Below are 115343 nucleotides of genomic sequence, written 5' to 3'. Positions count from 1 at the left end.
GTTGAGCACCAGCCGGGCGTTGACGCCGAACTCGTCGCCGGAGAGACGGTCGCGCAGCTCGGCGCCCGTCACCCGGCCCTTGGTGAAGCGCAGTCCGGTCACCTCGGCGTGGTTGAGCACCACCGCGCCCGCCTCGACGGCCGCGCGCACCGTCATCAGCGCCATCCGGGCGTCGTTCATCTGGTCGTCGCCGTACACGGCCACGGCCTTGAGGTTCTCGGTGCGCAGCTCGGGCACGTCCTGCCGGGCCTTGGCCGGCGACAGCAGGTGACCCACGCCGTCGCCGAAGGCCGACAGCGCGGAGTAGGCGAACACGCCCGCCCCGAGCTTCGCCGCGCCGTGCGGCCCGCCCTTGTACACGGGGAGGTAGAACGTGAGCGGGTTCGCCAGGTGGGGGGCCACCTGGCGGGACACCGCACGGCGCTCGAAGTGGTTCTCCGCCACCAGCTTCACCGCGCCGGTCTGCAGGTAGCGCAGACCGCCGTGGAGCAGCTTGGAGGAGGCGGAGGACGTGGCGCCGGCGAAGTCGCCGGCATCGACCACTGCCACCCTGAGGCCGGACTGCGCGGCGTGCCAGGCGGTGGAGATGCCCAGGATGCCGCCGCCGATCACGAGGAGGTCGTACGACGCCTTGGCGAGCTGCTCCCGGGTCTCGGCACGGCTCGGGTTCGAGCCGGAGGCCGGGCGCGTACCGAGGGCAGGCACGGACTTCAGGGTGGACTCAGTGGTCATTGCGGTTCTTACTCCTCGTCAGTCTTCATCGGCGATCCAGCCCATGGTCCGCTCGACGGCCTTGAGCCAGCTCTTGTACTCACGGTCGCGGGTGTCCGCGTCCATGCGGGGGGTCCACTCGGCGGCCCGCCGCCAGTTGGCGCGCAGGTCGTCGGTGCTGGTCCAGAAGCCGACGGCGAGGCCGGCGGCGTAGGCGGCACCGAGGCAGGTCGTCTCGGCGACCATCGGACGCACGACCGGCGCGTCCAGGAAGTCCGAGAGGGTCTGCATCAGCAGGTTGTTGGAGGTCATGCCGCCGTCGACCTTGAGGGCCGCCAGCTCGACGCCGGAGTCCTTGGTCATGGCGTCGCTGATCTCACGGGTCTGCCAGGCGGTCGCCTCCAGGACGGCGCGCGCGAGGTGCGCCTTGGTGACGTACCGGGTGAGGCCGGCGATGACACCGCGGGCGTCGGGGCGCCAGTAGGGGGCGAACAGGCCGGAGAAGGCGGGCACGAAGTACGCGCCGCCGTTGTCCTCGACCGACAGCGCGAGGGTCTCGATCTCGGCGGCGGTGGAGATCAGGCCCATCTGGTCGCGCATCCACTGCACCAGCGAACCGGTGACGGCGATGGAGCCTTCCAGGGCGTAGACCGGCTTGTCGTCGCCGATGCGGTAGCCGACGGTGGTCAGCAGGCCGGAGTACGAGTTGATGATCTTGTCGCCGGTGTTCATCAGCATGAACGTGCCGGTGCCGTACGTCGACTTGGCCTCGCCCTCCGCGAAACAGGTCTGGCCGAACAGGGCCGCCTGCTGGTCGCCGAGCGCGGAGGCGACCGGGATGCCGCCGAGCAGGTCGCCCAGCCTGCCGCCGGTGATCTCGCCGTAGACCTCGGCGGAGGAGCGGATCTCCGGGAGCATCGCCAGCGGAACGCCGATGGACTCGGCGATCTTCGGGTCCCACTCCAGGGTGTGCAGGTTCATCAGCATGGTGCGCGAGGCGTTGGTGACGTCGGTGACGTGCCGGCCGCCGTCGACGCCGCCGGTCAGGTTCCAGATGACCCAGCTGTCCATGGTGCCGAACAGGATGTCCCCGGCCTCGGCGCGCTCGCGCAGGCCCTCGACGTTGTCGAGCAGCCAGCGGGCCTTCGGGCCGGCGAAGTACGAGGCCAGCGGCAGGCCGGTCTCGCGGCGGAAGCGGTCCTGGCCGACGTTGCGGCCGAGTTCGCGGCAGAGGGCGTCGGTACGGGTGTCCTGCCAGACGATGGCGTTGTGGACGGGCTCACCGGTGTTCTTGTCCCACAGGAGGGTGGTCTCGCGCTGGTTGGTGATGCCGATGGCCTTGATGTCGTCGCGGGTGATGCCGGCCTTCGCGATGGCGGAGGCGACGACCTCCTCGACGTTGGCCCAGATCTCGGTGGCGTCGTGCTCGACCCAGCCCGGCTTCGGGAAGATCTGCTCGTGCTCCTTCTGGTCGACGGAGACGATCCGGCCGTCGCGGTCGAAGACGATGCAGCGCGAGGAGGTGGTGCCCTGGTCGATCGCGGCGATGAACGGGCCGGCGGTGTGGGCGTCGGTCACAGTGTGCTCCAGGAGATTCCGTGGTTGAGGGGCAGTACGTACGGCGCGCGCTCGGGGTGCGGCGTGAAGCTCATGTTCCTAAGCGAATGCGACGTTGTAGATACCTGCGGCGATCGCTCCGCCGATCAGCGGACCGACCACCGGGATCCAGGCGTAGCCCCAGTCGGAACCACCCTTGTTGGGCAGGGGCAGGAGGGCGTGCACGATGCGCGGACCCAGGTCACGGGCCGGGTTGATCGCGTAGCCGGTCGGGCCGCCGAGGGACAGGCCGATCGAGACGACCACGAGCGCGGTGATCAGCGCGCCCAGGGTGCCGAGGCCGTTGCCCTTGTCGTTCAGGCCCTGGGTGAGGACGGCGAGCACCAGCACGACGGTGCCGATGATCTCCGTGGCGAGGTTCTGGACCGTGTTGCGGATCTCCGGGCCCGTGGAGAAGACGCCGAGCACCGGGCCGGCACCCTTCTCCTGGGCCTCGACGGCCTTGGCCGTCGTGTCCTGCGCGCCGGGGCCCCCGACGATCTCGCGGTCGGTGAGGTGCGCCTGGAACTGGCCGTAGTAGGCGACCCACACCAGGGCCGCGCCGATGGCGGCGCCGAGCAGCTGACCGGCCCAGTAGACCGGGACGTTGCCCCAGTCGCCGTCCTTGATCGCGAGCGCCAGGGTCACGGCCGGGTTCAGATGGGCACCCGACAGCGGCGCCGAGGTGTAGACCGCCGTGAGGACGGCGAAGCCCCACCCGAAGGCGATGGCGAGCCAGCCGGCGTTCCGGGCCTTGGAGGCCTTCAGCGTCACGGCGGCGCAGACGCCACCGCCGAGCAGGATGAGTATGGCGGTACCTATGGTCTCGCCGATGAAGATGTCGGAGCTGGACACCCGCGACTCCTTTGTCCTTCGTCCAGGGGACCGAACCCCGGGTCCCTCCGGGAGTTCGAGCTGCCCTCGGGATGAGAGCGATGCCGGCCCTTGGCGTTGTCACACTCTAACGCGTATTGCCGGTAGGTGTTCGACAATGCCGACCGATGGACGGGAGTCTTGCTCCGCCGTCACGGGTGCGTCAAGGGTCCTGTTATCGAAAGCACGATCGTTATTGATCGCGGGCGCCTATCGGTCCGGGCAGGGAAACCCCGCCCGCCGGAGCCGCTCGCCGGAGCCGCACGGGGGGCGACCGTCCCGCCCCGAATGTCCTTCACCGGACACGGCCACGGCCGGAACGCCGTCCCGGCGCCGGGTGCGACGACGGCCGGAACGCCGTCCCGACGTCCCGGTGTGCTCCTGCCCGGCTCTCAGAACCGCCCGGCGCCCAGGTCCCGCGACACGGCGCGGGCGCAGTCCCGCACGGCCGCGATCAGCTCGGGCCGCACCTCGCCCTCCCGGCACACGCGCTCCACGGCGCCGGTGATGCCGACCGCCCCCACCGGCATGCGCCGCCGGTCGTGGATGGGCGCGGCGACGGAGGCGACGCCCTCCCAGGTCTCCTCGACGTCCGCCGCGTACCCCCGCGCGCGCGTGAGGTCGAGGAGCTGCTCGAAGTCCTCCGGCCCGCACACCGTGCGTTCGGTGAACGGCTTGCGGTCGGCCTCCATGGCCTCGCTGTGCGCGACCGGGTCGTACGCCGACAGCACCTTGCCCAGGGCCGTCGAGTGCAGCGGCTGCATGGCCCCGATCTCCAGGACCTGCCGGCTGTCGTCGGGCCGGAAGACGTGGTGCACGATCAGCACGCCCTGCTGGTGCAGCACGCCCAGGTGCACGCTCTCGCCGCTGGAGCGGGCCAGGTCGTCCGTCCACACCAGGGCACGCGCGCGCAGCTCGTGCACGTCCAGGTAGGTGGTGCCCAGGCGCAGCAGCTCCGCGCCCAGCTGGTAGCGGCCGGAGGCGTCGTCCTGTTCGACGAAACCCTCGTGCTGGAGCGTGCGCAGAATGCCGTGGGCGGTGCCCTTGGCCAGGCCCAGGGCCGAGGCGATGTCCGACAGGCCCAGCCGCCGCTCACCGCCCGCGAGCAGTCGCAGCATCGCGGCCGCCCTTTCGAGCGACTGGATGTTCCGTGCCATCGCCGTTCCGCCTCCGTCCCCTTCGGCCGTCCGCGCGCAGCCAGTACTGCCGTCGTTCGGCATTGTCGAACACTACCGGTCCATGCCGACCTCCCGCTAATGGTTCGGTCGCTATCCCGTCATCTCGTCGCACCACGTGTCCCCCGCCGGCACCAGGGGGAGATCCCGGTCCGTCCCGTGGACGCCCTGACCATAAGCCCCCGGTCCCGGCTACCCTGACGGCGAGCGCCCCGCACGGGAAGCTCCCCGACCGTCCCGCGGGACGGCCCGGGGGCGACCACGGGACGCCGTGAAGCCGACAGCCGTCGCACCCGAGGGAGCCCTTACATGGCCTCTGTGCCGCCGACCCCTTCCGCCGACAGCCGGACCCGTGTGTCCGAGCTCCGCGAGGCCTTCGCCACCCGAGTGGTGGTGGCCGACGGAGCGATGGGCACGATGCTCCAGGCCCAGGACCCCACCCTGGAGGACTTCCAGGACCTCGAGGGCTGCAACGAGATCCTGAACGTCACCCGGCCCGACATCGTGCGCTCGGTGCACGAGGAGTACTTCGCCGCCGGCGTGGACTGCGTGGAGACGAACACCTTCGGCGCCAACTTCGCCGCCATGGCCGAGTACGACATCCCCGAGCGGGTCCACGAACTGTCCGAGGCGGGCGCCCGCATCGCCCGCGAGGCGGCCGACTCCTTCACGGCACGCGACGGCCGGACCCGCTGGGTCCTCGGCTCGATCGGCCCCGGCACCAAGCTGCCCACCCTCGGGCACGTCGCCTACACCACCCTGCGCGACGCCTACCAGCAGAACGCGGAAGGCCTCCTCGCCGGCGGCGCCGACGCCCTGATCGTCGAGACCACCCAGGACCTGCTCCAGACCAAGGCCGCCGTGCTCGGCGCCCAGCGCGCCCGCCGCAACGCCGGACTGGACGTGCCGCTCATCGTCTCCGTCACCGTGGAGACCACCGGCACCATGCTGCTCGGCTCCGAGATCGGCGCCGCGCTCACCGCGCTGGAGCCGCTCGGCATCGACATGATCGGCATGAACTGCGCCACCGGCCCCGCAGAGATGAGCGAGCACCTGCGCTACCTGGCCCGCAACGCCCGCATCCCGCTCGCCTGCATGCCGAACGCGGGCCTGCCGGTGCTCGGCAAGGACGGCGCCAGCTACCCGCTCACCGCCCCCGAACTGGCGGACGCCCAGGAGAACTTCGTCCGCGACTACGGCCTCTCCCTGATCGGCGGCTGCTGCGGCACCACCCCCGAACACCTGCGCCAGGTCGTCGAGCGCGTCCGCGGCCTCACCCCCGCCGAGCGCGACCCCCGTCCCGAGCCCGGCGCCGCCTCGCTCTACCAGAACGTCCCCTTCCGCCAGGACACCGCCTACCTGGCCATCGGCGAGCGCACCAACGCCAACGGCTCCAAGAAGTTCCGCGAGGCCATGCTGGAGGGCCGCTGGGACGACTGTGTGGAGATCGCCCGCGAGCAGATCCGCGAAGGCGCCCACATGCTCGACCTGTGCGTGGACTACGTCGGCCGTGACGGCGTCGCCGACATGGAGGAACTCGCCGGCCGCTTCGCCACCGCCTCCACCCTGCCGATCGTCCTGGACTCCACCGAGGTCGAGGTCGTCAGGGCCGGCCTGGAGAAGCTCGGCGGCCGCGCGGTCATCAACTCCGTCAACTACGAGGACGGCGACGGCCCCGAGTCCCGCTTCGCCAAGGTCACCCGGCTGGCCCAGGAACACGGTGCCGCGCTGATCGCCCTCACCATCGACGAGGAGGGCCAGGCCCGTACCCCCGAGAAGAAGGTCGAGATCGCCGAACGGCTCATCGACGACCTCACCGGGAACTGGGGCATCCGCGAGGAGGACATCCTCATCGACACCCTGACCTTCACCATCTGCACCGGTCAGGAGGAGTCGCGCGGGGACGGCGTCGCCACCATCGAGGCGATCCGCGAGCTGAAGCGCCGCCACCCCGACGTCCAGACCACGCTGGGCCTGTCGAACATCTCCTTCGGCCTCAACCCGGCCGCCCGCGTCCTGCTCAACTCGGTCTTCCTCGACGAGTGCGTCAAGGCCGGCCTGGACTCGGCGATCGTGCACGCGTCCAAGATCCTCCCGATCGCCCGCTTCACCGAGGAGGAGGTCACCACCGCCCTCGACCTCATCCACGACCGCCGCAGCGAGGGCTACGACCCCCTCCAGAAGCTCATGGCCCTGTTCGAGGGCGCCACCACCAAGTCCCTCAAGGCGGGCCGCGCCGAGGAACTGGCCGCCCTGCCGCTGGACGAGCGTCTCAAGCGCCGCATCATCGACGGCGAGCGCAACGGCCTGGAGGCGGACCTCGACGAGGCCCTCGAAAGCCGCCCCGCCCTGGAGATCGTCAACGAGACCCTCCTGGACGGCATGAAGGTCGTCGGCGAGCTGTTCGGCTCCGGCCAGATGCAGCTGCCGTTCGTCCTGCAGTCGGCCGAGGTCATGAAGACCGCGGTCGCCCACCTCGAACCCCACATGGAGAAGGTCGAGGGCGAGGAGGGCAAGGGCACCATCGTGCTGGCCACCGTCCGCGGCGACGTCCACGACATCGGCAAGAACCTCGTCGACATCATCCTGTCCAACAACGGCTACACCGTCGTCAACCTCGGCATCAAGCAGCCGGTCTCCGCGATCCTCGAGGCCGCCGAGGAGCACCGCGCCGACGTCATCGGCATGTCCGGGCTCCTGGTCAAGTCCACGGTGATCATGAAGGAGAACCTGCAGGAGCTCAACCAGCGCGGCCTGGCGGCGAACTACCCCGTCATCCTCGGCGGCGCCGCCCTGACCCGCTCCTACGTCGAACAGGACCTGCACGAGGTCTACGAGGGCGAGGTCCGCTACGCCCGCGACGCCTTCGAGGGCCTGCGCCTGATGGACGCCCTCATCGGCGTCAAGCGGGGTGTCCCCGGCGCCGCGCTGCCCGAGCTCAGGCAGCGCCGGGTCCGCGCGAGCGCCACCGCCGTCGAGGTCGACGAACGCCCGGAGGAGGGGCACGTCCGTTCCGACGTCGCCACCGACAACCCCGTCCCCACCCCGCCGTTCTGGGGCACCCGCGTCATCAAGGGCATCCAGCTGAAGGAGTACGCCTCCTGGCTCGACGAGGGCGCCCTCTTCAAGGGCCAGTGGGGCCTCAAGCAGGCCCGCACCGGCGACGGCCCGACGTACGAGGAACTCGTCGACACCGAGGGCCGGCCGCGGCTGCGCGGACTGCTGGACAGGCTCCAGACCGAGAACCTGCTCGAAGCCGCCGTCGTCTACGGTTACTTCCCCTGTGTGTCCAAGGACGACGACCTGATCATCCTGGACGAGCAGGGCAACGAGCGGACCCGCTTCACCTTCCCCCGCCAGCGCCGCGGCCGCCGACTGTGCCTGGCGGACTTCTTCCGCCCGGAGGAGTCGGGGGAGACCGACGTGGTCGGCCTCCAGGTCGTCACCGTCGGCTCCCGCATCGGCGAGGAGACCGCCAAGCTCTTCGAGTCGAACTCCTACCGCGACTACCTCGAGCTGCACGGCCTGTCCGTCCAGCTGGCGGAGGCCCTCGCCGAGTACTGGCACGCGCGCGTGCGGTCGGAGCTGGGATTCGCCGGCGAGGACCCGGCCGACGTCGAGGAGATGTTCGCCCTCAAGTACCGCGGCGCCCGCTTCTCCCTCGGCTACGGCGCCTGCCCCGACCTGGAGGACCGCGCCAAGATCGCCGAGCTGCTGCGGCCCGAGCGGATCGGCGTCCACCTCTCCGAGGAGTTCCAGCTGCACCCCGAGCAGTCCACGGACGCCATCGTGATCCACCACCCGGAGGCGAAGTACTTCAACGCGCGGTGAGGCGCCGGACACCGTCCGGTGCATCTCGCCCTGCACATTGATCGGACAAGTCGTACACTGGTCGGTCCACTGCAGGCCGGTTCCCCCGGGGGAACCGGCCTGCTCGTCCCTCAAAGGAGGTACGTGGATGACCAGCACGGTCCCCGCGCTCGGAACCCGCACGGCCGAAGGCTCGGCCCTCGAGGCGGTGCTCCTCGACATGGACGGCACCCTGGTGGACACCGAGGGCTTCTGGTGGGAGGTCGAGGCCGAGGTCTTCGCCGGGCTCGGCCACACCCTCGACGACTCCTGGCGCCACGTCGTGGTCGGCGGCCCCATGAGCCGCAGTGCCGGGTTCCTGATCGAGGCCACCGGCGCCGACATCACCCTCACCGAACTCAGCGTCCTGCTCAACGACGGCTTCGAACGGCGCATCGGACGCCACCTGCCCCTGATGCCGGGAGCCGCCCGGCTGCTGGCCGAGCTGGCGGCGCACGAGGTCCCGACCGCCCTCGTCTCCGCCTCGCACCGCCGCATCATCGACCGCGTCCTGACCTCGCTGGGCCCCCAGCACTTCGCGCTGACGGTGGCCGGCGACGAGGTGCCGCGCACCAAGCCGCACCCCGATCCCTATCTGTTCGCCACCACCGGCCTGGGCGTGGATCCGGCCAGGTGCGCCGTCGTCGAGGACACCGCGACCGGGGTCGCCGCGGCCGAGGCGGCGGGCTGCCACGTCGTCGCCGTGCCCTCCGTGGCGCCCATCGCCCCGGCCCGCCGGCGGACCGTCGTCTCCTCGCTGGAACAGGTCGACCTGCCATTCCTGCGCGGCCTGATGCCGCTCGAATGATCACCGGGAAGATCAACCGTGAACCCCGATGACGGAAATGCGATAGCCGTTCACCCAGCGTGCACCGCCGATAGCAAGGGAATTCGACGCATGTGCGCGCGGTGAATTCATCCCGCCACGGACGGCCGAATTCCGCTACGCGCGACCATCGCCGGATCTGTGAGCTTCGCCACGCCTGAGGGTCTCGACAGGGCCGCGCGGGTGTGCAGTTCACCCCCGTACGGGGGGTGCGCGCGTGCCCTTGTGTCCCGATTCATATCGCACTGCACGAATCATTCCGCTGTCGGGTTTTCGGTGCGTCCACGCCCGGTTTCACTCCGTGATGAGCTTTCAACTCCGGTGGCTGCGAACCCTCGTGCAGGTGCGGACTAATCTCGTCGCGAGAACCTCGCCCCTACCCCCGTGATCCGCCGCGACACCCCTGCATGCCGGGTACACGGACCTGACAGCTCTGGAGAAACTCGAGCATGAACCGCAAGACTTTGGTGCTGCCGGCCGTGGCAGGTCTGCTCGCGCCCGTGCTCGCCGCCTGTGGCGGGTCCGACAGCGGCAGCGGCAGCGGCGACGCCATCGTCGTGGGCACCACCGACCGGTTCACCGCCACCAAGGACGCCCCGGCGCCCCTCGACCCGGCGTACTCCTACGACGTCGGCACCTGGAACATCCTGCGCCAGACCGTGCAGACCCTGATGATCCAGCCCAAGGGGGAGGGCGAACCCGTCCCCGAGGCCGCCGAGAGCTGTGGTTTCACCGACACCGGCAACGAGCGCTACGCCTGCAAGCTCCGCAAGGACCTGAAGTTCGCCAACGGCGACGCCGTCACCGCCGAGGACGTCAAGTTCTCCATCGACCGGGCCCGCGCCATCAAGGCCGACTCCGGCGTCTTCGCCCTGCTGTCGACCGTCGACACCGTCGAGGCGAAGGGTGACAACGAAGTCATCTTCCACCTCAACACCGCCGACGCGACCTTCCCGTTCAAGCTGTCGACCCCGGTCGCCGGCATCGTCAACCCCGACGACTACGACAAGGGCAAGCTGCGCGACGGCTTCGAGATCGACGGCTCCGGCCCGTACACCCTCAAGGCCGAGACCGACGGCGACGAGATGACCCGCGCCGTCTTCACCAAGAACCCCAACTACAAGGGGGCCCTCGAGGTGAAGAACGACAAGGTCGAGATGGTCTCCTTCGCCGACGCCGAGGAGATGGGCACCGCCATCGACAAGGGCGACATCGACGTGATGACCCGCACCATGTCGCCCGAGCAGATCCAGAAGCTCTCCGACGCCTCCTCCGACAGCAGCGTCGACATCGTCGAACTCGCCGGCCTCGAGATCCGCTACCTCGCCTTCAACACCACCGCCCCGACGGTGAAGGACAAGGCGGTCCGCCAGGCCATGGCCCAGATCGTCGACCGCGGCGAGCTCGTCACCGACGTGTACGGCTCCCAGGCCGAGCCCCTCTACTCGCTGGTCCCGGCCTCCGTCACCGGCCACTCCAACTCGTTCTTCAACAAGTACGGCGACCCCAACGCCGGCAAGGCCAAGAACCTGCTGTCCAAGGCCGACATCACCACCCCGGTGAAGCTGACGCTGCACTACACAACCGACCACTACGGTCCGGCCACGAAGAAGGAGTTCGAGCTGCTGAAGAAGCAGCTCAACGACAGCGGCCTGTTCGACGTCTCCGTCGAGGGCACCGCCTGGGACGCCTTCGTCCCGGCCGAGCGCAAGGGCGAGTACGACGTCTGGGGCATGGGCTGGTTCCCCGACTTCGCCGACGGCGACAGCTACATCGCGCCGTTCCTCGACAAGGACAACTTCCTCAAGTCGCCGTACCAGAACCGCAAGGTCATCGACGAACTCATCCCCGAGTCCCGCCGCGAGGCCGACCGCCTGTCCGCCGGCAAGACGCTGACGGAGATTCAGGACATCGTCGCCGAGGACGTCCCGATCCTGCCGCTGTGGCAGGGCAAGCAGTACGTCGCCTCCCGCGACGACGTCACGGGCACCGCCTACGTGCTCAACTCCTCCGCCACCCTCCAGCTGTGGGAGCTCTCCCGCGGCGTCAGCGAGTGACGGAACCCTCGTCTCCGGGGCCGTCCACGACGGCCCCGGAAGCACCGGCACGGTGGCGGGGGACCCGCACGTGAAAACGCGCGACCAGTGGCCGGTCCCGTCCGTCGTGGTGAGCCGCAGCTCAGGAGTTGTCACCAGCGAGACCGGCTGAGCTGGTGAACAGGGACGATCGAAGCAGCCTGGTTGTCACCAACGAGGCATTCGACTTGTCACAGGCGCTCATTCGGCGGTCTTTCTGTCACCAGAAACGAAGATCGGGAGCCTGAGGTTCTCTGCGGGGCTTCGATGAGATCATGGCCGTTACGGGTGCTGGGTCGGGAAGGGTAGTCGAGGCCGCTGTCACTGGGGCCGTCTGGTCGCATCAGTGCGGCTGGGAGGACCTCTTCGTGCCGACGGACGTCGACGCGGGCAGGTCCGGACTGGCTTTGGGTGAGGGCTGGACGAGGTGATGGGCGGTCTCGTGGCGGGCTGGTGAGGACGATGCGTCCTGCTCGGTGCACGATCTCGTACAGGAGCCGGTGCTCACGAGCGACCCGATGCGGCACTTCACCTGGCGCCGGGACCAACGGCACCGTCCTGGCCTGCAGTTCATGACCAGCACCGGCCGTCACCACGGCGCGGAGAGCCTGGAGGAGAGCCGGGTGCTGCTGGCCCTGGACTTCGCCGGCGACGTGGTCGACGTCGTCTCGCAGCCACTGAAGATCTCCTTCGGGACCTGCGGGAAACGCCGATCCCACACCCCTGACTACCTCGCGGTGACCCGCCGCGGCGTCCGGCTGATCGACGTACGCCCCGAGCCTTTGATCAAGGAGTCGGTGCCCAGCTACGACACCCTGCGCCGGCTCTGGCAGGAGTGGTTCGGCCCCGGCGGCGCCCGTCAGCGCTACGCGCGCTCGGCCGATCTGCCGGAGTCGGAGGGGTACGTCCTGGTGCACCGGCCGGGCCAGGTCGTCGCGCTGGACACCACGGTGCTGCCGGTCATGGTCCGCGAGCACGTCTTCGGCGATCCGGTGAAGATGCACCTCACCCTCGCCCTGGACGTCTGCACGCACTCGCTGGTCGCCTTCCGGCTGACGCTGGTCTTTGACACCTCGGTGGACGTCGCGATGGTGCTGCGGGACGTGACGATGCCGCTGCCGATGCGGGCGGACTGGGACGTGGACCTGGAATGGCCCTACCCCGGCCTGCCCGCCGCGGTGGTGGCCGAGTTCGCCGGGCACGCGGTGGCCGGCCTGCCGTTCTTCACCCCGGAGACGGTGACCACCGACCACGGATCGGTCTATCGCAACCACCACCTGGTCGAGGTCGAGCGGGTGCTGGGCTGCCAGGTCCTGCCCGCGCGGGTGCTGCGGCCGACCGACAAGGCCGCCGTCGAGCGGGCGTTCGGCGTGATCCGGCAGCTGCTGTTCGAGCACCTGATCGGCTACACCGGCGTCGACGTCGCCGACCGCGGGGCCGACCCGGCCGCAGACGCGGTGCTGACGGCCGACCAGCCCACCCGCACCGGCCCCACAGCCCGCTGCGTCTCCGGTTCCTGCCGGGGAGGAGACGGCAACCGTCTTGAACTGGCCGGGCCGGGCCCGCCAGATGCAGGAGGCGCTCGCCGGTGAACGGCGCCGGCGGCGGGAGGCGGCCCGGCCCGCACCCGTCCCGCCGCCCGATCTGGGCCACAGCTTCCGTGCCCGCAGCGTGTTCGTCCTGCCCGAGGACGGCCTACTGCCGGCTGCCGGTCAGCGCGACACCCAAGGGCCTCTGCAAGGCGATCTTGAACATTTACGGCAACCCGCAACCCGCAACCCGCACCCCGGGACCCTGGACGACCTGGTCAGAGCGGTGCGGGACGCGATCCGGGACCATCACACCACCGCCCTGCTGATCGACGACATCACCCGGCTCCGCCTGCACCGCGAGGACGACCAGGACACCCTCGACCTGATCCGCGAACTGATGGACCTCAACGTCACGCTCGTCCTGATCGGCGTGGACATCCCCGCGTCCGGGCTCCTGCGCGGCGCCTACGTCGACCAGCGCACCGGACAGTGGGTCTTCCCCGACAACGAGTGGGGCGGGCGGCACAACGCCGCGGCGGCCACGCAGACGGGCCGCCGGTTCGACTTGGTCGATCTCGATCCGTTCGACTATTCCACCCCGGCCGGCATCACCGCCTTCCTCGACCACCTGGCCGGCATCGAGGACCAGCTGCGGCTCCTGCGTTCCTTCGAGGGCATGCCGACCACTGGTGAGATGCCCGAGTACCTCTTCGGCCGCACCCGCGGCGTCGTTGGCCTGCTGCGGCGGCTGATCGAGGACGGCTGCACCGAGGCGATCGTCACCGGCGAAGAACGGCTCACCCCGGAACTGCTCGCAAAGACCACGATCCACCTCGGCAACCTAGGCGACCTCGACCCCGCCGCCGGTGAGGTCCCCGACATCCCGCAGAACACCGCCCCGCCCACAAAGCCCAAGCCCCGCCGCCGGCGCGGACGCAATACGGTCCTCGACGACCGCGGGAACAGGCCGGCCGCGGGTGACTGACGCGACCACAGGCGCTGGGCCACGGCCCTTCGGCCGCAGCCTCGACCCACTGGAGGGCGAGTCCCTGGCAGGCTTTGTCCTGCGCCTGGCCCATCGTCTGCACGTCTCGCCCCACGAGCTCGCCCGGCTGACCGGCCTGACCAACCACGACCGGCTCGGGCGGCCCCGGGCATCACTTTCGACGCTGCTGACCCCAGCCGAGATCAGCCGCTTCGCCCGCACAACGCGGCTGGACCCCCGGGAAGTGCGCGCAATGACGCTGCAGCTCCTCGCCTCCCGCTATCCGCCGGCCGCCCGCAGCCTCGACGACGTCCGGGCCGGGAGGGTCTACTCCATGCACACGGACGGATGGCTGTTCGCCACCACCGCCCGCTACTGCCCCCGCTGTCTCGCCGGCGACGGCTCCGACATCCAGAACGCCCACGGCGGTCCCTGGCAGATCCTCTGGCGTCTGCCCGTGGTCTTCGCCTGCCCTCTCCACAAGGTGTTCCTGGAGCACCTCTGCCCCCGCTGCCACAAGCCGATCAACTTCAGCAGCAGAACGCAGTTGTTCCCCCGCCCCGCCGCTACCGGGATTCACCCCGCCCACTGCCGGTCCTCCACGCCGCAGGACGTCCCGACCAGCCGGCCCGGCGCCCCCTGCGGGGCGCCGCTCGCGCACGACCCAGTGCACCACCACCGGCCCGGTCCCGCTCTGCTTGAGCTCCAGCGCAAGATCCTCGGACTGCTCAGCCCCGGCCGGCCGAAGCCACGAGCACAGCAGTACTTCACCGAGCTCATCCTGCTCGCCGGACTGGTCATGATCTGCTGGCCGCGCATCCAGGCGGTCGGCACCACCCGCCAACTCGCCGCGGCCGTCGACCGGCACCTTGCCATCCACGAGGGAGCCGACTGCCGTCTCTACCGCTCCAGCGGGGCACCCGTCGACGCCCTTGCCTGCGCCGGTCTCCTCCAGGTCACCGATCGCATCCTGACCGCCGGCGACCTGCGCGAAGCACTCGCCCTGCTCACGCCCGAGGAGAACCGGACCCGCAGCGGAATCCCGCCCACACGGCACCTGATCCGGGACAAGAACTTCAAGAAGCAGCGCAGCGCATGCTCCGAGCGCTTCCAGCTCGCCGCCGACACGATCGTTCCCACCTTCCGGCGCACCGGCAAGGGCGGACTCCGCCTCCCCTCCACTGGTGCCGGCCTACAACCCGAGCACGTTCCCGCATGCTTGCCCCAAGCCCTCGCCGAACGCCACCTCAGCTTCCCCCCGGACATCACCCCCAAGATGCGCCGACGCACGGCCGCGGTCTTCCTCGTCCGGCGCGCACGCGGCGGGAGCCTGAACGATGCCGCCCAGTTCCTCGGGATCAACACCGAGAACAAGAGGATCGGCTACACGCAGCTGCTGAACCGCCACCTCCGCACCGGCGGCACGGCCCGCGACTTCGAACGAGCCCTCGACGCCATCACCGCCGAGCTCCTCGCAGGTCCCGCCATCGACTACCAACACCGACGCGAGGCCCTCGCCACCTGGACGCTGGAACCCCAGAACTGGCAGCACATACTCACCCAGCTCCCGGACCTCACCAGCCACCGAAAGCCCCTCAGCGACGACCGCAGACGCCTGGCCGTCAGCGCCTACATCTGGACCCGCGTCACCGAAGGCGAACCCGACTTCGCACCCTGCCCGCCACACGTCGCCCCCGACCCCGCACTACGCGCCGTCTGGACCCGGGAGCGACACAACGTGTTCCACTGGCTCCGCACAACTGACCACCAGCCTTACTACGGCGCCCTCAAGCCGCTCCTCGAAGACCACGCCGAGCACCTGGCCAAGGAGATCGACAGACGCTGAGCCTGAGCGTGATGGGCAAGGTCAGGGCCTCGCGGTCCGGAACGCCAGATACCGGCTGAAGGCTTCGTTGCTGTCGGGGATGAAGCGCCACTCCAGCAGGGCCGACCGCAGCTCCGGCTCGGTCAGCCAGCCAAGCCAGGCGACCTCATCAGGATCGGGGACCGCAGCGTCCGGCACCATGGCTTCGTGCACGCCGGGCCAGTGAGGGCTCAAACCACTGCGGTTGAGGAACGTGAACAGCAAGCGCGGCAGCGCACGAATGCCCAGCTCTTCGGCCAACTTCCTCGCGGCACGGCGCGGCCACGGTCTGCGTGACGCAGGTAAGGCGATCGAGTGCGCCAAACGCTCCACCGCATACGCCAACGCCGTCAAGGAAGCCCAAAAGGTGGAGAAGGCCACAGCGAGCACGTTCCCTGTCCGCCGATCGTACTTGTCAGGCGGGTGAGCTCTCCTTTACCGAGCGGGTGGCTGTACGGCGCAGTGCCGGTCGACACAGAGACGCGACCGGTAGGGAGCAGGTGAGGAGGACCAGTGCGAGGATGCCCCAGCCTGCCCCCCCGGCACCGCTGACCAGCGTGACGACCAGCGCGGGCCCGACCGCCACTACGGCGCCTTCCGTAGTGGCCGCGACAGCTTGGTACTGGCCTTGGGCGCCGTGTGTCATGAGCTTGATGGACAGTCCCCACCGGGCTGCCACGTAATACAGCTCTCCAAGGACGTGCAGGCCCAGTCCGGCGAGGACGAGGACGGCGGCCACCACCGGACTGGCAGGCCAGGCGGCCGTCGCGAAGGCCAGGCAGCATCCGGCGAGCGCGACGCTGGCGCGCCATGAGGAGCGTACGGCCCCGGCCAGTCGTTGCCCGGTGCGGGTGACGCGAACCTGGAAAAGGGCGATCAGGAGGGAGCTGACCAGCACAGACAGCGGAGCGATCCATACCGGTGCCGCGGTGTCCTCCTTCAGCCACAGGGGCAGGCCGCTGGACAGAAGCGCCCAGCACAGGGCAAGGAGGGCGGTACTGCTCATGATCGCTGTGAAGGGGATGTTGCGCAGTGCCGCTGTGCTGACTTGACGCCGTGCGGCGGGCACCGGCGGGACGTGCGGGAGGCGGGCAAGGATCGCGGCCGAGATGACGAAGGTGAAGCTATTGACGATGACAGCGCCGTGGTAGGGGGCGGCCGACTGGTGCGCGAGCACCCAGGCGGCGGCGCCCGCGCCGGCGGCGTAGAGCAGGTGCTGTACGACGCGGGCCCGGGCGAGGACAGGCAAGCAGTCCCGTTCGGGCAACATCAGGTGCACGAGCGCCACCTTGCTGCCTTTGGCAGCCGTCTCCATCGAGGTGAACAGGGCGGCAGCGACCAGAAGTGGCCAGAAGGCATGCGTGGCCAGAAATGTGAGTGAGAACGCGGCGCGCAGAACGGTGACCGCCACGAGGGTCTCACGGGCGCCGAGACGGTCGGTCAGAGTGCCGACAGGCAAGGCGGCCAGGAGACCGAGCCCCCCGCCCAGTCCCATCGCGAGACCCATCGTCGCGGCGGGAACGCCCTGAACAGAGGTCAGATAGACCGCCCACATGCTGAACCAAAGTCCGTCTCCCAGGGCGGTCACACCTTCACTGAACAGAAGACGGCGAACAATTAAATGATCTTTCCGGGATTTCTCGGTGCGAGTGTGGCTCAATTATTAATCCTTTCTCGCCGTGGGGCGCCGGAGATCGATCTGTGGCCGCTTCGTAGCTTGCTTCAAGCCCCAATCAGGGGAGCATGATTTCAGCCATCTTCAGCCTCGAATTACGCTCTCCGGCGCGACTCTGTGGATTCGAGCATAAAAATCCATTCCTGAGTACCCGGCGCCTACCCAAGTAAACGAAACTACTTTAAGTGATCGCCAGTTATCGCGTCGCTAGCTCGGTGAGCAGCCGAGACTACAGTAGGTAACCAAAATTCCAGGTGTCCGTGTATACGGAACGTTAAATTCTTCGGACTCTTGACATTCCTCCACCTGCCCTGGATATCGTGACGACGCGTCACTGATTACGTCGCCGGGTCCACGGTGCTTGAGGCCCCGGCTTCGCCATGCCATCTGCAATACCCGTGCGTAATTCATGGCCGTCTGCATTGAAACGCATGGGTGCACGCTTCCGCCCGTTTCCGTCGGAGGAAAAGAAATGGCGCACTCACCTCTCAGTATTCTCTCCCAGGTCGATTTCAACGGCGATCCGTTGATCGATGAGCTGTTGGTGAAGACTTTCCACCAGCTCATGAACGAGCACGGCTACGTCCTAATGTGCAACGTGCCGGAGGAGTTCGACCCAGTGAGGTTTTGCCGGAACCTGGGCCGCTTCGTGCCCAACTACACCGGCGCCGTTGTCGGCGACGTACGTCCAGAGCCTGGCATGGACGACGTCTACCACGCGGGCAACACCCGTCCGCTGACTCCGCACTCGGAGGGATACGACTTTGCGGTCGTCCCTCCGCGGTACATCGCGCTGTGGTGCGTCACGCCGGCCGACGGGCCGGGCGGGGAGACCACGCTCGCCGACACCAGGCCCTGGGTCGAGGCCCTCTCAGCCGAGGAGCGCGAGTGGTTCCTCACACACGAGTACGACTGGAAGACCACAGAGGGCGTGCAGCGCCTCGGGCTCGACCTCAAGACCCGTCACCCCATCCTCAAGGAGACCGACCAGGGCACGATCGTCCGGTTCAGCTGCAACAACCTGGTACGGGACGACGACGATCTGGCCGCGGAGCTGCAGCGGCGCTGGCACGCCGCATTCGACCGCGAGCACGTGTCCATCGACTACTCCGAGAGGGACATGCTCGTGTGGGACAACTGGCGGCTGCTGCACGCCCGGAACGCCTTCAGCGACCGCAGCCGGCACCTGCGCCGCATCCAGATCTCCGTCTGAACCCACACAGTAAGGACGCATCTCCGTGTACCGCACTATGCTGCACAGCAAGATTCACAGGGCCACCGTGACCCAGGCCGACCTGCACTACGTCGGCTCCCTGACCCTCGACCGCGACCTGATGGACGCCGCTGACCTGCTGCCGGGTGAACAGGTCGACATCGTCGACATCAACAACGGCAACCGGCTGAGCACCTACGTCATCGAGGGCGAGCGCGGCAGCGGCGTCGTCGGCATCAACGGCGCGGCGGCCAGGCTGATCTCGCCGGGCGACCTGGTGATCGTCATCGCCTACCAGAGCGTTCCCGCGGCCGAGGCCAGGGCTTTACAGCCGACCATCGTCTTCGTCGACCAGCACAACCGGCCCCTCGACATCGGCGACGACCCAGCCCACGTGCCCACCGACCGGGCCGCCGCCCGGTTGATGCGCGGCGACACGCTCGCCCCGGGAGCGGTGCGATGACGACGGTCTCCCCTGCCCCGGCCACCGTTCCGGCGCCGACCGGCCCCGGCACCGTCTGCCGCGCCCTCCTGCGCTACTACGACGATCTCTCCCGCGTCCTCGCGGACACCGCACAACGTGACCGGACGGCCGGCTTCACCCCCGGATGGCGGCTGCCGGCCCTCGGCGCGGCCCTGGAGCGGTTCTTCGAACCGGGCGGCATCAGCGTCCAGGACCTGGGCAGCCACCACGGCACCCACCTGCGGTTCCTGAACCTGATGCACAACCCGAGGACCCGCACCACCAAGACGCTGGCGTCCCTGCTGATCGTGGCCCGCGCGGTCGACCACATCCAGCGCACCGGCGAGTCGGTCATGATCGTCACGCCGTCGAGCGCGAACAAGGCAACCGCGCTGCGTGACGCCGTACTGCGGGCGCACGAGACCGGTCTGGCCGGCGCCGACCAGCTGCGGATCGTCTGCGTCGTGCCCGCGGCCTCCAGCCACAAGCTGTGGCGCTCGCCCCTCACCGACGACGACGTCCTGCGCGCCCGCAACCCGCTCGCCGTCCTCGACGCCGCCCAGCCGCTGCACGTCAAGGAACTCGCGCGCGCACTGGCCGACCGGGAGGCCGACGCGCTCTTCGCCCGGTACGGCGTACGGCTCTGGCACACCATGGATCTGAGCAACTACGCGGTCGCGGACACCGCGCGGGCCCTGTTCGAGCGGGACTACCTCCCGGCCGCGCCGCGTGTGCACGCCCATTCCGTCTCCAGCGCGTTCGGACTGCTCGGGCACTTCTACGGCCAGCAGCAGCACACGGGCCGCGAATGGCCCGACACGGGAGCCCGCTACTTCCTGGTGCAGCATCTGGGCACGCCCGACATGGTCTCCAGCTACTACCACGGCAGGTTCGACTACCGCCCGCAGTGGCAGTACCGCGACGGTCTGCACGTCCAAGACTGCGATCCCCGCTTCCCTGAGCGTACCTTCGCCCCTGACGAGCAACTGGACACCACCTTCTACACCCGGACTCCCGCCACCTCGGACCGGATGAACGAGATCATCCGCCGTCAGGGAGGCGGAGGGATCGTCGTCTCGCTCGCCGAGTGCCTCGACCGCTATCCGCGTATCCGCGACCTGCTGGAACCGGCTGGCGTCGAACTGCCCTCCGACCCGCGGCAGATCCGCGAGTGGTCCCTCGTGATGGCCCTGACCGGCGTCCTCAACGCCCTGGACCGAGGGCTGCTCGACGAGACGGAGATCCTGATCCACGGGTCCGGCTCCTACCACGCGGACGACTACCAGGCGCCGCAGGCACACCGGCTGCGTCCGATCACCGGTTACGGGGACCTGAGGGACCTCGTGCACACAGCGGCAGTCAGCTGAGGACGAGCACCCATGACGACGCAGGACCACACCCTATCCACTGCGGCGGCCTCCCCAGCCCCGGCGGGCGAGGCCGGCGGGGCCCGCCCGGCGCGGCACCATCCCCTCACCCCGGTCAGGGCACGCCTCGCCTACTGGTGGAACAACACCCCGGCTCCCGGCTGGCGCGCCGTCCGCAGCAGGGCTGACAGCCTCCCGCGGAACGTGCAGGTCGTCTCCTCTCTCACCGGCCAGGACGGTTTGAGCATCGGCTACGCCGGCCTGCCGGTGGGCCGTACGAACATCCTCCAGCTCCTCGAGCACCAGCGCACCCAGCTCGGATGGGCGACCGTGCGGTGCACCGACGCCACCATCCGCTGGAGCGACCTGGCCGCGGGCGACTGGCCCGACACCGATCTCGTCGTGGTCGGGGCCGAAGAGCGTGCACTGCGGCGCCTGCCCGAACACGGCAGTGTGACGGCCCCGTTCCGCCTCCACCTGGTGGTGGACATCCCGCCCTCACAGGAGGAGTTGGCGCGGCTGATCTCCAAACGGGAACGCTGGCAGTTCCGCCGCGACCAGCGGGAGCACCAGTGGGTGCTGGAGGAGGACTCCTCGCCCGAGGCGCTCACGTTCTTCTACGAGCGCATGCACGGCCCCACCATGCGCAATCGGCACGGAGACCGCAGCCGTACCGAGCGTCTCGACGTGGCCCGCTACGCCGTGCTGCGCCAGGGCACCCTGTTCTTCCTCAGCCAGGCGGGCACACGCGTGGCCGGGGTGCTGTGCCACTGGTCCAAGGACCGGCGCACCCTCACCACCCGGCTCCTGGGCGTTCTCGACGGCCTCGACGAGCACTACCACACCGGCGCGTTCAAGGCGCTCTACCACCATCTGCTGCAGTGGGCCTGCGAGCAGCGCGTGGCGCGCGTGGACCTGTTCGGCACCGAGGCGTACATCAGCAAGGGCATCTTCCAATGGAAGCGCAGGCTGGGCGCCCACCCGGAGTGGCCTCCCAACCACTTCGCCACCAAACGCGTCCGGATCTACCCGCGCCGGGACACTCCCGCGGTCCGCGACTTCCTCGTGGCGAATCCGCTGGTGCTTACGGACGCCAGGGGCCGGCTGACGCCGGTGTACTACACCGACGACGACCGCCCGCCCCGCCTCGATCTCAGCGCCCGGTGTCCCGGGCTCGCCGAGCCCGAGGTCGTCCATCTCGACACCGTGCTGAAGCCCGTGGCCGTACACGAGCCGCCCTCAGGAGAGCAGCTGTGAACCGCCCCCGACACGTCGTCGTCCTCGGCACCGGCGCCTTCGCCGGCGCGCTGGTCAAAGCCTTCGCCCAGCGCGCGGGCGGGCCGACCGTCGTGCACATCGTCAGCCGCGACCACGAACGCGCCCGGCACCTCGCCGGCCTCGCCAACGCCCACGCCGCCCTGGCGGACCGGCCCATCCGCTGCTGCCCGCATCGTCTGGACGTGCCGGGCGGCGCCGACCTGCGCCCCCTGCTCGGCCGCCACCAGCCGGACGTCCTGGCGGTCTGCGCCTCGGAGTACTCGCCCGCCGAGACGCGCGGGACACCGTCCGCGTGGACCCGCCTCATCCGCACAGCGGGATTCGGCGTCACGCTTCCGCTGCAGGCGGCGACCCCACTGCGCGCCGCGTCCGCCTCCGCCGAGGCCAGCCCCCGCACGGCCGTGGTGAACGCCTGCTTCCCCGACGCTGTCAACCCCGTCCTGCACGGTGCCGGGCTGCCCGTTCTGTGCGGGCTGGGCAACGTCTCCACACTCGTCGGCCTCATCCGCAGCGAGCTGCGGCTCGGCGACGAGTCACGTCTGAAGGTCCTCGCCCACCACGCCCACCTGGCCGCTCCTCCCACAACCGACCAGGAGGTCCGGGCCTGGCTCGACGAGCAGCCCCTGACCGCCGTGCACGACATACTCCGGCGGGGGCGCCGCCAGCCGCGCGCGGATCTCAACGAGATCGGCGCGACCGCCGGCGCGGCGGTGCTGGACGCCCTGACGCACCCGCGCGACTACTACGCCGGACACGTCGCGGCCCCCCAGGGCAGGCCGGGCGGCTACCCCGTCGTCATCACCGGACGCAGCATCGCGCTGCGACTGCCGCCGGGCATGTCGGAACGCCAGGCCGTCGCCCGCAACCAGCAGTGGTCCATCCTCGACGGCATCACGGTCGACCAGCAGGGCAAGGCCCACTTCACCCCTCGGGCGCTGGACGTGCTGCGCGACCACTGGCCCGACGCCCCGGCGACCTTCGGGCTGCAGGACGTCGAGGAACTGCGCACTCGGCAGCTCGCCCTGCGCGAGCGACTGCACCAGCTCCCCGCACCGACCGCCCGAGCCCAGGAAGGCGTATGACCTCCCAGGATCTCCACGACCGCCATCGCCGCTTCCTGCCCCGCTGGGTCACCACCTACTACGAGCAGCCGCTGCGGCCCGTGTCCGCGACCAGGCGCACCATCACCGACGCCCACGGCCGCGACTATCTCGACTTCTTCGCCGGCATCCTCACCAACTCGCTCGGCTACGGCGTCGCGGAATTCCGCCGCGCCCTGGACCGCCAGCTCGACACCGGCATCGTCCACACCTCCACCCTCTATCTCATCGACGCCCAGGTACGCCTGGCCGAACGCCTCGCCGAGCAGTCCGGCATCGACGACGCGGCGGTCTTCTTTGTCAACTCCGGCACCGAGGCCAACGACACCGCACTGCTGGCCGCCACCTGCCACACCGGCAGCAACCATGTCATCGCCCTCACCGACAGCTACCACGGCCGGTCGCTCACCAGCACCGCGGTGTCCGGACTGCCGGGCTGGCAACCGAGTCCGTACTCACCGTTCCAGGTCACGTTCGCGTCCAACGGCAGGACCTCGCCCAACGGTGACGAGCACCCGCCCGAGGATCCCGCGGCCGATCTGGAGGCACGGCTCGCCGGCCAGGCACCCCCCGCCGCGCTCATCGTGGAACCCGTGCAGGGCCTCGGCGGCTTCCACACCCCGCCCACCGCTCTGCTCCAGCGGTACGCGCGCATCGCCGCGGAGCACGGAGCGGTCCTCATCTGCGACGAGGTGCAGACCGCCTGGGGACGCACCGGCCGCGCCTGGTGGGGCCATCAACTCCACCGACTGAAGCCCGATGTGATCACCTTTGCCAAGGGAATAGCCAACGGCCTGCCGCTCGGCGGAGTGATCGCCCGCCGGGACGTCCTGGACAGCGTCACGGACAAGTCCATCTCCACCTTCGGCGGCAATCCTCTGGCCTGCACCGCCGCCCTGGCGACTCTCGACTACCTCCTCGATCACGACCTGCAGCGCAACGCGGAGATAGCCGGCCAGAGCCTCCTGACCGAGCTGCGTCGTCTCGACGCGACCCATCCGCACCTGACGAATCCCCGCGGTCAGGGACTGATGCTGGCCATGGACATCGTCGCCCCGCACACCGGCCAGCCCGACCCCGGCACCGCCCGCGCCCACATCGAAGCGTGCCGCGCTCAGGGCCTCCTCATCGGCCTCGGCGGACGCCACGGCAACACCCTGCGGATCGCCCCGCCGCTGACCGTCACCGAGGAGGAAATCGCGGAAGCAACCCGGATCCTCGCCGCGGCCGCGCAACACAGCGCCACCGCATCAGCCCCCGCCTGACACCGGCGACCTCGCTCCAGCAGCCCCAGAAAGGACATCCATGTGCGGCATCGTCGGATGGACCGACTTCACCCGCAACCTGAGCCAGGAGCACACGACGCTCCAGCGCATGACCGACACCATGGCCCTGCGGGGCCCTGACGCCGCCGGCACCTGGCTCGGACCCCACACCGCTCTCGGTCACCGCCGCCTCTCCATCATCGACCTGGAGGGCGGCACGCAGCCGGCTATCGCCACGACCGATCCCCACCAGGAGCCCGTCGTCCTCGTCTACAGCGGCGAGGTCTACAATTTCCGCGAACTGCGCACGGCCCTCGAAGCCCGCGGGCACCGATTCACCACGCGCTCCGACACCGAGGTCGTCCTGCGCTCCTACCTCGAATGGGGCGCCGCCTGCGTCGACCACTTCAACGGCATGTTCGCCTTCGCCGTCTGGGACGCCAGGCGCGAGGAACTCCTCCTTGCCCGCGACCGCATCGGCATCAAGCCCCTCTACTACTTCGCCTACCCCGGCGGCATCCTTTTCGCCTCCGAACCCAAGGGAATCATGGCGAACCCCCTCTTCCAACCAGTCGTGGACGAGGACAGCCTGCCCATTCTCTTCAACGCCCGCCTGGCCCTCCCCGGCGAGACACCACTGCGCGGACTACGTGAGGTCCGCCCGGGCCACGTCCTGCGCTTCTCACGCAGCGGCAGCCACGAGTACCCCTACTGGCGACTGGTCAGCCGCGAACACCGCGACGACCTGAACACCACCGTGACGACCGTCCGGGACCTGCTCGAGGACATCATCGACCGTCAGCTCGTCGCCGACGTACCGCGCTCCGCGATGCTGTCCGGAGGACTGGACTCCACCATCATGTCCGCCCTCGCCAACCGCCGTCTGAACGCGGCCGGCGAAGGCCCCCTGCACACCTTCGCCGTCGAATTCGCCGGTGACGAAGACGACTTCAAACCAACCGAGCTACGGCCCGAACGGGACGCCCCCTACGCACGGCTCGCCTCTCGCCACCTGGGCACCGTGCACCACAACATCACCCTGCAGACCGACGACGTCCTCGCCGCCCTGCCGGCCGCCCGGCGCGCCCGCGACCTGCCGTCCCTAGGGCAGTTCGACACCTCGATGCACCTGCTGTTCAAGGCGATCCGCGAACAGTCCACGGTGGCGCTGTCCGGAGAGGCCGCCGACGAAGTCTTCGGAGGCTACCCCTGGTACCACGACGAGCGGCTCGTCTGGCGCGACCGCTTCCCGTGGATCGGAGACGCCCCGCGCCTGGCCGACGCCTTCGCACCCGACCTGCACCGGCGCGTCCGCCCGGCCGACGCGGAGAACGACCGCTACCTCACCCTCAAGGCGGAAGTCCCCCGCCTGCCCGGGGAACAAGGACTAAACGCCCGTATGCGCGAAGTCATGTACTACAGCCTGAAAGGCCCCCTCGCCTACCTCCTCGACCGCAAGGACCGCATGAGCATGGCGGTGGGCCTGGAAGTACGTGTCCCGTACTGCGATCACCGGCTGGTCGAGTACGTGTGGAACGTGCCGTGGGACATGAAGAACGCCGACGGCCGCTGGAAGAGCCTGCTGCGGCTCGCCTTCGCCGATGTTCTCCCGCAGGAGACCCTGGACCGGCCCAAGAGCGGATACCCCGGCACCCACGACCCGGCCTACAACGCGGAGGTCATGCGCTCCATCGACAAGGTGCTCAGCGACCCCTCCTCCCCCATGCAGGGCGTGTTCGATCCCCAGCGCGTGGAGGCGCTCACCCAGTCGGGGTCGAAGACCATGACGTGGCTCAACTCCAGTCACCTCCTTCTTCCCATCCTGGAGGTCGACGCCTGGATGCGGGAGTACAACGTCTCCCTCGCCTGAACACGCCGCGGCCGACAACGCCTTCCGCCCTCCGCTCGTACACCCGTCCGGCTCAGCGGTGGGCCGGACGGGTGTACCGAGGAGCGGAACAGCCGTGCCAGCCGGCGGCCGGGAGTTCACCCCTCGGAATCAAGGGAAGAGGTGGTTGGTGTTCACCGACTTCACCCTCGAGAATGTCGACCTCGGCGAGGTCGACTTGCGCGTGCGCCGCGGCGGGCGAGGACCCGCCGTCCTCCTCGTCCACGGGCACCCGCGCACCCACACCACATGGCACCGACTGGCACCGCTGCTCGCCCAGAACCACACGGTCGTCTGTCCCGACCTCCGCGGTTACGGCCAGTCCTCCAAACCCCCCACCGACGATGACCACGCGCCCTACTCCAAGCGCCGGATGGCCGCAGACTGCCTGGCACTCATGCGGTCCCTGGGCCACAACACGTTCCACGTCGTCGGACACGACCGGGGCGGCTACGTCGCCACCCGCCTGGCCCTGGACCACCCTTCGGCCGTCACGCACCTGACCGCACTGGACGTCGTCCCCATCGGCGAAGCCCTCGACCGCTGCGACGCCGACTTCGCCACCCGGTGGTGGCACTGGTTCTTCCGCGCCCAGCCCAGCCCCGGCCCGGAAACCGTCATCGGCAACAACCTCAGCCTCTGGTACCCGGAAACCCCCGAGGACATGGGCCAGGAATCCTGGGAGGACCTCCAGCGCGCGCTCAGCGATCCGCGGACCATCCACGCCATGTGCGAGGACTACCGGGCCGGACTCGGCATCGACCGACGGCACGACGACGAGGACCGAGCGGCCGGACGACGCGTGCAGTGCCCCACCCTCGTGCTGTGGGGCACGAAGAGCGATCTCCCTCTGCTGTACGAGGACATCACGGGCATCTGGCAGAACTGGGTCGCGGGCGAACTGACTGCCAAGGGCATCGAGAGCGGTCACCACATCGCCGAAGAGGCTCCCGCGGAACTGGCCGAGGAACTGCGCAGGGCTTGGGCGGGGGCGAAGGCTGCGAGTCAGAGTCCATGACTTCGCACCCAGGGCCCGCTGATGACAACAAGCCTGCCTAGGTGACAACTATCGCGCTTCGGCTCACGTGGCGGGGCCGGCCACCGGCCTGTCGAACGCCGAAGGACGGCCGCACCGCCCCTGACGGCGACGCCGCGGCCGAGAGGCCCGCACGAACGCGGAGGGCGCCCCTTGTCAGGAAGGGGCGCCCTCCGCGTTCGTGCGGGACGGGACCCGCGCTACTGCGCTCCGGGACGCACCAGACCGCTCTCGTAGGCGTACACCGCGGCCTGCACCCGGTCGCGCAGACCCAGCTTGGTCAGCACGTGCCCGACATGCGTCTTCACCGTCGTCTCACTGACGAACAGGTCCGCGGCGATCTCCGCGTTCGACAGCCCCCGCGCCACCAGCTTGAGCACCTCGACCTCGCGGTCGGTGAGCGTGTGCAGCGTGTCCGGCACCGGTTCGTCGCCCGAGGGCAGATGCGTGGCGTACTTGTCGAGCAGCCGCCGGGTGATGCTCGGCGCGAGCATCGCCTCACCGCCCGCCACCACCCGGATCGCCTGCACCAGCTCGTTGGCGGGCGCGTCCTTGAGCAGGAACCCGCTCGCCCCGGCGCGCAGCGCCTCCACCACGTACTCGTCGAGGTCGAAGGTCGTCAGCACCAGCACCTTCGCCGGGCCGTCCCGCCCCGGCCCGGTGATCTGCCGCGTCGCCTCCACCCCGTCCATGCGGGGCATACGGATGTCCATCAGAACCACATCGGGCTGCAGGGCCCGCACCTGGTCGAGGGCCTGGAGGCCGTCGCCGGCCTCACCGACCACCGCGATGTCCTGCTCCGCTTCCAGAATCATCCGGAAGCCGGTACGCAGCAGCGGCTGGTCGTCGACCAGTAGGACGCGGATGGCCACGTAAGTCTCCTTCGGTAGTCCGGCCCCATTCTGCCCTGCGTGACAACGCCGGACTCGGCCGCCCTCACCGACGGTCTACGCCGAAGCGGTCCCCCCGCCCGCGGCCGCGGGAGCCCCGGCCGGCCGCACCGGCAGCGGATACGGCGGGGGAGTGCCGCCGAACTCCGGACAGTGCGCCTGGTGGTCGCACCACCCGCACAGCTTCGTCGGACGCGGCCGCCAGTCGCCCGTCTCCGTCGCGAGCCGGATCGCCTCCCACAGCGCGAGCAGCTTGCGCTCGACCCCCTCCAGATCGGCGCGCACCGGGTCGTACGTCAGCACGTCACCGCTGCCCAGGTACACCAGCTGGAGCCGCCGCGGGATCACGTTCTTCAGCCGCCACACCACCAGCGCGTAGAACTTCATCTGGAACAGCGCGCCCTCGGCGTACTCGGGCCGGGGCGCCTTGCCCGTCTTGTAGTCGACGATCCGCACCTCACCGGTGGGAGCCACGTCGACCCGGTCGATGATCCCGCGCAGTCTCAGCCCCGACTCCAGCTCCGTCTCCACGAACAGCTCCCGCTCGGCGGGCTCCAGCCGCGTCGGGTCCTCCAGCGTGAACCACCGCTCGACCAGCCGCTCGGCCTCGGCCAGCCAGCCGGCCAGCCGCTCGCCCTCGGGATCGTCGGCGAACAGCTCCTGGACCTCCGGCCGGGACTCGCGCAGCCGCTCCCACTGGCCGGGGACCAACGACCTGGCCCGCGGCGCGGTCCGCTCCGCGGCCGGCGCGTCGAACAGACGCTCCAGCACCGCGTGCACCAGCGTGCCCCGGGTGGCCGCCGCGCTCGGCTTCTCCGGCAGCCGGTCGATCACCCGGAACCGGTACAGCAGCGGACACTGCATGAAGTCCCCGGCGCGCGACGGCGACAGCGAGGCGGGCGCCGCCGGGGCGACGGACTTCCCACCGACGGCCCGTACCGCCGCCACGGCCGTCTCCCCGGCCGTCACCCCCGGCGGGCCCCCCACGCCGTCCTCGTCGCCGGACCGGGCGACACCCTCGCTGCTGCTCTCCATGCCACAGACCTTACGGCCCGCCACCGACAGTGACCCCACACCGCCGCCGACAGGGGCGACAGCCGTGAAAACACAGGGGGTGCCGGAGCCGAACGCGTCCCGACGGACGCATACCATCGGTTCCAGACCCTCCCGCCCGGCAGGAGCGGGAGTCGCAACCAACGAGGGGACACCGTGGTGGAAAGCGGCGGGAGCGGGCGGCCGCGGCCGGGCAGCGAGGAGTCGGCCGAGCACCACGTGACACCTGCGCCCCCGGCCGCCTCCCAGGAGACCACCGCCGAGGTCGACGGCACCTCCGCGGAGCGGCGGGCCGGTCCCCCGAAAGAGACGGCGGACGAGAAGGCTGACGAGACGGCCCGGGAGGAGCGGCAGGACCGCGAGAGCCAGGAGAGCCAGGAGAGCCCGGAGAGCCAGGAGAGCCAGGAGAGCCCGGAGAGCCAGGAGGGCCGGGAGACCGGGCGCGCCGGAACGGACCGACAGGCGACGGAGCCGGACGCGACGGAGCAGACCGCGACGGAGCCGGCCGGAAAGGCCGGAACGCGACCCGGGAACATCCCGGACCCCACGGCCCGCCCGACCCCGGACGCCCACGACCTCCACGACCTCCACCCGGACCGCCCCCACGCCCACAGCACCCCGGCCCTCGGCGACGCCCCCACCCCCGCCAAGGGCCGCCGCCCCCCGCGCCCCCCGGAGTCCCGCGGCGGCCTGCTGATGGGACGCCCCTTCGGCGTCCCCGTCTACGTGGCCCCCAGCTGGTTCCTGGTCGCCGCGCTGATCACCTGGGTGTTCGGCGGCCAGCTCGACCGCGTGCTGCCCGAGCTGGGCGCCGCCCGCTACCTCGTCGCCCTCTTCTTCGCGGTCGCCTTCTACGCCTCCGTCCTCGTCCACGAGCTGGCGCACACCATCGCCGCCCTCCGCTTCAAGCTCCCGGTCCGCCGCATCCAGCTCCAGTTCTTCGGCGGCGTCTCCGAGATCGAGAAAGAGGCCGAGACCCCCGGCCGGGAGTTCGTGCTGGCCTTCGTCGGCCCCCTGCTCTCCCTGGTGCTCGCCGGCCTCTTCTACCTCGCCATGCAGACCGTGGAGCCCGGCACCGTCCCCGGCGTCCTGCTGGCCGGGCTGATGGTCTCCAACCTCATCGTGGCGATCTTCAACCTCCTGCCGGGACTCCCGCTCGACGGCGGCCGTATGCTCCGCGCCGTCGTCTGGAAGATCACCGGCAAGCCCATGACCGGCACCGTCGCCGCCGCCTGGGTCGGCCGCGCCCTCGCCGTCTCCGTCCTGATCGGCCTCCCGCTCCTCACCCAGTCCGGGGCGCTCGGCTCCCAGGCCGAGGACAGCGTCGGCATGGACACCGTCCTGGACGCCCTGCTCGCCGCCATCCTCGCCGCGATCATCTGGACCGGCGCCGGCAACAGCCTGCGCATGGCCCGCCTGCGCGAGCACCTCCCCGACCTGCGCGCCCGCAAGCTGACCCGCCGCGCGGTCCCGGTCGAGACGAACACCCCGCTCTCCGAGGCACTGCGCCGGGCCAACGACGCGGGCGCCCGCGCCCTCGTCGTCGTCGACGCCCACGGCGAACCCCTCTCCCTGGTCCGCGAGGCCGCCATCGTCGGCGTCCCCGAACACCGCCGCCCCTGGGTTGCGGTCAGCGGCCTCGCCCAGGACCTCACCGAAGGCATGCGGGTCTCCGCCGAACTCGCCGGCGAGGACCTCCTGGACGCCCTGCGCGCCACCCCCGCCACCGAGTACCTCGTGGTCGAGGAGACCGGCGAGATCTACGGCGTCCTCTCCGCGGCCGACGTCGAGCGCGCCTTCGTGAAGGCCATGGCCAGGCCCTCCTAGCCGAGGCCCCGGTGGTCGGCGACCCCCGCAAATCCCGGTAGGCTGTTCACATGTCCGAACCGACCGGTGCCGCCCGCAGGCGCGGGCCCTTCAAGGTCGGGGACCAGGTTCAGCTGACCGACCCCAAGGGCCGCCACTACACGTTCACGCTCGAGGCCGGGAAGAATTTCCACACCCACAAGGGTTCCTTCCCGCACGACGAACTGATCGGTGCTCCCGAGGGCAGCGTCGTCCGCACCACCGGGAACGTCGCCTACCTCGCGCTGCGCCCCCTGCTCCCCGACTACGTCCTGTCCATGCCCCGCGGCGCCGCCGTGGTCTACCCCAAGGACGCGGGGCAGATCCTCGCCTTCGCCGACATCTTCCCCGGCGCGCGCGTCGTGGAGGCCGGCGTCGGCTCCGGCTCGCTCAGCAGCTTCCTGCTGCGCGCCATCGGCGACCAGGGCATGCTGCACAGCTACGAGCGCCGCGAGGACTTCGCGGAGATCGCCCAGCAGAACGTGGAGCGCTACTTCGGCGGCCCGCACCCCGCCTGGCAGCTCACCGTCGGCGACCTCCAGGACAACCTGAGCGACACCGACGTGGACCGCGTCATCCTCGACATGCTCGCCCCCTGGGAGTGCCTGGAGGCCGTCTCCAAGGCACTCGTCCCCGGCGGCATCCTGTGCTGCTACGTCGCCACCACCACCCAGCTCGCCCGGACCGTCGAGTCCATCCGCGAGATCGGCTCCTTCAACGAGCCGACCTCCTGGGAGACGATGATCCGCAACTGGCACGTCGAGGGCCTGGCCGTCCGCCCCGACCACCGCATGATCGGCCACACCGGCTTCCTCCTCACCGCCCGCCGCCTGGCCGACGGCGTCGAGCCGCCGATGCGCCGCCGCCGCCCCGCCAAGGGCGCCTACGGCGAGGACTACACCGGCCCCAACGCCGACGGCGGCACCCGCTAACCGCCCTGCGCGACCGAACGCCGCACCAACGAACCGACGCCGTGGCCCAGTTCCCGTGAACCTGCGGAACTGAGCCACGGCGTCGTCGGTTTGGCGCCACTCGCGGGGCACCGCCCGGGATCCCCGACCCCCCTGTTCCCCGCACTGTGACGTGTGGCACGATGCAGACCCCCCACCGCACAGCCCCCACCGGCACAGCCCTCACAGGAGACGCTCCTCGTGCAGCAATCCGCCGTCCCGGAACTGGCACACACTCACACCCGGCCCATCCACTGGGTCGCGACGGCCACCGCCGTCGCCGGCGTCGTGGCCCTGTCCTCGGTGCTCCAGCCCGGCCCCGCGACCGCCGCCCAGGCGAGCGGCCCCGGCGCGGCCCCCGCGTCCGTCACCGCGGCCGCCCCGGCCACCACGGGCGTCGACTTCCCCATCGAGTGCGGCCCGGTGAAGGCACTGGTGAGGAAAAAGACCTCCGGCGACCTGGACGGCGACGGCAGGCCGGAAACAGTCGCCGCGGTCCACTGCGACGCCCCCATGGGCACCCCGCCGGACGGCGTCTACGTCCTCACCCAGGCCGCCGGCGCGACGAGCCCCCGGGTCGTCGCCACACTCGTCGACCCCGGGGAACGCCGCACCGTCACCGCCCTGTCGGTCGGCGACGGCACCGTCCTCGCCGACTACCTCGGCTACTCCTCGGCCGACGTGCCCAGTTGCTGCCCGGACGTCAAGGAGAGCGCCACGTGGCGGTGGCAGGACCACGCGTTCGTCCGCTCGACCCCCGCCGCCACCCACAGCGTCTGAACCGGACCACCGGCCGCCGTGAGAAACCGGACACCCGTCACAGCCGGTGCCCGGCGGCTCACCCGGCGTCCGGCCCGTAGACCTCGACCCCGTCCGAAACCCTCCGCACATGGATGCAGTCGCCCGGACACTCCCGCGCCGAGTCCACCACGTCCGTCAACAGCGGCAGCGGAACCGGCGCCGTGGCGCCCTTGTCCTGCAGAAGCTCGTCATCAGCGGTCTTGACGTACGCCAGACCGTCGATGTCCAGCTCGAACACCTCCGGCGCGTACTGCGCGCAGATGCCGTCGCCGGTACAGAGATCCTGGTCGATCCAGACCTCCAGCGCCTCGCCACCGACACCGGCTTCCTGCTGTACGCCCATAACTCCTGCCGATCGTTTGCCGAGCCGTACGGGAACGATGCAGGCTCTGACGGGTGTTGAACACTTCGACCCTACCTCCGGCAGCTTTCCAATCATGTTCGGTGGGTATTCCCCTGGCGTGAGGGAGAGCGCAAGGGTGAAGATCGGACACACCCCGACAGTCTTTGTGATCTAGGGGTTTCAATCGACACCCACCCAGGTAGGGTCTGGAAGCGTCCAGCTCCCCTTGGAGGAGGTGAGGACCGTGGCAGCCCACGACGACGACATGAACCGCGGCATCCGCCCGGGACGAGGGTCCGACGACCCCGACGGGCAGATTGCCTACCTTGAGCAGGAGATCGCCGTCCTGCGACGCAAGCTCGCCGACTCTCCGCGACACACGAGGATTCTCGAAGAGCGGATCGTCGAGCTGCAGACCAACCTGGCCGGCGTGTCCGCCCAGAACGAGAGACTGGCCAACACACTCCGCGAGGCCCGCGACCAGATCGTGGCCCTCAAGGAAGAAGTCGACCGGCTCGCACAGCCGCCCGCCGGCTTCGGTGTCTTCCTGCAGGCGAACGAGGACGGCACCGCCGACATCTTCACCGGGGGCCGCAAACTCCGGGTGAACGTCAGCCCCAGCGTCGAGCTCGAGGAGCTCCGGCGCGGCCAGGAACTGATGCTCAACGAAGCACTCAACGTGGTCGAGGCCATGGAGTACGAGAGCGTCGGCGACATCGTCACCCTCAAGGAGATCCTCGAGGACGGCCAGCGCGCCCTGGTGGTCGGACACACCGACGAAGAGCGGGTGGTCAGGCTCGCCGAGCCCCTGCTGGACGTCGTCATCCGGCCCGGCGACGCCCTGCTCCTCGAACCCCGCTCCGGGTACGTCTACGAGGTCGTCCCCAAGAGCGAGGTCGAAGAACTCGTCCTCGAAGAGGTCCCGGACATCGGGTACGAGCAGATCGGCGGTCTCGGCGGCCAGATCGAGGCCATCCGCGACGCGGTCGAGCTGCCCTACCTCTACCCGGACCTGTTCCGGGAGCACGAGCTGCGCCCCCCCAAGGGCGTCCTGCTCTACGGCCCCCCCGGATGCGGCAAGACGCTCATCGCCAAGGCCGTCGCCAACTCGCTGGCCAAGAAGGTCGCCGAGGTCACCGGCCAGGCCGCCGGCAAGAGCTTCTTCCTCAACATCAAGGGCCCCGAACTGCTCAACAAGTACGTCGGCGAGACCGAGCGGCAGATCCGCCTGGTCTTCCAGCGCGCTCGTGAGAAGGCCAGCGAGGGCACCCCCGTCATCGTCTTCTTCGACGAGATGGAGTCCCTCTTCCGCACCCGCGGCTCCGGCGTCAGCTCGGACGTGGAGAACACCATCGTCCCGCAGCTGCTCGCCGAGATCGACGGCGTGGAAGGCCTGCAGAACGTGGTCGTGATCGGTGCCTCCAACCGCGAGGACATGATCGACCCCGCCATCCTGCGCCCCGGCCGGCTCGACGTGAAGATCAAGATCGAACGTCCGGACGCCGAAGCGGCCAAGGACATCTTCGGCAAGTACCTCACCGAACGTCTCCCGCTCCACTCGGACGACCTCGGCGAGCACGCCGGCGACCGCACCACCACCGTCGAAAGCATGATCCAGACGGCAGTGGAACACATGTACGCCGAATCCGAGGAGAACCGCTTCCTGGAAGTCACCTACGCCAACGGCGACAAGGAAGTCCTCTACTTCAAGGACTTCAACTCCGGAGCCATGATCGAGAACATCGTGGGCCGGGCCAAGAAAATGGCGATCAAGGACTTCCTGGAGAAGAACCAGAAGGGCCTCCGCGTCTCCCACCTCCTCCAGGCCTGCGTGGACGAGTTCAAGGAGAACGAGGACCTCCCCAACACCACCAACCCCGACGACTGGGCCCGCATCTCCGGAAAGAAGGGCGAGCGGATCGTCTACATCCGCACCCTGATCACCGGAAAGCAGGGCTCCGACACCGGACGCTCCATCGACACGGTGGCGAACACCGGACAGTACCTGTAGAACCAGGGCGGCTGCGGGTGCCCTTTCCGGGTACCCGCAGCCGACTGCTTTTCGGGCCACGGCTGGAGCAGGCAATGACGCAAATGATCTCCCCACCGGCGCAGAGGCGTTCTAGGCTCATCCGTACCGCCGGGCGCAGTGCGGGGACCGGCACCGCACACGCACCGGAGCACCCGCGGTACTTGAGCGGCGCCCACGACCGAGGGCGCCGCCGGGCAAGGAGGGCCGCATGACCGTACGGCGAGTAATGGGCATCGAGACGGAGTACGGGATCTCCGTCCCCGGCCACCCGAACGCCAATGCCATGCTCACCTCGTCCCAGATCGTCAACGCCTACGCGGCGGCGATGCACCGGGCCCGCCGGGCCCGCTGGGACTTCGAGGAGGAGAACCCGCTGCGGGACGCCCGAGGCTTCGACCTCGCCCGCGAGGTCGCCGACTCCAGCCAGCTCACCGACGAGGACATCGGCCTCGCCAACGTGATCCTCACCAACGGCGCCCGCCTCTACGTCGACCACGCCCACCCCGAATACAGCTCGCCCGAGGTCACCAACCCGCGCGACGCCGTCCTGTGGGACAAGGCCGGCGAACGGATCATGGCCGAGGCGGCCGAACGGGCCGCGGCCCTGCCGGGCGCCCAGCCCATCCACCTCTACAAGAACAACACCGACAACAAGGGCGCCTCCTACGGCACGCACGAGAACTACCTGATGAAGCGGGAGACCGCCTTCTCGGACATCGTGCGCCACCTCACGCCCTTCTTCGTCTCCCGCCAGGTCTTCGCCGGCGCCGGCCGGGTCGGCATCGGTCAGGACGGACACGAGCACGGCTTCCAGCTCAGCCAGCGCGCGGACTACTTCGAGGTCGAGGTCGGCCTCGAGACCACCCTCAAGCGCCCCATCATCAACACCCGCGACGAACCGCACGCCGACGCCGAGAAGTACCGCCGCCTCCACGTGATCATCGGGGACGCCAACCTCTCGGAGATCTCCACCTACCTCAAACTCGGCACCACGGCCCTCGTCCTGTCGATGATCGAGGACGGCTTCATCGCCGTCGACCTGGCGGTGGACCAGCCCGTCCGCACCCTCCACCAGGTCTCCCACGACCCCACCCTCAAGCGCCTGGTCACCCTGCGCAGCGGCCGCACACTCACCGCGGTCCAGTTGCAGATGGAGTACTTCGAGCTGTCGCGCAAGTACGTGGAGGAGCGCTACGGGGCGGACGCCGACGATCAGACCAAGGACGTCCTGGCGCGCTGGGAGGACACCCTCACGCGCCTGGAGAACGACCCCATGAGCCTGGCCGGCGAACTGGACTGGGTGGCCAAGCGCGAACTGATGGAGGGCTACCGGCGCCGCGACAGCCTCGACTGGGACGCCGCCCGCCTCCACCTGGTCGACCTCCAGTACGCCGACGTACGCGCCGAGAAGGGCCTCTACAACCGCCTGGTGGCCCGCGGACGCGTCAAGCGGCTCCTGGACGAGGCGGAGGTCCAGCGGGCCGTGGGCAAGCCCCCGGAGGACACGCGCGCGTACTTCCGCGGCCGCTGCCTGGAGCAGTACGCCGACGACGTGGCGGCGGCCTCCTGGGACTCGGTCATCTTCGACCTGCCGGGCCGCGACAGCCTCCAGCGGGTTCCAACCCTGGAACCGCTTCGCGGAACGCGAAATCACGTCAAGGCCCTCCTGGACCGCTGCCGAACGGCAGAAGACCTGGTCAAGGTCTTGTCCGGGAACTGAACGGGCACTCGGCCGGACCCGGGCGCGCGGGGTGGAAACCCTCGCGCCCGGGAATCATCGAGGTGGCACCCGCACGTTGTCACAACTGCGGGGCCGATGTCGGACCCGGCTTGTAGGGTCTGATCATCACCGATCGGCAGGAATGCCGACCTGTCGACCATGTCGGGCGAACTGAGCGGGGTGAGGGTTATGGCGACCAAGGACACCGGCGGCGGCCAGCAGAAGGCGACGCGCTCCACCGAGGAGACCGAGGAGCAGGCGGCGGAGGCACAGGCCTCGGACGACCTCAAGGAGCGTCAGGAGAAGCTGAGCGACGACGTGGACTCGGTTCTTGACGAGATTGACGATGTACTCGAGGAGAATGCCGAGGACTTCGTTCGAAGTTTCGTTCAGAAGGGTGGCGAGTAGCCTTCGATTCGAAGGTATCGGGGGTTCCGGGCTTGACAATGGGAGAGGGCGTGAAGCGTTGCTCGCGGTGCAAGGAGTCGAAGCCGCGAGCAGCCTTCGCCAGTAACGCAGCGGCTCGAGACGGGTTGCAGGCCTACTGCCGGGAGTGCTGGGCGGCTTATCACCAGGCCCGGCAACTGGCGAAGGGAAGGAACGTGCGGCCGCGCGTGGAAACGCCGGAGGGCCACAAATTCTGCCGCAACTGCGAGCAAATCAAGCCGCACAGTGAGTGGCACCGCAACGCAACTGCCTCCGACGGCCTCGCGACCTGCTGCAAAGCATGCAAAGCCGTGAAGGGGAGGCGGGGACACCTGAAGCGCCAGTACGGCATGACGGAAGCCGAGCGTGACGCGCTGGTCGCCTCTCAAATGGGTCTCTGCGTGATCTGCCTGAAAGCCCCGGCCGTACATGTGGATCACTGCCACAAGACGGGTAGGGTCCGTGGCGTACTGTGCTTCAACTGCAATTCGGCCATCGGCAAGTTGGGAGACGACCCCGACGCTGTTCGTCGGGCAGCCGCCTACCTGGAGGGAACTTCGTGGAAGCCAACACTCGTAGCACCGGGCGTCTACCAGCTGCCTTCCTGACGCCTGGGTCCTCGTCCTTCATGGACTTTCTCTCCGACCACCAGCCGGAGCTGCTGCCCGGCAACCGGCAGCTGCCCGCGATGCAGGGCGTGATCGAGGCGCCGCACGGCACGACGATCGTGGCCGTGACCTTCCCCGGCGGTGTGGTGCTGGCCGGTGACCGTCGCGCGACCATGGGCAACGTCATCGCGCAGCGCGACATCGAGAAGGTGTTCCCGGCCGACGAGTACTCGGCCGTCGGCATCGCGGGCACCGCGGGTCTGGCCGTGGAGATGGTCAAGCTCTTCCAGCTGGAGCTGGAGCACTTCGAGAAGGTCGAGGGCGCCCAGCTGTCGCTGGAGGGCAAGGCGAACCGGTTGTCGACGATGATCCGCTCCAACCTGGGCATGGCCATGCAGGGCCTGGCCGTGGTGCCGCTCTTCGCCGGGTTCGACGTGGACCGCGGCAGGGGCCGGATCTTCTCCTACGACGTCACCGGCGGCCGCTCGGAGGAGCACAATTTCGCGGCGACCGGCTCGGGCTCGGTCTTCGCGCGCGGCGCCATGAAGAAGCTCTACCGCCGTGACCTGAGCGAGGAGGACGCCACGACGCTCGTGGTCCAGGCCCTCTACGACGCGGCAGACGACGACTCGGCGACCGGTGGTCCCGATGTCGCCCGCCGGATCTACCCCATCGTCACCGTGATCACCGACGACGGTTTCCGCCGGCTCACCGACGACGAGTCCTCCGAGATCGCCCGCTCGGTGCTGGCACACCGTCTCGAGCAGCCCGACGGTCCCCGGGCCGCGCTGCTGTAGCCGGCCGGCCTCCTGGCAAGGTGATCGAGTGACTTCCACAGAAAGGGACGGATAACCGGTGTCGACGCCGTTCTATGTCTCACCCCAGCAGGCGATGGCGGACCGCGCGGAGTACGCGCGCAAGGGCATCGCCCGTGGTCGCAGCCTGGTCGTGCTCCAGTACGCCGACGGCATCGTGTTCGTCGGTGAGAACCCGTCCCGCGCGCTGCACAAGTTCAGCGAGATCTACGACCGGATCGGGTTCGCCGCCGCCGGCAAGTACAACGAGTACGAGAACCTCCGGATCGGCGGGGTGCGCTACGCGGACCTGCGTGGTTACACCTACGACCGGGACGACGTGACCGCCCGCGGTCTGGCCAACGTCTACGCGCAGACGCTCGGCACCATCTTCTCCTCGGCCGGTGAGAAGCCGTACGAGGTGGAGCTGGTGGTGGCGGAGGTGGGTGAGACGCCGGACGGCGATCAGATCTACCGGCTGCCGCACGACGGGTCGATCGTGGACGAGCACGGTTCGGTCGCGGTCGGCGGCAATGCCGAGCAGATCGGCAGTTACCTGGACCAGCGTCATCGGGACGGCATGAGCCTCGCCGAGGCCCTGAAGCTCGCGGTGCAGGCCCTGTCGCGTGACACCAACGGCACGGAGCGGGAGATTCCCGCCGAGCGTCTGGAGGTGGCGGTGCTGGACCGTACGCGTCCGCAGTCGCGCAAGTTCAAGCGGATCGTGGGGCGGCAGCTGGGGAGGCTGCTGGAGACCGGCGGGGCGTCGACGGAGGCGGAGAGCGCCGAGGAGTCGGACGAGAAGTAGCCCGACCCGTTTTTGCTGTGCCCCGGCCGCTTTCCGGTCGGGGCACAGACGTTTTCCCGAATGGCCCCTCTCAGGCCCTGGGTGGGGCCGTGGAGCCCCTGACGACGAGGTGGACCGGGATCTGCCCGGTCTCGGGTGTTCGGCCGTCCAGGACGGCCAGCAGGGCCCGCATGCCGTGCTCTCCGAAGAGTTCGGCGTCCAGGCGTACGGTCGTCAGTTCCGGGTCGAGTGCGGCGGCGAGCGCGATGTCGTCGATGCCGGTGACGGAGACGTCGTCGGGCACCCGCAGTCCGCGGCGCCGTAGGGCCTTGTAGACGCCGGCGGCGAGTTTGTCGTCGTCGCAGACGACGGCGGTGGGCCGGGGGCCGGGGGAGTCCAGGGCGGTTTCCGTGGCCGTGCGGGCGCCGTCGATGGTCATCGGGGTGGGGGCGGTGCGCAGGGTGGTGCCGGATACGGCGGCCACGCGTGCGGCCAGTTCGCGCGCGCGTACCTCGAACGTCCAGGAGGGTACGTCGGACGCCAGGTGCAGGAAGTGGCGGTGGCCGAGGTCCAGCAGGTGTTCGGCGACCTGGCGGGCGCCGTCGGCGATGTCGAGGTTGACGGTGGCGGCCCCGAGGCTGCCGTCGGGGTCGCTGTCGAGCATGACGAGGGGCAGCTGGTCGCCGCGGATGGTGGTGAGGGCGTCGGCGGCCATGGAGGAGGCCAGGACGCCGTCCAGGGCGGCGGGGGCGGACGCGAAGGGGTCGGGGGCGGGGCCGATGCCCTCGGGGGAGGGGTAGAGCACGACGCCGAAGCCGTGGGCGGCGGCGAGCCGGGCCGCGCCGGTGTAGACGCCGGCGAAGAATTCGGTGGTCAGTTCCGGGACGACCAGCAGGACCGTGCGGGTGCGGCCCAGGCGCAGGTTGCGGGCGGCGAGGTTGGGGCGGTAGCCGAGGTCGCGGGCGGCCTGGCGTACCCGTTCCGCGGTGGTCTCGGAGACGCGGCCGCGCCACTTGTCGCCGAGCACCAGGGAGACGGCGGCCTGGGACACTCCCGCGGCCCGGGCGACGTCACGGCTCGTGGGGCGCGTGCTGGCTCGTGCCACCGTGGGCCTGCTCTTTCGTCTGGACGTGTGAACAGCGCACATGGTACGTATGGCCGGAACAAGTTATACGTAAAACCTCGGCGGGGCCGACCGCCTCGGGGGAGTCGACGGAGGCGGGACATGGCCGCGGGATACCTGGAGATCCTCAGGGCGCGACACGCGGCCCGGCTCCTCGCCGGCACCCTGGTGGGACGGCTGCCCAACGCCACGGGCGCCATCGCGATCGTGCTGTTCGTGCGCGCCGAGGGCGGCAGCTACACCCTCGCGGGCGTCCTGGCGGCCGTGTACGGCGTCGCCAACGCCGTCGGCCAGCCGCTGCTCGGCCGCCTGGTCGACCTGTACGGCCAGCCGCGCGTGCAGTTGCCCGCCGCGCTCGCCGCGGCCCTCGCCATGGGGGCCTTCGCCTTCACCGGCATCGCCCCGCTCCCGCTCGCCCACGTCCTCGTCGCGGCCGCCGGGCTGTTCACCCCGCCCCTGGAGGGCGGCCTGCGGGCGCTGTGGCCGTCGGTGCTGCGCCGGGAGGACCAGGTGCACACCGCGTACGCCATGGACGCGGTGGCCCAGGAGGTGATGTTCACCGTCGGGCCGCTGCTGGTGACCCTGTGCACCTCGCTCTGGTCGGCGCAGGCCGCCCTGCTGGTGCTGAACGCGCTCGGTGTGCTCGGGGCGCTGACCGTGGTCGTCTCGCCGCCCTCGCGCGCGTGGCGCTCCGCCCCGCGCGAGGCGCACTGGCTCGGCGCCCTGCGCTCGCCCGGTCTGCTCGTGCTGCTCGGCGCCTTCCTGTTCGTGGGCATCGCGCTGGGCTCCATCACGGTGGCCTCCGTGCCGTACGCCGACGACCACGGCGGTGACGTGGTGTACGGCTGGCTGATGGCCGCCCTCGGCCTCGGCGCGCTCGTCGGCGGGGTGGCCTACGGGGCGCGCCGGTGGGTGGGCGTGCCGGAGCGGCGACTGCGGGTCCTGGTGGCGTTCCTGGCGGTGTGTTACCTGCCGCTCGTGCTGATGCCGGGCGCGGTCGCCATGGTGGCGCTCACCGCGTTGGCCGGCGTGTTCCTCGCGCCCGCGCTCGCCTGCGCCTTCGTCCTCATCGACCGGCACGCGCCGCGTGGCACCGTCACCGAGGCGTTCTCCTGGCTGGTGACCACCTTCACGGTCGGTCACTCGCTCGGAACGGCAGTGGCGGGCCCGGTCGTCGAGGCGGGCGGCGCCCAGTGGGGCTTTGCCGTACCGGGCGCGGCGGGTGCCGTGGCATTGGTGGTTTTGCTGGCCACGGGGCGGGTACTCACGGTTCCCGCCGGAAGCGGGGTGGTTGCGGCTTCACCGGAAAATGATCCGAACCGTGCCGTCGAACCCCGTTTCAGTTCAGGGGATCGGGCGTAATGTTCACTCATGGACCGCCGCATTTTCGGGCTGGAGAACGAGTACGGCGTCACGTGCACGTTCAGGGGACAGCGCCGCCTGTCGCCTGACGAGGTGGCGCGGTACCTCTTCCGCCGTGTCGTGTCATGGGGCCGTAGCAGCAATGTCTTTCTGCGGAACGGCGCCCGCCTCTATCTCGACGTGGGATCGCATCCGGAATACGCGACACCCGAATGTGACAACGTGACCGAACTGGTCACCCACGACAAGGCCGGCGAGCGCATTCTCGAGGGACTCCTGGTGGACGCGGAACGACGCCTGCACGAGGAAGGAATCGCGGGCGACGTCTACCTCTTCAAGAACAACACCGACTCGGCGGGCAACTCCTACGGTTGCCACGAGAACTACCTGGTGGCCCGGCACGGGGAGTTCTCCCGGCTCGCGGACATCCTCATTCCCTTCCTGGTGACCCGGCAGCTGCTGTGCGGGGCCGGCAAGGTGCTCCAGACGCCCCGCGGGGCCGTCTACTGCGTGAGCCAGCGGGCCGAGCACATCTGGGAGGGCGTCTCCTCGGCGACGACCCGTTCCCGGCCGATCATCAACACCCGCGACGAACCGCACGCCGACGCCGAGCGCTACCGTCGCCTGCACGTCATCGTGGGCGACTCGAACATGTCCGAGACGACCATGCTGCTGAAGGTCGGTGCCACCGACCTGGTGCTGCGCATGATCGAGGCGGGCACCGTGATGCGCGACCTCACCCTGGAGAACCCGATCCGGGCGATCCGCGAGGTCAGCCACGACATCACCGGCCGGCGCAAGGTGCGCCTGGCCAGCGGCCGTGAGGCCTCCGCCCTCGAGGTGCAGCGCGAGTACTACGAGAAGGCCGTGGACTTCGTCGAGCGCCGCGGCATCCGCACTGGCACCGTCGACCAGGTCCTGGAGCTGTGGGGCCGCACGCTGGACGCGATCGAGGCCGAGGACCTCGACCGCATCGGCACCGAGATCGACTGGGTGATGAAGTACAAGCTCATCGAGCGGTACCGGGCCAAGCACAACATGACCATGTCGCACCCGCGCGTGGCGCAGATAGACCTCGCCTACCACGACATCCACCGCCGTCGTGGTCTCTACTACCTGCTGGAGCGCAAGGGCCAGGCCGCCCGGATCTGCAACGACTTGAAGATCTTCGAGGGCAAGTCGGTTCCGCCGCAGACCACTCGGGCGCGGTTGCGCGGTGACTTCATCCGCCGGGCGCAGGAGCAGCGGCGGGACTTCACCGTCGACTGGGTCCACCTCAAGCTCAACGACCAGGCGCAACGCACCGTGTTGTGCAAGGACCCGTTCCGTTCGGTGGACGACCGGGTGGAGAAGCTGATCGCCGGAATGTGACCGGACAGCGCGTTTCCCGGTAATGCCGGAACGCGACACGGGCGCCGTACGTTTCCCGTACGGCGCCCTTCTCACGTCGGCGGTGCCGTTCCGGGGACAACCCCCGGAGCCCCGGCCGAAACGGAACCGGGCCGGAACCTGAATCGGCACGGAATCGTCAGTAAGGTAGCGCGCACGCCATCAGCAAGATCAACCGATTACGAGGCCCCCACCGTGCGCCGACGCTCACTCATTCTCGCCGCCGTACCCGCAGGACTGGTCACGCTCGCCGGATGCGGGGACGACGACTCGTCCGACTCGTCGGGCAAGGTGGACAGCAGCGCGTCGCCCTCCGCCTCGGCGCCCTCCGCCGCGCCCGCCCCCAAGATCGTCGACGGGCCGCTGCCGGCCATCACCGCGGGCACGAAGTTCGGGGAGAAGCCGACGGTCGCCAAGGGCAGCGGCGCGCCCTCCGACCAGCTCGCCGTGAAGACGGTCATCGCGGGCGGCGGCCGGACCGTCGCGGAGGGCGACTACATCCAGGCCCAGTACCTCGGCCAGATCTGGGACACCGGCAAGGTCCTCGACAACTCCTACGACCGCGGGGCGCCGCTGCTCACCCAGCTCGCGCAGGGCAGCACCATGGAGGGCTGGCGCTACGCCCTGACCGGCAAGAAGGCCGGCAGCCGGGTGCAGTTCGCCGTCCCGCCCACCTGGGGCTTCGGCAAGGAGGGCAACGCGGAGGCGGGCATCAAGGGGACCGACACGCTGGTGTTCGTGTTCGACATCCAGGACACCTTCAACGCCAAGAGCTCGGCCAAGGGCAAGGACGTCCCCCAGGACGACGCCGCCCTGCCGAAGGTCGGCACCAACACCGACGGCAAGGCACCTTCCGTCGAGATCCCCAAGGCCGACCCGCCGAAGAAGCTCGTGTCGGGCTACGTCATCGAGGGCGACGGGGAGGCCGTCGCGGCCGACGACACCGTCCTCGTGCAGTACAAGGGCGTCATCTGGGACACCGGCAAGGAGTTCGACTCGACGTACCAGCGGTCCGCGCTGACCTCGTTCTCCCTCCAGCAGGTCGTCAAGGGCTGGGCGCAGGGTCTGACCGGCAAGAAGGCCGGCAGCCGCGTCGTCATCGTCATCCCGCCCGACCTGGGGTACGGCGACCAGCCGCCGGCCGGCAGCGGCATCGAGAAGGACTCCACGATGGTCTTCACGGTGGACATCCTCGCGAAGATGTGACGCCGCCGTGATGTAAGACTGTGCTGTTGCCTTTCCGCGAACAAGCAGGAGCGTAAGACGTGAGCATCGAGAAGCCCGAGATCGACTTCCCGGGCGGCGAGCCCCCGGCGGACCTCGAGATCAAGGACATCTGGGAGGGCGACGGTGAGGTGGCGCAGGCGGGCCAGACCGTCTCCGTGCACTACGTCGGTGTCGCCTTCAGCACCGGTGAGGAGTTCGACGCCAGCTGGAACCGCGGTACCCCGTTCCGCTTCCCGCTGGGCGGCGGCCGGGTCATCAAGGGCTGGGACCAGGGCGTGCAGGGCATGAAGGTCGGCGGCCGTCGCCAGCTGACCATCCCGGCCCACCTCGCCTACGGCAACCAGAGCCCGACCCCGGCGATCAAGCCGGGCGAGACGCTGATCTTCGTGGTCGACCTGCTCGGGGTCTGATCGTCGTACGACCGGTCTCGACCGGCCGGGGCCCATGCCTGTCCGGGCGTGGGCCCTCGGCTTTTGCCCGGGCGCCGCGGAGCGGTACGGTCATCCGTCGGAAGCACCACAGGGAGGCGAAGGGCGTCGATGGCCATTGCCAAGGCAGAGCGGCTGATGAACCTGGCGCTGTGTCTGCTCGGGACGCGGCGGCCGCTCAGCAAGCGCGAGCTGCGTGACTCCATCGAGGCCTACGTCGAGGCGTTCGGTTCGGGCAGGGGCGGGGCGGGATCGGACGACTCCTTCAACCGGATGTTCGAGCGGGACAAGGACGACCTGCGCGAGCTGGGCCTCGTCATCGAGACCGTCGAGAGCCTGGACGGTGAGATCGGCTACCTCGCCCGCCGCGACAGCAACAGGCTGCCGGCCATCACCCTCGACGCCGAGGAGGCCGCCGCCCTGGGCCTGGCGGCCAAGGTGTGGCAGCAGGCCAGGCTCGCCGGCGCGGCCAGCGGCGCCCTGCAGAAACTGCGCGCGGCGGGACTGCCCGAGGACGTCGACCCCTATGAGCCGCACAGCGCCCTGGAACCGCGGATCCCCGTCCACGAGGCCGCGTTCGAGCCGTTGATGCTGGCCTGCCGCGACCGCCGCCCCGTCGTCTTCGACTACCGCAAGGCCACCGCCGCCCGTCCCGAGCCCCGGCACGTCGAGCCGTGGGCCCTGGAGTGCTGGCGCGGCCACTGGTACCTCGCGGGCTGGGACCGCGACCGGGGTGCCGAGCGGGTCTTCCGGCTGTCCCGCATCACCGGCAAGGTGCGCTCGCGCGGGACGGCGTTCAGCGCGCCCGTGCCCGACGTCGTCACCGTCCGCGAGACCGTGGCCGGCTGGGCGGGGGAGACCGCCGACCGCAGCGCGCTGATCCGGCTGCGCGCCGGCTGCGGGTACCCCTTGCGGGCGAGGGCCACGGCGGTGCGGGAACTCGGCGACGGCTGGGACGAGTTGGAGATTCCGTACGGGCACGGCCTGGACGCCTGGCTGGTGGAGTTCGGGCCGGACGTGGTGGTGCTGGAGCCCGCGGAGCTGCGGGCGGACGTGGTCGACCGGCTGCGCGCCGTGGCCAAGGGCTGAGGGGGAGCGAGCAACACAGTGGCAGGCAAACCGGTCAGGCCGGCGAACGCGATCGACCAGACCCGGCGGATGCTCTCCCTGGTGACGTATCTGCGGGAGCGCCCGGGAGCGCGCATCGAGGACGTCGCGCGCGCCTTCGGGATCACCGAGGACGAGCTGGTCTCCGACCTCGACGTGCTGCCCATGTGCGGCACCAGCTTCCGCGGCGGCGACCTGCTCGACATCGACACCGACGGCGAGCGGATCTGGTGGCACAACCCGGCCGCCCTCGGCGCGGACGCCGCCGAGCCGCTGCGGCTGGCCGCCGACGAGGCGACCGCGCTGCTGGTGGCCGCCCGCGCGGTGGCGACCCTGCCCGGCCTGCGCGAGAGCGACCGCCAGGCACTGCTGCGGGCCACCGCCAAGGTGGAGACCGCGGCCGGGGAGGCGGCGGGCGCCAGCTCCCGCCTGTCGGTGACCTTCGAGTCCGAGGGCGGGGTCTTCGCCGACGTCGACCGGGCGATCTCCGAACGCCGCCGGCTGTGGATCCGCTACTACTCGCCCGCCCGCGACGAGGTCACCGAGCGCGAGATCGACCCGATCCGTCTCGTCAGCGTCGGGCACACGTACGTGGAGGCCTGGTGCCGCCGCTCCGAGGCGCGCCGCACCTTCCGTCTCGACCGGGTCGCCGAGATCAGGATCCTCGACGAGCCCGCCGCACCGCCGGAGGTCGAACTGCGGGACCTGTCGGAGGGGCTGGTCCAGCCCGCCGCCGAGGACCCGGAGGTCGTCGTCGAGGTGGGACCCGGCGGGCGCTGGGTCGCCGAGTACTACCCGCACGACAGCGCCGACGAACTCCCCGACGGCGGCCTGCGCATCACCCTGCGCACGCCCGAGCCGGCCTCGCTGCGGCGTCTGGCGCTGCGGCTCGGACGCGACGGCCGCATCGTGGCGCCGCAGGACCTCGCCGACAGCGCCCGCCGCGCCGCCCGTGAGGCGCTGGCGGCGTACGACGGGGTGGAGGCAGAGGGGGCCGCGGGGGACGGCGGGACCGCCGGTCCCGTCGGCGGACGGGGCGGCACGGAGCGGGCCGGGCGGCCGCGGGGGCGGATCGGGGGGCGGGAGCGGTGAGCGAGTCGGCGACGACGTCCGGTGTGCGGGGCATCTCGGTGGCCTCGGCGTTCTCGGGCATGACCAGTGTGGCCCCGGTGGTCTTCAGGGCCGGCTGCCCGGACTGCCGCGGTCGTTTCGAACTGGCCGCCGGTGCGCTGCGCCTGGTCATCGGCGCCTCCAGCCGCACCACCTTCTACTCCTTCACCTGTCCCGACTGCGGCGCCGCCGTGCGCAAGCCGGCCGGGGAGCGGGTGGTCGAGCTGCTCACCGGGGGCGGGGTCAGGACCCTGCGGCTGCACACGCCGTAGGAAGGTCTAGGCTCGGCGTCATGTTCTGGCCGATGTTCGCGGTAGCCATGGGTTTTCTGGGTCTCGCCGTCCTCGCGGTGTTCGCCGTCCGGGTCTTCCTGGAGGCGCGGCGTCTCGGCCGTCAGGTGGCGGACTCCGCGCAGCGCATCAACCGGGCCGCGGAGGAACTGGAGCGGGCGTCCCTGAGCGCGGCCCGGGCCGTGGACACCCTGTGAGCACCGCTGTGGCCCTCCTGTGAGTCCCGCGCGGAATACGTTTTGGGACACTTCGCCCTCCCGTCGCGGTGGTCGGGACGGGTACGCTGCTGATCGCGGTCCGGAGAACGAGGCCCGGACCGCGGACCGGGAGTACGCACGGGGATTGCCTCACGTTCACCCCCGAGCGTTACGATCGCTGCCAGCACGATCGTTCGGACAACTGTCCGACCGGTCGGACAGCAATCCCACCCAGCCGCCTCGGTGAGAAGGTAAAGACTTATGTTCGGAAGGCTCGGCGCTCCCGAGATCATTCTCATCCTCGTCGTCATCATCCTGCTGTTCGGCGCGAAGAAGCTTCCGGACATGGCGCGCTCGCTCGGCAAGTCCGCACGCATCCTCAAGAGCGAGGCCAAGGCGATGAAGGACGACGGCAACAGCACGGCCACCCCGGCCGGTCCGCCCAACGACGGCGAGCAGCCGCCGGCTCAGCGCACCATCCAGGCTTCCCCCGGTGACGTGACCAGCTCGCGCCCGGTCAGCGAGCCGACGGATTCGACCAAGCGCTGACGCAGGGCCGGTGACCTCCGGCCCGCCGCACGAGATGGGAACGTGGGTTGCTCAAGTCTGCCCGCAAGAAGGAGAAGGACCCAGAGGGGCGGATGCCCCTCGCGGAGCACCTTCGTGAGTTGCGCAACCGGCTCGCGAAGGCGCTGCTGGCCATCGTGGTCGTGACGATCGTCGCCGCCTTCTTCTACAAGGACATCATCGAGTTCTTCACGAACCCGATCCTGACCGCGGTGGGGTGCGACTCGACCTTCGCGGAGCTGGCGCAGCAGAGGAGCGGCAACTGCGCCCGCATCGTCCTGAACGGTCTGCTCACCCCGTTCACGCTCGCCCTGAAGGTCTCCCTGATGGCGGGTGTGATCTTCGCTTCCCCGGTCTGGCTCTACCAGTTGTGGGGCTTCGTCGCGCCGGGTCTGCACCAGCACGAGCGCAAATACGCCTACGCGTTCGTCGGCACGGGCGTCCCGCTGTTCCTCGGCGGTGCCTTCTTCGCGTACAAGACGCTGCCGACGATGGCGAAGGTGCTCCTCGAGTTCTCCCCGGCGGACCTGGACAACCAGCTGCCGCTCGACGACCTGCTCGACCTCATCGTCCGCATGGTGCTCGTCTTCGGCCTCTCCTTCGAGCTGCCGCTGCTGCTGGTCATGCTCAACCTGACCGGGGCGCTGACCGGCCGGCGCATGATGAGCTGGTGGCGCGGCATGATCATCGGCATCACGGTCTTCGCCGCCGTGGCCACGCCCAGCACCGACCCGCTGACGATGCTCGCGCTCGCCGGGCCGATCTGGATCCTCTACTTCTTCGCGACCGCCTTCTCGCTGCTGAACGACCGCCGCAGGCACCGCCGCGACGCCCTGGGCCCCGCCGACGACGAGGCCTCCGAACTGGACCTCACCCCCGAGGCCATCGGTGAGGTCGAGGCGGTGGCCCCGAGCCGGGCGCTGCCCGGACAGACGACCGCGGAGCGGGTCAACGGCTACGACGACGTGACCTGAGCACCGGGACGGACCTCCTCGCGGCCGGCGCGCCCCTGCGGCGCCCGGCCGCGCCGTGTACCCGGCCGGCGACGTACCGTGAGGCCCCGGACGGCCCGCACCCGGGCCCCGGACAGTGGATCCGGATAATGATCGTCCTGTTGTCAGTGCGGCCCGGTACGGTGGAAAGCACGATGACAGAGGACCTCTCACCGGCCGAGCGGTACGCGGCAGCCCGTAAGCGTGCCGCCGAGCAGGCCACCGCGCTCGCCTCCTTCCGCGAGATGTACGACTTCGGTCTCGACCCCTTCCAGATCGAGGCCTGCCAGGCGCTCGAGTCGGGCAAGGGCGTCCTGGTGGCCGCCCCGACCGGCTCGGGCAAGACGATCGTCGGCGAGTTCGCCGTCCACCTCGCCCTCCAGCAGGGCAAGAAGTGCTTCTACACGACACCCATCAAGGCGCTGTCCAACCAGAAGTACTCCGACCTGTGCCGTCGCTACGGCGCCGACAAGGTCGGCCTGCTGACCGGCGACAACAGCGTCAACTCCGACGCCCCGGTGATCGTGATGACCACCGAGGTCCTGCGGAACATGCTGTACGCCGGCTCGCAGACCCTCCTCGGCCTCGGCCACGTGGTGATGGACGAGGTGCACTACCTCTCCGACCGCTTCCGGGGCGCCGTGTGGGAGGAGGTGATCATCCACCTCCCCGAATCGGTGACCCTGGTCTCCCTGTCGGCGACCGTGTCCAACGCCGAGGAGTTCGGCGACTGGCTCGACACCGTGCGCGGCGACACCGAGGTGATCGTCTCCGAGCACCGGCCCGTGCCGCTGTTCCAGCACGTGCTCGCCGGACGGCGGATGTACGACCTCTTCGAGGAGGGCGAGGGCCACCGCAGGGCCGTCAACCCCGACCTCGCGCGGCTGGCCCGCATGGAGGCGAGCCGGCCGTCGTACCAGGACCGCAGGCGCGGCCGGAACATGCGCGAGGCCGACCGGGAGCGCGAGCGCAGACAGCGGTCGCGGGTGTGGACGCCCGGGCGCCCCGAGGTCATCGAGCGGCTCGACGCCGAGGGCCTGCTGCCCGCGATCACCTTCATCTTCAGCCGTGCCGCCTGCGAGGCCGCCGTCCAGCAGTGCCTGTACGCCGGGCTGCGGCTCAACGACGACGAGGCGCGCGAGCGGGTCCGCGCCCTGGTGGAGGAGCGCACCGCCGCCATCCCCCACGAGGACCTGCACGTCCTCGGCTACTACGAGTGGCTGGAGGGGCTGGAGCGCGGTATCGCCGCCCACCACGCGGGCATGCTCCCGACCTTCAAGGAGGCCGTCGAGGAACTGTTCGTCCGTGGCCTGGTCAAGGCCGTCTTCGCCACCGAGACCCTCGCCCTCGGCATCAACATGCCCGCCCGCTCGGTCGTGCTGGAGAAGCTCGTCAAGTGGAACGGCGAACAGCACGCCGACATCACCCCCGGCGAGTACACGCAGCTCACCGGCCGTGCGGGGCGCCGCGGCATCGATGTCGAGGGACACGCCGTCGTGCTGTGGCAGCGCGGCATGAACCCCGACCACCTGGCCGGTCTGGCCGGCACCCGCACCTACCCGCTGCGCTCCAGCTTCAAGCCGTCGTACAACATGGCGGTCAACCTGGTCCAGCAGTTCGGCCGGCACCGCTCGCGCGAGCTGCTGGAGACCTCCTTCGCGCAGTTCCAGGCCGACCGGTCGGTCGTCGGGATCTCCCGGCAGGTGCAGCGCAACGAGGAGGGCCTGGAGGGCTACAAGGCCTCCATGACCTGCCACCTCGGCGACTTCGAGGAGTACGCGCGGCTGCGCCGCGAACTCAAGGACCGCGAGACGGAGCTGGCCAAGCAGGGCGCGGCCCAGCGGCGGGCCGAGGCGGCGGTGGCGCTGGAGAAGCTGAAGCCGGGCGACGTCATCCACGTGCCCACCGGCAAGTACGCCGGACTGGCCCTCGTCCTCGATCCGGGCCTGCCCGCCGGCCGGGCCAACGGCCATCGCGGCCTCGACCACCACGACGGGCCGCGCCCGCTCGTGCTGACCGCCGAGCGGCAGGTCAAGCGGCTCGCCTCGATGGACTTCCCGGTGCCCGTCGAGGCGCTGGAGCGGATGCGCATCCCGAAGACGTTCAACGCGCGCTCGCCGCAGTCCCGCCGGGACCTCGCCTCCGCGCTGCGCACCAAGGCCGGGCACATCACGCCGGAACGCGCCCGCAGGGGCCGGTCCCAGGCCGCCGACGACCGTGAGATCGCCCGCCTGCGTGCCGCGCTGCGCGCCCATCCCTGCCACGGCTGCTCCGACCGCGAGGACCACGCCCGCTGGGCCGAGCGCTATCACCGGCTGCTGCGCGACACCTCGCAGCTGGAGCGCCGGATCGAGGGCCGGACGAACACCATCGCCCGCACCTTCGACCGGATCGTGGCCCTGCTGACCGAACTGGACTACCTGCGCGGCAACGAGGTCACCGAACACGGCAGGCGGCTGGCCCGGCTGTACGGCGAGCTGGACCTGCTGGCGAGCGAGTGCCTGCGGGCCGGCGTCTGGGAGGGCCTGGGACCGGCCGAACTCGCCGCCTGCGTCTCGGCGCTGGTGTTCGAGGCCCGGTCCGGCGACGACGCGATGGCGCCGAAGCTGCCCGCGGGCAAGGCCAAGGCCGCGCTCGGCGAGATGGTGCGGATCTGGGGCCGGCTGGACGCCCTGGAGGAGGACTTCCGGATCAGCCAGACCGAGGGCGTCGGCCAGCGCGAGCCCGACCTCGGCTTCGCCTGGGCCGCCCACATGTGGGCCTCGGGCAAGGGCCTCGACGAGGTCCTGCGGGAGGTCGAGATGCCGGCCGGGGACTTCGTGCGCTGGTGCAAGCAGGTCATCGACGTCCTCGGGCAGATCGCGGCGGCCGCGCCCGCGGAGAGTTCGTCGGTGGCGAGGAACGCCCGCAAGGCGGTCGACGCACTGCTGCGGGGCGTCGTGGCGTACTCGTCGGTGGGCTGAGCGGACGGGGGCGGGAACCCCGGCCGAAGCGGTGGCCCCGGCCGGGCCCGGACGGGTGCCGCCGCCCGGGCGGAGAGGCCGGGCCGGTGAAGTGCGCCGCCGCCCGAAGGAGGACGCCGGGTCCGTGAACGGTCCGGCGGCAGGGGTCTGCTGACGGTCCGTGGACGGGGCCGCACGGCGGGCGCGGGGCCCGGTCGCGGTGAGCGCCCTCCGGCACCAACCGCGTGCGGGGGCGCCGCCCGGGCCCGTGGCCGGGAGGCGCGACGCCTCCGCCTCTGCCCGGGGGCCGCCGCACCCGCCCGTGGGGGCGAGGCGCCGGGCGCGGGGCTTCGGCGAGGCCGTCCGCAGGCCCCCTGAGCGGTCCGCGTCGCGGACGAGCCGCTCCTCCGCGTACGCCGGGCGACCGGCCTCCCGCCCGCACGGCGGGTCCGATGTCACGTGCCTGCCCCACCCCGCCCCGCGCCTCGCCCCACGGCCTCACCGGGGCGACCTCGCGCACGACGGGCACCCGACGGCGGCCTCGCACCTCCCGATTCACCTCTACTGGTGAAGGTTTTCGCACATCTGTCCATCGTTACGCAATGTGTTCGAATGAACTCCGAGCGTGCGAAACACCCGAGGTTACTCCAGGTGCGGATGTGGTTTCAGGCGGTTGCGGAACATGGCACGCCGGTGATCCGGTCGGATTAAGCTCGCCCGCGGCGCACCGAGTTGAGGCGTATTCGTGCGCTTGTTCCCAGATATCCCGATGATGCCGACAGATCCCCTACAGAGGGTGCCCACATGGTGAGTGTTCAGTCCCCACCCGGTCGCCGAGAACTGGCCTACGTCCGCACGGTGTTGCTGCCGGCGACAGTGATGGCCGCGGCGACCGGAGCGGCCGTCGCCCTGGTGGCGACCCCGGCCCGGACGGCCGTCGGCGTCTGCGGAGCCGTCGCCACCCTCCTGGTGGTCCTCGCCGGCACCGAGTCGGTGCGCCGCGGCCGTCAACTGAAGGAACTGCGCGCGGAGAAGGAACGCCGGATCGGGAATCTGGAACGCCGGGTCTCCGCCCACGAGGAGCAGAACCTCCGGCTCGCCGACTACTTCGTCCCCCAGGCGGTGGCCTGGCTGCGGGCCGGCAACTCGCCCCGAGAGGTGATGCTCCACTTCGCCGACGTGGACGCCGGCTACCGCGACCTCGGCGAGGGCCAGCGCAAGGTGGTCAAGACGATCCTCGAGATCGTCGACCACGAGGAGGCCCTGCGCGACTCCGCCCAGCGCTCGTTCGTCAGCGTCGCCCGCCGCGTCCAGGCCATCGTGCACCAGCAGGCCGCCGAACTGCGGGAGATGGAGGAGGACCACGGCCGCAATCCCGAGGTCTTCGACGACCTGCTGCGCATCGACCACGGCACCGCCCTGATCGGCCGCCTCGCCGACTCCATCGGCGTGCTCGGCGGCGGCCGCCCCGGCCGCAACTGGCCCCAGCCCGTGCCGCTCTACAGCGTGCTGCGCGGCGCCATGTCCCGCATCCTGGAGTACCGCCGCATCCAGCTCGACTCCATCGCCAAGGTCAACATCCGCGGCCTGTCCGTCGAACCGCTGATCCACGCGCTCGCCGAACTCCTCGACAACTCGACCCGCTACTCGCCCCCCACCAGCAAGGTGCACGTCAACGCCGTCGAGGTGCAGACCGGCATCGCGATCGAGATCGAGGACGCCGGCGTCAGCCTCAGCGAGGAGGCCCGCGCCAAGGCCGAACGCATGCTGGAACAGGCCATGGCCGGTGTCGACATCCAGGACGTCGGGGGCACCCCGCGCCTCGGGCTCGCGGTCGTCGGCCGGCTCTGCACGGCGTTCAACATGCAGGTGTCCCTGCGCACCTCGGCCTACGGCGGCGTCCGTGCCGTACTGATCGCGCCGAGCGAGATGGTCACCTCCGACCCCGCGCCCGGCTTCGCCCACGGCATCGGCGCCACCGCCGTACCGCAGATCGACCTGGGCAACATCGAGAGCCCGAAGCGGCCTCCGAAGAAGCGCCGCCCCACCAATCCGAGGATCCCGACGGGCGTCTCCCTGGACGACGACGAGGTGCCCGAGGTCACCGAGTGGACCGACAAGGGCCTGCCGCAGCGCCGCAGCAAGACCACCATCCCGATCAGCCAGCGCTACCGCGAGGCGTACGCCGCGCAGGCGGCCGAACGCGCCGGTGAGCCGGACCCGTTCGCGCGGCCCGAGCCGGAAACCCGGCCCGCCGTCCAGCGGCAGGAGCCCGGCGTCGCCTTCGAGGCGTTCTGGGAGGGCCTGAAGAAGGAGGCCCCTCCCGGGCACCACCCGACGGACTTCACCCGCAATCCCACCGCCTACCTGCACCTGCTCAAGGACAAGGCCAAGTTCGAGGCCGACGACGAAGGGGACCTCACGTGATCCAGCAGCGCCAAAACTTCGACTGGCTGCTCAAGGAGCTGTACGACGGGGTTCCGGGCATCGAGATGATCGTCGTGCTCTCGGCCGACGGACTGCGCATCGCCCGCTACGCCGGTGACCCCGACGCCGCCGACCGGATCGCGGCGGCCTGCGCCGGCCTCCAGAGCCTGGCCAACGCCGTCGCCCAGGAGATCCACTCCAGCGACGGCGAGATGAACCTGGTCATGATCGAGCTGAACGGCGGCTACTTCTACATGATGTCCGCCGGCGCCAACGCCTACCTCGCCGTTCTCGCCGACGTACGCTGCGAGGCCGGCCGGATGAGCGCCATGATGCGCGACCTCGTGGTGCGGATCGGTGCCCATCTGACCAGCCCGCCCCGGCGGAACGGGCAGAGCGTATGACGCCTCCGCAACGCCGGCGGCGCGACCCCGTCCCCGAACCGCCGTCGCAGCCGTCGAAGGAGGGGGAGGGCAAGAACCCCGAACGGCTCTACATCATCACCGGCCCGGACGGCGAACGCGCCCCGCTCGACCTCGTCACCCTGATCGTGGCGCGCGCCGAACCGCCCTCCTCCGCCACCCCGGAGCAGTCGGCGGTGCTGCGGATGTGCCGGGCCCCGCTGTCGGTGGCCGAGGTGTCGGCCTACCTCGGCCTGCCGTTCAGCGTGGTGACGGTGCTGCTCACCGAGATGCTGGCGGCCGAACTCGTCCAGGCGCGCGCCCCGATCGTCCGGCAGCACCTCCCCGACCGTTCCCTCCTCGAAGCGGTGATGCATGGACTTCAACGGCTCTGACACCATTCCCGGCCCACGCGCCGAGGACCATCTGCCGCAGACCACCACGGCGGCCGCCAAGATCGTCATCGTGGGCGGCTTCGGCGTCGGCAAGACGACCATGGTCGGGTCGGTCAGCGAGATCAAGCCGCTGACCACCGAGGAGACCATGACGCAGGCCGGCATCGGCATCGACGACAACTACGGCTCCGACACCAAGACCGCGACCACCGTCGCCATGGACTTCGGCCGCATCCGCATCACGGACCAGGTCGTGCTCTACCTCTTCGGCACCCCCGGCCAGGAGCGGTTCTGGTTCCTGTGGAACGGCCTGTTCGAGGGCGCCCTCGGCGCGGTCGTCCTGGTCGACACCCGCCGCCTGGAGGTCAGCTTCGAGGTCATGGGCCGGCTGGAGGAACGCGGCGTGCCCTTCGTGGTCGCCGTCAACACCTTCCCCGACGGCCCCCGTTACCCGCTGGAGGACCTGCGGGGCGCCCTCGACCTGCCGCCCGAGGTCCCGATCGTGGAGTGCGACGTGCGCCGCCGGGCCTCCAGCCGCGACGTGCTGATGACGCTGACGCGCTTCCTGCACGACCTCGCACGGACCGGCAGCCTGACCTGACACCCGCCCACCCCCTACCTCCCGGACCCTCCCGGATCCCTTTCGGAGCGACCCAGTGACGCCTGACCACCCCATGACGACCGGTCCGCACGACCTCGCCCTCGACCCGCCGCCCGGCTGCCCCGCGCACGGCCGTGGCCCCGGCGGACTGCACCGGCTCTACGGGCCCGGCGCGGAGGACCTGGACGACCTCTACGAGCAACTGCGCGAGAAGCACGGCCCGGTGGCGCCCGTACTGCTCCACGACGACGTGCCGATGTGGGTGGTCCTCGGCCACGCCGAGAACATGCACATGGTCCGCACGCCCTCCCAGTACAGCCGCGACAGCCGCATCTGGACGCCACTGGTGGACGGCACGGTCAAGCCCGACCACCCGCTCATGCCGCACATCGCCTGGCAGCCCATCTGCTCCCACGCCGAGGGCGACGAGCACAAGCGGCTGCGCGGCGCGGTCACCGCCGCCATGGCCACCATCGACGACCGCAGCCTGCGCCGGTACATCTACCGGTCCACCCAGCGCCTGGTCAACCGCTTCTGCGAGCGGGGCCGGGCCGAGCTGGTCGGCCAGTTCGCCGAGCACCTTCCGATGGCCGTGATGTGCCACGTCCTCGGCATGCCCGAGGAGTACGACGACCGCATGGTCCACGCCGCCCGGGACGCGCTCAAGGGCACCGAGACCGCGATCGCCAGCCACACCCACGTCATGGGGGCGCTGAGCCGGCTCACCGCCCGCCGCCGTGCCGAACCCCAGGACGACTTCACCAGCCATCTCGTGCTGGACCCGGCGGAACTGACCGACGACGAGGTCCGGGAGCATCTGCGTCTGGTGCTCTTCGCCGCCTACGAGGCCACGGTCAACCTGCTCTCCAACGCCCTGCGGATGGTCCTCACCGACCCGCGGTTCCTCGCCCAGCTCAACGGCGGGCAGATGACGGTGCCGGAGGCGGTCGAGCAGTCCCTGTGGGACGAGCCGCCGTTCAGCACGGTCTTCGCCTACTTCGCCAAGCAGGACACCGAACTGGGCGGTCAGCGCATCCGCCGGGGCGACGGTCTCCTCTTCGCGCCCGCGCCCGGCAACGTGGACCCGCGGGTCCGTCCCGACCTGTCCGCCAGCATGCAGGGCAACCGCGCCCACCTCGCCTTCGGCGGCGGTCCCCACGAGTGCCCCGGCCAGGACATCGGGCGCGCCATCGCCGACGTCGGCGTCGACGCCCTGCTCACGCGCCTGCCGGACGTGCAGCTCGCCTGCGCGGAGGAGGACCTGCGCTGGACGACGTCGATCGCCTCGCGGCACCTCATGGAACTGCCGGTCCGCTTCGAGCCGAAGCCCCAGCAGGACGTCATGGTCAGGCCGGCCCACGGTGCGCTCCCGCCGTCGCGTCCGGTCGTCCCGGTGCCCCCCGGCACCACGCCGGCGCCCGGCGCCGTACCCGCCGCCGCGCCCCTGGCCACCCGCCTGCCGCCGCCCGCCGAGCCCCGGCCGGCGACCGTCCCGCGGCCCCAGCCCGAACCCCGGCCCCAGCCCGCGCCCGCACCGGCCGGTGCCCCCGAGCCGGCCCGTCGGGCGAGCGCCTGGCGGCGCTTCCTGGACTGGTGGCGCGGCTACTGATCCCCGGCGCGCCCGCCGTCCCGGCCGTCGTGCGACGACCAGGCGGCCAGCGTCCGCCGGCTCCGCAGCCGGTGCTCCGCCCCCGTCACCGGATCGGTGAACTCCAGCTCCCGCGCCAGCAGTTGCAGCGGGCGCCGGAAGTCACCGGCCGGTCCGGGGGCGGTCACCTCGGGGTAGAGGGGATCGCCGAGGACGGGCACGCCCAGCGCGCTCATGTGCACCCGCAGCTGATGGGTCTGCCCGGTCCGCGGGACCAGCCGGTAGCGGGCGAGCCCGTCCGGCCGGTGCTCGACCAGCTCGATCCGGCTGACCGCGTTGGGCTCGCCCGGCACCTCACGGGCGGTCAGCGTCCCGCGTTTTTTCACGATCCGGCTGCGCACGGTCACCGGCAGGGCCAGTCCCGGATCGTACGGCGCGACGGCCTCGTACACCTTGCGGACCAGGCGGTCGCGGAACAGGGTCTGGTAGGCGCCGCGTTCCTCGGGGCGCACGGTGAACAGCACCAGGCCCGCGGTGAGCCGGTCCAGGCGGTGGGCGGCGCCGAGCGCGGGCAGCGCCAGCTCCCGCCGCAGCCGGGCCAGCGCGGTCTCGGTGACATGGCTGCCGCGCGGTGTGGTGGCGAGGAAGTGGGGCTTGTCGGCCACGACGACGTGCTCGTCGCGGTACACGACCTCCAGCGGGAACGGGACCGGCTCCTCGGCGGGCAGGTCCCGGTGGAACCAGACGAACATCCCCGGCACGTACGCCGTGTCCGCCGCCACCGCCCGCCCGTCGGCCCCGACGATCCGCCCCGCCGCGAACAGCGCGTCCACGGCCTCGGCCCGCTCCGGGCCGAACCGCTCCGCCAGATGCTCCCGCACGGTCGCCCAGGGGCCGTCGCCCGGCAGCCGCACCCGGACCGGATCGACCCCTTCGCGCTGCGGGAGGGGGGACGGCGGGGGAGCGGTACGGCGTCTCATCGGGATCCACCCTACGGCCGCCGCGAAAACCTGTTGGCATGCTCCCGCCCGGTGGACAGGCTTCCCTGCATGCCCTTTCTGACTGATCCCGTCCTCCCCGCCGGTGCCCTCGCCACGTCCCCCCAACCGGTCGTCCCCACCGGCGACGGTCTCCTCCTGCGGCCCTGGCGGGCGACGGACGCCCCCGCCGTCCACGCCGCCTTCCAGGATCCGCTGCTGCACCGGTGGCACGTCCGGACCGCCGACTCCGTCGCCGAGGTCACCGGCTGGATCGAGCAGTGGCGGGCCGACTGGGCCGAGGAGAGGACCGCCCAGTGGGCCGTCGTCGACGCGGACACCGACGCACTGCGCGGACGCGTGGCGCTGCGCGGCATCGAACTGGTCGACGGCACGGCCGAGGTGGCCTACTGGACCGCGGCGGCCGCCCGGGGCCGGCGCGTCGCCGTACGCGCCACGGCCGCCCTGTCCCGGTGGGCCTTCGACGAGATCGGCTTCCACCGCCTCGAACTGCTCCACGCCACGTCCAACGAGGCGTCCTGCCGCGTGGCCGCCAGAGCCGGCTTCCTCCTGGAGGGCACCAAGCGCAGCGCGACCCTCCACCGGGACGGCTGGCACGACATGCACCTGCACGCCCGGGTGCGGGGCGACTGACCCGCCCGGGACCCGGGCTCTCCCCGACCGCCGACCGCCGACCGCCGACCGCCGGCCGTTCGGTGCTGCTGGGGACGGTCCTCGGGGCACTGCCCAACGCCCTGGGGATGCCGCCGCGCCGACGGGAGTCGGTCATCGGCATCAACACCTTCCTGCCGCTGCCGCCGACCTTCCTCTCCAGCGCGTTCATGGCCCCGGGGCGGATGCCCGGGTGGATGCGGCACGTCGCGCGGGTCGATGCGGTCGACCGGGCGATGACCGCGGGCCGTTCGGCGCTGTCCGCCGCCCCCGACCGGGGGACGGTCCTCGCCCGCGGCGGGGGTCCGCCGGCGCTCGCCGCGGCGACGGTGCGGCTGTCGATCCGGACGGCCGGGTCGTACCAGCGGTCCGTGTGACCGCAGACGGCCCGTACCGCGGTACGGCGGTCCGTGCGACCGTACGGCGGTCCGTGCGACCGTACGGCGTCGTGGGGGCGGCCCGCACCGGTGCGGGCCGCCCGCTGCGGTGTCAGGCGGCCGGTGCGGCGTTCTCCTGCTCGGCCTCCACGCGCGCGTTCCACTCCCGCTTGCCGGCCTGCCAGCCGTCCTCGTCGTGACCGAGCCGCCAGTACCCGGACACCGACAGGTCCTCGCGGGGGACCTGCAGCTCGACCCGCAGCAGTCTGCGCAGCTCCTTCACGAAGGTGGCCTCGCCGTGCACGAAGGCGTGCAGCCGGCCCTCGGGGAACTCCAGCGCGCGGACGGCCTCCACGAGCCGCTCGCCGACCGGACGATCGCCGCGGTGCAGCCAGACGACCTCCACCTCGGAGTCGATCTTCTGCTCCTCCTCGGGCCCGGAGACCTCGATGAAGGCGTGCGCCACGGTGCCGGCGGGCAGCGACTCCAGTGCCGCCGCGATGGCGGGCAGCGCGCTCTCGTCACCGGCCAGCAGATGCCAGTCGGCGGCCGGGTCGGGGGCGTAGGCGCCACCGGGGCCCATGAAGCGGACGGTCTCGCCCGGCCGGACGCGGGCCGCCCACGGTCCGGCGAGGCCCTCGTCGCCGTGCAGGACGAAGTCCAGGGTCAGCTCGCGGTGCTCGGCGTCCCAGTGGCGCACGGTGTACGTCCGCGTCACGGGCCACTGCTCGCGGGGGAACTCCGCGCGGATGCGCTCCAGGTCGAAGGGCTCGGGGTAGGCCACGCCCTCGGGCCCGAACAGCAGCTTCACGTAGTGGTCCGTGCAGGTGCCGGCGGTGAACCCGGCCAGCCCCTCCCCGCCGAGGACGACGCGCTGCATGTGGGGGGTGAGCCGTTCGGTGCGGACGACCTGCGCGGAATGGGGCTTCCGCGGCTTCCGTGCCGGACGTTCTGCCATGGCGGCCTCCCAAGCCTTGTTGGTTAGGTTTGCCTAAGTTAGCACCTCGTGCCGCCGTGGTGCCCCGGCGCGAACCGCCGCTCGCGGGGCCGACGCCTACGCGCCGAGCGTGGCCAGCAGCCGCTGCAGCGAACCGCCGAGCCCCCAGCGCTCCGCCAGCCCCTCCAGCACCTCCGGTTCCCGCGGGGTGCGCGGGAGCTCCGTCGGCACCGCCGGCAGCGGCACGTCGTCGGCGACCCTGACCACCTTCGGCGCGACGGCGAGGTAGGGCCGGGCCTCGTCGAGCCGCTTGCGCTGCGTGGGCGTGAGCCTGGCCTCCGGGTCGTCGACGGCCGCCAGGATCCCGGCCAGGTCGCCGAACCCGTCCAGCAGCTTGGCCGCCGTCTTCTCGCCGATGCCCGGCACGCCGGGCAGGCCGTCGCTCGGGTCGCCGCGCAGCAGCGCCAGATCCGCGTACCCTCGCCCGTCGACGCCATACTTCCCGCGCAGCCACGCCTCGTCCGTGGTCTGCAGCGTGCCGACGCCCTTGAGCGGGTACAGCACCCGCACCCCGCGCGCGTCGTCCACCAGCTGGTACAGGTCGCGGTCGCCGGTGACGATGTCGACCGGGCCCTTCGCGCGTGCGGTGAAGGTGCCGATCACGTCGTCCGCCTCGTAGCCGGCGACGCCGACGCGAGCGATGCCCAGCGCGTCCAGGACCGCCTCGATCACCGGCACCTGCGGTGAGAGCGTGTCCGGCACCTCCTCCTCGTCCGGGCCCGCCTCGTGCTCCTCGGCGACCCGGTGCGCCTTGTAGGAGGGGATGAGGTCGACCCGCCACCGCGGCCGCCAGTCGGCGTCCATGCAGGCGACCAGTTCGTCGGGCCGGTGGTCCTTGACCAGGCGGTCGATGAAGTCCAGCAGCCCGCGCACGGCGTTCACCGGTGTGCCGTCCGGGGCCTTCACGGAGTCGGGGACGCCGAAGTAGGCACGGAAGTACAGCGAGGCGGTGTCGAGAAGCATCAGTCGTCCGGTCACGCCACGCATCATGCCGCACCGGTCCCGCGGGCGGCCGCCGGAATTCACTCCCGTGGCAGGTGTGAAGGGTCTGTGAACCAGCCCACTGGCGTGTTTGCCCGTGCCGGACCGGGGCAGGCGCCGCGTCGGAGCGGTGCCGGTTGCATATTCAACTGTTGATGTCGCGCTGTGGGCCGCATCCCGGCCCCGCCACCGCTCCCGTCCTTGCCCCCGATCCGAGAAGGTACGTGTGTCCTCCAGGCTGGAAGCCGATCATCTGTACAAGGTGTTCGGCAGACGACAGGACGAGGCGGTCGAGCGGCTGCGCCGCGGCGCCGACCGGGACGAGCTGCGGGCCGACGGCACCACCGCCGCCGTGATCGACGCCTCCTTCACCGTGGACCCCGGCCAGATCTTCGTCGTCATGGGCCTGTCCGGCTCCGGGAAGTCCACCCTGCTGCGCATGCTCAACGGACTGCTGGAGCCCACCGCGGGACGCGTCCTCTTCGACGGCGAGGACCTGACCGCGCTCGGCGACCGCGAACTGCGCGGGGTCCGCGCCCGGAAGATCAGCATGGTCTTCCAGCACTTCGCGCTCTTCCCGCACCGCAGCGTCCTCGACAACGCCGGCTACGGCCTCGCCGTGCAGGGCGTCCCGCGCGCCGAGCGCGAGGAGCGCGCCGGCGAGGCGCTGCGGCTGTGCGGCCTGGCCGGCTGGGAGAGGTCCTGGCCGGACGAGCTGTCCGGCGGCATGCAGCAGCGGGTGGGCCTCGCCCGCGCCCTCGCCACCGACGCCGACCTGCTCCTGATGGACGAGTCCTTCAGCGCGCTGGACCCGCTGATCCGCCGCGACATGCAGGACCAGCTGCTCACGCTCCAGCAGACCCTGAAGAAGACGATCGTCTTCATCACCCACGACCTCAACGAGGCCATGCGCCTGGGCGACCGCATCGCCGTCATGCGCGACGGCCGCATCGTGCAGAACGGCACCGCCGAGGACATCCTCGTCCGCCCGGCCGACGACTACGTCGCCTCCTTCATCAAGGACGTCGACCGCTCCCGCGTGCTGACCGCCTCCGCCGTCATGGACACCGACGTCCGCGGCGACGAGGCCGACTGCGGCTGCGCCACCGCGAACCCCGACACCCCCTTCACCGAGCTGTGCGCGCTCAGCGCCCGCGCGACGCACCCGGTCGCCGTCCTGGACGCGCGGCGCGAACTCGTCGGCGTGGTCCCGCGCCGGCGCCTCGTCGGCCTCCTCGGCGACGAACACGGGGAGCCCGCCGCCTGCGCCGGCCCGCGCGACGAGGGGAAGGTGACCGCCCGTGCCTAGGCTGCACCTCGGTGACTGGGTCGACTCCGGCGTCGACTGGCTCGTCACCCACATGTCCTGGCTGTTCGACGCAGTCAAGGCGGTCGTCGAAGGCATGTACGACGGCATCGACGCCGTCCTCACCGCCCCCGAGCCCCTGCTGCTCGCCGGCATCCTCGCCGTCCTCGCCTGGTGGCTGCGCGGCCTGGTCGCGGGCGTCCTCGGCTTCGCCGGGTTCGCGCTCGTCGACTCCCTCGACCTGTGGGAGGAGGCGATGTCCACGCTGTCGCTGGTGCTCGTCGCCACGCTGATCGCCCTGGTGATCTCGGTGCCGCTGGGCATCTGGGCGGCCCGCTCCCAGGCCGTCAGCGCCGCCCTGCGACCGGTCCTGGACCTGCTGCAGACCATGCCGTCGATGGTCCTGCTGATCCCCGCGATCCTCTTCTTCGGCATGGGCGTGCCCGCCGGTGTGGTCGCCACCCTGATCTTCGCGCTCGCGCCCGGCGTGCGCATGACCGAACTCGGCATCCGCCAGGTCGACGCCGAACTCGTCGAGGCCGCGGAGGCCTTCGGCACGACGCCCCGCGACACCCTCTGGCGGGTCCAGCTGCCGCTCGCCCTGCCGACGATCATGGCGGGCGTCAACCAGGTCATCATGCTCGGCCTGTCGATGGTCGTCATCGCCGGCATGGTCGGCACCGGCGGCCTCGGCGGCTCCGTCAACGAGGCCATCGGCCGGCTCGACATCGGTCTCGGCTTCGAGGCCGGCCTCGGCATCGTCGTGCTCGCCATCTACCTGGACCGCATGACCGGCGCCCTCGGCACCCGCCTCTCCCCGCTCGGCCGCCGCGCCGCCGCCAAGGCCCGCCCCACCGTGTGGAGCCACCGCCCCCGCCCGGCCGTGGCCGTGGTCGGCGTGGTCGTCCTCGCGCTCGTCGCCGGCGGCATGGGCGTCTTCGGCTCGGACTCCGGCACCGCCGAGGCCTCCGCCACGGACGTCGGCAAGGGCGAGGAGATCACCATCGGCTACATCCCCTGGGACGAGGGCATCGCCTCCACCTACCTGTGGAAGGAGCTGCTGGAGGAGCGCGGCTTCGAGGTGAAGACCACCCAGTACGCCGCCGCCCCGCTCTACACCGGCCTCGCCACCGGTCAGGTCGACTTCCAGACCGACTCCTGGCTGCCCACCACGCACGCCGAGTACTGGAAGAAGTACGGCGACCGGCTCGACGACCTCGGCACGTGGTACGGCCCCACGTCCCTGGAGCTGAGCGTCCCGGCGTACATGAAGGACGTGAACACCCTCGCCGACCTGAAGGCGAAATCGGCCGAGTTCGGCGGCCGGATCACCGGCATCGAACCCAGCGCCGGGATGATGGGCCTGCTCAAGGACAAGGTCGTCGAGGAGTACGGCCTCGACGGCTACCGGGTCGTCGACGGTTCGACCCCGGCCATGCTCGCCGAACTGAAGCGGGCGTACGCCAAGAAGGACCCGATCGTCGTCACGCTCTGGTCGCCGCACTGGGCCTACAGCGAGTACGACCTGAAGAAGCTGAAGGACCCCCGGGGCGCCTGGGGCGAGGGCGACGGCGTGCACACCCTGTCCCGCAAGGGCTTCGCCGCCGACCACCCCGAGGTCGGCGCCTGGCTGAAGGACTTCTCCATGACCGAGGCGCAGCTCACCGGTCTGGAGGCGCGCATCCAGAAGTCCGGCAAGGGCAAGGAGCAGGACGCCGTCCGCGCGTGGCTGAAGGACAACCCCGGCCTGCTCGACCGGTGGGTACCGGTCGACGGGGCGGGCGAGAAGACCGGGGCGGCGGGGTGACCTGACAGCATCCGTGCCGTCCCGCGCGGGGCGGGCGCCGGCGTACCTCCACGGGACGTACGCCGGGGCCCGCCCCGCGTCGCCGTTCGCACGGCACGGATCCGGCCAACCACGCAGCGCCACGTCCGGGCCCGGCCCGGCGGTCGGCCGTCCGCCGGTGCCGGCCGTTCGACCAGCCGGATCACGCCGCGCGAACGGCACGGGAACACCAGGAGGCCGCCGGGCATTGAACCGAAGGACACGAGGAAGCGCCCCTGCCCGCGGCCGACCGACTGGCGCGAACCGTGAGGTCCCGTGTGACACCGGATGTCCTCGATGTGACGGGCTCGTGAAACGGTTTGCCGAACATGCGTAGGGTGCAAGAGAACTCATCAGACGACGTGCGCCCGCGACGGGGCACTCGGCAGTCGGACCGACGAGCACAGGAGGGAGCTGGAGCGATGGGCGACCACAAAGAACAGCCCCTGCGGGTGGGCGCGGCCGTCCGGCGGCGGCGCCGGTCCCTGGACCTCACGCTCGCCGTCGTGGCCGAGCGCAGCGGACTGTCGGTCCCGTTCCTGAGCCAGATCGAGAACGACCGGGCGCGGCCCAGCACCGGCTCCCTGGAGAAGGTCGCCGACGCCCTGCGCACCACGGCCGTGGAACTCCTCGCCGCCGCCGACCCGGCGTGCAGTGTCGACGTCGTGCGCGCCGAGACCGCCGAGCCCGGACCCGGTCCGCGCTCCCGCTCGCTGGTCCGCGGCCACCACCAGATGCATGCCTCGGAGTTCACCGGTGACCACGAGGCCGGCCGCGAGTTCCAGTACCGCAACGACCAGCTGATGTACGTCGCCGACGGCGCGGTGGAGATCGAGGCCGAGGGCCGGGCCTACCGTCTCGGCCGCGGCGACACCCTGTACCTCACCGGCGGGGTCCGGCACCGCTGGCGCGCGACCGTGCCGGACACCCGGGTCGTGGTCGTCGCCGTGGCGGAGCACATCGAGGCGGTCCGGGACCGCAAGCGGTAGTGCGGGCCGTCTCCCTGGTGCCCTCGCTCACGGAGGCGGTGGCCGCGACCCTGCCCGGCGTCCTGGCCGGCGCCACCGACTGGTGCACCCACCCGGCGGGTCTCGACGTCGTCCGGGTGGGCGGCACCAAGAACCCCGCGACCGACCGGATCGCCGCGCTCGCGCCCGATCTCGTGATCGCCAACGAGGAGGAGAACCGGGAGCCGGACCTCGCCGCCCTCCGGGACGCCGGGATCGAGGTCCTGGTCACCGAGGTCCGCAACGTGCCGCAGGCCCTCCGGGAGCTGGACCGGGTGCTGTCGGCCTGCGGGGCCCGCACACGCCCCCGCTGGCTGGACGAGGCCGAGGAGGCCTGGAGCGCCCCGCGACCGTCCGGCCGGCGCCGTACGGCCGTCGTCCCGGTCTGGCGGCGGCCGTGGATGGTCCTGGGCCGCGACACCTTCGCCGGGGACGTCCTCGCCCGCCTCGGGGTGGACCACCTGTACACGGCCCACCGGGACCGCTACCCGAAGGTCACGGCGCGGGAACTGCGGGCGGCCGCCCCGGACCTGGTCGTCCTCCCCGACGAGCCCTACCGCTTCACCGCCGGCGACGGCCCGGAGGCGTTCCCCGGCCTGCCGTGCGCCCTCGTCAGCGGACGGCACCTGACGTGGTACGGCCCGTCGCTCGCCGAGGCCCCCCGCGTGCTGACCGGGGCGCTGCGAGCAGCCCACCGCTGACCAGCCCCCGCACGGTGTGCGCGGTGACGACGACCCAGGCGGTCACGAGCACGCCGTACAGCCCGGTGGCCAGCGCCCCGTACGCGACGAGTCCGGTGTGCCGGGCCAGCGCCTCGGCGCCGGTCACACAGGTGCCGACCGGGAAGGTGAACGCCCACCACGTCATCGCGAAGCGCATTCCGTGCCTGCGGGCCCGCACCACATGGGCGCCGGCCAGGCACAGCCACAGCAGCGCGAACCCCATGACGGGCACCCCGTACAGGACGGCGAGGACCGCGAGCCCCCGGCCGTCCGCGGCCGGCAGCACCGCGGGCGCGACCTCCGCGAACGCCCCGACGGCCGTCGTCGACTGCCCGAGCGGCCCCAGGACCAGGAACAGGGTCGGCGCGAGGGCGGGGGGCAGCGGTCCGCGCGTGACCAGCCGGGCGAAGACCAGCGGCAGCATCACCAGCGTGGCGAGCAGACTCAGCCGGAACAGCGCGAAGCACGCGAACAGCAGCGTCTCGCGGGCCTGCCCGGCCGGCAGGTACGGCACCAGCCGCGGCCCCGCCGCCGCCGGCACCATCGGCGCGACGAGCGGCAGCAGCCACACCGGCGTGGCCTGCCCCGGCTCGACCCGATGGCGTACGGCCATCAGGTACGGCACGGCGACGGCCGCCGCGAGCCCCACCGCCGTACCGGCGCCGGACAGCACGGCGTCGAGGGCCACGGCCGCGCCGGTGCCGATCCAGTCCCGGCCGACGGAGAGCGCCCCGCCGCCGACCGCGACCAGCGCCATCGCCAGGCAGCCGTAGAACGGGACCGTCGCCGGGTCCAGGACGTGGGCGCGCGCCTGGTCGCGGTGGTGACGCCAGTGCAGGGCCCGGGCGGTGAGCAGGACCAGCAGCAGGACCAGGGAGAGCGCCCACACGGCCGCGCAGGCGGGGCGCAGTCCCGGAGGGCGGACGGGCAGCGCGGCGCCCGCCGTCGCCACCACCGCGGTGCCCATGACCGTGGCGTACCAGTTGGGGCCGAGATGGCGGACGGCGGCGGCACGCGGGCGCGGCCGCGCGACGGGGACGGGGGCGGGGGCGGGCTGGACTGCGGTGACCATGACCTCACCGTCCCGCTCCGACACCCCCGCGACCAGGGATGATGGCTCTATGGGGGCATAAGCTGGCCTTATGAGCGGCGACGAGACGACGCATGAAGCCCCGGGGGAGCGGCCCGGCGGCTCGATCGCGCACCGGGTCCCCGACCTCGGTGCCCTGGAGCTGCTGCTGGCCGTGGCCCGGCTCGGCAGTCTCGGGGCGGCCGCCCGCGAGCTGGGCATCACCCAGCCGGCCGCGAGCAGCCGCATCCGCACGATGGAACGCCAGCTCGGAGTGGCCCTGGTGGACCGTTCGCCGCGCGGTTCCCGGCTCACCGACACCGGGGCGCTGGTCACCGACTGGGCGCGGCGGATCGTCGAGGCGGCGGCGGCCTTCGACGCGGGTGCGCAGGCGCTGCGCGACCGGCGCGATTCGCGGCTGCGGGTCGCGGCAAGCATGACCATCGCCGAGTACCTGCTGCCCGGCTGGCTCCTCGCGCTGCGCGCGCAGCGGCCGGACACGGCGGTGTCGCTGCTCGCGGGCAACTCGACGGCGGTGGCGGAACGACTGCTGTCCGGCGACGCCGACCTCGGTTTCGTCGAGGGGCTCAGCGTGCCGGCGGGCCTGGACTCGACGGTCATCGCCCACGACCGGCTGATCGTCGTCGCCGCGCCGACGCATCCGTGGGCGCGGCGCCGGCGGGCGGTGTCCGCGCCGGAACTGGCCTCGACGCCGCTGATCCTGCGGGAGGAGGGGTCCGGGACGCGGCAGGTCCTCGACGCGGCCCTCGGCGGACTGGCCCGCCCCCTGATCGAGCTGTCCTCGACGACGGCGGTGAAGGCGGCCGCGGTCAGCGGCGCGGGGCCGGCGGTTCTGAGCGAGCTGGCGGTGGGGGAGGAACTGGGCCTGCGGCGCCTGGTGTCCGTCCCGGTGGACGGCGTCCGCCTGGCCCGGGACCTCCGGGCGGTCTGGCCCACGGGACACCGCCCCACGGGCCCGGCCCGGGACCTGCTGTCGCTGACGCGGGGATAGGGGAAGGGACGCCGGGGGCGGAAACCCGGCCGTACCCGCCGCGCGGCCCCACCCCGCAGGTTTGCGCGCGGCTCCACCCCGCAGGTTTGCGCGCGGCTCCACCCCGCGGGTTTGCGCGCGGCTTCACCGGGCCGCCCCGCCGCGCCGCCTCACCCCGCCGCCGTCACCAGCCCCCGCATCACCCGCAGGTCCCGCCCCATCTCCGGATGCCACTGCACCCCCAGTACCCACCGCCCGCCCGCGGAGGGAAGTTCGACGGCTTCCACGGTCCCGTCCTCCGCGTACGCGGACGCCACCAGTCCCGCCCCCAGCCGCTCCACCGCCTGGTGGTGGAACGTGGGCACCGACGTCTCCTCGGGCACCAGAGCGGCGTACCGGGTGCCCGGCACGGGCTTCACCGCGTGCCGCCCGAACACACCGGGCGCCTCCGCGTGCCCGGGCAGGTGCTGCACGAGCGACCCCCCGAGCGCCACGTTCAGCAGCTGCATCCCCCGGCAGACCCCCAGCAGCGGCACCCCCGCCCCCAGCGCCGCCTCGATCAACGCCAGCTCCCAGGCGTCCCGCTCCCGCGCGGGCGGTCCCGTCCGGGGATCGCGCTCGGCGCCGTAGCGGGCGGGCTCGACGTCGGGCCCACCCGCGATCACCAGCCCGTCCAGCCGGGCCACGGCGGACGCCGCGTGCTCGGGCGCGTCCGGCGGCAGCATCACCGCCAGCGCGCCCGCCCGCTGCACAAGCCGCGGATACCCGGCCGGCAGCAGCACCGCCTCCAGCTCCCACACCCCCCACCGCGTGCCGGCCTCCAGATAGGTGCTGACGCCGATCAGCGGCCTGCCCGTCCCGTTCGCCACGCCCCGCCCTCCGTCCCGCCGCAGACCACCGGCCACTGCCACTGCCTCTGTCTCTGCCTCTGCACCTCTGCAGGGACCGAATGGACCAGAAGTGAACCATTGAACACGCCCGCGGGTCAGGCGAGGAAGCCCCGCAGCAGCGCGGCCGTCCCGGCGCAGTGCTCGCGCATGATCTCCCGCGCCCCGTCCGCGTCGCCGTCCAGCACCGCCCCCACCAGCGCCGTGTGCTGGCGCTGCGAATGCTCCAGGTTGCGCACCAGCAGCGGGATGCAGTCCAGCAGGTCGTTGACCGTCGCCCGGACCGCCGCGTACTGCGCCGCCAGTGACGGGGAGCCGCACAGCTCGGCGAGGGTGAGGTGCAGCATCGTGTCGCGGCGGCGGTAGTCGGCGAGAGGGGCGTCCTCGGTGCCCGCCAGGGCCGCCCGCAACCGGTCGGCCCGCTCCGCCGTCGGACCGTGCGCCGCGCACAGGCCCGCCGCGCCGACCTCCAGAACCTCCCGGAACCGGAGCACGTCCTCCATGCCGGCAGCGGTGGTCCGCCGCCGCAGCTCGTCCTCGCCGACCGCGTCCGCGCGCGGCAGCACGAACGTCCCGCCGTACCTGCCCCGGCGGGACTCCACGAGCCCCTGATCCTGGAGCACCCTCAGCACCTCGCGCAGCGTCACCCGGCTGATCCCGAGCCGTTCCGCCAGGTCCCGTTCGGCCGGGAGCCGCTCCCCGCCGGGCACCAGGCCCAGTCGTACCACCTGGAGGATCTGCTGCAGGGCCTCCTCGAAACCGTTCCCGGCCCGCACCGGCCGAAGCACCGGCGTCAGCCGGTCCGCCGGTCCTTTCCCGCCGTCCGCCGGCATCCGGTCGCGCCCCCTTCCCAAGCAAAGGTTCCCCGCAATACCTTATGGCTCCCGGTCGTCCGACACAGCCCCAGCAGCCGTGGCAGCGCCCCGCAGCCGCAGCCCCAGTCGTAGCCGCAGTCCCAGCCGCAGCAGCAGTCGTAGCAGCCGAGGAAGCCTGAGGAGGCCCTCCCGTGGCAGACCGCACACCCCCGCTCGGCGTCGAGGAACTGCACGCCCTCGTCGCCGGCGGTGAGATCGACACCGTCGTCCTCGCCTTCCCCGACATGCAGGGCCGCCTCCAGGGCAAGCGTTTCGCCGCCCGCTTCTTCCTCGACGAGGTCCTCGAACACGGCACCGAGGGCTGCAACTACCTCCTCGCCGTCGACACCGAGATGAACACGGTCGGCGGTTACGCGATGTCCTCCTGGGAACGCGGCTACGGCGACTTCGCCATGCGCCCCGACCCGAGCACCCTGCGCCGCCTGCCCTGGCACCCCGGTACGGCGATGCTCCTCGCCGACCTCGCCTGGGAGGACGGCTCACCCGTGGTCGCCGCCCCCCGGCAGATCCTGCGCCGCCAGCTGGAACGCCTCGCCGACCTGGGCTACACCGCCCAGGTGGGCACCGAGCTGGAGTTCATTGTCTTCAAGGACACCTACGAGCAGGCCTGGGACGCCCGTTACCGGGGACTCACCCCGGCCAACCAGTACAACGTCGACTACTCGATCCTCGGCACCGGCCGCGTCGAGCCCCTGCTGCGCCGCCTGCGCAACGACATGGCCGGCGCCGGTCTCACCGTCGAGTCCGCCAAGGGCGAGTGCAACCCCGGCCAGCACGAGATCGCCTTCCGCTACGACGAGGCCCTGGTCACCTGCGACCAGCACGCCGTCTACAAGACCGGCGCCAAGGAGATCGCCTCCCAGGAGGGCGTCTCCCTCACCTTCATGGCCAAGTACGACGAGCGCGAGGGCAACTCCTGCCACATCCACCTCTCCCTCGCGGACGCCGACGGCACCAACGCGATGGCCGGGCCGGACGGGATGTCCGAGACCATGCGGTACTTCCTCGCCGGACAGCTCGCCGCGCTGCGCGACTTCTCCCTCCTCTACGCCCCGCACATCAACTCCTACAAGCGGTTCCAGCCGGGCTCCTTCGCCCCGACCGCCGTCGCCTGGGGACGCGACAACCGCACCTGCGCCCTGCGCGTCGTCGGCCACGGCCGCTCCCTCCGCTTCGAGAACCGGCTGCCCGGCGGCGACGTCAACCCGCACCTCGCGGTCGCCGGACTGGTGGCCGCCGGCCTGTACGGCATCGAGCGGAAGCTGGAACTGCCCGAGCCCTGCGCGGGCAACGCCTACACCGCCGACTACGCGCACGTCCCCACCACCCTGCGCGAGGCCGCCGAGCTCTGGGAGAACAGCGCCATCGCCCGGGCCGCCTTCGGCGACGAGGTCGTCGCGCACTACCGCAACATGGCCCGCGTCGAGGTGGAGGCCTTCGACGCGGCGGTCACCGACTGGGAGCTGCGCCGCTCCTTCGAACGCATGTGAGGCCCTTCTTGCCCGACCAGCCCCCCTCCGACCGGTCCGCGTCGGACCGGCCCACCTCCGACCGGCCCACCCCCGGCCGGTCCACCCCCGGCCAGCTCTCGTCCGACCGGTCCGCGTCCGACCGGTCCGCGTCCGACCGGCTCTCGTCCGGCGACCCCTCCACCGACCGGCTCCGGGTGATCGACCCGGCCACCGAGGAGGTCGTCGCCACCGTCCCCGCCGCCACCGAGGCCGATGTGCACGCGGCCGTCGTGCGCGGCACCCGGGCCCAGTCCCGCTGGGCCGCCCTCGCGCCCGGCGACCGCGCCCGCCTGCTGCGCCGGTTCGCCGCGCGGGTCGACGAACACCTCGAGGAACTCGCGCAGTTGGAGGTCCGCGAGGCCGGACACACCATCGGCAACGCCCGCTGGGAGGCGGGCAACGTCCGTGATCTGCTCGACTACGCGGCCGGCGGGGTGGAGCGGCTCACGGGACGTCAGATCCCGGTCGCGGGCGGCCTCGACGTCACGATCCTCGAACCGCTGGGCGTCGTCGGCGTCATCGCCCCGTGGAACTTCCCGATGCCGATCGCGGCCTGGGGCACCGCACCGGCCCTCGCCGCGGGCAACGCGGTGATCCTCAAGCCCGCCGAGACGACCCCGCTGACCGCCCTGCGGCTGGCCGAACTCGCCCTGGAGGCGGGCCTGCCGGAAGGCCTCCTCCAGGTGCTGCCCGGCCGCGGCCCCGTCGCGGGCAACGCCCTGGTCGAGCATCCGGGCGTGGCGAAGATCGTCTTCACCGGGTCGACGGCCGTGGGCAAACGGGTGTGGGCGAAGGGCGCCGACCTGCTCAAGCGCGTCACCCTGGAACTCGGTGGCAAGAGCCCCAACATCGTCTTCGCCGACGCCGACATCGAGGCCGCCGCCGCGGCGGCTCCCATGGCCTTCCTCGACAACGCCGGACAGGACTGCTGCGCCCGCACCCGCATTCTCGTCCAGCGTTCCGTCCACGACCGCTTCCTGGACCTGCTCGCCCCCGCGATCGAGTCGGTCGTGGTCGGCGACCCGGCCGACGAGACCACGGACATGGGCCCGCTGATCTCCGGCACCCAGCTGAACCGCGTCCGCTCGTACGTGCCGGACGACCTGGCGGGCATCCGCGGCAAGGCCCCCGACGGCCCCGGGTTCTGGTTCCCGCCCACCGTCCTGACCGGCCTCGACCCCCGCGCGCGCGTCGCCGTCGAGGAGGTCTTCGGTCCGGTCGCCGTCGTCCTGCCCTTCGAGGACGAGGCGGAGGCGGTCGCACTCGCCAACGCCACCGACTACGGCCTCTCCGGCTCCGTCTGGACCCGCGACATCGGTCGCGCCCTGCGCGTCTCGCAGGCCGTGCGCGCCGGGAACCTTTCGGTCAACTCCCACTCCAGCGTGCGCTACTGGACCCCGTTCGGCGGCTTCAAGCAGTCCGGCATCGGCCGCGAACTCGGCCCGGACGCCCTGACCGCCTTCACCGAGACCAAGAACGTCTTCATCAGCACGGAGGGCCCCGCACAGTGACCAAAGAGATCATCTGCCGCCGGCTCGTCGGCCGCACCGCCGTCATCACCGGGGCCGGCAGCGGGATCGGCCTCGCCACCGCGCGCCGCCTCGCCTCCGAAGGGGCCCACGTCGTCTGCGGCGACATCGACGAGACCCGCGGCGAAGCGGCCGCCGAGGAGGCCGGCGGCCTGTTCGTCAAGGTCGACGTCACCGACCCCGACCAGGTGGAGGCGCTGTTCAAGGCGGCGTACGACACCTACGGCAGCGTCGACGTCGCCTTCAACAACGCCGGCATCTCGCCCCCCGACGACGACTCCATCCTCGACACCGGGCTGGAGGCCTGGAAACGCGTCCAGGAGGTCAACCTCACCTCCGTCTACCTGTGCTGCAAGGCCGCCATCCCCTACATGCGGCGCCAGGGCAAGGGCTCCATCATCAACACGGCTTCCTTCGTGGCGAGGATGGGCGCCGCCACCTCCCAGATCTCGTACACGGCCTCCAAGGGCGGCGTCCTCGCCATGTCCCGCGAACTGGGCGTGCAGTTCGCGCGGGAGGGCATCCGCGTGAACGCCCTCTGCCCCGGACCGGTCAACACGCCGCTGCTCCAGGAGCTGTTCGCCAAGGACCCCGAGCGGGCGGCCCGCCGTCTCGTCCACATCCCGGCCGGGCGGTTCGCCGAGGCCGACGAGATCGCCGCCGCCGTCGCCTTCCTGGCCAGCGACGACTCCTCCTTCGTCAACGCCGCCGACTTCCTGGTCGACGGCGGCATCTCCGGGGCGTACGTCACCCCGCTGTAGGCCGCGCCCTACAGTGCCGGGACGAGCATGACGCCCCCGCCCGGCTGGTACGGCGACCCGACGGCACCTAGGGCGTGTTTCGAAAGTCCCTCCCCCAGAGAAAGTCCCTCCCCCAGAGGGGGTGCCCCCAGCCCGGCGGCGTCTGGCACGCACTCCCCCGGAGGGGGCACCCCCAGCCGCGTTGTCGGGATCACCCCGATACCACCGGTATCGGGGCGACCCTCCGCCTTGCGATCGCACGCACCAGACGCCGCCGGGCCTGCCCTTCGGGCAGACGACGCCACTTTCGAAACACGCCCTACGACTGCCCGGGCGGTGGCGTCTGCCGGCACGGCCTGGTGGTCTCCCGCACCGTCACCGACACCACCGAGACCTCACCCAGGGCACTGGCCGAGGCGGACATCGCCGACGCGGCCGACGACGCCTGTGACCGCGACCTCGTCGGCCGGCGCCCCTTCGGCGGCATCGAGTCCCACCGGCCGGTGGCCGCCGGGCAGGTCGCGGTCGCGGGCCGCGCCGGGTACTACGTCCGCCGGCGGGTGACGACCGCCGAGGGTCCCGGCGGCCACGTCCAGTCCCTGGTCTTCCCGTCCACCGTCGGCACCGAGGCCCCCGTCCTCGTCCGGTACGTCTTCGACGCGGGCGACGACGGGCCGCCGCTCGCCGACATGGACCGCATCACCAAGGGCATCCGCCCGGTCGGCGACGCGGACACGGGCGGCGGGGGCGGCAGCGGCATCGGACCGACGCGGTGAACCACGCGGCCAGCGCGGCCAGCGCGGCCTGTTCGGTCTGCTCGGTCTGCGCAGTCTGCGCGGTCTAGAGGAACGTCCGGCCCTCGCCCCGGTACGTCGGCACGGTCGCCGTCACCCGGTCGCCCTCGACCAGATGCAGGGTGTCGAACCGCTCGCACAGCTCACCGGCCTTGGCGTGCCGGAACCACACCTTGTCGCCGATCAGCAGATCGTCGGCGGGGGAGCCGAGCAGCGGGGTCTGCACCTCGCCGGGCCCCTCCTGCGGGTCGTAGCGCAGCCCCTCCGGCAGGTACGGCACCGGCAGCCGGTCGCCGCCGGCGGCACCGGAGGCGGGGTAGCCGCCACCGAGGACGGTGACGACGCCGACGCCCGGCCGCCGCACGACGGGCTGGGCGAACAGGGCGGCCGGGCGGCCGCTGAACGACGTGTAGTTGTCGAACAGGCGCGGCACGTACAGTCCCGAACCCGCCGCGATCTCGGTGACCGCGTCCTCCGCGGCCGTGTGCTGCACACTGCCCGTGCCGCCGCCGTTGACGAACTCCAGGTCCGGCACCACGGCCCGCACCGCGCGCACCACCGCGGCGCGCCGCTCGACGAGTTCACGGCGGGCGGTGGCCTGCATCAGCCGGATCGCCCGTGACCGCAGGGGCCGTCCCGCCACCGAGTCGCCCACGCCCGCGATGTGCCCCTCGTACGCCATGATCCCCACCAGCCGGAACCCCGGCCGCCGGGCCACCGCCCGCGCCAGGTCGGCGACCTGGGCCGGGGAGTGCAGCGGCGAGCGCAGCGCGCCGACCCGCACCCGGCCGCCCAGCAGCTTCAACGAGGTGTCCAACTCCAGGCAGACCCGCACCACTTCGCCTCCCCCGCCGCGCGCGGAGTCGATGAGGTCGAGCTGGGCGACGTCGTCGATCATCACGGTGACGGCGGCGGCCGGCTTGGGGTCGCCGGCGAGCTCCGCGAAGCCGGAGCGGTCGGCGGAGGGGTAGGCGAGCAGGACGTCGTCGAAGCCCGACCGGGCCAGCCACAGGGATTCGGCCAGGGTGAAGGACATGAGTCCCGCGAAACCGTCCTTCGCCAGGACGCGTTCCAGCAGGGCCCGGCAGCGGACGGACTTGCTGGCGACCCGGACCGGCTTCCCGGCCGCCCGGCGCACCAGATCGTCCGCGTTGGCGTCGAATGCCTCCAGGTCGACGACGGCGAGAGGGGCGTCGAGATGGGCGGTGGCCCGGTCGTACCGGGCCCGGTCGGCGGCGCGCGCAGTCATGGACGCAGCCTGCCAGACCGGATTACCGCAGGGTAGGGGGACGTTCCGGGCAGATGCCCCCGGGGGGCGCGGACCGGTTCCCGTTCGCGCAGGAACAAGCCGTAGAGTGACGCGCACGCACGGAGGAGGGCTCCGGCCGGTCACCCGTGCCGGGATGCCGGTCCGCCCGTGCGGGTATGCGTGCCCAGGACGGCCGGCGGGGTCGGCACCGGGGCCGCCGGACCGAGGAGACCGGTCCGCGCAGGGCGACGACGGCGCGGGCACGAGGAAACGGGGGGTGCATGAGCACGGAAGCACGCCGCGCCTCGATCCCCCCGCGCCCGGCGACGCCCCCGCCCCCGGCGACCCCACCCCGCCCGCCCCACCCGCCGGCGTCCGCGGACCCGGACCAGGCCCCGGACCTCCGGGCGCCCGAACCACCGGCCGCGGGGTTCCCGTCGTTCCGTACGGTCCCGGAGCCGCCGCCCGCGGCCTCGCCGGACCCGTCCGCGTCCTCGCGCCGGGTCCCGGAGCAGCCGTTCGCCGCGCCGGGTTTCGCGCACCTGCCGCCGCGGCCCCCGCACCACATGCCCCCGCCCTCCGCGTCGGCCCGCTTCCCGGACGACCCGCCCCCGAGCGGCAGGAACGGCAGGAACGGCAGGAATGACGAAGGCCCGTCCCGGACCGGGGCGCACGGGCCGGAGGAAGGCCCCCGGCCCGCGGTCACCGACGGCGGCCGCCCCGTGACCCCGGAGACCCCGCGCCCGGCGGGACCGGTGGAGCGGCAGGTCACGCGCCCGGCCCGCCCGGAGGGCTCCCTCCCGGCAACCGCTCCTGACGGTGCCGTCGGCGCGACATCGGCCGGTGCCGATCCGGTACGTCCCGGCGTCCCGCGCCCCGCCCGCCTGGACGCCGCCCGTTCCCCGCACCCGGCCCCCTCCCGCCACACCGGCCCGGAGGCGTCCCGCCCGGCAGGCCCGGCCGCCCGCCGTCCCGTACGGCTGGACGCCGTCCGTCCGACGGACCCGGACACCGCGCCTGCGAACGGCGCCCGACCGACCGCCTCGGAGGCCACCGGCCAGGACCGTTCCGCCGCCCCCCGGTCGACCCCCCGGCCCGGCGCGCAGGACGGCGCGGCCGGCACCACCGCTCCGGACCGGCCCCCTGCCTCGACCTCCATCCCTGCCTCGACCTCCATCCCCGCCTCGGCCTCCACCCCCGGCGCGGAAGCCGCCCCACCCGCCTTCCCCCGCCGGGAGACCCACGACGGGCAGGGCACCCCCGCCCACCCGGTCGCCCCCTCCCGCCCCGGCACCCCCGCCCCGCCGGGAGCCCCCGCCGCCCCCCGTGAGCGCGCCCCCGACCACCCCGGCCCTCCCGCCCCCGGCACGGCCTGGAGCCCCCTCCCGCGTTCCTGGGCTCCCGCACCCGGGCAGCACCGGGACGAGCTGTCGACCGCCGTTCCCGGACGGCACCCCGAAGCGGACGCCCCGCCCGCCTGGAGTCCCGCGACGCCCCTGCGCCACCCCGACTTCGACGCGCCGCCCCCGGCCGCCGGGGCCGGACCCGATCCGGCGTTGTCGTGGAGCGCTCCGACGGCGCCGGGCGGAGCGCCGGGCGCCACCCGGCCCGTCGTGACGTTCGCGGCTCCGGAGGGGTACAGCGACGCCCCGCCCGCGGGACGTCGCGGGCTGCGCGGGCACGCCGCCGCGGCAGCCGCCTGCGTGGTCCTCGGGCTGGGCCTCATCGGCGGTGCCGTCACCGGCAGTTGGCTCGTCGGCGACCCCGCGGAGGCGGGGGAGCGGAGCGTCTACGCCACCGCGGGCGGCCTGTGGCACAACGTGCCCGTCGACCGGCTGTTCCCCCCGACCGTGGACGGACAGGGCGCCGGCCCCGGCGGCGCCGACCGCACCTGGACACGGATCGCCGTCGCCCCGGACAGCGGCTGCGCCGGTGCCCTCGACCCGCTGCTCGGGAAGGCCCTCGCCCCGGTCGGCTGCGCCCGCCTGCTGCGCGCGACCTACACCGACGCCACCCGCAGCTTCGTCACCACCGTGGGCCTGCTGTTCACCAAGGCCGACGCGGCCGGCATGCGCGCCCTCGACGCCAGGTTCGACAAGGAGGGCCTGGCCGGCCGTACCGACCTGATGCCCCGCCCGTACGCCGCGAAGGGCACGCTCGCCGCCGCCTTCGGCGACGCGCAGCGCGCCTCGTGGACGGTGTCCGTCCTCACCGACGCCCCCGTCGTCGTCTACGCCGTGTCCGGCTGGGCGGACGGCCGTACGGTCGCCGCCGCCCAGCCCGCCGTCGAGGCCACCGCCTCCAGCGCCGCCACCGTCGTGGCCCAGGCGGGCCTGGGCCACGAGGCGAAGGGCCTCGCCGACCGCATCGAGCGCGGACTGCGCAAGACCGCCGTGTCCCCCTCGGAGCCGCCGTCATGAGCGGGCGCGGTGTCCGCCGGGCCGGTGTGCTGAGCTGTCTGCTGGCCGCCGCGGTCGCCCTGGTGCCGCCCACCACCGCGTACGCGGACGGCATCCGGGCCAAGCAGTGGGCGCTGGAGGCCCTGCACACCGAAGAGGTCTGGCGGACCACCAAGGGCGGGGGCGTCACCGTCGCCGTCCTGGACACCGGCGTCGAGGCCGACCACCCGGACCTCGCCGGCAACGTCCTGACCGGCAGGGACATGGTCGGTTTCGGGGCCGGTCCGGGCGACCGCGCCTGGGCCCGCCACGGCACCGCGATGGCCGGCATCATCGCCGGTCACGGCCATGGCTACGGCAACGGCGACGGCGTCATGGGCATCGCCCCGGAGGCGAAGATCCTGCCCGTCCGGGTGATCCTGGAGGACGGCGACCCCTCCCGCACCAAAGCCCGCAACACCCGCGGCAACGCCCTCGCCGAAGGCATCCGCTGGGCCGCCGACCAGGGCGCCGACGTCATCAACCTCTCCCTCGGCGACGACTCCGCCTCCGCCCACCCCGAACCCGCCGAGGACGAGGCCGTCCAGTACGCCCTGGGGAAGGGCTCGGTCGTCGTCGCCTCGGCCGGCAACGGCGGCGAGAAGGGCGACCACATCTCCTACCCGGCGGCCTACCCGGGCGTCATCGCCGCGACCGCCGTCGACCGCTACGGCACCCGCGCCTCCTTCTCCACCCGCCGCTGGTACGCCACGGTCAGCGCCCCCGGCGTCGACGTCGTCATCGCCGACCCCGACCACAGGTACTACGAGGGCTGGGGCACCTCCGCCGCGGCGGCCTTCGTCTCCGGCGCGGCCGCCCTCGTCAGGGCCGCCCACCCGGACCTGACCCCGGCGCAGATCAAGAAGCTGCTGGAGGACACCGCCCGCAACTCCCCCACCGGCGGCCGCGACGACTCCCGCGGCTTCGGCTTCATCGACCCGGCCGCCGCGATCAAGGCCGCCGCCGGCCTCGAACCCGAGGGCCTGCGGGCGGCGGCGTACGGCGACGAGTACTTCGGTCCGGGCCCGGACGAGCAGAAGGCCGACGACGACGCCTCGGGCTGGGCCGGTCCGCTCGCGGGCGGCACCGGGGGAGTGCTGCTGGTGGCCGCCGTGATCCTGTGGCGGAGCCGCCGCACCCGCGACCGCGAGGACGGGCAGCAGCAGTACGACGTCCTGTAGACGCCGTTTTCACCCCACCCCGGCCGCCGGACCGGTCCGCTCAGGCGTCCGCGAACGCCGCCAGCGCCGCCCTCGCCGCCGCCTCCACCAGCGCGATCCCCTCGGCCTGGGTCCCGTTGCCGTCCGACAGAACGGCCACCAGGTAGTCGTGCCCGCCGGACGTCACCCGCCCGATGCTGTTGACGTCCCACAGTCCCGTCGCCGTACGCGGCAGCCAGCCGTTCTTCAGCGCCCACGCGGACCCGTCGGCGGCGGCCGAGACCCCCCAGCGCTGGCCCGCCGCGATCTGCCCCATCAGCCCCTGGAGGTACGTCCGCGAGGCCCCGCTCAGCTGCGACGCGGTGCCGAAGACCTGCCGCAGCAGCGTCAGCTGGTCGGCCGCCGTCGTCCGGGTCAGCCCCCACAGCGCGCCGTCGCCGTCCCGGGTGCCGGTGAGTCCGAACCGCAGGTTCGCCGCGTCGAGCCCCGCCGCGCCGCCGATGGAGTTCCACAGCGCGGTCGCGGAGTCGTTGTCGCTGTTCTCGATCATCGCGGCCGCGTACGCCTTCTCCCGCGCCGTGAGCTGCCGGCCGGCGTCCTGTGCCTGGAGCAGCAGCGCCGCCAGGATGTCCACCTTGACGATGCTCGCCGTGTCGAAGGCACCGGTGCCGTGGACCGCGCTCCGCCCGGACTCCATGTCGAGCACGGCCACGGAGACCGCGGCGGCGTCCGGCACGGTCACCGAGGCCATCGCCTTCGCCAGCAGGGTGTCGCGGTCCACCACGGACCCGTACCCGGCCTCGGAACCGGAATCGGATTCTGACTTTGGTTCGGACTGGACCACGGGTTCCACCGACGCCTCCCCACTCGCCGACACCGACACCGACACCGACGCCGAGGGCGACGGTGCCGCCGACGATACGGCGCCGGGACCCGGGTGCGCCTGGGCCTTCACGTACACCGTCCCGGCCGCCGAGGCACCGAGCACGGCCACGGAGGCGAGCGCGCAGGAGAGGAGGGGACGGCGTCCGGACGGACGGGCGCGGCTGCCGCGGCGTGCTCTGGAGGACTCCATGCCCGTGATGCTGGAGGCGCCGACTGTGTGTCCCGTCAGACGCGGGTTAAAGGTGTGTCAGGGCTGTCTGAGAAACCCGTGAAAGCGGTCACCGCCGTGTTTCCGGCCCCGCACGAGCCCGGCGGTTTCCCCCCGATAGGGTCGGTGACCGTGGCGAACAAGAACATTCCCGACCCCGGTTTCTCCGACGACGACGGCTCCGCCGACCCCGTGCTGAGCGCGGCGCTCGCCGCCTGGGCCGAGGACCGCACCGCCGTGGGACCCGTGCTGGAGGCGCTCAAGGGCGCCCGGCTGCTCGTCCCCGTCGTCGCCGTGCTCGGGGAGGTGGAGGAGGACAGTGAGGAGGGGAGCGAAGCTCCTTGGAAGGGCGGTGGTGGGCGACGGGGGGGCGGGCTGCGCCGCGAGAAGACCAGCGACATGGCCGTGCCGACCCTGAAGGCGGGGGACCGCACGGCGCTGCCGGCCTTCACCTCCACCGCGTCCCTCGCCCGCTGGGACCCGCGGGCCCGCCCCGTGGCCGTACCCCTGCACCAGGCCCTCCGGGCGGCCGCGCACGAGAAGGCCGACACCGTCGTCCTCGACATGGCCGGGCCGGTCGCCTTCGAACTGACGGGGCCCGCCCTGCTGGCACTCGCCGAGGGCCGCACCACGACGGACCCGCTGGCCGACCCGGCGGTCGTCGAGGCGGTACGGGCCGCGGTGGCCGCCGAACCGGCCGTCCTGCGCGCCCACCTGGTGCCCGGCCGGTCCGACGGCACTCTCGCCCTCGTCCTGGCCCCGGACGCCGCTCCCGCCGGGACCGCGCAGGCCGTGGCGGAGCGCATCGCCGCCGACGAAACACTGAGGGCCCGCCTGGTGCGCGGCCTCGACCTGGCACTCCTGCCGGCCGGAACCACCCCTCCGGGCGAGCCCTTCTACCTGCGTGACTGACGGGCCTCAGCCGTAGACCGGCCCGGTGTACTTCTCGCCCGGGCCCTGGCCCGGCTCGTCCGGGACGAGCGAGGCCTCGCGGAAGGCGAGCTGGAGCGACTTCAGGCCGTCGCGCAGCGGTGCCGCGTGGAAGGAGCTGATCTCGGTCGTGCTCGCGTCCAGCAGGCCGGCGAGGGCGGTGATCAGCTTGCGGGCCTCGTCCAGGTCCTTGTACTTGTCGCCCTCCTCCGTCAGGCCGAGCTTCACGGCGGACGCGCTCATCAGGTTGACGGCGACCGTCACGATCACCTCGACCGCCGGGACCTCGGCGATGTCGCGGGTCATCTCGTCGAAACCGGCGGTGCCGGAGGGCTCGGGGCTGTCCGAGGGGGAGGTCTCACTCATGCCCCACACGATAGGGCCCGCCGCACGCCCCCTTGACAGCAGGAGGCGGGAGACACCGGATTCGCGCACGCGTGAACGAGCTGCTAATCTCGTGTAACGACCGGTCGGACACGCGTGCCCCACAGCAGGCGGACCCGGCCCACAAGTGGAGGCTCCGAACTCCCACCCGACCACCCTCCGGGGCGGCGGGTCACCCCGGTCAGGCGGCCACCATCGTTCCGTACGGACGATGGAGTCGCCCGGTAGTGCGCCCCGCGGTCCTCGCGGCGGTGCTCCGGTAGTGCTTGGAGCCCCGCATGTGATCGTTCGGGGCATTTTTTGTGCTTCGGCGTGGTTGTCAACCAATCGAACACAGACGTTACGCGGCCGTTCGCCAGACTGCCGTGTGGTGCTACCGAGGAGGATCCATCAGCGCCGAGCCCCGCATCAACGACCGGATTCGCGTTCCCGAGGTGCGACTTGTCGGTCCCAGTGGCGAGCAGGTGGGCATCGTCCCCCTGGCCAAGGCACTGGAGCTTGCGCAGGAGTACGACCTGGACCTGGTCGAGGTCGCGGCTACCGCCCGCCCGCCGGTCTGCAAGCTCATGGACTACGGGAAGTTCAAGTACGAGTCGGCCATGAAGGCCCGTGAGGCGCGCAAGAACCAGGCGCACACGGTCATCAAGGAGATGAAGCTCCGGCCGAAGATCGACCCGCACGACTATGACACCAAGAAGGGTCACGTCGTCCGGTTCCTCAAGCAGGGCGACAAGGTCAAGATCACGATCATGTTCCGTGGTCGCGAGCAGTCCCGGCCCGAGCTGGGCTACCGACTGCTGCAGCGCCTGGCGGAGGACGTCCAGGACCTCGGGTTCATCGAGTCGAACCCGAAGCAGGACGGCCGAAACATGATCATGGTTCTCGGTCCGCACAAGAAGAAGACCGAGGCGATGGCCGAGGCACGTCAGGCCCAGGAGGCCCGCAAGGCCGAAGCGAAGGCCAACCCGGGCCGCTCGCAGAACGCCGCGGATTCCGACGCCGTGAACGCCGAGGATTCCGGGGACTCCGTGCCGTCCGAGTCTGCCGAGGCTTCCGCCGAGGCGTGACCCCCGGGACGTCAGTCCCAGGACGTAACCGATACAAGCGACGCTCCACCCGTGCCCGGTTTCACGACCGGGCACCGGAGCGCCACCGACGAGGAGAGAACGGCGCTATGCCGAAGAACAAGTCGCACAGCGGTGCCAGCAAGCGCTTCAAGGTCACCGGCTCCGGCAAGGTGCTCCGTGAGCGCGCCGGCAAGCGCCACCTGCTCGAGCACAAGTCGTCGCGCCTGACGCGTCGCCTCACCGGCAACGCCGAGATGGCCCCGGGCGACGCCAAGAAGATCAAGAAGCTTCTCGGCAAGTGACGTACGGGCGCCCTGCCGCCGTACGTACGTCTGAACCGGGACCCAATCGTTTCCGGGCCGTGTGAGTCCCACCGCGGCCCCGCTACAAGGAGTTAAAAAGTGGCACGCGTCAAGCGGGCAGTCAACGCCCACAAGAAGCGCCGGGCGATCCTCGAGGCGGCCTCCGGCTACCGCGGTCAGCGTTCGCGCCTGTACCGCAAGGCCAAGGAGCAGGTCACCCACTCGCTGGTCTACAACTACAACGACCGCAAGAAGCGCAAGGGCGACTTCCGTCGGCTGTGGATCCAGCGCATCAACGCCGCTGCCCGCGCCAACGGCATCACGTACAACCGCTTCATCCAGGGTCTGAACGCCGCGAGCGTCGAGGTCGACCGCAAGATCCTGGCCGAGCTGGCCGTCAACGACCCGACCGCGTTCGCCGCGCTCGTCGAGGTCGCCCAGAAGGCGCTGCCGTCGGACGTGAACGCGCCGAAGGCTGCGTGACGCCGCGCCGGCTGAGCCGGAAGTGACATGACTCGGACCCGCAGGCGAGCCGCCTGCGGGTCCGAGTGCGTCTTCGCCTCGCCGCCCCGTCCCGACGCCCCCCGCCGACCCACCGAAGGTGAACCTCGATGCCCCCCGCCACCCCCGACCTCATCTCCCCCCGTTCCGCCCGCGTCTCGGTCGCCAGGCGCCTCGCGCGGCGGAACTTCCGGGGGAAGGAGCGGCTGTTCCTCGCGGAGGGCCCGCAGGCCGTACGGGAGGCGGCCGCGCACCCCGACACCCTCGTGGAACTGTTCGCCACCCCCGAGGCCGCGGAGCGCCACGCCGACATCGTCGGCGAGGCCCGGAACGCCGGCGCCCGCGTCCACCTCGCCGACGAGCAGGTCATCGAGGACATCTCCACCACCGTCACCCCGCAGGGCCTCGTGGGCGTGTGCCGCTTCGTCGACACCCCCTTCGACGACGTCCTCGCCGCCCGCCCCCGGCTCGTCGCCGTCCTCGCGCACGTCCGCGACCCCGGCAACGCCGGCACCGTCCTGCGCTGCGCCGACGCGGCCGGCGCCGACGCCGTCGTCCTCACCGACGCCTCCGTCGACCTGTACAACCCCAAGGCCGTACGGGCCTCGGTCGGATCGCTGTTCCACCTGCCGGTCGCCGTCGGCGTCCCCGTCGAGCGGGCCGTCGCCGGGCTCAGGGACGCCGGGGTGCGCATCCTCGCCGCCGACGGCGCCGGCCGGGACGACCTCGACGACGAACTGGACAAGGGCACCATGGGCGGCCCCACCGCATGGGTCTTCGGCAACGAGGCCTGGGGGCTGCCCGAGGAGACCCGGGACCTCGCCGACGCCGTCGTCCGCGTCCCGATCCACGGGAAGGCCGAGAGTCTGAACCTCGCCACCGCCGCAGCCGTATGTCTCTACGCGTCGGCCCGTGCACAGCGCGCCTCCGGAGGGTGCCGCTCCGTCACCGACAGCTAGTAGGGTGACCAGCTCGGGGGGCCTCTTCCGGGAGGACGGGAGGTGAGGTACGGGGATGAGTGTCGGCACGAGCAGCGCACCGGGAGCCAGTGGACCGGGGCGCCCGCCCGCGGCCCGACCGGCCGGTGACCTCGCCGGACTCGGCATCGACCCCGACGACCTGCCCGACGGGCTGGTCGTCGCCGACGAGCACGGGTACGTCGTCTGCTTCAACGCCGCCGCCGAGCGCATCACCGCCGTCCCCGCCGCCGAAGCCCTCGGGCAGCGGCTCGACAAGGCCCTGCCGCTGGAGGACCTCGAGGGCCGGCGCTGGTGGCAGCTGACCGACCCGTACAGCGGGCTCGCCATCCGGGTGGGCCAGCCCGAGCGCAACCTGCTGCTGCCCGGCGGGCGCGAGGTCCTCGTCTCCGCCCGGTACGTCCGCGGCGGCCCCACCGGCCCCGTCCGCCGCGTCGTCGTCTCCCTCCGCGACACCGAGGCCCGCCGCCGCACCGAGCGCAGCCACGCCGAGCTGATCGCCACCGTCGCCCACGAGCTGCGCTCCCCCCTCACCTCCGTGAAGGGGTTCACCGCCACGCTCCTCGCCAAGTGGACGCGGTTCACCGACGACCAGAAGCGGCTCATGCTGGAGACCGTCGACGCCGACGCCGACCGCGTCACCCGGCTCATCGCCGAGCTCCTCGACATCTCCCGGATCGACTCGGGGAGGCTGGAGGTGCGCCGGCAGCCCGTCGACATGGGCGCCGCCGTCGGCCGCCACATCCAGGCCTACGTCGCCGCCGGGCAGCCCGCCGACCGGTTCCTGCTGCGCATCGAACAGCCGCTGCCCGCCCTGTGGGCCGACCCCGACAAGGTCGACCAGGTGCTCAGCAACCTCATCGAAAATGCGGTGCGGCACGGCGAGGGAACCGTCACCATTGACGTCACGCCCGCCCCGTCCCCCCGCGAGGGGGAGGACACCGGCACGTCGGTCATCGTGAGCGACGAGGGCACCGGCATCCCGGAGGAGTCCATGAACCGTGTCTTCACCCGCTTCTGGCGGGGCAGCAAGCGCGGCGGCACGGGCCTCGGGCTGTACATCGTCAAGGGCATCGTCGAAGCCCACGGCGGCGTCATCACGGTCGGCCGCGCCCACGGCGGCGGCGCCGAGTTCCGATTTACGCTGCCCGTGGCGGCTCCGGCCTATCTGGCCTAGCCCCCGCGGGCGCATCCGCACGTCCTCACCCCGTTAGACTCGGCCTTTGGCACCTTCGTGTCCCATGGACGGCCCTCCGAGTGAGTCGGTGATGGGGACATTCAGCCTGGGGGCACCTCCCAGCGGTAGCTGGGGGACAAACGGAAGCACGGGAAGAGATGTCGGCACCGAATAAGTCGTACGACCCTGTAGAGGTCGAGGCCTTGAAACCGGAAGAGATCGAGCGCATGCGGGACGAGGCGCTCGCCGCCTTCGCCGCCGCGGACTCCCTCGACGCACTCCAGGAGGCCAAGGTCGCCCACACCGGCGGCGCCTCCCCGCTGGCCCTCGCCAACCGCGAGATCGGCGCACTGCCCCCGCACGCGAAGGCCGCCGCCGGCAAGCTCGTCGGCCAGGCCCGCGGCGCGGTGAACAAGGGCCTCGCCGCCCGGCAGACCGAGCTGGAGGCCGAGCGCGACGCGCGCGTCCTGGTCGAGGAGGCGGTGGACGTCACGCTGCCCCACGACCGGGTCCCGGCCGGCGCCCGCCACCCGCTCACCACGCTCTCCGAGCGCATCGAGGACGTCTTCGTGGCCATGGGCTACGAGGTCGCCGAGGGTCCGCAGGTCGAGGCCGAGTGGTTCAACTTCGACGCCCTGAACATCGGCCCGGACCACCCGGCCCGCGGCGAGGCGGACACGTTCTTCGTGCAGGGCCCGCAGGGCGGCACCGAGTCCGGTGTCGTGCTGCGCACCCACACCTCGCCCGTGCAGATCCGCTCGCTGCTGAGCCGTGAGCTGCCGGTGTACGTGATCTGCCCCGGCCGCGTGTACCGCACCGACGAGCTGGACGCCACGCACACGCCCGTCTTCCACCAGGTCGAGCTGCTCGCCGTGGACGAGGGCCTGACCATGGCGGACCTCAAGGGCACCCTGGACCACATGGTCCAGGCGCTGTTCGGCGAGGGCATGAAGACCCGGCTGCGCCCGAACTTCTTCCCCTTCACCGAGCCGTCCGCCGAGATGGACATGGTGTGCTACGTCTGCCGCGGCGAGTCCGTCGGCAACCCCGACCGGCCCTGCCGCACCTGCTCCAGCGAGGGCTGGATCGAACTGGGCGGCTGCGGCATGGTCAACCCCAAGGTGCTCACCGCCTGCGGCGTCGACCCGGAGAAGTACAGCGGCTTCGCCTTCGGGTTCGGCATCGAGCGGATGCTGATGTTCCGCCACAACGTCGAAGACATGCGAGACATGGTCGAGGGTGACGTCCGGTTCACCCGGCCGTTCGGGATGGAGATCTGATGCGGGTCCCGCTTTCCTGGCTGCGGGAGTACGTCGACCTGCCGGCCACCGAGACCGGCCGTGACGTCCAGGCCAAGCTCATCTCGGCCGGCCTCGAGGTCGAGACGGTCGAGCAGCTCGGCCACGACCTCAAGGGCCCCCTCGTCGTCGGCCAGGTGCTGACCATCGAGGAGCTGGAGGGCTTCAAGAAGCCGATCCGCTTCTGCACGGTCGACGTCGGACAGGCCAACGGTTCGGGCGAGCCGCAGGAGATCGTCTGCGGCGCCCGCAACTTCGCCGTCGGCGACAAGGTCGTCGTGGTCCTCCCGGGCGCGGTCCTGCCCGGCGGCTTCGCCATCGCCGCGCGCAAGACGTACGGCAGGACCTCCCACGGCATGATCTGCTCCAGCGACGAGCTGGGCATGGGCGACGACGGCACCAAGGGCATCATCGTGCTGCCGCCGGAGACCGAGGTCGGCAAGGACGCCGTCGAGCTGCTCGAGCTGGTCGACGAGGTCCTGGACATCGCCGTCACCGCCAACCGCGGCGACTGCCTGTCCATCCGCGGCGTCGCCCGCGAGACCGCCATCGCCTACGGCCTGCCGCTGCGCGACCCGGCCCTGCTCGACGTGCCCGGACCGAACGCCTTCGGCTACCCCGTCCAGGTCTCCGACCCGGCCGGCTGCGACCGCTTCACCGCCCGCACCGTCACCGGTCTGAGCCCCGAGGCGCGCTCCCCGATCTGGCTCCAGCGCCGGCTCCAGAAGGTCGGCATGCGCCCGATCTCGCTCGCCGTCGACGTCACGAACTACGTGATGATGGAGCTGGGCCAGCCCCTGCACGCCTACGACCGCACCCTGGTCCAGGGCACCATCGGCGTCCGCCGCGCGGCCGAGGGCGAGAAGCTCGTCACCCTCGACGGCGTCGAGCGCACGCTGCACGCCGAGGACCTGGTCATCACCGACGAGCGCGGCCCCATCGGCCTCGCCGGTGTCATGGGCGGCGCCAACACGGAGATCGCCGACCACGCGGAATCCGAGGGGACGACCGACGTCGTCATCGAGGCCGCCCACTTCGACGCGGTCTCCGTCGCCCGTACGGCCCGCCGCCACAAGCTCTCCTCCGAGGCGTCCAAGCGCTTCGAGCGCGGCGTCGACCCGCAGGCGCCGTCGGCGGCCGCGCAGCGCACGGTCGACCTGCTGGTGCTGCTCGCCGGCGGTACCGCCGAGGCCGGTGTCACCGAGGTCGTCGCCCCGTCCGCGCCGCACACCGTCGCCGTGCCCGCCGACCACCCGGACAAGGTCGCGGGTGTCGTCTACGGCCGCGAGACCGTCGTGCGCCGGCTCCAGGAGATCGGCTGCGACGTGTACGGGCAGGACGAGCTGATCGTCACCGTGCCGTCCTGGCGGCCCGACCTCGGCGAGGCCAACGACCTCGCCGAGGAGGTCATCCGGCTGGAGGGCTACGAGAACCTGCCCTCCACGCTGCCCAAGCCCCCGGCGGGCCGCGGCCTCACCCACCGTCAGCGGCTGCACCGCCGGGTCGGCCGCGCGCTGGCCGGTGCCGGTTACGTCGAGGCGCCGAACTACCCGTTCGTCGCCGAGCAGGTCTTCGACCAGCTCGGCCTGGACGCCGACGACCCGGCCCGCCGCGTCGTCAGGCTGACCAACCCGCTCAACGACGAGGAGCCCGCGCTCCGCACCTCGCTGCTGCCGGGGCTGCTCGCCGCGCTGCGGCGCAACGACGGCCGCGGCTCGCACGACCTGGCCCTCTTCGAGACCGGACTGGTCTTCCTCCCGCGCGACGGACAGCGCGTCGCCGGTCATCTGCCGGTCGACCGCCGGCCGACCGACGAGGAGATCGCGGCGATCGACGCCGTGCTGCCCGAGCAGCCGCGCCACGTCGCCGTCGTCCTCGCGGGAGCCCGCGAACAGGCCGGCTGGTGGGGCAAGGGCCGCCCGGCGGACTGGGCCGACGCCGTCGAGGCGGCGCGGACGGTCGCCCGTGAGGCGGGCGCCGAACTGATCGTCCGGGGGGGCCAGTACGGACCGTGGCACCCGGGGCGGTGCGCCGAGCTGGTCGTCGTCGCCGACGGCGCCGAGCGAGTTGTCGGCCACGCCGGCGAGCTGCACCCGCGCGTGCTGAAGGCCCTCGGCCTGCCCGCGCGCACCTCGGCCATGGAGCTGGACCTGGACGTCCTGGAGCGGGTCGGCGACGACACGCCCCGGGCGCCGGGCATCTCCACCTTCCCCGTCGCCACGCAGGACGTCGCGCTCGTCGTCGACCTCTACGTCCCGCACGCCGACGTCGAGGCCGCGCTGCGTGAGGGCGCCGGTGAACTCCTCGAGGGAATCCGGCTGTTCGACGTCTACGAGAACGCGGAGCAGCTGGGCGACGGGCGGAAGTCGCTCGCGTACGCCCTGCGCTTCCGCGCGGCGGACCGGACGCTGACGGTCGACGAGGCCTCGGCCGCCCGGGACGCGGCGGTCGCCCTCGCGGGCGAGCGGACGGGCGCGGTGCTGCGCGGCTAGCGTGCCGTGCGGCCTGGCGGGTGCGGGGGCAGTGCGGCCGGGTGTGGGGGCCGTGCCCCCACACCCGCCTCTCATCCGTTCGGGTGAGTTCTCCCCGTGATCGGGCCTTCCGGGCCCTGACATCGACAGAATCGGACCGGCCTCTCTGGGGCCGGTCTGTCTGCGTTGTACGGGCCTGGAGGGGGCCATCCGACATGGTTCGGCACCGGACGGCCGTCGCGCCGGGCCCTCGCGCTGGGGTTGCCCACGGCCTGGGGCGCGATGGCGGTCACCTACAAGCTGACCTGCCCGCCGGCCCAGCAGGACGGGCTCGGTGCCAGGATCGTCACCAGCGCCGTCTTCTTCGTCGTCGGCACCGGACTGGTCCAGCACGTACGGCGGACCCTGCTGCGCGAGCTGAGACAGGTCCGCCGGGTCGCCGGGGCCGCCCAGAGCGTGCTGCTGCGTCCTCCGCCACCCCGCGTGGAGGGGCTGAACGTGGCCGCGGCGCAGCTCTCCGCGGACCGGGCCGCTTCCGTCGGAGGCGACCTGTACGAGGTCGTCGCCACCGAACACGGGGTGCGGGTCGTCATGGGCGACGTGCGCGGGCACGGGCTCCCCGCGCTCGGGACCGTCGCCGCGCTCCTCGGCAGCTTCCGCGAGGCCGCGCACGACGAACCGGACCTGGGTGGTGTCCTGCGCCGGCTGGAGCGGGCCCTCGCCCGTCACTTGCGGGAGCGCCACCGCGAGGAGCGTCCGGTGAGCGGTCGTCCGACGGACACCCCGCTCGCCGAGGAGTTCGTCACCGTCCTGCTGCTGGAGATCGACGCGGACGGCGGCCTGCGCGCCCTGAACTGCGGGCATCCGTGGCCGTACCTGCTCCGCGGGACCGAGGGGGTGCCGCTGGCCCGCGCCGGCCCCCTGCCGCCGCTCGGCCCGTTCCCGCTGCCGGCCGAGCTGCCGTCCGCGCCCTGCGGCCGGCTCCACGAGGGCGAGTCCCTGGTCCTCCACACGGACGGCGCCGAGGACGCGCGGGACACGAGAGGCCGCTTCTTCCCGCTGGCGGAGACCCTGACCAAGGCGGCCCACGACCACCCGGTCTCGTCCGAGCAGATCGTGCGCACGGTCTTCGGCGCACTCCTGCGCCGCACGGCGGGCAGACCGACGGACGGCGTCGCGTTGCTCGTCCTGCACAACCGGCGTCCGCACCAGCCGGCCGACGGGGCGCGGGGAACCGCGCGACCGGCCACCGGGCACCCGCGCTCGACGGCCTCCCCATGACGACGGCCTCCCCATGACGACGGCCTCCCCATGACGACGGCCCACCGCGTGACGAGGGCCCACCGCGGGCAACGGCCCGGCTGGCGGAGCGAACTGCCGGGCCGCCGCTTGATGAGGGGGAGCCGGCGGCCCGGCCGGCCTCTTTCGAGGCATTTCAGTCAACCGGCCCGCGACGCTGCGCGACAGCGCCTGCACGGTGCGGATGTGCGCACTCGGTTCACACCCCGTGTGAAGACGCACCCGCTACCGTGAGTGGCGCCGTCGGCACCGAACCACCCGGGGGGCACCTCATGCAGCCCAACACCCTGCTCGACGCGATCCTGGACGAGGCAGGCATCTCGCCCGCGGGCCTCGCCGCGCACGTCAACCAGGCCGGCCGCGCCCGCGGGCTCGCGCTGCGCTACGAACACACGGCCGTCGCCCGGTGGCTCAAGGGCCAGCGCCCGCGCGGACAGGTCCCCGACCTGATCTGCGAGGTGCTCGCCCGCCGGCTGCGACGGCCCGTCACCCTCGACGACATCGGCCTCGGCGTGCCCGGCGGACACGCGGCACCGCACGGCACCTCGCTGTCCGGTTTCGTGGAGCGGGCCACCGCCCTGTGGCGCTCCGACGAGCAGCAGCGCCCGCACGTCCTGGGCGCCCCCGCGGTCACCGGTACGCCTGCCGTGATGCCGGTGTGGGAGTGGGAGAACCCGCCCGAGGACGTCGACGTCTCCCGTGGCGGCCGGCACCCGGTCACCGCCGCCGACATCGAGACGCTGCGCGCGGCCCGCGCCCACTACGAGCAGATGTACCGCAAGGCCGGCGGCGTGGCGACCCGCAGCCGCATCGTCGGTTTCCTCAACGCCGAGGCGGCCCCGCTGCTGCGCGGCGGCTACACCGACGCCACCGGCCGCCAACTGCACCGCGCGACCGGCGCTCTGGTGGCGATCGCCGGCATCTGCGCCTACGACTCCGACGCGCACGGCCTCGCCCAGCGCTACTTCCACCAGGCACTGCGGCTCGCGAAGGCCAGCGGGGACCGGGGGCTCGGGGCGTACGTCATCGCGCTGCTGGTCAACCAGTCCCTGTTCATGCGGGAGTTCCGGCAGGCCGTCGCCTTCGCGGAGGCCGCGTTGCGCACGGTCGGCAAGAACGTCACCCCCGCCCTCGCCTCCGACCTGCACGCGATGCAGGCGAAGGCGTACGCCCACCTCGGCGACGGCACGAGCGCCCTGTCGTGCATCCGGCGGGCCGAGGCCGCCGCCGACCGCATCCGGCGCGGCAGCGAACCGGACGAGACCGGCTATGTCCAGCCCGGTCTGGTCAACGTCCAGGTGGCGGAGGCCCTGTTGAGCCTCGGCGACGTCACCGCCGCCGCGGAGCACGCCGCGGCCGCCGTCGACACGCCCGCCCACGACCGGGGCCGGGTGCACCGGCTCGCCATGCTCAGCACCGTCGAACTGCGCCGGGGGAACGCCGACCAGGCGGTGGTCACCGCCGTGCTGATGGCGGAGCAGGCGCGGGGCATGGAGTCCCGTCGGCTGCGCGACAGACTCCGGGCGGTGCGCGAGCACCTGGTGCGCAGTGACTGCGCGGGCACGGCGGAGGCGGCCGAACTCATCGACGGCGCACTGCGCGTACCGCTGTAGCGACCGGCGTGCCACCGTTCCTGCTGCGATATTGCCCCTTACTCGACGGAAGGCGGCAGAACCGTGCAGTGGACGAAACAGAACGAACGAACTGTGTATGAAAACCGCTGGTTCCGGGTCAACCTCGCGGATGTCGGCCTGCCGGACGGCCGGCACCTCGACCACTTCCTCATACGGCTGCGGCCCGTCGCCGTGGCGACCGTGGTGAACGAGGCCAACGAGGTGCTCCTGCTGTGGCGGCACCGCTTCATCACCGACAGCTGGGGGTGGGAACTCGCCGCGGGCGTCGTCGAGGACGGTGAGGACGTCGCCCGCGCGGCCGCCAGGGAACTGGAGGAGGAGACCGGCTGGCGGCCGGGCCCCCTGCACCACCTGACGAGCGTGGAACCGGCCAACGGCCTCACCGACGCCCGGCACCACGTCTACTGGTCGGACGAGGGCGAGTACGTCGGGCACCCCGTGGACGACTTCGAGTCCGAGCGCCGGGAGTGGGTCCCCCTCAAACTCGTGCCCGACATGGTCGCCCGGGGGGAGGTCCCGGCCGCCGGCATGGCGGCCGCCTTACTGCTCCTGCACCACCTCAGGCTCGGGCACGACACCGGGCGCTGACGATCCTCCGGTGTGAACGGGCCCGGCACCGGGTGGGGTGCCGGGCCCGCGTGACGCCGCGAGGGGTCAGCCGTAGGTGTAGAAGCCCGAGCCGGTCTTGCGGCCCAGGCGGCCGGCGTCGACCATGCGCTGGAGCAGCGGGGGAGCGGCGTACAGGGGCTCCTTGTACTCGTCGTACATCGACTGCGCGACCGAGGCCACCGTGTCGAGGCCGATCAGGTCGGACAGCTTCAGCGGGCCCATCGGGTGGGCGCAGCCCAGCTCCATGCCGTTGTCGATGTCCTCGCGGCTGGCGATGCCCGTCTCGAACATCCGGATCGCGGAGAGCAGGTACGGGATCAGCAGCGCGTTGACCACGAAGCCCGAGCGGTCCTGGGCGCGGATGGCGTGCTTGCCGACCGTCTTCTCGGCGAACAGCTGCGCGCGGCTGAGGGTGCCCTCGGAGGTGGTCAGCGCCGGGATCAGCTCGACGAGCTTCTGCACCGGGGCCGGGTTGAAGAAGTGGATGCCGACGACCTGGTCGGGCCGCGAGGTGGCGACCGCCAGCTTCACCAGCGGGATGGAGGAGGTGTTGGAGGCCAGGATGGCGTCCGGGCGGGTCACGACCTGGTCCAGGACCTGGAAGATCTCGGTCTTGACCTGCTCGTTCTCCACGACGGCCTCGATGACCAGGTCGCGGTCGGCGAACTCGCCGAGGTCGGTGGTGAAGCTGAGGCGCGCCTGCGTGGCGTCCCGCTCCTCCTCGCTGATCTTGCCGCGTTCGGCGGCCTTGGCCAGGGAGTTGAAGAGCCGGGTGCGGCCGAACTCCAGGGCCTCGCCGGTGGTCTCGGCGACCTTCACGTCGAGTCCGGCCCGCGCGCAGACCTCGGCGATGCCCGCCCCCATCTGGCCGCAGCCCACCACTCCGACGCGTTCGATGTCGGTCACATCGGTCCCTTTCACTGGCTGACTCCGGTCACTGCGCAGGTCTTCCGGGTCCCGGCGGGCCTGCTCCGATCGTGCACGTTACTAGCAAGTATCGATGATCGATCGCCGGGGTGGGGGCATGCTGGGCGCGGAGACGATCCGTGACCGAGCGGATCCGCGGCGTATGTGGGGATGTGCGCGATGGGGCGACTGACTCGGCGGGCGTTCGCGCTGGCCGCGTTGTCGGCGTTCACGACGACGGGGGCGGCGGCCCGCCCGGCGGTGCCCACCGGGGTTCCTTCCGGACACGCCGGCGGGAACGGCCGGGCGGTGGCGCGGATGCGGGGCGTGTGGCTGGCCACCGTCGCCAACCGGGACTGGCCCTCACGCCCCGGACTGACCGCGGCCCAGCAGCGTTCCGAACTGCTCGGCTGGCTCGACCTGGCGGTCCGCGACCGCCTCAACACGGTGATCCTCCAGGTCCGGCCCACCGCGGACGCCCTGTGGCCCTCGTCGTACGAGCCGTGGTCGCAGGTGCTCACCGGCACCCAGGGCAAGGCGCCCGGCTGGGACCCGCTGGGCACCGCCGTGGCGGAGGCGCACGCCCGCGGACTCCAGCTGCACGCCTGGTTCAACCCCTACCGGGTGGCCGTCCACGACGACCCGGCCAGGCTCGTCGCCTCCCACCCCGCGCGCCGGCACCCCGACTGGGTGGTGCCGTACGGCGGGAAGCTCCACTACAACCCCGGTCTGCCCGAGGTCCGGGCGTTCGTGCAGGACGCGATGCTCGACGCGGTGCGCCGGTACCCGGTCGACGCCGTGCACTTCGACGACTACTTCTACCCCTATCCGGTGGCCGGCCAGACCTTCGACGACGACGCGGCCTACGACGCCCACGGCGGCGCCTTCCCCAACCGGGCCGCGTGGCGGCGCGACAACATCGACCGGCTGGTGCGCGAGACGGCCGCCCGGATCAAGGCGGTGCGGCCCACCACACAGTTCGGGATCAGCCCCTTCGGGGTGTGGCGCAACGCCTCCACCGACCCGCGCGGCTCGGACACCCGGGCGCTCCAGTCGTACGACGCCGTCCACGCCGACACCCGCAGGTGGGTGCGGGAGGGCTGGATTGACTACGTCGTGCCGCAGCTGTACTGGAACATCGGACTCTCCGCCGCCGACTACGCCGCGCTCGTGCCCTGGTGGGCGGAGGTCGCGCGGGGCAGCCGCACCAAGCTCTACCTGGGGGAGGCGCTGTACAAGGCCGGCGATCCGGCGCAGCCCGCGGCCTGGCAGGACCCGGCCGAACTGTCCCGGCACCTCACCCTCGCGGCCGGCCACCCCGAGGTCCGCGGCCACGTCTTCTTCGCCGCGAAGGAGCTGCGCACGGACCGCGTCGGCGCGATGGCGCGGGTCGTCGCCGACCACTACGCGCAGCCGGCGACGCCCCCGCGCTGACCTGCCGTCGTTCTCCGCCCTCCTGGCGTGCCGGTGTGCTTCGCCCGGCCGGCCCGCCGGTGTGCTCTGCCCGGCCGGCCCGCCGTCGTGTTCCGCGGGCCGGCCCGTCGGCTACCGTCGTTCCTGGTCCTTGTGGCGGATCTCGGTGTCCGGTCCCGGCGAGCACACGCCCTCGTGCCCGTCCGCGAAGCGGACGCGGTAGGGAGGACTGCCCTCCTGACCCAGCACTTCGACGATCTCGCCGACCTTGTCGTGTTGGCCGACCACCCTGCCGTGCTGGACAAGTTGGTCACCCGTGGTCGCACGCATCCGTGAGGCCTCCTCACCGTGTGCGGGAGCAGCGGTCCGTGTATGCCGGAGTCGTCCCGGAGTCCTTCTCCCATCTGCGGCGCGCGGCACCGGCCGAACCGGCGCGCGGCGCCCTCGGGGCCTCTCGTTCGAGACCTAGCCGCGCGCCCGCTGGGTGACGGCGATGCAGACCAGGACGGCCGCGGCCGTCAGCGGAGCGGCGGGTGTGAGGTGCTCGCCCAGCAGCAGCACCGACCACACCAGTGTGAGCAGGGGCTGGGCCAACTGCAACTGGCTGGCCTTGGGGATGCCGATGGCGGCCATGCCCCGGTACCAGACGACGAGGCCGAGGAACTGCGAGCCCGCCGCCACCCACAGCAGCCCGCCCACGCTGTGCGCGGTCAGCCGGACCGGCTCGTGGGCGAGGGCGAGGGCGGCGGCGGGCACGGCGAGCGGCAGGCAGAACACCAGCGCCCAGCCGATGACCTGCCAGCCCGGCATCACCCGCGCCAGCCGGCCGCCCTCGGTGTAGCCGGCCGCGCACGCCAGCAGCGCCCCGAACAGGTACAGGTCGGCGGTGGTGAGGGCGCCGCCGCTCTGCTGCACGGTGAAGGCGACCACCGCGCCGGCACCGGCCAGCGCCGCCGTCCAGAAGGTCCGCGAGGGCCGGGAGCCGAAGCGCAGGGCGGACAGCAGCGCGGTCGTCAGGGGCAGCAGACCGACCACGACGGCCGCGTGCGCGGTGGACGACGTCCGCAGGGCGAGGGTGCTGAGCAGCGGGAAGCCCACGACGACCCCGGCGGCCACCACGGCGAGCCCGGCCCAGTACCGACGGGCGGGCAGCGGCACCCGCAGGGCGAGGAGGCAGCCGCCCGCGACGAGCGCGGCCAGCACGCTGCGCACGGCGACCAGCGTCCAGGGGCCGAATCCCTCGAGGCCCCAGGCGGTGGCGGGGAAGGTGAGGGAGAAGGCGACGACGCCGAGAGCGGCCTGGAGGGTGCCGGGGCCACTCGTCCGCGGAGTGGTCACCGCTATCGCGGGGAGGGCAGTAGCGCTACTCTGTGTTTTCATGCATGAGCGTAGCAGTGTCGGTGAACTGGCAGATCGCCTCCGAGGGGAGCTGGACCGCTACTCTCCCGGTGGAAAGCTGCCGTCGAGTCGTGCCCTCGTCGAGCGGTTCCGGGTGAGCCCCGTGACGGTCTCGCGGGCCCTCGCGCAGCTGGCCGCCGAGGGGCTGGTGGTGACCCGGCCGGGTGCCGGGGCCTTCCGGGCCAGGCCGCGCCCCGCGTCCGCACCGGCCGGCGACACCTCCTGGCAGGAGGTCGCGCTGAGCGCGGAGGGCGCCGACCTCGTGCCCCGCTCGGTGGACGCCTCCGGCGTGACCGTCTCCCTCGCGGTTCCGCCGCCCGGCGTCGTCGAGTTCAGCGGCGGCTACCTGCATCCCTCCCTGCAACCGGAGCGTGCCATGTCGGCCGCCCTGGCACGGGCCGCGCGACGCCCCGGCGCCTGGGGCCGGCCGCCCCTGGAGGGTCTGCCGGAGCTGCGCGAGTGGTTCGCGCGCGCCGTCGGCGGCGCGGTCACCGCCGCCGAGGTGCTCGTCAGCGCCGGCGGCCAGACCGCGCTCACCACCGCCCTGCGGGCGCTGGCCCCGCCCGGCGCCCCGGTGCTCGTCGAGTCGCCCACCTATCCGGGCATGCTGGCGATCGCCCGCTCGGCGGGACTGCGCCCGGTGCCGGTGCCCGTCGACCCCGACGGCGTCAAGCCCGAACTGCTCGCCGACGCCTTCCGCGCGACCGGCGCCCGGGTCTTCGTCTGCCAGCCGCTGTTCCAGAACCCGACCGGCGCCGTCCTGGCCCCCGACCGCCGCGGCGAGGTGCTCCGCATCGCCCGCGAGGCGGGCGCCTTCGTCGTGGAGGACGACTTCGTACGGCGGCTCGCGCACGAGGACGCCGGGCCGCTGCCCCGCCCGCTCGCCGCCGACGACCCCGACGGCGTCGTCGTGTACGTCGGCTCGCTCACCAAGGCGACCTCGCCGAGCTTCCGGGTCAGCGCCCTGGCCGCCCGCGGTCCGGTCCTGGAACGCCTGCGTGCCATCCAGGTCGTCGACACCTTCTTCGTGCCCCGCCCCCTCCAGGAGGCGGCGCTCGAACTCGTCGGCTCGCCCGCCTGGCCGCGCCATCTGCGGGCGGTCGCGGCCGAGCTGCGGACCCGGCGCGACACCCTGACCACCGCCCTCGCCCTGCACCTGCCCGAACTCGTCCTCCCGCACGTCCCGTCCGGCGGCTACCACCTCTGGCTGCGCCTGCCCGACGGTACGCAGGAACCGGCGTTCACGGCCGCGGCCCTGCGCGCGGGCGTCGCCGTGACCCCCGGCCGCCCCTACTTCAGCGCCGAACCCCCGGCCCCGCACGTCCGCCTGAGCTTCGCGGCCGCCGCCGGGACCGAGGAGATCGCCGAGGGGGTACGGCGGCTGCGGTCGGCCCGCGACGAGGTGCTCGCGGAAACGGTTCGACACCGGGCACCCCGTCTGTGAGGGTCCCCCATGACCTCCACCCCGCCCCTCGCCGAGGGCTACGAGATCTCCGCCGACCCCGACCGCATCGACGTCGGACGGGTGCACCACTGGCTGTCGACCGACGCCTACTGGGCGCTCGGCCGGGAGCGCGAGAAGCAGGAGCGGGCCGTCGCCGGGTCGCTGAACTTCGGCGTGTACCAGGCGGTGTCCGGGGAGCAGGTCGCCTACGCGCGCGTGGTGACGGACCTGGCGACCTTCGCCTGGCTGTGCGACGTGTACGTGGACCCCGGGGTGCGGGGGAAGGGCATCGGGACCTCGCTCGTCGCGGCCGTCCGGGACCACCTGCGCCCGTACGGCCTGCGCCGCGTCCTGCTCGCCACCCACGACGCGCACGGCGTCTACGAGAAGATCGGCTTCGAGGCGCTGGAGCGGCCCGACCGCTGGATGGCGCTGATCTTCGAGAAGTTCTCACACGGCGGCCCTTGACCTGCTCACCCCCGCGTCCCACCATCACCGCATGGCACTCCGGGTCACGTTCGTCGCCGCGGCGCGCAGCTCCGCGTTGCTCGCCGAGCGTTTCGAGGACGACCGCCCGCTGGACCAGGCGGGCTGGGACGAGGTGCAGCGGGCGGCCGGCGATCTCCTGCCGCTGGCTGCGGCCGAGCTGCGCTACTGCTCGCCGACCCCGCGCAGCCGTGCCACCGGCGACGCGCTCGGCTACGCGCCGCTCGTGCAGCTCGCCCTGCGGGACTGCGACATGGGGCGCTGGCGCGGATTCACCCTGGGGGAGGCGATGGCCCGGGAGCCGGAGGCGGTGGACGCCTGGCTGGCCGACCCGCGGGCCACTCCGCACGGCGGTGAGTCGCTGCCGGCGTTCATCTCCCGGGTGGGCGGCTGGCTCGACACCCGGCCCGTGGAGGACGGCGGCCGGATCGTGGCCGTCGCCGAGCCGAGCGTGATCCGGGCCGCCCTGGTCTACGCGCTCAAGGCGCCGCCGTCGACGTACTGGAACCTCGACGTGCGCCCGCTGTCGGCGACCACCGTCACCGGGCGCGGCGGACGGTGGAACCTGCGCTTCGAGGGGAGCGCGGTTCAGGCCTCGCGCGCGTAGTCGGTGGTGAGGACCAGGTCCTTCGCGGGGCCGCGCACCCGCCAGACCGTCCGCCAGCGGCCGGCGTCCCGGACGGTGAACTCGCCCCGGTAGAGGTCCGCGGCGCACGGGTGGTCGGTCACGTGCCGCCCGCTCGTCAGGTCGAGGTCGTGGAAGGGCCGCCCGTCGGCGAACGTCACGTCGGCCGTGCCCGGCACCCGCCCGGGCAGGAAGCACAGGGTCCGCCCGGCGGGCCGCGGCACGCCCCGCCAGACGAACGTGCCCGACTCCTCGTGCAGCAGGCCGCCGCCGTCCAGCGGGCCGAAAACCGTCGTGCCCTCGAAGCGCCCCGCCTCGCCGCTCGCCAGGTCCCGCACCGACCGTTCGACCCGCCAGCGTCCGGCGAGGAACGCCATGGCGTCCGGCACCGGCCAGAACTCGCCCCTCACCCGCCGACCTCCGTCCCGTCCGCCGCCGCGCGACCCATTGACGCGCACCGTCCCCCTATCTTGCCGTTCGAAGTGCTGATCAATGTCTGATGTCTCGAACATTCATGTGCGGTCGGTGTGCGGAGAGCCGCGGAGCGTCCATGCCACCCGGCACCACCCGCACCCCGTCACGCGGTACCACCTCCACCCTCGCCGTGAGCGGCCCCGTCACCGGCGCCGACGGCCTGTCGACCCGGGCGACCGGCGCGGCGTACTGGGCGCCCGTGTCCGCACCGTGCCCCGCCTCACCGTGCGGACCGGTGACGGGACGGCCCCCGGCCGGGTCGGGGGCGACCGGCCGGGCGTACGCCTGGACGCCCTCGGCGCGAGGACCTCCGCGGGCCGGCCGACGATCACGGCCGCGTGCCCGGCGGGCGGCGAGGTGTACCTGTGGGCGCCGCGGTTCGCGGGCACCGCGCGGCTGGCCGGTGCCCCCGCCGGGGCTCCGACCGGCCGGTTCCGGTCCGACCCCGTCAGCAGGACCGCCGCCATGCAGCGGCTGGGCACCGTACCGGCGTCCGGACCCCTGCGCATCGGCCTGTCCCCGGACCGGCCGGACACCGTCCCGGACGGAGCCGTCGGCTGCCTGGACACCGCCCGGCTGGACGCCGCCGTCGAGCGGCTCGCGGCCACCGGCGCCACCGAGGTGAGCGTCTCCGGCGGCACGGTCCGGGCGGAACTCCCCGAGGGCGGCACGGGGACCGCCGTCGTCGCGACGCCCCGGAGCGCCGGGTGGCGCCGTGCCACGGGCGACGGCCCCGCCGTACCCGCCGGCGACACCACGGCCTGGTCGCCGTGCCCCTCGACGGCTCCTCGACCCGTCTCACCTGCACCTTCCACCCGCCCGGCCTGCGGCCGGGCGCGGCCCTGGGAGGCGCGTCCCTGCTGGCCGTGGCGCTGCTCGGCGTCCTCACCGCCGTCCGGCGGAGGCGGGGAGCCGGCCGTCCTCCCGGAGGATGGATTGTATAAACGTGCATAGCGACGTATAGTCATGCCATCCAAGAGGAGGGTGGACATGGCGGTACGTGCGGCAGTGGCCGGAGCGAGCGGGTATGCGGGTGGTGAGCTGCTGCGCCTGCTACTCGCGCACCCCGAGATCGAGATCGGCGCCCTCACCGGCAACTCCAACGCGGGACAGGAGCTGGGAGCCCTCCAGCCGCACCTGCTGCCCCTCGCCGACCGCGTGCTCCAGGAGACCACTGCGGAGGTGCTCGCCGGACAGGGCCGTCGGCATGACGTGGTCTTCCTCGCCCTCCCGCACGGACAGTCCGCCGCCGTCGCCGAACAGCTCGGCCCGGACGTCCTCGTGGTCGACATGGGCGCCGACTTCCGGCTCGCGGACCCGGCCGACTGGGAGCGGTTCTACGGCTCCCCGCACGCCGGGACCTGGCCCTACGGCCTCCCCGAACTGCCGGGCGGCCGCGTCGCGCTGGAGGGGTCCAAGCGCATCGCGGTGCCCGGTTGCTACCCCACGGCCGTCTCCCTCGCCCTGTTCCCGGCGTACGCCGCCGGCCTGGCCGAGACCCAGGCCGTGATCGTCGCCGCCTCCGGCACCTCCGGCGCGGGCAAGGCGGCCAAGCCGCACCTGCTCGGCAGCGAGGTCATGGGGTCGATGTCGCCGTACGGCGTCGGCGGCGGGCACCGGCACACGCCCGAGATGATCCAGAACCTCAGCGCGGCGGCGGGGGAGCGGGTCTCCGTCTCCTTCACGCCGACCCTCGCGCCGATGTCCCGCGGCATCCTCGCCACGTGCAGCGCCGCCGCCAAGGAGGGCGTCACCGCCGGGTCCGTGCGCGCGGCCTACGAGAAGGCCTTCGCCGACGAGCCCTTCGTGCACCTGCTGCCCGAGGGCCGGTGGCCCGCCACGGCGTCCGTCCAGGGTTCCAACGCCGTTCAGGTGCAGGTCGCCCTCGACGAGTCGGCGGGCCGCATCATCGCGATCAGCGCCATCGACAACCTGACCAAGGGCACCGCGGGCGGTGCCGTCCAGAGCATGAACATCGCCCTCGGGTTCCCCGAGGCACTGGGACTTTCCACGATCGGAGTCGCACCGTGAGCGTCACGGCAGCCAAGGGATTCACGGCGGCGGGCATCGCCGCCGGGATCAAGGAGAACGGCAACCCGGACCTGGCCCTCGTGGTCAACACCGGGCCGCGCCGCGCCGCCGCGGGCGTCTTCACCTCCAACCGCGTCAAGGCCGCGCCGGTGCTGTGGTCCGAGCAGGTCCTCAGGAGCGGTGCCCTGTCCGCCGTGGTCCTCAACTCCGGCGGCGCCAACGCCTGTACGGGACCGAAGGGCTTCCAGGACACGCACGCCACCGCCGAGAAGGCCGCCGAGGTCCTCGGCCTGGGCGCCGGCGAGGTCGCCGTCGCCTCCACCGGACTGATCGGCGTCCTCCTCCCGATGGACAAGCTGCTCCCCGGGGTCGAGAAGGCCGCCGAGGCGCTCAGCGAGCACGGCGGCGAGAAGGCCGCCATCGCCATCAAGACCACCGACACCGTCCACAAGACGTCCGTCGTGACGAAGGACGGCTGGACCGTGGGCGGCATGGCCAAGGGCGCGGGCATGCTCGCCCCCGGCCTGGCCACCATGCTCGTCGTCCTCACCACCGACGCCGACGTGGACGGCGGGACCCTGGACCGGGCGCTGCGCGCCGCCACCCGGGTCACCTTCGACCGCGTCGACTCCGACGGCTGCATGTCGACCAACGACACCGTGCTGCTGCTCGCCTCCGGCTCCGCCGGAGTCACCCCGGAGTACGCCGAGTTCGCCGAGGCCGTCCGCACCGTCTGCGACGACCTGGGCCAGCAGCTCATCCGCGACGCCGAGGGCGCCAGCAAGGACATCAGGATCGAGGTCGTGGGCGCCGCGAGCGAGGACGACGCCGTCGAGGTGGGCCGCTCCATCGCCCGCAACAACCTCCTCAAGTGCGCCATCCACGGCGAGGACCCCAACTGGGGCCGCGTGCTCTCCGCGATCGGCACCACCAAGGCCGCCTTCGAGCCCGACCGGCTGAACGTCGCCATCAACGGCGTCTGGGTGTGCAAGAACGGCGGCGTCGGCGAGGACCGCGACAAGGTCGACATGCGCTACCGCGAGGTCCACATCACAGCGGACCTCGCGGCCGGCACCGAGACCGCCACCATCTGGACCAACGACCTCACCGCCGACTACGTCCACGAGAACAGCGCGTACTCCTCATGAGCACCACCCGCAAACACACCGCCCTGCCCAAGGCCCAGATCCTCATCGAAGCGCTTCCCTGGCTGACCCGCCACAACGGCAAGACGGTCGTCATCAAGTTCGGCGGCAACGCCATGATCGACGAGGACCTCAAGGCCGCCTTCGCCCAGGACGTGGTGTTCCTGCACCACGCCGGCCTCAGGCCCGTCGTCGTGCACGGCGGCGGCCCGCAGATCAGCGCCGCCCTCGACAGGCACGGCATCGTCAGCGAGTTCAAGGCCGGCCTGCGCGTCACCACCGAAGAAGCCATGGACGTCGTACGGATGGTCCTGGCCGGCCAGGTCCAGCGCGAACTGGTCGGACTGCTGAACCAGCACGGCCCGCTCGCCGTCGGGCTCACCGGCGAGGACGCGCACACCATCACCGCCGTCAAGCACCGGCCCGAGATCGACGGCGAGCTGGTCGACATCGGGCGGGTCGGCGAGATCACCGCGATCGACACGGGCGCGATCGAGGCACTGCTCGCCGACGGCCGCATCCCGGTCGTCTCCTCGATCGCCCGCTCCCAGGACGACGGACATGTCTACAACGTCAATGCTGATACGGCGGCTGCGGCACTCGCTGCTGCTCTGGGCGCCGAAACCCTCATGGTCCTCACGGACGTCGAGGGCCTCTACGAGGACTGGCCGAACTCCGACGAGGTGATCAGCCGCCTCACCGCCTCCCAACTGGAGAAGCTGCTGCCGGAGTTGTCCTCCGGCATGGTGCCGAAGATGGAGGGCTGCCTGCACGCCGTCCGGGGCGGCGTCACCACCGCCCGCGTCATCGACGGCCGCGTCCAGCACTCGATCCTGCTGGAGATCTTCACCGACGAGGGCATCGGCACGATGGTCGTGCCCGACGAGAAAGAGGGGGAGTCGTCATGAGCAACGCCGTCACGGGCAACGAGGAACTGACCGCGCGCTGGCAGGGCGCGCTCATGAACAACTACGGCACCCCGCTGCTGCCCCTGGTCCGCGGAGAGGGCACCCGGCTCTGGGACGCCGACGGCAACAACTACCTCGACTTCGTCGGCGGCATCGCGACCAACGCCCTCGGCCACGCCCACCCGGCCGTCGTCGAGGCCGTGACCCGGCAGATCGGATCCCTCGGCCACATCTCCAACTTCTTCCTGGCCGAACCGACCGTGGCCCTCGCCGAACGGCTCCTGGGGCACTTCGGCCGGGAGGGCAGGGTCTTCTTCTGCAACTCCGGTGCCGAGGCCAACGAGGCCGCCTTCAAGATCGGCCGGCTGACCGGGCGCACCCACGTCGTGGCCACCGAGGGCGCCTTCCACGGCCGTACGATGGGCGCCCTCGCGCTCACCGGGCAGCCCGGCAAGCGCGACCCCTTCCTGCCGCTGCCCGGCGACGTCACCCACGTCCCCTTCGGTGACGCGCAGGCGCTGGCCGCCGCCGTCACCGAGGAGACCGCGCTCGTCGTCCTCGAGCCGATCCAGGGCGAACTGGGCGTCGTCGTCCCGCCCGCCGGCTACCTCAAGGCCGCCCGCGCCATCACCGCCGCCACCGGGGCCCTCCTCGTCCTCGACGAGGTGCAGACCGGCATCGGCCGGACCGGGCACTGGTTCGAGTACCAGGCCCACGAAGGCGTCCTGCCCGACGTGGTCACCCTCGCCAAGCAGCTCGGCGGCGGACTGCCGCTCGGCGCCACGGTCGCCTTCGGCCGGGCCGCCGAACTGCTCCGGCCCGGCCAGCACGGCACGACGTTCGGCGGCAACCCCGTCGCCTGCGCCGCCGGACTCGCCGTCCTCGACACCATCGAGAACGAGGGGCTGCTGGAGAACGTCAAGCGGCAGAGCGAGCGGCTCCGCAGCGGAATCGAGGGTCTCGGCCACCCGTTGATCGATTATGTCCGGGGCGCGGGGCTCCTCCTGGGTATCGTGCTCACCGAGCCGCTCGCGCCCCAGGTGCGCCAGGCGGCTCAGGAGGCCGGTTTCCTGGTCAACGCGCCCGCCCCCGACGTCGTACGGCTGATGCCACCGCTGAACCTCGGCGACGACGAGGCGGACGCGCTGCTCGCAGCGCTGCCCGGCATCCTCCAGGCAGTGCACGGGGACGGACGATCCGGGGAATGAGACGACGATGAGCCAGGCGCAGGACCACGAGCAGCAGGCGGCCAACGGGCCCGCCGTGCCGCAGACCCGCACCGCCCGCCACCGCCGGATCGTGGACATCCTCAACCGGCAGCCCGTGCGCTCGCAGAGCCAGCTGGCGAAACTGCTCGCCGACGACGGGCTGAGCGTCACCCAGGCGACGCTCTCCCGCGATCTGGACGAGCTGAACGCGGTGAAGATCCGCAACAACGACGGCGACCTGATCTACGCGGTGCCCAGCGAGGGCGGATTCCGCACCCCGCGGGTCCCGCTGGGAGGGTCGGCGAAGGAGGAGCGGATGCGGCGGCTGTCGCAGGAACTGCTCATCTCCGCGGAGGCCTCCGCGAACCTCGTGGTCCTGCGCACCCCGCCCGGTGCGGCCCAGTTCCTCGCCTCGGCGATCGACCAGGCGGAACTGCACGACATCCTCGGCACGATCGCCGGCGACGACACGCTGCTGCTCATCAGCCGGGAGCCGACGGGCGGCCAGGCCCTGGCGGACCACTTGCTGAGGCTGGCCCAGAACACGTGAGGCCCCGCCGGTCGTGCCGCTCCCTCGTCCGCGGGTGAGGGGGCCGGGCGCGCCCGCGCGGCGGAGCCGCACCTCGGCACGGCCCCGCGCCCCCGGGGTACCGCGGTCACCCGTGCCGGCACCGGCCGCCGGTCCGCGGGCACGCGTGCCGCCCGGGGCGGCACGGGGCAGCGCCGGACCGCACGACCCGCGCCCCCGGCACCGGCCGACGGCCGGTGCGAACGGCGTTCAGCCCAGCCGGCGCGCCAGCCCGCCGGTGCACCGCACCTCGTCCCCGGCCGTGATCAGCAGCGCCTCCACGTCCGGGAGCGACTCCAGCCACCGCAGCCCCTCCCGCGACCCCATCGCGAAGGCGGCCGTGGCCCAGCAGTCCGCCCAGGTCAGCCGGGGCGCGACGACGGTCACGGCGACCAGGTCGGTCACCGCCGACCGTCCCGTGCGCGGGTCGATGATGTGCGCCCCCCGCTCCACCGTCCCCGACGTGGCCACCGCCAGCTCGTCCGCCCCCGCCGCCGAGACCACCGCCGCCAGCCCGCCGGGCCGCAGCGGATCCGACACCCCGACCCGCCAGGGCCGGTCAGGACCGGGCACGCCCAGCAACTGCACGTCGCCGCCGCCGTTGACGCTCACCCCGCTCACCCCCGCCGCGGCGATCACCCGCGCCGCGCGCTCGGCCGCCCACCCCTTGACGATCCCGGTGGGGTCGAGCCGGCCGTCCTGGTAGCGCATGCTGAACCAGCCCTCGCTGGTCCGCTCCGCCTCGGCGCCCAGTTCCAGCACCTCGGCCACCTCGGGGCCGCACTCCTCGACGGTCAGCTCGCCGCGCGCCAGCCGGGAGACCTGGCTGTCCTCCCGGTAGGTGCTGAACACCTCGTTCACCCGGTGCAGACCGGCGACCGCCTCGTCGAGGGCCGCCCGCACCGCCCCGGGTTCCCCGCCGCGCACGTCGAAGGAGAAGACGGTCCCCATGACCTCCTCGGCGTGCCGCACCACGGCGGGTGTCTGCGACGGCTCGGCCACCGGGTCAGCCACCGGCCTGGTCCAGCGCCGACTGGAGGGACTTCTGGTAGCCGGCGCTGGTGTAGGTGGCGCCGGAGACGGCGTCGATGTCGGCGGTGCCGGCGGCCACGGCGGCCTGGTTGAGTTTGGGGACGGCGTCGGCGGTGATCCGGTCGCTCTGCCCGCCCTTGGGCGCCTGGACCGCCTCCGCCTTGGTGATCCTGCCGCCGCTGACCGTGATCCGGACCTGCACGGCGCCGTACTGCGTCTGCGCGGCCTCCCCGGTGAAGGTGCCGCCCGCCTGGGCGTTCCCCGAGCCCTCCGGTGCCTTGGAGGCCTCCGGCGCCTTCGATCCCTGCTGGGCCCCCGAACCCTGCGCCCCCGCGCTCGCGTTGGCCTTGTCGATCGCCGACTGGAGGGACTTCCGGTAGCCGGCGCTGGTGTAGGTGGCGCCGGAGACGGCGTCGATGTCGGGGCTCTGCCGGGTGACGACGGCCTGGTTGAGTTTGGGTACGGCGTCGGCGGTGATCCGGTCGCTCTGCCCGCCCTTGGGCGCCTGGACCGCCTCCGCCTTGGTGATCTGGTTCTTGCTGACGGTGATCCGCACCTGCACGGCCCCGTACTGCGTCTGCGCGGCGTCCCCGTCGAAGGTGCCGGACACCTGGGCGGTGCCCGCCGCCCCCTGGGAGGCCCCCGCGCTCGCCTTCATCCTGTCGATCGCCGACTGGAGGGACTTCTGGTAGCCCTCGCTGGTGAAGGTGGCGCCGGAGACGGCGTCGATGTCGGCGCTCTGCGCGGTGACCGCGGCCTGGTTGAGTTTGGGTACGGCGTCGGCGGTGATCCGGTCGCTCTGCCCGCCCTTGGGCGCCTGGACCGCCTCCGCCTGGGTGATCCTGCCGCCGGCGACGGTCAGACGGACCTGCACGGCGCCGTACTGCGTCTGTGCCGCGTCACCGGTGACCGCCCCGGACGCGGCCGCAGCGGCCCCACCCCGGGCCGCCTCCTGGGCCGCCGCGCCGGCGGCCTGGGCGGAGCCGGGGTCCGACGCCGGCTTCAGTGACAGCAGCAGCACGATCCCGGACACGGTGGCCGCGCCCGCGAGGACGACGCGCCGCAGAGGGTGGTTCTTCTTCATCGTTCCTGATTCCCGTCGCTTCCCGTTGCTTGCCGCGGATCCGTGGATGTCCGTCGCCGGGTGTCCGTTGCCGGATCTCCGTCGCGGAGTGTCCCTCGCTCACATCTCGAACGACTCGTGGTGGATGCGGCGGGCGGGCACTCCGGCACCGCGCAGTGCCTCGTACACGTTCTGGGCGAAGCCGGGCGGCCCGCACATGAAGACGTCGTGCTCCCCGATGTCCGGCAGCTTGCGCTGCAGGGACTCCGCCGAGATGTCGGGGCGTTCCCCGTCGGGGCTGTTGACGGCGTACATCAGCCGTGCCTCCCGCTCGTCGGCGATCTTCGCCAGCTCGTCCCACAGCGCCAGGTCCTGGGTGCTGTTGGCCCGGTAGAGGAGCGTGATGTCGCCGGCCGCGCCGGGCAGCGTCTCGAACAGCGCCCGCATCGGCGTGATGCCGACGCCGCCGGCCACCAGCAGCACCTTGCCCCGGCTGCGCCGGGACGCCGTCAGCGCGCCGTAGGGGCCCTCGGCCCACACCTTCACGCCGGGCTTCAGGCCGCGCAGCGCGGAACTGTGGTCGCCGATCGCCTTGACGGTGATGCGCAGCAGTTCGGGGCGGGGCGCCGCCGACAGCGAGTACGGGTGGGAGCTGAACCGCATGCCCGGCGCCATGAACCGCCACCGGAAGAACTGTCCGGCCTCCGCGCCGATCCGGTGCAGCTTGCGCCCGCCGATCAGCACCGACACGATGCCGGGCGTCTCCTCGATGACCGCCTCGACGTACATGCGGTGGCGCAGGTTCAGCCGGATCGGGGTGAGGACGCGGTACCAGACGACCAGCGCGGTGACCGACCCGTACAGCGCGTACCAGACGGTCTTCGCGGCGGGTTCGACGGCGAAGTCGTTGCCGGTGGTGAGCTGGTGCCAGAACGTCAGGAACACCGCGGCGTACGTCAGGAGGTGGACGTGGTACCAGGTGTCGTACGGCATCCTGCGGCGCACCGGGCCGATCGACGCCAGGCCGATGACCACCAGCAGGGAGGTGCCGATGGCCGCCTTGCCCATGTCGGGCAGCTGGTTCACGGAGTCGATCGTCTGCTGCACGATGTCGCCGAGCGACCTGCCGGACTGGAGCGCGTACCCCCACATGATGAGGAACACGTGCGCGAAGGTGAGGCTGAGCGTGTAGCGGCCGGTCATCGCGTGCCAGCGGGCGACCCGGTCCGAGCCGACCCGGCGCTCCAGCGCGGGCACCCGGGCCATCTGGAGGACGACGAGGGCCATCAGGTATCCGGCGAGCAGACCCGTGATCCGGCCGGCGTTGAGGATCTTTCCGTTGGTGTCCGCGATGGACGCGGTGTTGTCCCACCACAGCCACAGCACACCCGCGGCGCCCGCCCAGACGGCGAGCAGCAGCGGGACGGCCGGGGAGCGGCGCGGACGGATGCGGCGCATCGTCTGGCGGCGGGCGGCACGGCCGCCGGCGATCGTCGTGGTCACTGTTCCTCCGTGGTACGGACCCTTGGCCCACAGATACGGGTCAGGGCCGCCCGGCGTTCAGCGTCGCACCGAGTCGGCCACCGCCCGGCGGCGCCCGCGGAACGGGTGTCCGTACCGGCACTCGGCACTCGGCACTCGGCACTCGGCACTCGGCACTCGGCACCGGGTCCGGCACCGGCACTCGGCACCGGGTCCGGCACCGGCACTCGGCACCGGCACTCGGCACCGGGTCCGGCAGCGGGTCCGGCACCGGGTTCAGTAGCGGGTGACCGCCGTCGCTCCGCCGTCCGTCCCGATCGCGATGTGCGGCCGCTCCCGCGGGCGGGCCCACGCCAGGATCCGCCGCATCGCGTCCACCGGAACCGACACACAACCCGCCGTCGCCCCCCGCCCGTTGACGTGGAGGAAGATCCCCGCCCCGCGACCGCGCACCGGCTCGCGGTAGTTGAACCCGATCACCAGGGCGTGCGCGTACTGCGTCCGGAAGCCGATCAGGTGCTCGGACTCGGCGGCACGGCAGTCGGCCGCCCGCGGTTCGCTCCACCGGTTGTAGGAGCGGGACGCGTTGTCCTGGCACCACCAGGAGTCCTCGTGCACGCGCCGGTGGGCGTACGCCGTCCCGCGGGGCGGCGCCTGGACGCCGAACGCGAACGGCAGGTCGTACAGCCCGGTCGGTGTCGTCCCGGTGCCCTGCCGGCGCACGGCTCCCTCGACCAGCCCGTTCGCGCCGAACCGGGCCGGTGCGGAACCGGCCCGCACCCACCGGCCGCCCCGCAGGTCCCACCAGGCGAGGGTGCCCGCCGTGGCGTCGGCCTCCGGGGCGACGGCGGTGATCAGCTGGGTGCCGCCGCCCGTGTCCGCCATCCGCGCGGGGAGCGGAGGAGACCCGCCGCTGCCCGGAGCCGCCCCGAGCAGCGGCAGGGAGGCACAGGCGAGGGCGGTGGCGAGGGCACGAGGGCGCATGGTCAGACGCTAAGCGGCGGCGGCCGCCCCGGCAGGCCGGGTGGGCCGACCGTGCGCGGCACCGCCGCCCGGCCGCCCCGTCGGCCGATCACCGGTCCCGGCACCGCGCGTCCCGGCGCCGCGCGCCTCCGCGTCAGACCGGAGGCAGGGGCAGCGGGAGCCCCGGGAGGCCGTCCATGCTCGTCGCCACGTGTTCCTTCTTCGCGAAGTACGCGCTGAGCGACTCGTCGTCCTCGCGCGCGAACCGCTTCCCGTGCAGATCCCGGTCCTCGTCGTACGTCATGAAGGGCACCGCGTACCCGCAGGTGTCCCGGACCAGTTCGGCGTGCACGACGATGACCGCCCGCAGCCCGTGGCGGGCCGGGTCGATGTCGGGGAAGCGGGCGAGGAGGTCCGTGAAGCGGGGGTCGCCACGGAAGACCGGTTCGCCGCGGCCGTGCACCCGCACGATGTTCGGCGGACCCTGGAACGCGCACCACATCAGGGTGATCCGGCCGTTCTCCCGCAGGTGCGCGATCGTCTCGGCGTTGGAGCCGGCGAAGTCCAGGTAGGCCACGGTGTGTTCGTCGAGGACGGCGAACGATCCACTGAGGCCCTTGGGGGAGAGGTTCACCATGCCGTCGCCGGACAGCGGCGCGGTCGCGGTGAAGAAGAGGGGCTGCTCCTCGATGAACGTGCGGAGCCTGCCGTCGATGCGCTCGTAGGTCTTTCCCATGCCCGACGATTATTCGGGAAAGTCGTTCGTGTGTCCGAGTGATGTGGTGTCTGAGCGACGGGTCGTCCGAGCGATGGGGTGATCGGGCGCCGCGGCGGCCGCCCCGGCCGGTGTTCCCCGGGGCGGCCACCGCGCCTGTCACGTCACTTGTTCAACGTGCAGGGCGCGAGGGCGTCGAGGCCCTGGGGCTTGGCGGCGGTGCGGCCGATGGCGGTCGCGATGCGGTTGACGGTGGCGACGCGCTTGTCCTTGAGGGGGCCGAGGATGGCGTTCTGGACGAAGTTGGGGCCGCCCTGGCCGACGGTGTCGACGAGGCGCTTGTTGGCCTCGGCGATCTGGGTGTTGAGGAGGGCGAGGTTGCGGTCGACCTCGGCCTTGGCGGTGGCGGGGATCGCGGGCAGCCGGGAGGCCACGTCCGGGCAGCTGATCGTTCCGACGGCGCCGGCGTTGCCCGCGTTTCCGTTGTTGCCCGCGTTGTTGTTGTTCCCGTTGTTCCCCGCGTTCCCGTTGTTGCCCGCGTTCCCGTTGTTCCCGGCTTGCTGACCGGGTGCCGCAGCCGCGCCGTCGAGGACGCAGGGCGCGAGGGCGTCGAGGCCCTGGGGCTTGGCGGCGGTGCGGCCGATGGCGGTCGCGATGCGGTTGACGGTGGCGACGCGCTTGTCCTTGAGGGGGCCGAGGATGGCGTTCTGGACGAAGTTGGGGCCGCCCTGGCCGACGGTGTCGACGAGGCGCTTGTTGGCCTCGGCGATCTGGGTGTTGAGCAGGGCGAGGTTGCGGTCGACCTCGGCCTTGGCGGTGGCGGGGATCGCGGGCAGCCGGGAGGCCACGTCCGGGCAGCTGATCGTTCCGGGCGAGGCGAGCGTCCGGGCGTTCGTGCCGTTGCCCTTGGACGTCTCCCCGGCGAGGGCGGAGTTCACGACCACCGCGCCGGTCAGTGCCAGAGCGGCGGCGCCGCCGATGACCGCCACACGGCGCTTGTTGTACTTCGGAAGAGCCCTGGACATGCGGATGCCTCACTTGGGTCAGGAGCGGGTGGGTCGGACGCGGCGCCTGCGTCCAGCGGTGAGTACGGGTAAGCGGTTGCCGTTGTTCAAAGGCGTTTCAAAAACATCCGCGAGGCCGGCGGGCGGCCGGACCCGGGCGCCCGGACACGCCGCCGACCCGATTGACGAATCATGCAGGAGTCTGCATACTCATGCATGAGTCAGCCCGTGAAGAGCATCGGTCGGCCTGCGAAGACCTGAGTTCGCCCACACCCTCTCTAGGAGCAACGCAAGTGAGCAGCAACAGTGGTGACGTACGGCTCTGGGGCGGCCGGTTCGCCGACGGACCCGCCGAGGCCCTGGCGAAACTGTCCGCGTCCGTCCACTTCGACTGGCGGCTCGCGCCCTACGACATCGCCGGTTCGCGTGCCCACGCGCGCGTGCTCCACAAGGCGGGCCTGCTCACCGACGACGAGCTGACGGCCATGCTCGCGGGCCTGGACCGGCTGGCCGCGGACGTGGCCTCGGGGGCCCTGGTCGGCACCGTCGCCGACGAGGACATCCACACCGCCCTGGAACGGGGCCTGCTGGAGATCCTCGGCCCCGACCTCGGCGGCAAGCTCCGCGCGGGACGCTCCCGCAACGACCAGGTCGCCACCCTCTTCCGGATGTACCTGCGCGACCACGCCCGGATCATCGGCGGCCTCATCGCCGATCTCCAGGACGCCCTGATCGGCCTGGCGGAGGCCCACCCGGACGTGGCGATGCCCGGCCGCACCCACCTCCAGCACGCCCAGCCGGTCCTCTTCGCCCACCACGTCCTCGCGCACGTGCAGCCCCTGTCCCGGGACGCGGAGCGGCTGCGCCAGTGGGACGAGCGCACGGCCGTCTCGCCGTACGGCTCGGGAGCGCTCGCCGGTTCCTCGCTCGGCCTCGACCCGGAGGCGGTCGCCGCGGACCTCGGCTTCGAGCGCGGCAGCGTCGGCAACTCGATCGACGGCACGGCCTCCCGCGACTTCGTCGCCGAGTTCGCCTTCATCACCGCGATGATCGGCGTGAACCTCTCCCGGATCGCCGAGGAGATCATCATCTGGAACACGAAGGAGTTCTCCTTCGTCACCCTGCACGACGCGTTCTCCACGGGCTCGTCGATCATGCCGCAGAAGAAGAACCCGGACATCGCGGAGCTGGCGCGCGGCAAGAGCGGCCGTCTGATCGGCAACCTGACCGGTCTCCTGGCCACCCTCAAGGCCCTGCCCCTCGCGTACAACCGCGACCTCCAGGAGGACAAGGAGCCCGTCTTCGACTCCTGCGAGCAGCTGGAGGTCCTGCTCCCCGCCTTCACCGGCATGGTCGCCACCCTCACCGTCCACCGCGAGCGCATGGAGGAACTGGCCCCGGCCGGCTTCTCCCTCGCCACCGACGTCGCCGAGTGGCTGGTCAAGCAGGGCGTGCCGTTCCGGGTGGCGCACGAGGTCGCCGGCGAGTGCGTGAAGGCCGCCGAGGCCGAGGGCAAGGAACTGGACGAGCTGACCGACGAGCAGTTCGCGAAGATCTCCGCCCACCTCACCCCCGAGGTCCGCTCCGTCCTCAACGTCCCCGGCGCCCTCGCCTCCCGCGACGGCCGCGGCGGTACGGCGCCCAGCGCGGTCGCCGTCCAGCTCGCCGAGGTGAAGGCGGACGTGGCCGTCCAGCACCAGTGGGCGGACGCCAAGAAGTAGCGGCTCCGCCGTCATCGGGGCGTCGCGGGTTACGTTGGTCGCCAGCCGTACCGGAGCCGACCGAACGGAGCCCGCGATGCCCTTCGCCCGCCTCGCCGCAGCGACGACCCCCACCTGCCACATCGGCCTGGGTCTCGCCGCGGTCGGCCGCCCCGGCTACATCAACCTCGGCCGGGACCGCGACCTCGGGGACGACCGCGGCGTGGAGACGCTGCGCGCCCGCACCCACGAACTCCTCGACGCCGCCTACGCCCAGGGCGTCCGCTACGTCGACGCGGCCCGCTCCTACGGCCGCTCCGAGGAGTTCCTCGCCGACTGGCTGGCGGCCCGCCCCGACGTGACCGACGTCGTCGTCGGCAGCAAGTGGGGCTACACCTACACCGCCGAGTGGACCACCGACGCCGAACTGCACGAGGTCAAGGACCACACCCTCGCGACGTACGAGCGGCAGCGCGCCGAGACGGCCCGCCTGCTCGGTGACCGTCTCGACCTCTACCAGATCCACTCGGTCACCCCGGACAGCCCGGCCCTCACCGACAAGGAACTCCACGCCAGGCTGGCCGAGGCCGCGGCCGGGGGCCTCACCGTCGGCTTCTCCACCAGCGGTCCCGCCCAGGCCGACGCCGTCCGCGCCGCCCTCGCCGTCGAGGTCGACGGCGTTCCCCTCTTCCGTACCGTCCAGTCCACCTACAACGTCCTGGAGACCTCGGCCGGTCCGGCCCTCGCCGAGGCCCACGACGCCGGACTCACGGTGATCGTCAAGGAGGGCATGGCCAACGGCCGTCTCGCCGGGCCGCACGCACCGGACGCCCTCAGGGCGGTGGCCGAGGAGGCCGGCCTCGGCTGTGACGCGGTCGCCCTCGCGGTGATCCTGCGGCAGCCGTGGGCCGGGGTCGTCCTGTCCGGCGCCGCGACCGCCACGCAGCTCTCCTCCAACCTGCACGCGGCCGTCGTCGACGTCGACGAGGACCGCCTGGCCCGGCTCGCCGCCCTGGCGGAGGAGCCGGCCGCCTACTGGGAGCGGCGCGGCCGACTGCCCTGGCACTGAGGGATCACCCGGAGAGCCACCTCACGAGATGCACAAGCCGCCGATGAGACATTCATGTCTCACATGGGCTAGAGTCGTCTCATGGCTGTCGATCGTGACCATGTGCTGCGCAGTGCCGCGGCCCTGCTGACCCGCAGATCCACCGCGACCATGGACGAGGTCGCCAAGGCCGCCGGGATCAGCAGGGCCACCCTGCACCGGCAGTTCGCCGGACGCGACGCGCTCGTGAGGGCGCTGGAGGCGCTCGGCATCCAGGAGTGCGAGGCCGCCCTGGACCGGGCCCGCCCCGACGACGGCCCGGCGAGCGGGGCCGTGCGCCGCGTGGTCCGCGAGATCGAACCCGCGGCCGCCCTGCTGGCCTTCCTCTACAGCGAGAACCAGCTGTTCGAGGGAGAGGAGCAGAACGCGGGCTGGGCCAGGATCGACGACCGGGTCGCCGCCCTGTTCCGGCGCGGCCAGGCCGACGGCGAGTTCCGCATCGACCTGACACCGGCCTGGCTCACCGAGGCCCTGTACGGCCTGCTGGCCTCCGGCGCCTGGGCGGTCGCGGAAGGCCGCGTCGCCCGCAACGACTTCACCCACATGATCACCGAACTGCTGCTCGGCGGCGCGCTGAGGAGAGAGGAAGCATGACCGGCACGCTGCAGCCGGTGACCCCGGACGAGGCGGTGAAGCGCCCCGGCCGCTGGCTCGC

The 115343-nt window shown here is 72.0% G+C and carries 103 protein-coding genes and 2 pseudogenes (2 of these 105 only partly in view); 76 read left to right on the top strand and 29 right to left on the bottom strand.

The window, feature by feature from the left end:
* The 4 genes from ACH4N1_RS17210 to ACH4N1_RS17195 all read right to left on the bottom strand — a co-directional run.
* Positions 1-732: the beginning of an FAD-dependent oxidoreductase gene (locus ACH4N1_RS17210; protein ID WP_398097906.1), read on the bottom strand. Its footprint begins 885 nt before the window's first position; the window shows 732 of its 1617 coding nt (coding positions 1-732); it begins with the start codon at positions 730-732; the stop codon falls past the left edge of the window.
* A gap of 18 nt (positions 733-750) precedes the next feature.
* Positions 751-2289, bottom strand: coding sequence for a glycerol kinase GlpK (glpK, locus tag ACH4N1_RS17205; protein WP_398097904.1), 1539 nt, complete (start codon positions 2287-2289; stop codon positions 751-753).
* Positions 2290-2367: 78 nt separating this feature from the next.
* Positions 2368-3162 carry an MIP/aquaporin family protein gene (locus ACH4N1_RS17200; protein WP_398097902.1) on the bottom strand — a complete coding sequence of 265 codons (795 nt, stop codon included), beginning with the start codon at positions 3160-3162 and terminating at the stop codon, positions 2368-2370.
* Positions 3163-3572: 410 nt separating this feature from the next.
* A complete protein-coding gene (locus ACH4N1_RS17195; protein ID WP_398097901.1) occupies positions 3573-4337 on the bottom strand; it encodes an IclR family transcriptional regulator in 765 nt (254 codons plus the stop codon).
* A gap of 327 nt (positions 4338-4664) precedes the next feature.
* Here ACH4N1_RS17195 and metH point away from each other — a divergent pair, with 327 nt between their 5' ends.
* The 6 genes and pseudogenes from metH to ACH4N1_RS17165 all read left to right on the top strand — a co-directional run bounded on the left by metH (position 4665) and on the right by ACH4N1_RS17165 (position 15468).
* The gene (metH, locus tag ACH4N1_RS17190) at positions 4665-8186 is read left to right on the top strand and encodes a methionine synthase (RefSeq protein WP_398097899.1); all 3522 of its coding nucleotides are present in this window, start codon (positions 4665-4667) and stop codon (positions 8184-8186) included.
* 127 nt (positions 8187-8313) lie between these two features.
* Positions 8314-9012, top strand: a complete 699-nt coding sequence (locus ACH4N1_RS17185) for an HAD family hydrolase (protein ID WP_398097897.1) — start codon at positions 8314-8316, stop codon at positions 9010-9012.
* A gap of 467 nt (positions 9013-9479) precedes the next feature.
* On the top strand, positions 9480-11087 hold the full coding sequence (locus tag ACH4N1_RS17180; RefSeq protein WP_398097896.1) for an ABC transporter substrate-binding protein: 1608 nt from the start codon (positions 9480-9482) through the stop codon (positions 11085-11087).
* Between the two features lie 806 nt (positions 11088-11893).
* Positions 11894-12571 (top strand): annotated as a pseudogene (locus ACH4N1_RS17175) (transposase); the annotation flags it as partial.
* Between the two features lie 76 nt (positions 12572-12647).
* Positions 12648-13622, top strand: a complete 975-nt coding sequence (locus tag ACH4N1_RS17170; protein WP_398097894.1) for a hypothetical protein — start codon at positions 12648-12650, stop codon at positions 13620-13622.
* Positions 13504-15468 carry a TniQ family protein gene (locus tag ACH4N1_RS17165; RefSeq protein WP_398097892.1) on the top strand — a complete coding sequence of 655 codons (1965 nt, stop codon included), beginning with the start codon at positions 13504-13506 and terminating at the stop codon, positions 15466-15468. The genes ACH4N1_RS17170 and ACH4N1_RS17165 overlap by 119 nt, the downstream gene beginning before the upstream one ends.
* A gap of 21 nt (positions 15469-15489) precedes the next feature.
* Here ACH4N1_RS17165 and ACH4N1_RS17160 read toward each other — a convergent pair whose 3' ends face one another.
* Positions 15490-15867, bottom strand: coding sequence for a hypothetical protein (locus tag ACH4N1_RS17160; protein ID WP_398097890.1), 378 nt, complete (start codon positions 15865-15867; stop codon positions 15490-15492).
* 34 nt (positions 15868-15901) lie between these two features.
* Positions 15902-17146, bottom strand: a complete 1245-nt coding sequence (locus ACH4N1_RS17155; protein WP_398097888.1) for an MFS transporter — start codon at positions 17144-17146, stop codon at positions 15902-15904.
* 487 nt (positions 17147-17633) lie between these two features.
* On the opposite strand from ACH4N1_RS17155, the gene ACH4N1_RS17150 reads away from it, so the two are divergent.
* The 8 genes from ACH4N1_RS17150 (at position 17634) to ACH4N1_RS17115 (ending at position 26753) form a co-directional block, all read left to right on the top strand.
* A complete protein-coding gene (locus tag ACH4N1_RS17150) occupies positions 17634-18374 on the top strand; it encodes a TauD/TfdA family dioxygenase (RefSeq protein ID WP_398097886.1) in 741 nt (246 codons plus the stop codon).
* Between the two features lie 25 nt (positions 18375-18399).
* A complete protein-coding gene (panD, locus tag ACH4N1_RS17145; RefSeq protein WP_398097884.1) occupies positions 18400-18837 on the top strand; it encodes an aspartate 1-decarboxylase in 438 nt (145 codons plus the stop codon).
* The gene (locus ACH4N1_RS17140; RefSeq protein ID WP_398097883.1) at positions 18834-20204 is read left to right on the top strand and encodes a DUF6002 family protein; all 1371 of its coding nucleotides are present in this window, start codon (positions 18834-18836) and stop codon (positions 20202-20204) included. The genes panD and ACH4N1_RS17140 overlap by 4 nt, the downstream gene beginning before the upstream one ends.
* A gap of 12 nt (positions 20205-20216) precedes the next feature.
* Positions 20217-21461, top strand: a complete 1245-nt coding sequence (locus ACH4N1_RS17135; RefSeq protein WP_398097881.1) for a GNAT family N-acetyltransferase — start codon at positions 20217-20219, stop codon at positions 21459-21461.
* Complete coding sequence (locus ACH4N1_RS17130) at positions 21458-22564, top strand: hypothetical protein (RefSeq protein WP_398097879.1); 1107 nt, start codon at positions 21458-21460, stop codon at positions 22562-22564. Before ACH4N1_RS17135 ends, ACH4N1_RS17130 begins: the two co-directional genes overlap by 4 nt.
* Positions 22561-23847: an aspartate aminotransferase family protein gene (locus tag ACH4N1_RS17125; protein ID WP_398097877.1), complete on the top strand. Its 1287-nt coding sequence runs from the start codon at positions 22561-22563 to the stop codon at positions 23845-23847. The genes ACH4N1_RS17130 and ACH4N1_RS17125 overlap by 4 nt, the downstream gene beginning before the upstream one ends.
* 40 nt (positions 23848-23887) lie before the next feature.
* Positions 23888-25717 (top strand): asparagine synthase (glutamine-hydrolyzing), encoded by a 1830-nt coding sequence (asnB, locus tag ACH4N1_RS17120; protein WP_398097875.1) that lies wholly within the window; start codon positions 23888-23890, stop codon positions 25715-25717.
* 148 nt (positions 25718-25865) lie between these two features.
* Entirely contained in the window at positions 25866-26753 is an 888-nt protein-coding gene (locus ACH4N1_RS17115; protein ID WP_398097939.1) for an alpha/beta fold hydrolase, read from the top strand.
* Positions 26754-26971: 218 nt separating this feature from the next.
* Here the strand turns inward: ACH4N1_RS17115 and ACH4N1_RS17110 are convergent, their stop codons facing one another.
* Both ACH4N1_RS17110 and ACH4N1_RS17105 read right to left on the bottom strand, forming a co-directional pair.
* Complete coding sequence (locus ACH4N1_RS17110; protein WP_016434400.1) at positions 26972-27643, bottom strand: response regulator transcription factor; 672 nt, start codon at positions 27641-27643, stop codon at positions 26972-26974.
* 75 nt (positions 27644-27718) lie between these two features.
* Entirely contained in the window at positions 27719-28696 is a 978-nt protein-coding gene (locus ACH4N1_RS17105) for a RecB family exonuclease (RefSeq protein WP_398097873.1), read from the bottom strand.
* A 174-nt stretch (positions 28697-28870) separates the two neighbouring features.
* On the opposite strand from ACH4N1_RS17105, the gene ACH4N1_RS17100 reads away from it, so the two are divergent.
* From ACH4N1_RS17100 to ACH4N1_RS17090, 3 genes are all read left to right on the top strand, one after another.
* Positions 28871-30541 carry a site-2 protease family protein gene (locus ACH4N1_RS17100; protein WP_398097871.1) on the top strand — a complete coding sequence of 557 codons (1671 nt, stop codon included), beginning with the start codon at positions 28871-28873 and terminating at the stop codon, positions 30539-30541.
* Between the two features lie 50 nt (positions 30542-30591).
* Entirely contained in the window at positions 30592-31491 is a 900-nt protein-coding gene (locus ACH4N1_RS17095) for a tRNA (adenine-N1)-methyltransferase (RefSeq protein WP_366061366.1), read from the top strand.
* Positions 31492-31710: 219 nt separating this feature from the next.
* Positions 31711-32289, top strand: coding sequence for a hypothetical protein (locus ACH4N1_RS17090; RefSeq protein WP_398097869.1), 579 nt, complete (start codon positions 31711-31713; stop codon positions 32287-32289).
* Positions 32290-32347: 58 nt separating this feature from the next.
* Here the strand turns inward: ACH4N1_RS17090 and ACH4N1_RS17085 are convergent, their stop codons facing one another.
* Positions 32348-32653 carry a ferredoxin gene (locus tag ACH4N1_RS17085; RefSeq protein ID WP_398097867.1) on the bottom strand — a complete coding sequence of 102 codons (306 nt, stop codon included), beginning with the start codon at positions 32651-32653 and terminating at the stop codon, positions 32348-32350.
* Positions 32654-32897: 244 nt separating this feature from the next.
* Between ACH4N1_RS17085 and arc the strand changes: the two genes are divergently transcribed.
* The 6 genes from arc (at position 32898) to prcA (ending at position 39041) form a co-directional block, all read left to right on the top strand.
* Positions 32898-34664, top strand: a complete 1767-nt coding sequence (arc, locus tag ACH4N1_RS17080; protein WP_366061369.1) for a proteasome ATPase — start codon at positions 32898-32900, stop codon at positions 34662-34664.
* 229 nt (positions 34665-34893) lie between these two features.
* Positions 34894-36405 (top strand): depupylase/deamidase Dop, encoded by a 1512-nt coding sequence (gene dop, locus ACH4N1_RS17075; RefSeq protein WP_398097865.1) that lies wholly within the window; start codon positions 34894-34896, stop codon positions 36403-36405.
* 189 nt (positions 36406-36594) lie between these two features.
* Entirely contained in the window at positions 36595-36813 is a 219-nt protein-coding gene (locus tag ACH4N1_RS17070; RefSeq protein WP_382793076.1) for a ubiquitin-like protein Pup, read from the top strand.
* 38 nt (positions 36814-36851) lie between these two features.
* On the top strand, positions 36852-37439 hold the full coding sequence (locus ACH4N1_RS17065; RefSeq protein WP_398097938.1) for an endonuclease VII domain-containing protein: 588 nt from the start codon (positions 36852-36854) through the stop codon (positions 37437-37439).
* Positions 37391-38236: a proteasome subunit beta gene (gene prcB, locus ACH4N1_RS17060; RefSeq protein ID WP_398097862.1), complete on the top strand. Its 846-nt coding sequence runs from the start codon at positions 37391-37393 to the stop codon at positions 38234-38236. The genes ACH4N1_RS17065 and prcB overlap by 49 nt, the downstream gene beginning before the upstream one ends.
* 58 nt (positions 38237-38294) lie before the next feature.
* Positions 38295-39041: a proteasome subunit alpha gene (prcA, locus tag ACH4N1_RS17055; protein WP_382793070.1), complete on the top strand. Its 747-nt coding sequence runs from the start codon at positions 38295-38297 to the stop codon at positions 39039-39041.
* Between the two features lie 70 nt (positions 39042-39111).
* Here prcA and ACH4N1_RS17050 read toward each other — a convergent pair whose 3' ends face one another.
* Positions 39112-40125: a LacI family DNA-binding transcriptional regulator gene (locus ACH4N1_RS17050; RefSeq protein WP_398097860.1), complete on the bottom strand. Its 1014-nt coding sequence runs from the start codon at positions 40123-40125 to the stop codon at positions 39112-39114.
* A gap of 120 nt (positions 40126-40245) precedes the next feature.
* Here ACH4N1_RS17050 and ACH4N1_RS17045 point away from each other — a divergent pair, with 120 nt between their 5' ends.
* The 16 genes from ACH4N1_RS17045 to ACH4N1_RS16970 all read left to right on the top strand — a co-directional run bounded on the left by ACH4N1_RS17045 (position 40246) and on the right by ACH4N1_RS16970 (position 57187).
* The gene (locus tag ACH4N1_RS17045; protein ID WP_398097858.1) at positions 40246-41505 is read left to right on the top strand and encodes an MFS transporter; all 1260 of its coding nucleotides are present in this window, start codon (positions 40246-40248) and stop codon (positions 41503-41505) included.
* A gap of 9 nt (positions 41506-41514) precedes the next feature.
* On the top strand, positions 41515-42876 hold the full coding sequence (pafA, locus tag ACH4N1_RS17040; protein ID WP_020117715.1) for a Pup--protein ligase: 1362 nt from the start codon (positions 41515-41517) through the stop codon (positions 42874-42876).
* A gap of 213 nt (positions 42877-43089) precedes the next feature.
* Positions 43090-44100, top strand: a complete 1011-nt coding sequence (locus ACH4N1_RS17035) for an FKBP-type peptidyl-prolyl cis-trans isomerase (RefSeq protein WP_398097856.1) — start codon at positions 43090-43092, stop codon at positions 44098-44100.
* A 59-nt stretch (positions 44101-44159) separates the two neighbouring features.
* A complete protein-coding gene (locus tag ACH4N1_RS17030; RefSeq protein WP_073495330.1) occupies positions 44160-44531 on the top strand; it encodes an FKBP-type peptidyl-prolyl cis-trans isomerase in 372 nt (123 codons plus the stop codon).
* A 129-nt stretch (positions 44532-44660) separates the two neighbouring features.
* A complete protein-coding gene (locus ACH4N1_RS17025) occupies positions 44661-45638 on the top strand; it encodes a helix-turn-helix transcriptional regulator (RefSeq protein ID WP_398097854.1) in 978 nt (325 codons plus the stop codon).
* A gap of 18 nt (positions 45639-45656) precedes the next feature.
* On the top strand, positions 45657-46748 hold the full coding sequence (locus ACH4N1_RS17020) for a helix-turn-helix transcriptional regulator (RefSeq protein WP_398097852.1): 1092 nt from the start codon (positions 45657-45659) through the stop codon (positions 46746-46748).
* A complete protein-coding gene (locus tag ACH4N1_RS17015; protein ID WP_398097850.1) occupies positions 46745-47038 on the top strand; it encodes a hypothetical protein in 294 nt (97 codons plus the stop codon). The genes ACH4N1_RS17020 and ACH4N1_RS17015 overlap by 4 nt, the downstream gene beginning before the upstream one ends.
* A 20-nt stretch (positions 47039-47058) precedes the next feature.
* A complete protein-coding gene (locus ACH4N1_RS17010) occupies positions 47059-47253 on the top strand; it encodes a hypothetical protein (protein WP_398097848.1) in 195 nt (64 codons plus the stop codon).
* 261 nt (positions 47254-47514) lie between these two features.
* The gene (gene tatA / locus ACH4N1_RS17005; RefSeq protein ID WP_398097847.1) at positions 47515-47802 is read left to right on the top strand and encodes a Sec-independent protein translocase subunit TatA; all 288 of its coding nucleotides are present in this window, start codon (positions 47515-47517) and stop codon (positions 47800-47802) included.
* A gap of 47 nt (positions 47803-47849) precedes the next feature.
* Positions 47850-48794 (top strand): twin-arginine translocase subunit TatC, encoded by a 945-nt coding sequence (gene tatC / locus ACH4N1_RS17000; protein WP_398097845.1) that lies wholly within the window; start codon positions 47850-47852, stop codon positions 48792-48794.
* A gap of 128 nt (positions 48795-48922) precedes the next feature.
* On the top strand, positions 48923-51775 hold the full coding sequence (locus ACH4N1_RS16995) for a DEAD/DEAH box helicase (RefSeq protein ID WP_398097844.1): 2853 nt from the start codon (positions 48923-48925) through the stop codon (positions 51773-51775).
* A 783-nt stretch (positions 51776-52558) separates the two neighbouring features.
* On the top strand, positions 52559-54181 hold the full coding sequence (locus ACH4N1_RS16990; RefSeq protein ID WP_398097842.1) for an ATP-binding protein: 1623 nt from the start codon (positions 52559-52561) through the stop codon (positions 54179-54181).
* Positions 54178-54585, top strand: coding sequence for a roadblock/LC7 domain-containing protein (locus tag ACH4N1_RS16985; RefSeq protein WP_363089202.1), 408 nt, complete (start codon positions 54178-54180; stop codon positions 54583-54585). The genes ACH4N1_RS16990 and ACH4N1_RS16985 overlap by 4 nt, the downstream gene beginning before the upstream one ends.
* Positions 54582-54977, top strand: coding sequence for a DUF742 domain-containing protein (locus tag ACH4N1_RS16980; protein WP_398097840.1), 396 nt, complete (start codon positions 54582-54584; stop codon positions 54975-54977). Before ACH4N1_RS16985 ends, ACH4N1_RS16980 begins: the two co-directional genes overlap by 4 nt.
* Positions 54958-55578, top strand: coding sequence for an ATP/GTP-binding protein (locus ACH4N1_RS16975; RefSeq protein WP_382784111.1), 621 nt, complete (start codon positions 54958-54960; stop codon positions 55576-55578). The genes ACH4N1_RS16980 and ACH4N1_RS16975 overlap by 20 nt, the downstream gene beginning before the upstream one ends.
* 55 nt (positions 55579-55633) lie before the next feature.
* Complete coding sequence (locus tag ACH4N1_RS16970) at positions 55634-57187, top strand: cytochrome P450 (protein WP_398097839.1); 1554 nt, start codon at positions 55634-55636, stop codon at positions 57185-57187.
* Here the strand turns inward: ACH4N1_RS16970 and ACH4N1_RS16965 are convergent.
* Positions 57181-58146 (bottom strand): RluA family pseudouridine synthase, encoded by a 966-nt coding sequence (locus ACH4N1_RS16965; protein WP_398097837.1) that lies wholly within the window; start codon positions 58144-58146, stop codon positions 57181-57183. The two genes, ACH4N1_RS16970 and ACH4N1_RS16965, sit on opposite strands and share 7 nt — an antisense overlap.
* Positions 58147-58215: 69 nt before the next feature.
* On the opposite strand from ACH4N1_RS16965, the gene ACH4N1_RS16960 reads away from it, so the two are divergent.
* Positions 58216-58797, top strand: a complete 582-nt coding sequence (locus ACH4N1_RS16960; RefSeq protein ID WP_398097835.1) for a GNAT family N-acetyltransferase — start codon at positions 58216-58218, stop codon at positions 58795-58797.
* Between the two features lie 59 nt (positions 58798-58856).
* Positions 58857-59192: pseudogene (locus tag ACH4N1_RS16955) on the top strand (ABC transporter permease); the annotation flags it as partial.
* A 112-nt stretch (positions 59193-59304) separates the two neighbouring features.
* Here the strand turns inward: ACH4N1_RS16955 and ACH4N1_RS16950 are convergent.
* The gene (locus ACH4N1_RS16950) at positions 59305-60150 is read right to left on the bottom strand and encodes a siderophore-interacting protein (protein ID WP_398097834.1); all 846 of its coding nucleotides are present in this window, start codon (positions 60148-60150) and stop codon (positions 59305-59307) included.
* A gap of 96 nt (positions 60151-60246) precedes the next feature.
* Complete coding sequence (locus tag ACH4N1_RS16945; protein ID WP_398097936.1) at positions 60247-61176, bottom strand: 5'-3' exonuclease H3TH domain-containing protein; 930 nt, start codon at positions 61174-61176, stop codon at positions 60247-60249.
* Positions 61177-61396: 220 nt separating this feature from the next.
* Here ACH4N1_RS16945 and ACH4N1_RS16940 point away from each other — a divergent pair, with 220 nt between their 5' ends.
* From ACH4N1_RS16940 to ACH4N1_RS16925, 4 genes are all read left to right on the top strand, one after another.
* Complete coding sequence (locus tag ACH4N1_RS16940; protein WP_398097832.1) at positions 61397-62479, top strand: glycine betaine/L-proline ABC transporter ATP-binding protein; 1083 nt, start codon at positions 61397-61399, stop codon at positions 62477-62479.
* The gene (locus ACH4N1_RS16935) at positions 62472-64283 is read left to right on the top strand and encodes an ABC transporter permease/substrate binding protein (RefSeq protein WP_398097830.1); all 1812 of its coding nucleotides are present in this window, start codon (positions 62472-62474) and stop codon (positions 64281-64283) included. Before ACH4N1_RS16940 ends, ACH4N1_RS16935 begins: the two co-directional genes overlap by 8 nt.
* Positions 64284-64723: 440 nt before the next feature.
* Complete coding sequence (locus ACH4N1_RS16930; RefSeq protein ID WP_363089193.1) at positions 64724-65290, top strand: XRE family transcriptional regulator; 567 nt, start codon at positions 64724-64726, stop codon at positions 65288-65290.
* Entirely contained in the window at positions 65290-66009 is a 720-nt protein-coding gene (locus ACH4N1_RS16925) for a helical backbone metal receptor (protein WP_398097829.1), read from the top strand. The genes ACH4N1_RS16930 and ACH4N1_RS16925 overlap by 1 nt, the downstream gene beginning before the upstream one ends.
* On the opposite strand, the gene ACH4N1_RS16920 is transcribed toward ACH4N1_RS16925, so the two are convergent.
* On the bottom strand, positions 65921-67102 hold the full coding sequence (locus tag ACH4N1_RS16920) for a TDT family transporter (protein ID WP_398097827.1): 1182 nt from the start codon (positions 67100-67102) through the stop codon (positions 65921-65923). The genes ACH4N1_RS16925 and ACH4N1_RS16920 overlap by 89 nt on opposite strands.
* Positions 67103-67172: 70 nt before the next feature.
* On the opposite strand from ACH4N1_RS16920, the gene ACH4N1_RS16915 reads away from it, so the two are divergent.
* Positions 67173-68111 carry a LysR family transcriptional regulator gene (locus ACH4N1_RS16915; protein WP_398097825.1) on the top strand — a complete coding sequence of 313 codons (939 nt, stop codon included), beginning with the start codon at positions 67173-67175 and terminating at the stop codon, positions 68109-68111.
* A gap of 149 nt (positions 68112-68260) precedes the next feature.
* On the opposite strand, the gene ACH4N1_RS16910 is transcribed toward ACH4N1_RS16915, so the two are convergent.
* Positions 68261-68959 carry a gamma-glutamyl-gamma-aminobutyrate hydrolase family protein gene (locus tag ACH4N1_RS16910; protein ID WP_398097824.1) on the bottom strand — a complete coding sequence of 233 codons (699 nt, stop codon included), beginning with the start codon at positions 68957-68959 and terminating at the stop codon, positions 68261-68263.
* A gap of 116 nt (positions 68960-69075) precedes the next feature.
* Positions 69076-69810: a FadR/GntR family transcriptional regulator gene (locus ACH4N1_RS16905; RefSeq protein WP_398097823.1), complete on the bottom strand. Its 735-nt coding sequence runs from the start codon at positions 69808-69810 to the stop codon at positions 69076-69078.
* Between the two features lie 173 nt (positions 69811-69983).
* Between ACH4N1_RS16905 and ACH4N1_RS16900 the strand changes: the two genes are divergently transcribed.
* The 4 genes from ACH4N1_RS16900 to ACH4N1_RS16885 all read left to right on the top strand — a co-directional run bounded on the left by ACH4N1_RS16900 (position 69984) and on the right by ACH4N1_RS16885 (position 74408).
* Positions 69984-71342 carry a glutamine synthetase family protein gene (locus ACH4N1_RS16900; RefSeq protein WP_398097821.1) on the top strand — a complete coding sequence of 453 codons (1359 nt, stop codon included), beginning with the start codon at positions 69984-69986 and terminating at the stop codon, positions 71340-71342.
* An 8-nt stretch (positions 71343-71350) separates the two neighbouring features.
* Positions 71351-72874: an aldehyde dehydrogenase family protein gene (locus ACH4N1_RS16895; protein WP_398097820.1), complete on the top strand. Its 1524-nt coding sequence runs from the start codon at positions 71351-71353 to the stop codon at positions 72872-72874.
* The gene (locus tag ACH4N1_RS16890) at positions 72871-73653 is read left to right on the top strand and encodes a 3-oxoacyl-ACP reductase (RefSeq protein WP_398097818.1); all 783 of its coding nucleotides are present in this window, start codon (positions 72871-72873) and stop codon (positions 73651-73653) included. Before ACH4N1_RS16895 ends, ACH4N1_RS16890 begins: the two co-directional genes overlap by 4 nt.
* A 338-nt stretch (positions 73654-73991) precedes the next feature.
* Entirely contained in the window at positions 73992-74408 is a 417-nt protein-coding gene (locus ACH4N1_RS16885) for a hypothetical protein (RefSeq protein ID WP_398097816.1), read from the top strand.
* 64 nt (positions 74409-74472) lie between these two features.
* On the opposite strand, the gene ACH4N1_RS16880 is transcribed toward ACH4N1_RS16885, so the two are convergent.
* Complete coding sequence (locus ACH4N1_RS16880) at positions 74473-75675, bottom strand: amino acid deaminase/aldolase (protein ID WP_398097814.1); 1203 nt, start codon at positions 75673-75675, stop codon at positions 74473-74475.
* A 722-nt stretch (positions 75676-76397) separates the two neighbouring features.
* On the opposite strand from ACH4N1_RS16880, the gene ACH4N1_RS16875 reads away from it, so the two are divergent.
* Positions 76398-78095: a hypothetical protein gene (locus tag ACH4N1_RS16875; protein WP_398097812.1), complete on the top strand. Its 1698-nt coding sequence runs from the start codon at positions 76398-76400 to the stop codon at positions 78093-78095.
* Positions 78092-79294 carry a type VII secretion-associated serine protease mycosin gene (gene mycP, locus ACH4N1_RS16870; RefSeq protein ID WP_398097810.1) on the top strand — a complete coding sequence of 401 codons (1203 nt, stop codon included), beginning with the start codon at positions 78092-78094 and terminating at the stop codon, positions 79292-79294. Before ACH4N1_RS16875 ends, mycP begins: the two co-directional genes overlap by 4 nt.
* A gap of 40 nt (positions 79295-79334) precedes the next feature.
* On the opposite strand, the gene ACH4N1_RS16865 is transcribed toward mycP, so the two are convergent.
* Positions 79335-80348 carry a serine hydrolase gene (locus tag ACH4N1_RS16865; protein ID WP_398097808.1) on the bottom strand — a complete coding sequence of 338 codons (1014 nt, stop codon included), beginning with the start codon at positions 80346-80348 and terminating at the stop codon, positions 79335-79337.
* 150 nt (positions 80349-80498) lie between these two features.
* On the opposite strand from ACH4N1_RS16865, the gene ACH4N1_RS16860 reads away from it, so the two are divergent.
* Complete coding sequence (locus tag ACH4N1_RS16860) at positions 80499-81278, top strand: SseB family protein (protein ID WP_398097807.1); 780 nt, start codon at positions 80499-80501, stop codon at positions 81276-81278.
* 6 nt (positions 81279-81284) lie between these two features.
* Here ACH4N1_RS16860 and ACH4N1_RS16855 read toward each other — a convergent pair whose 3' ends face one another.
* Complete coding sequence (locus tag ACH4N1_RS16855; protein ID WP_363089181.1) at positions 81285-81662, bottom strand: DUF1844 domain-containing protein; 378 nt, start codon at positions 81660-81662, stop codon at positions 81285-81287.
* A 383-nt stretch (positions 81663-82045) separates the two neighbouring features.
* On the opposite strand from ACH4N1_RS16855, the gene infC reads away from it, so the two are divergent.
* From infC to ACH4N1_RS16805, 10 genes are all read left to right on the top strand, one after another.
* Positions 82046-82747, top strand: a complete 702-nt coding sequence (gene infC, locus ACH4N1_RS16850) for a translation initiation factor IF-3 (protein WP_363089180.1) — start codon at positions 82046-82048, stop codon at positions 82745-82747.
* Positions 82748-82854: 107 nt separating this feature from the next.
* Complete coding sequence (gene rpmI / locus ACH4N1_RS16845) at positions 82855-83049, top strand: 50S ribosomal protein L35 (RefSeq protein ID WP_007829094.1); 195 nt, start codon at positions 82855-82857, stop codon at positions 83047-83049.
* 99 nt (positions 83050-83148) lie between these two features.
* Positions 83149-83532, top strand: coding sequence for a 50S ribosomal protein L20 (rplT, locus tag ACH4N1_RS16840; protein ID WP_319264140.1), 384 nt, complete (start codon positions 83149-83151; stop codon positions 83530-83532).
* A 128-nt stretch (positions 83533-83660) separates the two neighbouring features.
* Complete coding sequence (locus ACH4N1_RS16835) at positions 83661-84509, top strand: TrmH family RNA methyltransferase (RefSeq protein WP_398097804.1); 849 nt, start codon at positions 83661-83663, stop codon at positions 84507-84509.
* 55 nt (positions 84510-84564) lie between these two features.
* Positions 84565-85704: an ATP-binding protein gene (locus ACH4N1_RS16830; protein ID WP_398097802.1), complete on the top strand. Its 1140-nt coding sequence runs from the start codon at positions 84565-84567 to the stop codon at positions 85702-85704.
* A gap of 158 nt (positions 85705-85862) precedes the next feature.
* On the top strand, positions 85863-86984 hold the full coding sequence (gene pheS, locus ACH4N1_RS16825; RefSeq protein ID WP_363089177.1) for a phenylalanine--tRNA ligase subunit alpha: 1122 nt from the start codon (positions 85863-85865) through the stop codon (positions 86982-86984).
* Positions 86984-89494 carry a phenylalanine--tRNA ligase subunit beta gene (gene pheT, locus ACH4N1_RS16820; protein ID WP_398097800.1) on the top strand — a complete coding sequence of 837 codons (2511 nt, stop codon included), beginning with the start codon at positions 86984-86986 and terminating at the stop codon, positions 89492-89494. Before pheS ends, pheT begins: the two co-directional genes overlap by 1 nt.
* Before the next feature lie 261 nt (positions 89495-89755).
* Positions 89756-90754, top strand: a complete 999-nt coding sequence (locus tag ACH4N1_RS16815; protein WP_398097798.1) for a PP2C family protein-serine/threonine phosphatase — start codon at positions 89756-89758, stop codon at positions 90752-90754.
* 290 nt (positions 90755-91044) lie between these two features.
* Positions 91045-92385 carry a transcriptional regulator gene (locus tag ACH4N1_RS16810; protein WP_398097797.1) on the top strand — a complete coding sequence of 447 codons (1341 nt, stop codon included), beginning with the start codon at positions 91045-91047 and terminating at the stop codon, positions 92383-92385.
* A gap of 63 nt (positions 92386-92448) precedes the next feature.
* A complete protein-coding gene (locus ACH4N1_RS16805; protein WP_398097795.1) occupies positions 92449-92994 on the top strand; it encodes an NUDIX hydrolase in 546 nt (181 codons plus the stop codon).
* A gap of 66 nt (positions 92995-93060) precedes the next feature.
* On the opposite strand, the gene ACH4N1_RS16800 is transcribed toward ACH4N1_RS16805, so the two are convergent.
* Positions 93061-93921 carry a 3-hydroxybutyryl-CoA dehydrogenase gene (locus ACH4N1_RS16800; RefSeq protein WP_398097793.1) on the bottom strand — a complete coding sequence of 287 codons (861 nt, stop codon included), beginning with the start codon at positions 93919-93921 and terminating at the stop codon, positions 93061-93063.
* 180 nt (positions 93922-94101) lie between these two features.
* Between ACH4N1_RS16800 and ACH4N1_RS16795 the strand changes: the two genes are divergently transcribed.
* Positions 94102-95355 (top strand): glycoside hydrolase family 10 protein, encoded by a 1254-nt coding sequence (locus ACH4N1_RS16795; RefSeq protein ID WP_398097791.1) that lies wholly within the window; start codon positions 94102-94104, stop codon positions 95353-95355.
* A 111-nt stretch (positions 95356-95466) separates the two neighbouring features.
* On the opposite strand, the gene ACH4N1_RS16790 is transcribed toward ACH4N1_RS16795, so the two are convergent.
* Entirely contained in the window at positions 95467-95664 is a 198-nt protein-coding gene (locus ACH4N1_RS16790) for a DUF1918 domain-containing protein (protein ID WP_366057916.1), read from the bottom strand.
* A 135-nt stretch (positions 95665-95799) separates the two neighbouring features.
* Positions 95800-96714 (bottom strand): DMT family transporter, encoded by a 915-nt coding sequence (locus ACH4N1_RS16785; RefSeq protein ID WP_398097789.1) that lies wholly within the window; start codon positions 96712-96714, stop codon positions 95800-95802.
* Here ACH4N1_RS16785 and ACH4N1_RS16780 point away from each other — a divergent pair.
* From ACH4N1_RS16780 to ACH4N1_RS16770, 3 genes are read left to right on the top strand one after another with little or no spacing between them, the layout of a single operon-like run.
* Entirely contained in the window at positions 96713-98176 is a 1464-nt protein-coding gene (locus tag ACH4N1_RS16780; protein WP_398097788.1) for a PLP-dependent aminotransferase family protein, read from the top strand. The genes ACH4N1_RS16785 and ACH4N1_RS16780 overlap by 2 nt on opposite strands.
* A gap of 9 nt (positions 98177-98185) precedes the next feature.
* Entirely contained in the window at positions 98186-98644 is a 459-nt protein-coding gene (locus ACH4N1_RS16775; protein ID WP_398097786.1) for a GNAT family N-acetyltransferase, read from the top strand.
* Between the two features lie 31 nt (positions 98645-98675).
* On the top strand, positions 98676-99269 hold the full coding sequence (locus tag ACH4N1_RS16770; RefSeq protein ID WP_398097784.1) for a histidine phosphatase family protein: 594 nt from the start codon (positions 98676-98678) through the stop codon (positions 99267-99269).
* On the opposite strand, the gene ACH4N1_RS16765 is transcribed toward ACH4N1_RS16770, so the two are convergent.
* A complete protein-coding gene (locus ACH4N1_RS16765) occupies positions 99251-99664 on the bottom strand; it encodes a DUF6314 family protein (RefSeq protein WP_398097935.1) in 414 nt (137 codons plus the stop codon). The genes ACH4N1_RS16770 and ACH4N1_RS16765 overlap by 19 nt on opposite strands.
* Before the next feature lie 1087 nt (positions 99665-100751).
* Between ACH4N1_RS16765 and argC the strand changes: the two genes are divergently transcribed.
* Genes argC through ACH4N1_RS16740 form a run of 5 tightly spaced genes read left to right on the top strand, consistent with a single transcriptional unit; the run spans position 100752 to position 105603 of the window.
* Complete coding sequence (gene argC, locus ACH4N1_RS16760) at positions 100752-101792, top strand: N-acetyl-gamma-glutamyl-phosphate reductase (RefSeq protein ID WP_398097782.1); 1041 nt, start codon at positions 100752-100754, stop codon at positions 101790-101792.
* Entirely contained in the window at positions 101789-102940 is a 1152-nt protein-coding gene (gene argJ / locus ACH4N1_RS16755; RefSeq protein WP_398097781.1) for a bifunctional glutamate N-acetyltransferase/amino-acid acetyltransferase ArgJ, read from the top strand. Before argC ends, argJ begins: the two co-directional genes overlap by 4 nt.
* The gene (gene argB, locus ACH4N1_RS16750; protein ID WP_398097779.1) at positions 102937-103845 is read left to right on the top strand and encodes an acetylglutamate kinase; all 909 of its coding nucleotides are present in this window, start codon (positions 102937-102939) and stop codon (positions 103843-103845) included. Before argJ ends, argB begins: the two co-directional genes overlap by 4 nt.
* Positions 103842-105053, top strand: a complete 1212-nt coding sequence (locus ACH4N1_RS16745; protein WP_398097777.1) for an acetylornithine transaminase — start codon at positions 103842-103844, stop codon at positions 105051-105053. Before argB ends, ACH4N1_RS16745 begins: the two co-directional genes overlap by 4 nt.
* Before the next feature lie 7 nt (positions 105054-105060).
* The gene (locus ACH4N1_RS16740) at positions 105061-105603 is read left to right on the top strand and encodes an arginine repressor (RefSeq protein WP_398097775.1); all 543 of its coding nucleotides are present in this window, start codon (positions 105061-105063) and stop codon (positions 105601-105603) included.
* A 228-nt stretch (positions 105604-105831) separates the two neighbouring features.
* Here ACH4N1_RS16740 and ACH4N1_RS16735 read toward each other — a convergent pair whose 3' ends face one another.
* The 6 genes from ACH4N1_RS16735 to ACH4N1_RS16710 all read right to left on the bottom strand — a co-directional run bounded on the left by ACH4N1_RS16735 (position 105832) and on the right by ACH4N1_RS16710 (position 111901).
* Positions 105832-106635, bottom strand: a complete 804-nt coding sequence (locus tag ACH4N1_RS16735) for an FAD:protein FMN transferase (RefSeq protein ID WP_398097773.1) — start codon at positions 106633-106635, stop codon at positions 105832-105834.
* Positions 106628-107737, bottom strand: a complete 1110-nt coding sequence (locus ACH4N1_RS16730) for an FMN-binding protein (RefSeq protein WP_398097771.1) — start codon at positions 107735-107737, stop codon at positions 106628-106630. The genes ACH4N1_RS16735 and ACH4N1_RS16730 overlap by 8 nt, the downstream gene beginning before the upstream one ends.
* Before the next feature lie 99 nt (positions 107738-107836).
* Positions 107837-109219, bottom strand: a complete 1383-nt coding sequence (locus tag ACH4N1_RS16725; RefSeq protein WP_398097769.1) for a ferric reductase-like transmembrane domain-containing protein — start codon at positions 109217-109219, stop codon at positions 107837-107839.
* Between the two features lie 255 nt (positions 109220-109474).
* Positions 109475-110182, bottom strand: a complete 708-nt coding sequence (locus ACH4N1_RS16720; RefSeq protein WP_398097768.1) for a L,D-transpeptidase — start codon at positions 110180-110182, stop codon at positions 109475-109477.
* Positions 110183-110315: 133 nt separating this feature from the next.
* A complete protein-coding gene (locus ACH4N1_RS16715; RefSeq protein ID WP_398097766.1) occupies positions 110316-110897 on the bottom strand; it encodes a pyridoxamine 5'-phosphate oxidase family protein in 582 nt (193 codons plus the stop codon).
* Between the two features lie 143 nt (positions 110898-111040).
* Positions 111041-111901, bottom strand: a complete 861-nt coding sequence (locus ACH4N1_RS16710) for a hypothetical protein (RefSeq protein WP_398097765.1) — start codon at positions 111899-111901, stop codon at positions 111041-111043.
* Between the two features lie 272 nt (positions 111902-112173).
* Between ACH4N1_RS16710 and argH the strand changes: the two genes are divergently transcribed.
* The 4 genes from argH to ACH4N1_RS16690 all read left to right on the top strand — a co-directional run.
* On the top strand, positions 112174-113601 hold the full coding sequence (gene argH, locus ACH4N1_RS16705) for an argininosuccinate lyase (RefSeq protein ID WP_398097763.1): 1428 nt from the start codon (positions 112174-112176) through the stop codon (positions 113599-113601).
* A 76-nt stretch (positions 113602-113677) separates the two neighbouring features.
* Positions 113678-114649, top strand: a complete 972-nt coding sequence (locus ACH4N1_RS16700; protein WP_398097761.1) for an aldo/keto reductase — start codon at positions 113678-113680, stop codon at positions 114647-114649.
* An 81-nt stretch (positions 114650-114730) separates the two neighbouring features.
* A complete protein-coding gene (locus ACH4N1_RS16695) occupies positions 114731-115282 on the top strand; it encodes a TetR/AcrR family transcriptional regulator (protein WP_398097760.1) in 552 nt (183 codons plus the stop codon).
* Positions 115279-115343 carry the start of an MFS transporter gene (locus ACH4N1_RS16690; protein WP_398097758.1) on the top strand. Its footprint extends 1453 nt past the window's final position, so 65 of the gene's 1518 nt are visible here — the first part of the coding sequence; it begins with the start codon at positions 115279-115281; the stop codon falls past the right edge of the window. The genes ACH4N1_RS16695 and ACH4N1_RS16690 overlap by 4 nt, the downstream gene beginning before the upstream one ends.

The sequence above is a fragment of the Streptomyces sp. NPDC017202 genome (genome assembly GCF_044331705.1).
Taxonomy (GTDB): Bacteria; Actinomycetota; Actinomycetes; order Streptomycetales; family Streptomycetaceae; genus Streptomyces.
Note: the sequence above shows the minus strand (reverse complement) of the source record. Positions and strands in the feature narration are given on the sequence as shown.

Bases quoted from the DNA above. Each gene is read 5' to 3' on its own strand.
- ACH4N1_RS17195 (WP_398097901.1), bottom strand. From the start codon at position 4,337: ATGGCACGGAACATCCAGTCGCTCGAAAGGGCGGCCGCGATGCTGCGA.
- metH (WP_398097899.1), top strand. From the start codon at position 4,665: ATGGCCTCTGTGCCGCCGACCCCTTCCGCCGACAGCCGGACCCGTGTG.
- ACH4N1_RS17185 (WP_398097897.1), top strand. From the start codon at position 8,314: ATGACCAGCACGGTCCCCGCGCTCGGAACCCGCACGGCCGAAGGCTCG.
- ACH4N1_RS17180 (WP_398097896.1), top strand. From the start codon at position 9,480: ATGAACCGCAAGACTTTGGTGCTGCCGGCCGTGGCAGGTCTGCTCGCG.
- ACH4N1_RS17150 (WP_398097886.1), top strand. From the start codon at position 17,634: ATGGCGCACTCACCTCTCAGTATTCTCTCCCAGGTCGATTTCAACGGC.
- ACH4N1_RS17140 (WP_398097883.1), top strand. From the start codon at position 18,834: ATGACGACGGTCTCCCCTGCCCCGGCCACCGTTCCGGCGCCGACCGGC.
- ACH4N1_RS17135 (WP_398097881.1), top strand. From the start codon at position 20,217: ATGACGACGCAGGACCACACCCTATCCACTGCGGCGGCCTCCCCAGCC.
- ACH4N1_RS17125 (WP_398097877.1), top strand. From the start codon at position 22,561: ATGACCTCCCAGGATCTCCACGACCGCCATCGCCGCTTCCTGCCCCGC.
- asnB (WP_398097875.1), top strand. From the start codon at position 23,888: ATGTGCGGCATCGTCGGATGGACCGACTTCACCCGCAACCTGAGCCAG.
- ACH4N1_RS17105 (WP_398097873.1), bottom strand. From the start codon at position 28,696: ATGGAGAGCAGCAGCGAGGGTGTCGCCCGGTCCGGCGACGAGGACGGC.
- ACH4N1_RS17095 (WP_366061366.1), top strand. From the start codon at position 30,592: ATGTCCGAACCGACCGGTGCCGCCCGCAGGCGCGGGCCCTTCAAGGTC.
- ACH4N1_RS17085 (WP_398097867.1), bottom strand. From the start codon at position 32,653: ATGGGCGTACAGCAGGAAGCCGGTGTCGGTGGCGAGGCGCTGGAGGTC.
- dop (WP_398097865.1), top strand. From the start codon at position 34,894: ATGACCGTACGGCGAGTAATGGGCATCGAGACGGAGTACGGGATCTCC.
- ACH4N1_RS17070 (WP_382793076.1), top strand. From the start codon at position 36,595: ATGGCGACCAAGGACACCGGCGGCGGCCAGCAGAAGGCGACGCGCTCC.
- ACH4N1_RS17065 (WP_398097938.1), top strand. From the start codon at position 36,852: ATGGGAGAGGGCGTGAAGCGTTGCTCGCGGTGCAAGGAGTCGAAGCCG.
- ACH4N1_RS17045 (WP_398097858.1), top strand. From the start codon at position 40,246: ATGGCCGCGGGATACCTGGAGATCCTCAGGGCGCGACACGCGGCCCGG.
- pafA (WP_020117715.1), top strand. From the start codon at position 41,515: ATGGACCGCCGCATTTTCGGGCTGGAGAACGAGTACGGCGTCACGTGC.
- ACH4N1_RS17025 (WP_398097854.1), top strand. From the start codon at position 44,661: ATGGCCATTGCCAAGGCAGAGCGGCTGATGAACCTGGCGCTGTGTCTG.
- ACH4N1_RS17010 (WP_398097848.1), top strand. From the start codon at position 47,059: ATGTTCTGGCCGATGTTCGCGGTAGCCATGGGTTTTCTGGGTCTCGCC.
- tatA (WP_398097847.1), top strand. From the start codon at position 47,515: ATGTTCGGAAGGCTCGGCGCTCCCGAGATCATTCTCATCCTCGTCGTC.
- ACH4N1_RS16995 (WP_398097844.1), top strand. From the start codon at position 48,923: ATGATCGTCCTGTTGTCAGTGCGGCCCGGTACGGTGGAAAGCACGATG.
- ACH4N1_RS16990 (WP_398097842.1), top strand. From the start codon at position 52,559: ATGGTGAGTGTTCAGTCCCCACCCGGTCGCCGAGAACTGGCCTACGTC.
- ACH4N1_RS16980 (WP_398097840.1), top strand. From the start codon at position 54,582: ATGACGCCTCCGCAACGCCGGCGGCGCGACCCCGTCCCCGAACCGCCG.
- ACH4N1_RS16975 (WP_382784111.1), top strand. From the start codon at position 54,958: ATGGACTTCAACGGCTCTGACACCATTCCCGGCCCACGCGCCGAGGAC.
- ACH4N1_RS16965 (WP_398097837.1), bottom strand. From the start codon at position 58,146: ATGAGACGCCGTACCGCTCCCCCGCCGTCCCCCCTCCCGCAGCGCGAA.
- ACH4N1_RS16960 (WP_398097835.1), top strand. From the start codon at position 58,216: ATGCCCTTTCTGACTGATCCCGTCCTCCCCGCCGGTGCCCTCGCCACG.
- ACH4N1_RS16950 (WP_398097834.1), bottom strand. From the start codon at position 60,150: ATGGCAGAACGTCCGGCACGGAAGCCGCGGAAGCCCCATTCCGCGCAG.
- ACH4N1_RS16945 (WP_398097936.1), bottom strand. From the start codon at position 61,176: ATGCGTGGCGTGACCGGACGACTGATGCTTCTCGACACCGCCTCGCTG.
- ACH4N1_RS16930 (WP_363089193.1), top strand. From the start codon at position 64,724: ATGGGCGACCACAAAGAACAGCCCCTGCGGGTGGGCGCGGCCGTCCGG.
- ACH4N1_RS16920 (WP_398097827.1), bottom strand. From the start codon at position 67,102: ATGGTCACCGCAGTCCAGCCCGCCCCCGCCCCCGTCCCCGTCGCGCGG.
- ACH4N1_RS16915 (WP_398097825.1), top strand. From the start codon at position 67,173: ATGAGCGGCGACGAGACGACGCATGAAGCCCCGGGGGAGCGGCCCGGC.
- ACH4N1_RS16905 (WP_398097823.1), bottom strand. From the start codon at position 69,810: ATGCCGGCGGACGGCGGGAAAGGACCGGCGGACCGGCTGACGCCGGTG.
- ACH4N1_RS16880 (WP_398097814.1), bottom strand. From the start codon at position 75,675: ATGACTGCGCGCGCCGCCGACCGGGCCCGGTACGACCGGGCCACCGCC.
- mycP (WP_398097810.1), top strand. From the start codon at position 78,092: ATGAGCGGGCGCGGTGTCCGCCGGGCCGGTGTGCTGAGCTGTCTGCTG.
- ACH4N1_RS16865 (WP_398097808.1), bottom strand. From the start codon at position 80,348: ATGGAGTCCTCCAGAGCACGCCGCGGCAGCCGCGCCCGTCCGTCCGGA.
- ACH4N1_RS16855 (WP_363089181.1), bottom strand. From the start codon at position 81,662: ATGAGTGAGACCTCCCCCTCGGACAGCCCCGAGCCCTCCGGCACCGCC.
- rpmI (WP_007829094.1), top strand. From the start codon at position 82,855: ATGCCGAAGAACAAGTCGCACAGCGGTGCCAGCAAGCGCTTCAAGGTC.
- ACH4N1_RS16835 (WP_398097804.1), top strand. From the start codon at position 83,661: ATGCCCCCCGCCACCCCCGACCTCATCTCCCCCCGTTCCGCCCGCGTC.
- ACH4N1_RS16830 (WP_398097802.1), top strand. From the start codon at position 84,565: ATGAGTGTCGGCACGAGCAGCGCACCGGGAGCCAGTGGACCGGGGCGC.
- pheS (WP_363089177.1), top strand. From the start codon at position 85,863: ATGTCGGCACCGAATAAGTCGTACGACCCTGTAGAGGTCGAGGCCTTG.
- pheT (WP_398097800.1), top strand. From the start codon at position 86,984: ATGCGGGTCCCGCTTTCCTGGCTGCGGGAGTACGTCGACCTGCCGGCC.
- ACH4N1_RS16815 (WP_398097798.1), top strand. From the start codon at position 89,756: ATGGCGGTCACCTACAAGCTGACCTGCCCGCCGGCCCAGCAGGACGGG.
- ACH4N1_RS16810 (WP_398097797.1), top strand. From the start codon at position 91,045: ATGCAGCCCAACACCCTGCTCGACGCGATCCTGGACGAGGCAGGCATC.
- ACH4N1_RS16795 (WP_398097791.1), top strand. From the start codon at position 94,102: ATGGGGCGACTGACTCGGCGGGCGTTCGCGCTGGCCGCGTTGTCGGCG.
- ACH4N1_RS16790 (WP_366057916.1), bottom strand. From the start codon at position 95,664: ATGCGTGCGACCACGGGTGACCAACTTGTCCAGCACGGCAGGGTGGTC.
- ACH4N1_RS16780 (WP_398097788.1), top strand. From the start codon at position 96,713: ATGCATGAGCGTAGCAGTGTCGGTGAACTGGCAGATCGCCTCCGAGGG.
- ACH4N1_RS16785 (WP_398097789.1), bottom strand. From the start codon at position 96,714: ATGAAAACACAGAGTAGCGCTACTGCCCTCCCCGCGATAGCGGTGACC.
- ACH4N1_RS16775 (WP_398097786.1), top strand. From the start codon at position 98,186: ATGACCTCCACCCCGCCCCTCGCCGAGGGCTACGAGATCTCCGCCGAC.
- ACH4N1_RS16770 (WP_398097784.1), top strand. From the start codon at position 98,676: ATGGCACTCCGGGTCACGTTCGTCGCCGCGGCGCGCAGCTCCGCGTTG.
- ACH4N1_RS16765 (WP_398097935.1), bottom strand. From the start codon at position 99,664: ATGGCGTTCCTCGCCGGACGCTGGCGGGTCGAACGGTCGGTGCGGGAC.
- argC (WP_398097782.1), top strand. From the start codon at position 100,752: ATGGCGGTACGTGCGGCAGTGGCCGGAGCGAGCGGGTATGCGGGTGGT.
- argB (WP_398097779.1), top strand. From the start codon at position 102,937: ATGAGCACCACCCGCAAACACACCGCCCTGCCCAAGGCCCAGATCCTC.
- ACH4N1_RS16745 (WP_398097777.1), top strand. From the start codon at position 103,842: ATGAGCAACGCCGTCACGGGCAACGAGGAACTGACCGCGCGCTGGCAG.
- ACH4N1_RS16740 (WP_398097775.1), top strand. From the start codon at position 105,061: ATGAGCCAGGCGCAGGACCACGAGCAGCAGGCGGCCAACGGGCCCGCC.
- ACH4N1_RS16730 (WP_398097771.1), bottom strand. From the start codon at position 107,737: ATGAAGAAGAACCACCCTCTGCGGCGCGTCGTCCTCGCGGGCGCGGCC.
- ACH4N1_RS16720 (WP_398097768.1), bottom strand. From the start codon at position 110,182: ATGCGCCCTCGTGCCCTCGCCACCGCCCTCGCCTGTGCCTCCCTGCCG.
- ACH4N1_RS16715 (WP_398097766.1), bottom strand. From the start codon at position 110,897: ATGGGAAAGACCTACGAGCGCATCGACGGCAGGCTCCGCACGTTCATC.
- ACH4N1_RS16710 (WP_398097765.1), bottom strand. From the start codon at position 111,901: ATGTCCAGGGCTCTTCCGAAGTACAACAAGCGCCGTGTGGCGGTCATC.
- ACH4N1_RS16700 (WP_398097761.1), top strand. From the start codon at position 113,678: ATGCCCTTCGCCCGCCTCGCCGCAGCGACGACCCCCACCTGCCACATC.
- ACH4N1_RS16695 (WP_398097760.1), top strand. From the start codon at position 114,731: ATGGCTGTCGATCGTGACCATGTGCTGCGCAGTGCCGCGGCCCTGCTG.